The 114,492-nt window shown below is 60.1% G+C and carries 103 protein-coding genes and 3 pseudogenes (2 of these 106 only partly in view); 51 read left to right on the top strand and 55 right to left on the bottom strand.

Going from position 1 to position 114,492, the window contains the following annotated elements:
* The 7 genes from wbaP to galU form a co-directional block, all read right to left on the bottom strand.
* Positions 1–981, bottom strand: partial view of an undecaprenyl-phosphate galactose phosphotransferase WbaP gene (gene wbaP, locus D7I37_RS15470; RefSeq protein WP_129543958.1) — the 5' portion only. The gene continues 453 nt to the left of window position 1, outside the view; only the first 981 of its 1,434 coding nucleotides appear in the window; its start codon is at positions 979–981; the stop codon falls past the left edge of the window.
* A 25-nt stretch (positions 982–1,006) separates the two neighbouring features.
* A complete protein-coding gene (locus D7I37_RS15465) occupies positions 1,007–1,930 on the bottom strand; it encodes a glycosyltransferase family 2 protein (RefSeq protein WP_129543957.1) in 924 nt (307 codons plus the stop codon).
* 138 nt (positions 1,931–2,068) lie between these two features.
* Positions 2,069–4,243, bottom strand: a complete 2,175-nt coding sequence (wzc, locus tag D7I37_RS15460) for a tyrosine-protein kinase Wzc (RefSeq protein ID WP_129543956.1) — start codon at positions 4,241–4,243, stop codon at positions 2,069–2,071.
* Between the two features lie 17 nt (positions 4,244–4,260).
* Positions 4,261–4,695, bottom strand: a complete 435-nt coding sequence (locus tag D7I37_RS15455) for a protein tyrosine phosphatase (protein ID WP_095096610.1) — start codon at positions 4,693–4,695, stop codon at positions 4,261–4,263.
* 18 nt (positions 4,696–4,713) lie between these two features.
* On the bottom strand, positions 4,714–5,850 hold the full coding sequence (locus D7I37_RS15450) for a polysaccharide export protein (RefSeq protein WP_095096607.1): 1,137 nt from the start codon (positions 5,848–5,850) through the stop codon (positions 4,714–4,716).
* Between the two features lie 310 nt (positions 5,851–6,160).
* A complete protein-coding gene (locus D7I37_RS15445; RefSeq protein ID WP_061798468.1) occupies positions 6,161–7,054 on the bottom strand; it encodes a sugar phosphate nucleotidyltransferase in 894 nt (297 codons plus the stop codon).
* A gap of 49 nt (positions 7,055–7,103) precedes the next feature.
* The gene (gene galU, locus D7I37_RS15440) at positions 7,104–8,000 is read right to left on the bottom strand and encodes a UTP--glucose-1-phosphate uridylyltransferase GalU (protein WP_061798466.1); all 897 of its coding nucleotides are present in this window, start codon (positions 7,998–8,000) and stop codon (positions 7,104–7,106) included.
* Between the two features lie 639 nt (positions 8,001–8,639).
* On the opposite strand from galU, the gene D7I37_RS15435 reads away from it, so the two are divergent.
* Entirely contained in the window at positions 8,640–10,226 is a 1,587-nt protein-coding gene (locus D7I37_RS15435) for a TerC family protein (RefSeq protein WP_061798464.1), read from the top strand.
* A 27-nt stretch (positions 10,227–10,253) separates the two neighbouring features.
* Here D7I37_RS15435 and dcuC read toward each other — a convergent pair whose 3' ends face one another.
* From dcuC to udk, 4 genes are all read right to left on the bottom strand, one after another.
* A complete protein-coding gene (gene dcuC, locus D7I37_RS15430) occupies positions 10,254–11,612 on the bottom strand; it encodes an anaerobic C4-dicarboxylate transporter DcuC (RefSeq protein WP_129543955.1) in 1,359 nt (452 codons plus the stop codon).
* A gap of 162 nt (positions 11,613–11,774) precedes the next feature.
* Entirely contained in the window at positions 11,775–13,610 is a 1,836-nt protein-coding gene (gene asmA, locus D7I37_RS15425; protein ID WP_129543954.1) for an outer membrane assembly protein AsmA, read from the bottom strand.
* 44 nt (positions 13,611–13,654) lie between these two features.
* Positions 13,655–14,236: a dCTP deaminase gene (gene dcd / locus D7I37_RS15420; protein WP_061798459.1), complete on the bottom strand. Its 582-nt coding sequence runs from the start codon at positions 14,234–14,236 to the stop codon at positions 13,655–13,657.
* A gap of 129 nt (positions 14,237–14,365) precedes the next feature.
* Positions 14,366–15,007: a uridine kinase gene (gene udk / locus D7I37_RS15415; RefSeq protein ID WP_061798457.1), complete on the bottom strand. Its 642-nt coding sequence runs from the start codon at positions 15,005–15,007 to the stop codon at positions 14,366–14,368.
* 232 nt (positions 15,008–15,239) lie between these two features.
* Between udk and D7I37_RS15410 the strand changes: the two genes are divergently transcribed.
* Positions 15,240–15,869: a phosphatase PAP2 family protein gene (locus D7I37_RS15410; protein ID WP_095096600.1), complete on the top strand. Its 630-nt coding sequence runs from the start codon at positions 15,240–15,242 to the stop codon at positions 15,867–15,869.
* A gap of 40 nt (positions 15,870–15,909) precedes the next feature.
* Here D7I37_RS15410 and apbC read toward each other — a convergent pair whose 3' ends face one another.
* Complete coding sequence (apbC, locus tag D7I37_RS15405; RefSeq protein WP_129543953.1) at positions 15,910–17,022, bottom strand: iron-sulfur cluster carrier protein ApbC; 1,113 nt, start codon at positions 17,020–17,022, stop codon at positions 15,910–15,912.
* A 159-nt stretch (positions 17,023–17,181) separates the two neighbouring features.
* Between apbC and metG the strand changes: the two genes are divergently transcribed.
* From metG to sanA, 8 genes are all read left to right on the top strand, one after another.
* Entirely contained in the window at positions 17,182–19,209 is a 2,028-nt protein-coding gene (gene metG / locus D7I37_RS15400) for a methionine--tRNA ligase (protein ID WP_061798451.1), read from the top strand.
* 235 nt (positions 19,210–19,444) lie between these two features.
* On the top strand, positions 19,445–20,515 hold the full coding sequence (locus D7I37_RS15395; protein ID WP_129543952.1) for a sugar ABC transporter substrate-binding protein: 1,071 nt from the start codon (positions 19,445–19,447) through the stop codon (positions 20,513–20,515).
* Positions 20,516–20,646: 131 nt separating this feature from the next.
* The gene (locus D7I37_RS15390) at positions 20,647–21,861 is read left to right on the top strand and encodes an MFS transporter (RefSeq protein WP_129543951.1); all 1,215 of its coding nucleotides are present in this window, start codon (positions 20,647–20,649) and stop codon (positions 21,859–21,861) included.
* A 138-nt stretch (positions 21,862–21,999) separates the two neighbouring features.
* Entirely contained in the window at positions 22,000–22,398 is a 399-nt protein-coding gene (locus D7I37_RS15385; protein WP_061798445.1) for a CidA/LrgA family protein, read from the top strand.
* On the top strand, positions 22,395–23,090 hold the full coding sequence (locus tag D7I37_RS15380; protein ID WP_061798443.1) for a CidB/LrgB family autolysis modulator: 696 nt from the start codon (positions 22,395–22,397) through the stop codon (positions 23,088–23,090). Before D7I37_RS15385 ends, D7I37_RS15380 begins: the two co-directional genes overlap by 4 nt.
* A gap of 136 nt (positions 23,091–23,226) precedes the next feature.
* Positions 23,227–24,111 carry a cytidine deaminase gene (gene cdd, locus D7I37_RS15375; protein WP_061798440.1) on the top strand — a complete coding sequence of 295 codons (885 nt, stop codon included), beginning with the start codon at positions 23,227–23,229 and terminating at the stop codon, positions 24,109–24,111.
* A 229-nt stretch (positions 24,112–24,340) separates the two neighbouring features.
* Positions 24,341–26,038 carry an NAD-dependent malic enzyme gene (locus tag D7I37_RS15370; RefSeq protein WP_061798439.1) on the top strand — a complete coding sequence of 566 codons (1,698 nt, stop codon included), beginning with the start codon at positions 24,341–24,343 and terminating at the stop codon, positions 26,036–26,038.
* A 170-nt stretch (positions 26,039–26,208) separates the two neighbouring features.
* Positions 26,209–26,952 (top strand): outer membrane permeability protein SanA, encoded by a 744-nt coding sequence (sanA, locus tag D7I37_RS15365; RefSeq protein WP_061798437.1) that lies wholly within the window; start codon positions 26,209–26,211, stop codon positions 26,950–26,952.
* A gap of 65 nt (positions 26,953–27,017) precedes the next feature.
* Here sanA and mglC read toward each other — a convergent pair whose 3' ends face one another.
* From mglC to mglB, 3 genes are all read right to left on the bottom strand, one after another.
* Positions 27,018–28,028, bottom strand: coding sequence for a galactose/methyl galactoside ABC transporter permease MglC (gene mglC / locus D7I37_RS15360; protein ID WP_061798436.1), 1,011 nt, complete (start codon positions 28,026–28,028; stop codon positions 27,018–27,020).
* Positions 28,029–28,039: 11 nt separating this feature from the next.
* On the bottom strand, positions 28,040–29,548 hold the full coding sequence (gene mglA / locus D7I37_RS15355; protein WP_061798435.1) for a galactose/methyl galactoside ABC transporter ATP-binding protein MglA: 1,509 nt from the start codon (positions 29,546–29,548) through the stop codon (positions 28,040–28,042).
* Positions 29,549–29,650: 102 nt separating this feature from the next.
* Positions 29,651–30,643 carry a galactose/glucose ABC transporter substrate-binding protein MglB gene (mglB, locus tag D7I37_RS15350; RefSeq protein WP_061798433.1) on the bottom strand — a complete coding sequence of 331 codons (993 nt, stop codon included), beginning with the start codon at positions 30,641–30,643 and terminating at the stop codon, positions 29,651–29,653.
* 58 nt (positions 30,644–30,701) lie between these two features.
* Between mglB and D7I37_RS27575 the strand changes: the two genes are divergently transcribed.
* A complete protein-coding gene (locus D7I37_RS27575; RefSeq protein WP_255211568.1) occupies positions 30,702–30,836 on the top strand; it encodes a hypothetical protein in 135 nt (44 codons plus the stop codon).
* A gap of 73 nt (positions 30,837–30,909) precedes the next feature.
* On the opposite strand, the gene galS is transcribed toward D7I37_RS27575, so the two are convergent.
* From galS to D7I37_RS15330, 4 genes are all read right to left on the bottom strand, one after another.
* The gene (gene galS, locus D7I37_RS15345; RefSeq protein ID WP_061798431.1) at positions 30,910–31,947 is read right to left on the bottom strand and encodes an HTH-type transcriptional regulator GalS; all 1,038 of its coding nucleotides are present in this window, start codon (positions 31,945–31,947) and stop codon (positions 30,910–30,912) included.
* A gap of 129 nt (positions 31,948–32,076) precedes the next feature.
* Positions 32,077–33,249 (bottom strand): DUF418 domain-containing protein YeiB, encoded by a 1,173-nt coding sequence (yeiB, locus tag D7I37_RS15340; RefSeq protein ID WP_129543950.1) that lies wholly within the window; start codon positions 33,247–33,249, stop codon positions 32,077–32,079.
* A 67-nt stretch (positions 33,250–33,316) separates the two neighbouring features.
* Complete coding sequence (gene folE / locus D7I37_RS15335) at positions 33,317–33,979, bottom strand: GTP cyclohydrolase I FolE (RefSeq protein ID WP_061798426.1); 663 nt, start codon at positions 33,977–33,979, stop codon at positions 33,317–33,319.
* A gap of 242 nt (positions 33,980–34,221) precedes the next feature.
* Complete coding sequence (locus D7I37_RS15330; protein ID WP_061798424.1) at positions 34,222–35,382, bottom strand: YbfB/YjiJ family MFS transporter; 1,161 nt, start codon at positions 35,380–35,382, stop codon at positions 34,222–34,224.
* Between the two features lie 106 nt (positions 35,383–35,488).
* Between D7I37_RS15330 and D7I37_RS15325 the strand changes: the two genes are divergently transcribed.
* From D7I37_RS15325 to fghA, 3 genes are all read left to right on the top strand, one after another.
* On the top strand, positions 35,489–36,412 hold the full coding sequence (locus D7I37_RS15325; RefSeq protein WP_061798422.1) for a LysR family transcriptional regulator: 924 nt from the start codon (positions 35,489–35,491) through the stop codon (positions 36,410–36,412).
* Positions 36,413–36,561: 149 nt separating this feature from the next.
* Positions 36,562–37,686 carry an S-(hydroxymethyl)glutathione dehydrogenase/class III alcohol dehydrogenase gene (locus D7I37_RS15320; RefSeq protein ID WP_061798536.1) on the top strand — a complete coding sequence of 375 codons (1,125 nt, stop codon included), beginning with the start codon at positions 36,562–36,564 and terminating at the stop codon, positions 37,684–37,686.
* Between the two features lie 14 nt (positions 37,687–37,700).
* Positions 37,701–38,543, top strand: coding sequence for an S-formylglutathione hydrolase (gene fghA / locus D7I37_RS15315; RefSeq protein ID WP_061798420.1), 843 nt, complete (start codon positions 37,701–37,703; stop codon positions 38,541–38,543).
* A gap of 46 nt (positions 38,544–38,589) precedes the next feature.
* Here the strand turns inward: fghA and gsiD are convergent, their stop codons facing one another.
* The 6 genes from gsiD to D7I37_RS15285 form a co-directional block, all read right to left on the bottom strand.
* Complete coding sequence (gsiD, locus tag D7I37_RS15310; RefSeq protein WP_174524365.1) at positions 38,590–39,498, bottom strand: glutathione ABC transporter permease GsiD; 909 nt, start codon at positions 39,496–39,498, stop codon at positions 38,590–38,592.
* Between the two features lie 9 nt (positions 39,499–39,507).
* A complete protein-coding gene (gsiC, locus tag D7I37_RS15305; protein ID WP_129543949.1) occupies positions 39,508–40,428 on the bottom strand; it encodes a glutathione ABC transporter permease GsiC in 921 nt (306 codons plus the stop codon).
* Positions 40,429–40,487: 59 nt separating this feature from the next.
* Positions 40,488–42,023, bottom strand: a complete 1,536-nt coding sequence (gsiB, locus tag D7I37_RS15300) for a glutathione ABC transporter substrate-binding protein GsiB (RefSeq protein WP_061798417.1) — start codon at positions 42,021–42,023, stop codon at positions 40,488–40,490.
* A 23-nt stretch (positions 42,024–42,046) separates the two neighbouring features.
* On the bottom strand, positions 42,047–43,924 hold the full coding sequence (locus D7I37_RS15295) for a dipeptide ABC transporter ATP-binding protein (RefSeq protein ID WP_129543948.1): 1,878 nt from the start codon (positions 43,922–43,924) through the stop codon (positions 42,047–42,049).
* 19 nt (positions 43,925–43,943) lie between these two features.
* Positions 43,944–44,900 carry an isoaspartyl peptidase/L-asparaginase family protein gene (locus D7I37_RS15290; protein ID WP_129543947.1) on the bottom strand — a complete coding sequence of 319 codons (957 nt, stop codon included), beginning with the start codon at positions 44,898–44,900 and terminating at the stop codon, positions 43,944–43,946.
* Between the two features lie 358 nt (positions 44,901–45,258).
* Positions 45,259–45,795, bottom strand: coding sequence for a DUF924 family protein (locus D7I37_RS15285; RefSeq protein WP_061798409.1), 537 nt, complete (start codon positions 45,793–45,795; stop codon positions 45,259–45,261).
* Between the two features lie 92 nt (positions 45,796–45,887).
* Here D7I37_RS15285 and moeA point away from each other — a divergent pair, with 92 nt between their 5' ends.
* A complete protein-coding gene (moeA, locus tag D7I37_RS15280; RefSeq protein WP_129543946.1) occupies positions 45,888–47,126 on the top strand; it encodes a molybdopterin molybdotransferase MoeA in 1,239 nt (412 codons plus the stop codon).
* A 2-nt stretch (positions 47,127–47,128) separates the two neighbouring features.
* Positions 47,129–47,884 carry a molybdopterin-synthase adenylyltransferase MoeB gene (gene moeB, locus D7I37_RS15275; RefSeq protein WP_129543945.1) on the top strand — a complete coding sequence of 252 codons (756 nt, stop codon included), beginning with the start codon at positions 47,129–47,131 and terminating at the stop codon, positions 47,882–47,884.
* 52 nt (positions 47,885–47,936) lie between these two features.
* Here the strand turns inward: moeB and D7I37_RS15270 are convergent, their stop codons facing one another.
* Positions 47,937–49,529, bottom strand: coding sequence for an ABC-F family ATPase (locus tag D7I37_RS15270; RefSeq protein WP_073970322.1), 1,593 nt, complete (start codon positions 49,527–49,529; stop codon positions 47,937–47,939).
* Positions 49,530–49,710: 181 nt separating this feature from the next.
* Between D7I37_RS15270 and D7I37_RS15265 the strand changes: the two genes are divergently transcribed.
* Positions 49,711–50,355, top strand: coding sequence for a hypothetical protein (locus D7I37_RS15265; RefSeq protein WP_129543944.1), 645 nt, complete (start codon positions 49,711–49,713; stop codon positions 50,353–50,355).
* A 283-nt stretch (positions 50,356–50,638) separates the two neighbouring features.
* The gene (locus tag D7I37_RS15255; RefSeq protein WP_231922130.1) at positions 50,639–50,866 is read left to right on the top strand and encodes an acetyltransferase; all 228 of its coding nucleotides are present in this window, start codon (positions 50,639–50,641) and stop codon (positions 50,864–50,866) included.
* 18 nt (positions 50,867–50,884) lie between these two features.
* Here D7I37_RS15255 and D7I37_RS15250 read toward each other — a convergent pair whose 3' ends face one another.
* Entirely contained in the window at positions 50,885–51,235 is a 351-nt protein-coding gene (locus tag D7I37_RS15250) for an antibiotic biosynthesis monooxygenase (protein WP_129543942.1), read from the bottom strand.
* A 73-nt stretch (positions 51,236–51,308) separates the two neighbouring features.
* Here D7I37_RS15250 and D7I37_RS15245 point away from each other — a divergent pair, with 73 nt between their 5' ends.
* The 3 genes from D7I37_RS15245 to phoA all read left to right on the top strand — a co-directional run bounded on the left by D7I37_RS15245 (position 51,309) and on the right by phoA (position 54,323).
* Positions 51,309–51,992: a helix-turn-helix transcriptional regulator gene (locus D7I37_RS15245; protein ID WP_129543941.1), complete on the top strand. Its 684-nt coding sequence runs from the start codon at positions 51,309–51,311 to the stop codon at positions 51,990–51,992.
* Positions 51,993–52,066: 74 nt separating this feature from the next.
* Positions 52,067–52,774 carry a glutathione S-transferase N-terminal domain-containing protein gene (locus D7I37_RS15240; protein ID WP_061798392.1) on the top strand — a complete coding sequence of 236 codons (708 nt, stop codon included), beginning with the start codon at positions 52,067–52,069 and terminating at the stop codon, positions 52,772–52,774.
* Between the two features lie 121 nt (positions 52,775–52,895).
* On the top strand, positions 52,896–54,323 hold the full coding sequence (gene phoA / locus D7I37_RS15235) for an alkaline phosphatase (RefSeq protein WP_061798391.1): 1,428 nt from the start codon (positions 52,896–52,898) through the stop codon (positions 54,321–54,323).
* Between the two features lie 57 nt (positions 54,324–54,380).
* Here the strand turns inward: phoA and D7I37_RS15230 are convergent, their stop codons facing one another.
* Positions 54,381–55,004: a TetR/AcrR family transcriptional regulator gene (locus D7I37_RS15230; RefSeq protein WP_129543940.1), complete on the bottom strand. Its 624-nt coding sequence runs from the start codon at positions 55,002–55,004 to the stop codon at positions 54,381–54,383.
* 97 nt (positions 55,005–55,101) lie between these two features.
* Here D7I37_RS15230 and D7I37_RS15225 point away from each other — a divergent pair, with 97 nt between their 5' ends.
* From D7I37_RS15225 to D7I37_RS15215, 3 genes are all read left to right on the top strand, one after another.
* Positions 55,102–55,935, top strand: coding sequence for an NAD(P)H-binding protein (locus D7I37_RS15225; RefSeq protein WP_095096505.1), 834 nt, complete (start codon positions 55,102–55,104; stop codon positions 55,933–55,935).
* Positions 55,936–56,395: 460 nt separating this feature from the next.
* On the top strand, positions 56,396–57,973 hold the full coding sequence (locus D7I37_RS15220) for a malate:quinone oxidoreductase (protein WP_061798387.1): 1,578 nt from the start codon (positions 56,396–56,398) through the stop codon (positions 57,971–57,973).
* Positions 57,974–58,177: 204 nt separating this feature from the next.
* Entirely contained in the window at positions 58,178–58,636 is a 459-nt protein-coding gene (locus tag D7I37_RS15215; protein WP_061798385.1) for a helix-turn-helix domain-containing protein, read from the top strand.
* Between the two features lie 73 nt (positions 58,637–58,709).
* Here D7I37_RS15215 and D7I37_RS15210 read toward each other — a convergent pair whose 3' ends face one another.
* From D7I37_RS15210 to D7I37_RS15195, 4 genes are all read right to left on the bottom strand, one after another.
* Positions 58,710–59,750, bottom strand: coding sequence for a fimbrial protein (locus tag D7I37_RS15210; RefSeq protein ID WP_129543939.1), 1,041 nt, complete (start codon positions 59,748–59,750; stop codon positions 58,710–58,712).
* 11 nt (positions 59,751–59,761) lie between these two features.
* Positions 59,762–62,377 carry a fimbria/pilus outer membrane usher protein gene (locus D7I37_RS15205; protein ID WP_061797614.1) on the bottom strand — a complete coding sequence of 872 codons (2,616 nt, stop codon included), beginning with the start codon at positions 62,375–62,377 and terminating at the stop codon, positions 59,762–59,764.
* Positions 62,378–62,403: 26 nt separating this feature from the next.
* A complete protein-coding gene (locus D7I37_RS15200) occupies positions 62,404–63,087 on the bottom strand; it encodes a molecular chaperone (RefSeq protein ID WP_061797571.1) in 684 nt (227 codons plus the stop codon).
* A 66-nt stretch (positions 63,088–63,153) separates the two neighbouring features.
* Positions 63,154–63,681 carry a fimbrial protein gene (locus D7I37_RS15195; RefSeq protein ID WP_061797615.1) on the bottom strand — a complete coding sequence of 176 codons (528 nt, stop codon included), beginning with the start codon at positions 63,679–63,681 and terminating at the stop codon, positions 63,154–63,156.
* 513 nt (positions 63,682–64,194) lie between these two features.
* Here D7I37_RS15195 and D7I37_RS15190 point away from each other — a divergent pair.
* The 3 genes from D7I37_RS15190 (at position 64,195) to D7I37_RS15180 (ending at position 67,334) form a co-directional block, all read left to right on the top strand.
* A complete protein-coding gene (locus D7I37_RS15190) occupies positions 64,195–64,911 on the top strand; it encodes an EAL domain-containing protein (RefSeq protein ID WP_061797572.1) in 717 nt (238 codons plus the stop codon).
* 21 nt (positions 64,912–64,932) lie between these two features.
* Positions 64,933–65,523 carry a LuxR family transcriptional regulator gene (locus tag D7I37_RS15185; RefSeq protein ID WP_061797617.1) on the top strand — a complete coding sequence of 197 codons (591 nt, stop codon included), beginning with the start codon at positions 64,933–64,935 and terminating at the stop codon, positions 65,521–65,523.
* Between the two features lie 188 nt (positions 65,524–65,711).
* Positions 65,712–67,334, top strand: coding sequence for an FMN-binding glutamate synthase family protein (locus tag D7I37_RS15180; protein WP_061797574.1), 1,623 nt, complete (start codon positions 65,712–65,714; stop codon positions 67,332–67,334).
* A 159-nt stretch (positions 67,335–67,493) separates the two neighbouring features.
* On the opposite strand, the gene betA is transcribed toward D7I37_RS15180, so the two are convergent.
* The 3 genes and pseudogenes from betA to betI form a co-directional block, all read right to left on the bottom strand.
* On the bottom strand, positions 67,494–69,161 hold the full coding sequence (gene betA, locus D7I37_RS15175; RefSeq protein ID WP_061797575.1) for a choline dehydrogenase: 1,668 nt from the start codon (positions 69,159–69,161) through the stop codon (positions 67,494–67,496).
* Positions 69,162–69,386: 225 nt separating this feature from the next.
* Positions 69,387–70,858 (bottom strand): annotated as a pseudogene (betB, locus tag D7I37_RS15170) (betaine-aldehyde dehydrogenase).
* Between the two features lie 20 nt (positions 70,859–70,878).
* Positions 70,879–71,475, bottom strand: a complete 597-nt coding sequence (gene betI / locus D7I37_RS15165) for a transcriptional regulator BetI (RefSeq protein ID WP_061797577.1) — start codon at positions 71,473–71,475, stop codon at positions 70,879–70,881.
* A gap of 403 nt (positions 71,476–71,878) precedes the next feature.
* Between betI and D7I37_RS15160 the strand changes: the two genes are divergently transcribed.
* Complete coding sequence (locus D7I37_RS15160; RefSeq protein ID WP_061797578.1) at positions 71,879–73,918, top strand: choline transporter; 2,040 nt, start codon at positions 71,879–71,881, stop codon at positions 73,916–73,918.
* A 51-nt stretch (positions 73,919–73,969) separates the two neighbouring features.
* On the opposite strand, the gene D7I37_RS15155 is transcribed toward D7I37_RS15160, so the two are convergent.
* Genes D7I37_RS15155 through D7I37_RS15145 form a run of 3 tightly spaced genes read right to left on the bottom strand, consistent with a single transcriptional unit; the run spans position 73,970 to position 75,704 of the window.
* Positions 73,970–74,245 carry a pentapeptide MXKDX repeat protein gene (locus D7I37_RS15155; RefSeq protein ID WP_129543938.1) on the bottom strand — a complete coding sequence of 92 codons (276 nt, stop codon included), beginning with the start codon at positions 74,243–74,245 and terminating at the stop codon, positions 73,970–73,972.
* 60 nt (positions 74,246–74,305) lie between these two features.
* Positions 74,306–75,082 (bottom strand): molybdopterin-dependent oxidoreductase, encoded by a 777-nt coding sequence (locus D7I37_RS15150; RefSeq protein WP_061797581.1) that lies wholly within the window; start codon positions 75,080–75,082, stop codon positions 74,306–74,308.
* 10 nt (positions 75,083–75,092) lie between these two features.
* Positions 75,093–75,704, bottom strand: coding sequence for a cytochrome b/b6 domain-containing protein (locus D7I37_RS15145; RefSeq protein WP_095096498.1), 612 nt, complete (start codon positions 75,702–75,704; stop codon positions 75,093–75,095).
* Between the two features lie 151 nt (positions 75,705–75,855).
* On the opposite strand from D7I37_RS15145, the gene D7I37_RS15140 reads away from it, so the two are divergent.
* A complete protein-coding gene (locus D7I37_RS15140; RefSeq protein ID WP_061797583.1) occupies positions 75,856–76,569 on the top strand; it encodes a response regulator transcription factor in 714 nt (237 codons plus the stop codon).
* A gap of 3 nt (positions 76,570–76,572) precedes the next feature.
* Entirely contained in the window at positions 76,573–78,039 is a 1,467-nt protein-coding gene (locus D7I37_RS15135; protein ID WP_061797585.1) for a HAMP domain-containing sensor histidine kinase, read from the top strand.
* A gap of 24 nt (positions 78,040–78,063) precedes the next feature.
* Here D7I37_RS15135 and D7I37_RS15130 read toward each other — a convergent pair whose 3' ends face one another.
* Positions 78,064–79,485, bottom strand: coding sequence for a heavy metal sensor histidine kinase (locus D7I37_RS15130; protein WP_061797586.1), 1,422 nt, complete (start codon positions 79,483–79,485; stop codon positions 78,064–78,066).
* The gene (locus D7I37_RS15125; protein ID WP_061797587.1) at positions 79,482–80,153 is read right to left on the bottom strand and encodes a heavy metal response regulator transcription factor; all 672 of its coding nucleotides are present in this window, start codon (positions 80,151–80,153) and stop codon (positions 79,482–79,484) included. Before D7I37_RS15125 ends, D7I37_RS15130 begins: the two co-directional genes overlap by 4 nt.
* A 140-nt stretch (positions 80,154–80,293) precedes the next feature.
* Between D7I37_RS15125 and D7I37_RS15120 the strand changes: the two genes are divergently transcribed.
* From D7I37_RS15120 to D7I37_RS15110, 3 genes are read left to right on the top strand one after another with little or no spacing between them, the layout of a single operon-like run.
* Positions 80,294–80,920: a hypothetical protein gene (locus D7I37_RS15120; protein ID WP_095096494.1), complete on the top strand. Its 627-nt coding sequence runs from the start codon at positions 80,294–80,296 to the stop codon at positions 80,918–80,920.
* A gap of 14 nt (positions 80,921–80,934) precedes the next feature.
* Positions 80,935–81,540 carry a cytochrome b/b6 domain-containing protein gene (locus D7I37_RS15115; RefSeq protein ID WP_061797589.1) on the top strand — a complete coding sequence of 202 codons (606 nt, stop codon included), beginning with the start codon at positions 80,935–80,937 and terminating at the stop codon, positions 81,538–81,540.
* Positions 81,533–82,300: a molybdopterin-dependent oxidoreductase gene (locus D7I37_RS15110; protein ID WP_061797591.1), complete on the top strand. Its 768-nt coding sequence runs from the start codon at positions 81,533–81,535 to the stop codon at positions 82,298–82,300. The genes D7I37_RS15115 and D7I37_RS15110 overlap by 8 nt, the downstream gene beginning before the upstream one ends.
* Before the next feature lie 98 nt (positions 82,301–82,398).
* Here D7I37_RS15110 and ygbI read toward each other — a convergent pair whose 3' ends face one another.
* Positions 82,399–83,163, bottom strand: a complete 765-nt coding sequence (ygbI, locus tag D7I37_RS15105; RefSeq protein ID WP_061797592.1) for a DNA-binding transcriptional repressor YgbI — start codon at positions 83,161–83,163, stop codon at positions 82,399–82,401.
* 280 nt (positions 83,164–83,443) lie between these two features.
* Here ygbI and ltnD point away from each other — a divergent pair, with 280 nt between their 5' ends.
* From ltnD to D7I37_RS15075, 6 genes are all read left to right on the top strand, one after another.
* A complete protein-coding gene (ltnD, locus tag D7I37_RS15100) occupies positions 83,444–84,358 on the top strand; it encodes an L-threonate dehydrogenase (RefSeq protein WP_061797593.1) in 915 nt (304 codons plus the stop codon).
* On the top strand, positions 84,358–85,617 hold the full coding sequence (gene otnK, locus D7I37_RS15095) for a 3-oxo-tetronate kinase (RefSeq protein WP_061797594.1): 1,260 nt from the start codon (positions 84,358–84,360) through the stop codon (positions 85,615–85,617). The genes ltnD and otnK overlap by 1 nt, the downstream gene beginning before the upstream one ends.
* Entirely contained in the window at positions 85,614–86,246 is a 633-nt protein-coding gene (gene otnC / locus D7I37_RS15090; RefSeq protein WP_061797595.1) for a 3-oxo-tetronate 4-phosphate decarboxylase, read from the top strand. Before otnK ends, otnC begins: the two co-directional genes overlap by 4 nt.
* 3 nt (positions 86,247–86,249) lie before the next feature.
* Positions 86,250–87,026: a 2-oxo-tetronate isomerase gene (gene otnI / locus D7I37_RS15085; RefSeq protein WP_129543937.1), complete on the top strand. Its 777-nt coding sequence runs from the start codon at positions 86,250–86,252 to the stop codon at positions 87,024–87,026.
* A 104-nt stretch (positions 87,027–87,130) separates the two neighbouring features.
* Positions 87,131–88,501: a GntP family transporter gene (locus tag D7I37_RS15080; RefSeq protein WP_061797599.1), complete on the top strand. Its 1,371-nt coding sequence runs from the start codon at positions 87,131–87,133 to the stop codon at positions 88,499–88,501.
* 59 nt (positions 88,502–88,560) lie between these two features.
* Positions 88,561–89,091: a GNAT family N-acetyltransferase gene (locus D7I37_RS15075; RefSeq protein ID WP_061797600.1), complete on the top strand. Its 531-nt coding sequence runs from the start codon at positions 88,561–88,563 to the stop codon at positions 89,089–89,091.
* Between the two features lie 6 nt (positions 89,092–89,097).
* Here D7I37_RS15075 and D7I37_RS15070 read toward each other — a convergent pair whose 3' ends face one another.
* Entirely contained in the window at positions 89,098–89,970 is an 873-nt protein-coding gene (locus D7I37_RS15070; protein WP_061797601.1) for a LysR family transcriptional regulator, read from the bottom strand.
* 94 nt (positions 89,971–90,064) lie between these two features.
* Here D7I37_RS15070 and D7I37_RS15065 point away from each other — a divergent pair, with 94 nt between their 5' ends.
* Positions 90,065–91,048 carry a nitrilase family protein gene (locus tag D7I37_RS15065; protein WP_061797602.1) on the top strand — a complete coding sequence of 328 codons (984 nt, stop codon included), beginning with the start codon at positions 90,065–90,067 and terminating at the stop codon, positions 91,046–91,048.
* Between the two features lie 104 nt (positions 91,049–91,152).
* Here D7I37_RS15065 and ompX read toward each other — a convergent pair whose 3' ends face one another.
* Positions 91,153–91,671, bottom strand: coding sequence for an outer membrane protein OmpX (ompX, locus tag D7I37_RS15060; protein ID WP_061797603.1), 519 nt, complete (start codon positions 91,669–91,671; stop codon positions 91,153–91,155).
* 399 nt (positions 91,672–92,070) lie between these two features.
* Here ompX and rhtA point away from each other — a divergent pair, with 399 nt between their 5' ends.
* Positions 92,071–92,958, top strand: a complete 888-nt coding sequence (gene rhtA, locus D7I37_RS15055; protein WP_061797605.1) for a threonine/homoserine exporter RhtA — start codon at positions 92,071–92,073, stop codon at positions 92,956–92,958.
* A 25-nt stretch (positions 92,959–92,983) separates the two neighbouring features.
* Here rhtA and D7I37_RS15050 read toward each other — a convergent pair whose 3' ends face one another.
* On the bottom strand, positions 92,984–93,529 hold the full coding sequence (locus D7I37_RS15050) for a shikimate kinase (RefSeq protein WP_095096478.1): 546 nt from the start codon (positions 93,527–93,529) through the stop codon (positions 92,984–92,986).
* 384 nt (positions 93,530–93,913) lie between these two features.
* Between D7I37_RS15050 and dps the strand changes: the two genes are divergently transcribed.
* The 6 genes from dps (at position 93,914) to ybiO (ending at position 99,786) form a co-directional block, all read left to right on the top strand.
* A complete protein-coding gene (gene dps / locus D7I37_RS15045; protein ID WP_061797607.1) occupies positions 93,914–94,417 on the top strand; it encodes a DNA starvation/stationary phase protection protein Dps in 504 nt (167 codons plus the stop codon).
* A 152-nt stretch (positions 94,418–94,569) separates the two neighbouring features.
* The gene (locus D7I37_RS15040; protein WP_061797608.1) at positions 94,570–94,836 is read left to right on the top strand and encodes a DksA/TraR family C4-type zinc finger protein; all 267 of its coding nucleotides are present in this window, start codon (positions 94,570–94,572) and stop codon (positions 94,834–94,836) included.
* Between the two features lie 345 nt (positions 94,837–95,181).
* A complete protein-coding gene (glnH, locus tag D7I37_RS15030) occupies positions 95,182–95,925 on the top strand; it encodes a glutamine ABC transporter substrate-binding protein GlnH (protein ID WP_061797609.1) in 744 nt (247 codons plus the stop codon).
* 103 nt (positions 95,926–96,028) lie between these two features.
* A complete protein-coding gene (glnP, locus tag D7I37_RS15025) occupies positions 96,029–96,688 on the top strand; it encodes a glutamine ABC transporter permease GlnP (RefSeq protein ID WP_061797610.1) in 660 nt (219 codons plus the stop codon).
* The gene (glnQ, locus tag D7I37_RS15020; RefSeq protein WP_061797612.1) at positions 96,685–97,407 is read left to right on the top strand and encodes a glutamine ABC transporter ATP-binding protein GlnQ; all 723 of its coding nucleotides are present in this window, start codon (positions 96,685–96,687) and stop codon (positions 97,405–97,407) included. Before glnP ends, glnQ begins: the two co-directional genes overlap by 4 nt.
* A gap of 150 nt (positions 97,408–97,557) precedes the next feature.
* Positions 97,558–99,786: a mechanosensitive channel protein gene (gene ybiO / locus D7I37_RS15015; RefSeq protein ID WP_129543936.1), complete on the top strand. Its 2,229-nt coding sequence runs from the start codon at positions 97,558–97,560 to the stop codon at positions 99,784–99,786.
* On the opposite strand, the gene rlmF is transcribed toward ybiO, so the two are convergent.
* Positions 99,783–100,748, bottom strand: coding sequence for a 23S rRNA (adenine(1618)-N(6))-methyltransferase RlmF (rlmF, locus tag D7I37_RS15010; RefSeq protein WP_167387240.1), 966 nt, complete (start codon positions 100,746–100,748; stop codon positions 99,783–99,785). The two genes, ybiO and rlmF, sit on opposite strands and share 4 nt — an antisense overlap.
* Before the next feature lie 142 nt (positions 100,749–100,890).
* On the opposite strand from rlmF, the gene D7I37_RS15005 reads away from it, so the two are divergent.
* A complete protein-coding gene (locus tag D7I37_RS15005) occupies positions 100,891–101,520 on the top strand; it encodes a flavin reductase family protein (protein ID WP_095096464.1) in 630 nt (209 codons plus the stop codon).
* Positions 101,516–101,743 (top strand): annotated as a pseudogene (locus D7I37_RS15000) (YdgH/BhsA/McbA-like domain containing protein); the annotation flags it as partial. The gene D7I37_RS15005 and the pseudogene D7I37_RS15000, both read left to right, overlap by 5 nt.
* Before the next feature lie 59 nt (positions 101,744–101,802).
* Here D7I37_RS15000 and D7I37_RS14995 read toward each other — a convergent pair.
* The 6 genes and pseudogenes from D7I37_RS14995 to D7I37_RS27705 form a co-directional block, all read right to left on the bottom strand.
* On the bottom strand, positions 101,803–102,219 hold the full coding sequence (locus tag D7I37_RS14995) for a putative T6SS immunity periplasmic lipoprotein (RefSeq protein ID WP_129543935.1): 417 nt from the start codon (positions 102,217–102,219) through the stop codon (positions 101,803–101,805).
* On the bottom strand, positions 102,216–102,626 hold the full coding sequence (locus tag D7I37_RS14990; RefSeq protein ID WP_242502699.1) for a hypothetical protein: 411 nt from the start codon (positions 102,624–102,626) through the stop codon (positions 102,216–102,218). Before D7I37_RS14990 ends, D7I37_RS14995 begins: the two co-directional genes overlap by 4 nt.
* Positions 102,627–102,873: 247 nt before the next feature.
* On the bottom strand, positions 102,874–104,730 hold the full coding sequence (locus D7I37_RS14985) for a M3 family metallopeptidase (RefSeq protein WP_095096458.1): 1,857 nt from the start codon (positions 104,728–104,730) through the stop codon (positions 102,874–102,876).
* A 46-nt stretch (positions 104,731–104,776) separates the two neighbouring features.
* On the bottom strand, positions 104,777–105,736 hold the full coding sequence (gene ybiB / locus D7I37_RS14980) for a DNA-binding protein YbiB (RefSeq protein ID WP_061797624.1): 960 nt from the start codon (positions 105,734–105,736) through the stop codon (positions 104,777–104,779).
* Between the two features lie 36 nt (positions 105,737–105,772).
* On the bottom strand, positions 105,773–106,405 hold the full coding sequence (locus tag D7I37_RS14975) for an FMN-binding negative transcriptional regulator (protein WP_061797626.1): 633 nt from the start codon (positions 106,403–106,405) through the stop codon (positions 105,773–105,775).
* A 58-nt stretch (positions 106,406–106,463) separates the two neighbouring features.
* Positions 106,464–107,887: pseudogene (locus D7I37_RS27705) on the bottom strand (MFS transporter).
* Between the two features lie 100 nt (positions 107,888–107,987).
* Between D7I37_RS27705 and D7I37_RS14965 the strand changes: the two are divergent.
* A complete protein-coding gene (locus tag D7I37_RS14965; protein WP_129543934.1) occupies positions 107,988–108,824 on the top strand; it encodes a helix-turn-helix transcriptional regulator in 837 nt (278 codons plus the stop codon).
* A gap of 2 nt (positions 108,825–108,826) precedes the next feature.
* Here the strand turns inward: D7I37_RS14965 and D7I37_RS14960 are convergent, their stop codons facing one another.
* The 4 genes from D7I37_RS14960 to prpB all read right to left on the bottom strand — a co-directional run bounded on the left by D7I37_RS14960 (position 108,827) and on the right by prpB (position 113,111).
* A complete protein-coding gene (locus D7I37_RS14960; protein ID WP_129543933.1) occupies positions 108,827–109,456 on the bottom strand; it encodes a LysE family translocator in 630 nt (209 codons plus the stop codon).
* 77 nt (positions 109,457–109,533) lie between these two features.
* On the bottom strand, positions 109,534–110,985 hold the full coding sequence (locus tag D7I37_RS14955; protein ID WP_129543932.1) for a bifunctional 2-methylcitrate dehydratase/aconitate hydratase: 1,452 nt from the start codon (positions 110,983–110,985) through the stop codon (positions 109,534–109,536).
* A gap of 38 nt (positions 110,986–111,023) precedes the next feature.
* Positions 111,024–112,187: a 2-methylcitrate synthase gene (prpC, locus tag D7I37_RS14950; protein WP_061797633.1), complete on the bottom strand. Its 1,164-nt coding sequence runs from the start codon at positions 112,185–112,187 to the stop codon at positions 111,024–111,026.
* Positions 112,188–112,220: 33 nt separating this feature from the next.
* Complete coding sequence (prpB, locus tag D7I37_RS14945; RefSeq protein ID WP_129543931.1) at positions 112,221–113,111, bottom strand: methylisocitrate lyase; 891 nt, start codon at positions 113,109–113,111, stop codon at positions 112,221–112,223.
* A gap of 244 nt (positions 113,112–113,355) precedes the next feature.
* Here prpB and prpR point away from each other — a divergent pair, with 244 nt between their 5' ends.
* Positions 113,356–114,492, top strand: the 5' portion of a protein-coding gene (gene prpR / locus D7I37_RS14940) for a propionate catabolism operon regulatory protein PrpR (RefSeq protein ID WP_061797636.1). Its footprint extends 468 nt past the window's final position; only the first 1,137 of its 1,605 coding nucleotides appear in the window; it begins with the start codon at positions 113,356–113,358; the stop codon falls past the right edge of the window.

The raw sequence follows: 114,492 nt of genomic DNA, 5'->3' as shown, positions 1-114,492 counted from the left end.
CTTATTACCGTCACGGCCGACACGTTCATGACCATAGATCGCCTTACCACCATCTTTAGAAACCAGATAAGCCAGAATGGCCAAAATTGGGGACAGTAAAAGTATAATGGATACCGAGCCGATAATATCGAATGTTCTTTTCAAAAAACGCGAGGTTCTTTTGGCCAGGCTATTACTCACTCGCAGTATCATTACTTCATGACTAAAAATGAACGACATGTCCGTTCCATATAATGGAACACCGCGAAGTGTTGGGATAACGGAAACCGAACGGCAGTGATGCTTTGCAAGTTTTTTAAGCCACTCATCACGCAATGCATGCTCATCGAACTCCAATGCCACGATGAACTGAGTCGTTTCAGGATCGCTCTGCTGCCACAATTCTTTCTCATCACAGATAACGGGTTTTCCCAGCAATTCTTTTTCGCACTGTTTACCACTGGAGAAGAAACCGCAAATTGCGAATCCTAAAACTTCTTCGCTCTGCAAGGCCGCGTAAGCATCGCAAGCATTCTTGCCGGAACCGATGATAATCGTATGTTTCTGCCACATCCCGAGTTTGTTTAGCAGGCGTTTTGTTATTGCCCGCGCCAACGGTACCAATATCAGGGCCAGGGTCCAGGTCAATATCCAGACGTAACGCGAAAACTGCCATTTAGAGAACGCCACTAAAGCAAGATCGCATACCGCAAATATCAATAAGGTGCGAAATATTTCTTTTAATTCAAACCAAAAAGGCTTTCGATATGTGTAATGGCGTAACCTGACCCAAAACCATCCGACACATAACACGGCCAGCATGACATGGGTCAGAAAACGAGCTGACATCTCTGATTTAGGAATGAATTCATCGATGTTAGCACCAAACAATCCGATTAACTTTACGGCAATAACTAAAGACAGAGTAAAAAACACAAAGTCAGATAATGCCAATATAAGTTTTACAATATTCGTTTTTTTTGAGTAACTGAGCGCACTCATAGAGTTATCCTTATTAGTAGGACTGTTAATCCGAGACACTATCCCAATATCTTTTATGCATGCTTAGCTTTCGCCGCCACGTGCCTGGAATTTTCTTATAGTTCTCGCCAAGTTTATAACCCACTATCTTCGCAAAGTTATTGATACATGCGGCAGGTATCCAACGTGGGTGTTTTTTAATTAAAAAGGCCATCTCTGACAAAATAAACTTTTTCCCTTCCCCGCCGGCACCACCAAATGCGTTATAGATCCATTCCTCATCCCGATGGAAGACACCAATATCAAAGTAACGTTTAAACTCTTCCTGGGCAGTATAGTTATGCGAGTGCTTAACCTGGGCATCCGCCACATAGGCTAATTTGTAACCGGCAAGCACGGCCTTCCCTGCAAAATACATATCCTCACCCAAGATGGTACTTTCAGGGAAACCGCCCAACTCATTAAAAACTGAAACTCTATAAGCAGAGAATGAGTTAGACATGAAAACTGTTTTTAAGCCCAAGGTATCTTTCTTACTGAGGTCACTAATGTAACTTTGTTGCTTATAGTTAAAGTTTCTCGCGTGCTGAGCCAGGGGGTTGGCATCAACATGCGGCAATTGCCTGCCATATGCGCAAGCGATTTTGGGATCTGAAAATACTTTCAAGATATTCTTTATGCAATCAACTTCCGGAATAGCATCCTGCGTAAAAAAGATAACAATATCTGATTCGGATATATTTACGCCTTTATTCCTTGTCCCACCATGATTAAATTCAGATGCCGAAATCACCTCAACAGAAAAATTATTATTCTTGGCTATATTTACTGTATCATCCTCACTGGATGAATCGATAACGAATACATTGTACTCATCAGCAAGATTCTCCGCTATAAGACCCGCCGACGTCCGCCATATATCCCCACCATTATATGTTGGTACAACGATACTCACTTTTACATCATTCATTATGGTCCCTACGTAGTTGTTCGCAAGTTCACAGAGAGCTAATTAAAACTTGAAATATTTTACTTAGGAGGGGGTGGCAGGAGATTAAATTCCTAAGCGGCTTATCGATTTCGATAAGCCGCTTAGGTCAGCTATATGTTAATCTTTGGATTTATAGCTGTACTCATAATAATCGTAACCGTAACTGTAATAATTAGATGCCTTTCTCACCACAGCATTGAGTATCACGCCTTTAATATCAATACCATTCTGCTCAAACCTGCGAACGCTCACCTCGACTTCTTTCGGGCTGTTCAACTCGAACCTGGCCACCAACAACGAGGTGCCCGCAAGTTTGCCGATGATCGCCGCATCGGTCACCGCCAGAATTGGTGGGGTATCGACCAATACCAAATCGTAATGTTCAGATGCCCAGGCCAACGCCTCTTCAAAACGTCTATGCATTAACAGCTCTGACGGGTTTGGCGGGATTTGCCCACGAGAAATAAAGTCAAAAACGTTATTATCCGTTTTCTGCACCGCCTCGTTAATGGCCATCTTCCCGGATAATACGTCTGAGAGCCCTCTTTTCCCGTCTGCACCGAGTAACTCATGCGCATAACCTTTACGCATATCGCTGTCGATCAGCAGCACCCGTTGGCCCGTTTGTGCCACAACGGCTGCCAGGTTGGCACTAATGAATGTTTTACCGATTCCCGGGCTGGCGCCAGAGATCATTAACACATTATTCTTAGCTTCCATCATGGCGAAATGCAGGCTGGTGCGCAGGCTACGAATTGCTTCTACCGCCAGATCGGCAGGGTTGCCAAAGGCCAGCAATGAATTGGCGTCAGCGTTTCGCTTCTTGCCACCCATTTTAGACTGCAGTTCAATATCCTGTTTACGCTGCCATTCTGAAAGTGGCACGCTCGCATAAACGTTGATACCCAATGCTTCCAGCTGTTCAGGACTTTCAATACCACGATGCAGATAAGTCCGTGCCAACACGTAACCGCAGGACACCAAACCACCCAAGACCAGGCTCAGGAACAGAATGACCGCTTTACGCGGCTGCACAGGTTTATCAGCTGTCATTGAACGGTCGACGATGCGCACGTTACCAATGGTACTGGCTTTGGAAATATTCAGCTCCTGCTCACGATTAAGCAATTGCATATAGACTTCTTTGCCAGAATCCACGTCTCGACTCAAACGTACAACTTCCTGTTGAGTTTCAGGCATGGTGTTCACCCGCTTGTTTAAACGTTCCCTTTCTTCTTCAAGCGTTTTACGCTTTTCGAGCAAAGAACGATACGCAGGGTGTTCCTTGGTATACAACTTAGAAATGTCGGCTTCTTTGAAGGTCAACTCATTCAACTGACCTTCTACGGAAACAATACTGTCGAGTATCGATTTGGCTTCCATCGACAGGTCAACAGAGTCTTTCTGCTGACGATAGCGACTCAATTTATCTTCGGCTGTATCCAAAGCCTCACGAACTTTCGGCAACTGCATCCGCAGGAATACCAGACTTTTGGCATCCTCTTCTGACTTGCGTTCAATGTTTTGCTCAAGATAGTTACGCGTAATGCTGTCTAAAATCTTTTGGATCAGAACCGGGTCATCCCCTGTCAGGGTCAAACCTAAAACGCCGGTATCTTTACCTTGGTCAACAACGTCATACTGTTGAGTCAGCTGATTAACGACTGACAAGAAGGTTCTGGCCGTAATGGTGAAGTCGGTGCCAGGTTCAGCAACAATGTCACTGACCAGAATTGAGACGCCCTTGTTCTCGGCAAATACGCCAACCTTGCCTTTAAACAGCTCGTCACCATCTTTGCTGATAGTGTAATCAGTCGGGCTGTCTACCGTCAGGGTCAACGAAGGGGAATCCCAACTTTTCGGTACGCTAAACTTGGTTACCGCCAATTTTCCCGGGTCGTTATGCATCAAACGCGCTAAACCGCGGCCGAAGATGGGGAAGTAATTCTGTTGGATTTCCGTCGTCAGGTTCAAATCTTCTATTGTCTTCCCGAGAATCATTCGGGACTTCAATAATTCAATTTCCGGCGCTGACTGCGGCTGACCCGAAGGCAACATCTGGTTGATGTTGCTTAATAGCTTGTTGCCTACGTTTTGCTCAACCTGAACAATCGCATTCGCACTGTAGATCGGCGTTGCGAACAGGCAATATATAATGCCGAAGGTAAGAAAAATTGCCGTAACACCAATAATCAACCAGCGATTGTCAATCAGCTCTCCGACTAAACGACCGATATCCAGTTCATCCGAACTGTCACCCTGCGACACACTTACTCTATTCTTATCTGCCATTGGTAATCCTGATTGACTTAGCGGCTTAAAGCTTGAGCCCATTTTTGGGCTGATTTATCAAGAAGCTCATATACAAACTCGAAGGCTTCGCGGGATTTCCTGTAGGGGTCGGCAATTTCTCGCTGCGCGAGCCAATGCCCATACAGCATGGTTTTTCCCCTGACCTCAGGCGCCAAACGGCAGACGGAATCAATATGCTCTTTCTCCATCACCAGAATCAGATCGTACTCGCGACACATTTTTGCCGTCAGCTGTTGCGCCTGGTGCCCGTCGAGTGAGGTTCCTCGCTCTATCGCGACCTCGGCTGCGGTTGCATCTGCCGGCTTATCGACCAAAGCACCCAATCCCGCCGAAGAGATTTTTTTGTTTGGCAGCAAATTCTTCAATAAACGCTCCCCCGTAGGGGAGCGACAGATATTGCCAACACAAACAACCAATATCGAATTAAACATATAGTTACCTATCTACACCTACGGCCAATTGCGGATACGCAATGTACCTTCACTGAGATTATTGAAACCATTGATTGTCGGCACCAGTTGGCTGATGACACGGTTCCAACGAACGACAGGTGCAGTTGTTACATAAACGATATCGTATGGTTGCAGATGGAACTCCGTGCCCATAACCATGGCTGCCGCATCTGAGGCATTGAGCTGATAAATGTTCGCCAGTTTGCTGCCTTCGGTACCGTGTAACGGACGAATAACAAAGACGCCCGTCGCATCGGAGGCCAATTGATCGATACCCTCCGCATTGCCCAAGGCCTCGGTCAACGTCATGCCGCTGCGGTCCATTTTCAGGGTGGTCTGTTTCTTAACTTCCCCCATAACGAACACTTTCAGATCGTCGTTACGCGGGATATAAAGGATATCACCGGGGTACAGCAGCTGGTTCTGCGTCAGATCGCCTTTTTGCATCAGCGCCTGCAAAGAAATGCGTCGTTCCTTGCCGTTGTGCGTCAACACCACGTTGCGCCAATCTGCATTTTCAGACAGGCCACCGGCGGCGTTGATGGCATCCATCACGGTAAGGGGCACGTTGGTGATTGATTGCTGGCCCGATTTCGACACCTCACCGGTGACATAGGCTTTTTGCGAGCGGAATGCCGCCACGCTGACATCAACCTGCGGGCTTTCGATAAACTGCGCCAAGCGGTTGGAAATCTCACTGCGTACCTGCGACAAGGTCTTCCCGGCCACTCTCACCTTACCGATGTAAGGGTAGAATATCGTGCCGTCGGAGTTAACCCAGTTGCCGGTATCGCTGGCGCTGCGGTACTGGCCGGCTGGCGTCGTCAACTCGGGGTGATCCCAAACGGTCACCATCAGCACGTCGCCAATGCCGATCCGGTACTCGTAATTCTGTAACTCACGTTCCAACGCAGGGTTGGCCTGGGCCACAACGGCATCAGGTCGCATTTTGTCAACCAGGCTTGGCGTCAGCGGATAAATATTTACCAACTTATCGAGATCGTAATCACTATCCTGTTGCTTGACAACGTCTTTTCCACTGGTTGAAAGATGGGTGCCAGGGATGATCGTACAACCGCTGATCACACTAATCGATACCAAGAGTGGTATCAGTTTCCATTGTTTTTTTGCCATCGAGTTATCATCACTTTCAAAGTAAATATGTTTGCTGTGCCAAGTCCTCTGCCAACCATGGCGCTATCGCAGCACTCAGCAAAAATTGAGCGTCCGTAAAAGCTTCACAAATGCGTTGTCAACGTATTTCATTTAGCATCCATTGAAACCAGACTTGCTATCGTATAGTGCCGTTATGTATACGACTTCGCTTCGCACACAGCATCCCCCTATAATAGCCCGAGGTGATGGCGATATGCGAACTCGTTAAATCAATGCCAACCTGGCCATAACTATAAAGCTTATTCCCTATTATGTCAGAATAAACTTATTACAACGCCAGCCTTTCGGCCCACTCGCGGAATGCTTTACCTTGGGTTGGGTGGCGTAAACCATAAGTGACAAACGCTCGCAAATAACCCATTTTTTCGCCGCAGTTAAAGGACTCCCCCACCAATTCAGTCGCGTCGACCGGCTGCTGCTTGAGCAGTTCGGCGATCGCATCCGTCAGCTGGATGCGTCCCCATGCGCCTGGCTCTATTTTTTCCAGAATCGGCCAGATATCCGCAGAGAGGACATAGCGTCCCACGGCGGAAAAATTGGATTTGAGCTGAATCTCACGACCGGGTTTCTCAATAATTGAAGTCATACGCGAGCTCTCGCCCGGCTGCAGCGAAGGGTTTTCGCACTCCACTACGGAGTAATCGTGAAGTACATTTTCGTCTGCGGTCTGAACCAGCACCTGACTCTGCCCGGTTTGTTCGAAGCGAGCAATCATATGAGGAAGGTTATCCTTTCTCAAGTCGGCTTTCGCATCATCCAGTAAAACATCCGGTAACACCACCACAAATGGCGAATCGCCCACCAGCGGTTTAGCGCAGAGTACCGCATGTCCCAGGCCTTTGGGTTGCCCCTGGCGAATATGCATCAGCGTCACGCCTTTTGGCGTAATCGACTGCACTTCCTCCAGCAATTGGCGCTTCACTCGCGCCTCGAGCATCGCTTCGAGCTCAAAAGAGGTATCAAAGTGGTTTTCGATGGCATTCTTGGATGAATGCGTCACCAGAATGATCTCTTTGATCCCCGCAGCGACGCACTCATTGACAATGTACTGAATCAACGGCTTATCGACGATCGGCAACATTTCTTTTGGAATAGCCTTGGTTGCCGGCAACATACGCATGCCTAAACCGGCAACAGGGATGACCGCTTTCAACTTCGTCATGGTAGTCCTCATTCAATCTTGTGATCGTTTTAAGCCGTAATAGCCTAACTTACTTGCTCAGTGTCTGCTTCAGCCACTGGCTGAAACCTTCACCTTCAGAGCTGTGGCGCAATCCATATTGCACAAAGGCTTTCATATAGCCAAGCTTGTCGCCACAGTCATGGGATTTACCGCTCATATGGAATGCTTCAACCGTTTCTTCATCCATCAGCATGGCGATGGCGTCGGTGAGCTGGATTTCGTCGCCCGCACCCGGCGGGGTTTTCTCGAGCAGCGGCCAGATATCGGCGGAAAGCACATAGCGGCCGACCACGGCCAGATTGGAAGGCGCATCTTCACGCGCCGGTTTTTCAACCACGGCGGTCATGGAGGTGCTTTCACCTGCGGCAAGCGGCACGCCACCGCAGTCCACCACGCCGTATTTGGAAACGTCCTGCTCCGGCACCGGCTCAACCATAATCTGGCTGTAACCCGTTTCACCAAAGCGTTGGATCATCTTGGCCAGGTTCTCTTTACGCAAATCCGCCGTTGAATCATCCAGCAGCACGTCCGGCAGCAGCACCACAAAAGGTTCATCGCCGACCATCGGCTTGGCGCACAGCACCGCATGCCCCAACCCTTTCGCCTGGCCCTGCCGCACCTGCATCACCGTCACGTCCGGTGGGCAAATGCTTTGCACTTCCGCCAGCAGCTGGCGTTTAACGCGCGACTCAAGCACCGCTTCCAACTCAAAGGAGGTGTCAAAGTGGTTCTCGATCGCATTTTTCGACGAGTGGGTGACCAACACGATGTCTTTGATGCCGGCCGCGACGCATTCGCTGACGATGTACTGAATGAGCGGTTTATCGACCACCGGCAACATTTCTTTAGGGATTGCCTTGGTTGCCGGCAACATGCGGGTTCCCAACCCCGCTACAGGGATCACAGCCTTAAGTCTTTTCTGCATTTTTCCATCCACAAGCAAATTACTGATGATGCAGCTGCGCCAATTCAGGGCAGGTTCGCGATGTGCATGAGAATGCATCGGACACGCTACCGCCCTTGGCTTGCAGCTACCAAAGCACTGTTAGTGACTTTCCTGTGCGCAATCGTATGAATTTCAATCACGCCGTTATGTAAACTGCAGCTCGTACCACAACACATCTGATGTATCGGTCACAAAACAATAAAAAAAACTGTGTCTTTATAACCAAACGATGTTAGTTGTTACCGTTTATATGGCTAAGATTCTTATACTATTGGCCTATCGATACAAGCCTTAGATACCCGTGGCTGGCTGTTTTCAGAATAAGACTACTAACGCTTACGGCTTATACTCATGGTAGCATAGCAAATAATATGCAACTTATTGATTTTATTGGTTTTTGCCTTTCCGCTTCTTTTGTGAACGCCGTAATGTCCTTCGCCTGACTTGTCTTTTTTCCGGCATATCTAGCTAATTTACGCGTGTTATTATGCTGATTTGAAGTGTCTTTCCGCGCCCCTCGCTTCCCGCAGCCCGCCTATAAAAGTTGAATTTTCCCGCCGCAGCACCCATCATTCCTGAGCGGCATAAGCCGTCGAACTTACAGGTGAAATTGGGCGTATGGAATGGATCGCAGATCCAACAATTTGGGCCGGCCTGGCCACTCTGGTCGTGCTGGAAATCGTTCTGGGTATAGACAACCTTATCTTCATCGCCATCCTGGCGGAAAAATTACCTAAACAACAAAGAGATAAGGCCCGTGTCGTCGGCCTGTTGCTGGCATTGCTGATGCGGCTGGTGCTGCTGGCGTCCATTTCCTGGCTGGCCACGCTCACCAAACCCTGGTTCATCGTCGCCGAACACCCGTTCAGCGGCCGCGATCTCATTATGCTGGTCGGCGGGGTATTCCTGCTGTTCAAGGCCACCATGGAGTTGAACGAACGGCTGGAAGGCAAGGATGAAGAGCAGCAGGGGCCGCGCAAAGGCGCCCGGTTCTGGCCGGTGGTGGCGCAGATCGTGGTGCTGGATGCCGTCTTCTCGCTCGACTCGGTGATCACCGCGGTCGGCATGGTCGATCATTTGGCGGTGATGATGATCGCGGTCTGTATCGCCATCGGTCTGATGCTGCTGGCCAGCAAGCCCTTGACCCGCTTCGTTAACGGCCACCCCACCATCGTCATCCTGTGCCTGAGCTTCCTGCTGATGATCGGCTTCAGCCTGGTCGCCGAAGGCTTCGGCTACCACATACCCAAGGGCTACCTGTACGCGGCGATTGGCTTCTCGGTGATGATCGAAGCGCTGAACCAGCTGGCGCAGTTTAATCGCCGGCGCTTCCTGTCCAAGGTGCGGCCGCTGCGCGAACGCACCGCCGAGGCGGTGCTGCGCATGCTGAGCGGCAAGCATGAAGAGGCGGAAGTGGACAGCCACTCCGCCAATCTGCTGGCCGACAGCGCCAACGAAAGCGGCGAAATTTTCAATCAGCAGGAACGGCATATGATCGAGCGCGTGTTGGGCATGGCGCAGCGCACGGTCAGCAGCATCATGACCTCGCGTCACGATGTGGAATATCTCGAGCTGAACGATCCGCAGGAAAAGCTGACGCAGCTGCTGGAGAAAAACCAGCATACGCGCATCGTGGTGGTGGAAAACAGCGCCAGCGACGAGCCGCTGGGGGTTATCCATACCATTGACGTGCTCAAGCAACAGCTGGCGCAGGCGCCGCTGGATTTGCGCGCGCTGGTGCGTCAACCGCTGATCTTCCCCGAACAGTTGACGCTGCTGAGCGCGCTGGAACAGTTCCGCCAGGCGCAGACGCACTTCGCGTTCGTGGTGGACGAGTTCGGTTCCGTCGAGGGCATAGTGACCTTGACCGACGTCATGGAGACCATCGCCGGCAACCTGCCGGAAGCCGGCGAGGAGGTCGACGCGCGGCATGACATTCAGCAGAACGAAGACGGCAGCTGGACCGCCAACGGCTATATGCCGCTGGAAGATCTGGTGCTGTATCTGCCTCTGCCGTTGGAAGAGAAACGGGAATATCATACGCTGGCCGGCCTGTTGATGGAGCACAGCCAGCGCATCCCGCAGGAGGGGGAGCAGCTGCGGATCGGCGACTACCTGTTCGAACCCCTGGAGGTCAGCAGCCACCGCATCCAGAAGGTGAAAATCACCCCGCTGTCGCGGCCGGCCGCCGATTACGAAGTCTGACAGGCGCCGGGCATCGCCCGGCCGCCATTACGGATGCTGCGGAACCAGCAGCTCCGTCGCCACAATCACCACGATCAAACCGACTATCACCGGCACCGACGTGCGTTTCATCACCTCAAAGGGTGAAATTTTCGCCATGCCGGACACCGCCACCACCACGCCGGAAACCGGCGACAGCGTGCGCCCCAGGTTGGAAGCCTGCAGCATCGGGATCACCAGATAAGCCGGGTTGACGCCCATTTGCGCCGCCAGTTTGGGGATCAGCTCCACAAAGGCGTAGAAAGGGGCATTGCCGGAACCGGTCGTCATCGCCGCCAGCATGGTAATCACCACCAGCACCAGCATCATAATCAGGCCGCCGGTGCCAAACGACTGGGCCAGGCCGATCAGGCCGCTGATAAAGCCGACGGTGCTCAACCCCTGGGCGAATACGCCCGCCGCCACCAGCAGCATCACCACGCTGGCGAAGGCATCCGCCATGCCGCGGTAGGCCACTTCCAATCCGCTGAATACCTGTTTGGCGCTGAAGCTGCGCGCGAACTCGATCAGCGCCGCCAGCAGCATGCAGCCGACCAGCACCGTAATGATATGCAGCTCCGGCCCCCACTTGCCGTCGAATACCAGCACGCCGAGGATCGGGGTAAACGGCAAAATGGCGTAGAAGCCCGGCGCATGCGTGGTGATTTCGCTGACGTCCATGATGTGATGCTGTTCATCGTTCTTTCTGTCGAGGTGGCGCTGCCAGAAATAATGCGCGACCGCCATGCAGACGATGGCCGCAATCGAGATCGGCAAGGTGGTTTTAAAGGCGAAATCGACCAGCGGCATCTCCGCCGCCTTGGCGGCCAGCACCACGTCGCCCGAGGTGGGCGCCAGAATAATGGCGGCCGGTGAGGCGCAAATGGCGGCCGCGGCGCCGCGGCTGATGCCGACGTTAACCATCAGCGGGAACAGCGTCGCCATCAGCAGCACCCCCAGTCCGGTGGCGGAAGACACCGCCAACGACATCAGGCAGGCGACAAAGTAGGCCGCCACCATCAGCAGATAGGGGGAGTTGATCATCTGCAGCGGCCGCGAAGCCAGCTTCACCACCACGTCGTTGGCGCCGATATGCGTCATGTACGCGGCGAATCCGCACAGCATCATGATCATCATGCCAAGGTCGCCGCCGCGGCTCATCAGCAGGATTTTGACGTACTCGATGATATCGGTGGCGCTCCAGCCGGTCGAGGTCGCGCCGGCCGGCAGCAGCGTTTTCCCCATCAGGGCGCTGATGGCCAGCAACAGCAGGCCGCCCACCAGCAGAACCCCGGTCGCCGAATAGCCTTTGATGATATAGCGGCCAACGCCGGCCGCCACTGCGGCGCCAATCAGAAGTTCTATCATATTTCCTCAGCTTGTTCGTTCTTTCGCGCGTGAGCGCATCATGAGGCGCTACTCTGCACAATCTCGGCGCGGGCGGTCATAACCTTCATCAAGGTAACGTCAGGAAATTATTGGCGGGCGACACCCAGGCGATGCGGGCCGCAAAGGCCCGCATCCGGGCGGTTAAAGCTTATCGAGCAGTTTTTTCAGGTCCTGGCCTTCGCGCGATTCCTTGTTCTTTTCGGCCCATTTGTTCAACGCATCCTTGGCCCGGTTCTGCAGCGTCTTGCGCAGCACCTGATCGACCTGCAGCTGATAGTTAAGCTGGTTCCATGGGCCATATACCCGTAACGGGATCGGCGTTTTCTGCAGCTGCTCGATCAGTTCGCCGCGCCCCTGCCAACCGCCGGTCACCCGTACGTTAAGCGCCATGTCGCACTGCTTGCCCGGCATATCGACGGTGCCGCCGCCGTTCAGATTCAGCAGCGAAGACTCCGCGTTCATCTCGCTGATTTTGACCGTCCCCTGCGCCAGGCTGGCCTGCGCCGCCAGCTGTTTAACCTCGGTATAACGCGGATATTGGTCCTGCCCGCGCACGCTGGCGTCGTTGCGCGCCACCGCCTGCTGAATCAGCTGCTGAATATTCAGGCCGTGCAGCTGCGCGTCCTGCATCGCCAAGCGGGCGGTGCCGCGCCAACGATGTTCAAAAGACTGCGCCGTCAGGCGATCGCCGGTCAGCTCCCCTTGCAGGCTGAACTTGCCGGTCATCACCTGCGGCATGTCAAAGGCCTTGAGCACCGTGCCCAGTTCAACCTGCTTCACCACCGGCTGCACCGCGATAACCGGTTTGGCGCCGCGCGCATCCAGCGAGCCGGGCAGAGAGAAATCCCCGCCGGCCACCTGGCCCGAAAGTTTATGCAGCGTCAACAGCCCATGCTGGTTGTCGGCCTGAACGTCCAGTTGGGCGATGCTCAGGCCGCGATAGGTCAGTTGGGCGGCCTGCAGATTGAGCTGCGCATTGAAATCGTGCAGCGCGTCGAGATTTTGTTGCCGATCGTCCGCCTGGCTGGCGATCACCGGCGCGAAGGTCATCGTCTGGCGCTGTTCCGGCGAGCCGGCGCTGGACTGCCAGCCGGAGAGCGCATCGAGATCGAGATGGGACGACGTCAGATTCAGCACGTAGGTGGGGATGTCATCCAGGCTGGCGCTGACATCGCCGGCAAACTGACTGTCATTGGCGCTGACGTTCAGTTGGTTGAGCGCGATTTTCCGCGGCGTTTGCTGATAGGCCACCTCGGCGCTGCCCTCGCCTTTGATGCCGCCGTTCAGGATGTCGGCGCCCGCCAGCTGGTAATTGAACCGGGTCACCTTAGCGCCGATCTGGCGTGGGTATTGCTGCAGATCGATATCGGCCGCCAGGGTGAAGGTCAAATCGCGCTGATCGCGATTCACCCGGCTGGACAGCTCCATCTGCGCCTGACGCTTGTCATTTTGCTGCAGGCTGAGGTTGATGTCCCTGACGTTGATCTGCTCGTTATCGGCCCGCTGCCAAATCAGCAGGCTGTCCACCACCCGCAGATTATCGATGTCGAATTTCCACGGCGTGTCCACGGACTCGCCGCCTTTGCCGGCCGGCGCGATGGGCGCGTCGACGTTGGATTGCTCTTCGCTGTCCGGGGTGAGGCGAATGACGGCGTTCTTCAGCATCACCTGTTTGACAAACAGCTGGTGCGACAACAGCGGCAACAGCTTGACGTCGAGGCGCATGTTGTCAGCGCTCACCACCGGCGCCTGGGCGCCCGGCGCAGTCAGCGTCATGCGGCCGGCCAAAATGCTCAACTGCGGCCAGATGTGCCAGCGCAGGTCGCCTTCGAGCGTCAGCTGATAACCGCTTTTCTGCTCGACCTTCTTGACCATATAAGCGCGAAAATCATTCGGATTCACCAACAGCACCAGCGCGGACATTCCCGCAACCAACACAACCAGCAAAATCACCAATGTCGTCAGTAGTCTTCTCATGCCACCCTCTTGTCAGCGCCACAGCGGCCGTGCTTGCGGCGCCGTTAGTCCTTGTCGATTCGACTGGCCACCGCACCCTGCTGATCGCGGTATTTGGCATCCTGCCGGCTGTTGTATGGCCTGTCGGCCGGTCCGGACAAGGGTTCAAAACTCAACGCGCCGATCAACATGCCCGGGCGTAACGCCAGCGGCAACTTACCTGAATTATAGAACTCCAGCACGATACGGCCCTGCCAGCCGGGATCGATGCGGTGTGCGGTGACGTGCACCATCAGCCCCAGGCGCGCCAGCGAAGAGCGGCCGTCCAGCCAGCCGACCAAATCGTTCGGCAGCGTCACGGACTCGAGCGTAACCGCCAACGCCAATTCCCCCGGGTGCAGGAAGAAAGCCTCGCCTTCCGGCAGCACGATTTCATCGCTCATCACGCGGTCCAGCGCGGCGCTGACTTCGTCTTTTGGCCCGCTAAGATCGATAAAGGCGGCGGTATGGCCGCGAAACACGCGGAACTGGTTGCCCAAACGGACATCCACTGTGGCCCCGTTAATGCGCTCAATCGGCGGACGCGGTGAAATCACCAGTTTTTCGCTATCCAGCCAGGCTTCTATATCGCGGTCGCACAGTCTCATTTCTTTTCTCCATCAAAGCAAAGCGCATAACTACACAAAAATTGCCACACAACGGGCGAAAGGTCTACGCCGGGGCGCAAATAGTTGGCCGCAGGCCGGAAATACGGGTTTTCCGGCCATGAAGCGGCTTTATTCAAAGAATTGACTGATTTTGGCTTTCAGAATATCGATCGCAATGCGGTTCTTGCCGCCGCGCGGCACGATAATGTCGGCATACTGCTTGGAAGGTTCAATAAACTGCAGAAACATTGGACGCACGGTTTTCTGATATTGAGCCATCACCGAATCCATCGAACGGCCGCGTTCATTCACGTCGCGCTTCATGCGGCGCATCAGGCAAATATCCAGCGGGGTATCGACGAAGATCGAGAAGTTCATTTCCTGACGCAGACGGATATCCGTCAACAGCAGGATCCCTTCCAGAATAATCACCTTTTTTGGCTCCAGGTGAACGGTCTCTTTTTTGCGCGTATGTTCGGTATAGCTGTACAGCGGCAGTTCTATCGCCTTGCCTGATTTCAGCATTTGCAGGTGCTGGAACAGCAGGTTGTGGTCCATGGCGCTCGGGTGATCGTAGTTGGTTTTGACCCGTTCTTCCATGGTCAGATGCGTTTGGTCTTTGTAATAACTGTCTTCTGGTATCACGCCGATATGTTCATCGCCGACCTGGTCGCGGAGTTCGCGATATAACGTACTGGCAATGAGGCTTTTTCCGGAGGCAGATGCGCCAGCTATACCAATAATGACGCACTGATGCGGCTTGTCAGTCATAAAATTAAAGACCTGATTTCGTAGTGTGAAGGGGGGAACTAAAACGCGACAATTATAGGGAGTCAGCCGGCTTTGCGCCACTCTATATTATCGGCTGCACGCCTATTTAGCCCTGGCCGGCGCGACAAAGTTTAAGATTACTGCGCCTATGGCGATCTACGCGAGCAGGTTACACTGCTGCGCTGGCTCGGGCCCCAATTTTGGGCGTTACCCTCGTTCACCGGAGATTGATGTGCTGGATTGGTATTTTCTGACTTTTTTTGGCGACAGCATGCTGCTGCTGCCGTGCTCGCTGATTCTTTTTGCCGTGTTGGCCATTCCTCGCGCCACCCGAACCGCCGGCTGGCAATGGGCGCTGATCTTCGGCTGCGCCGGCGGGATAGTCTGCCTGTCAAAATTGGCCTTTATGGGCTGGGGCATCGGCAGCGAACGTTATGATTTCACCGGCTTCAGCGGGCATTCGGCGCTTGCCGCCAGCATCTGGCCCCCGTTGCTGTGGGCGCTGACCGGGCGCTTCACCCATCCGCTGCGCAGCCTGGCTCTGGTCGCCGGTTTGCTCTTGCCCCTCACTATCGGGATGTCGCGGCTGGCTATCCACGTGCACTCCCCTTCTGAAGTGATCAGCGGACTGATTTTAGGCTATCTGGCCAGCACGCTGTTTCTGTGGCTGCAGCGCGGCAAACCTCGCCCGCAGCTCTCCTGGCCGCAGATCGCCGTTACGCTGGCGGTGCCGCTGGCCTTGATGGGCCAACGGCAGCCGGCGCCGACGCAGGGCCTGCTGGAACATATCGCCACCGCGCTGGCGCATATCGAGCGCCCCTATACTCGGGCGGATCTGCATCGGCAGACGCCGCAGCTCTAATAAAAAACCGGCCAACTGGCCGGTTTTTGCTTTCGGTGCCTTACAGCGCGCGGAACGAAATCTCCGTCGGGATCGCATCCCCTTGCCAGTACATCTGCGCGGCGACGCGGCCGGCGAGCTGGCGATACATCTCGGCGAACTCGCTGTCCGGGCGGCTGATCACCGTCGGCGCGCCGCGATCCAAATCTTCACGCAGCGAGATATGCAGCGGCATTTGCCCCAGCAGGCGGCTGTTGTATTTCTTCACCAGCTTTTCCGCCCCGCCGGTGCCGAAGACCGGTTCGTGGTGACCGCAGTTGCTGCAAATATGCACGCTCATGTTCTCCACGATGCCCAATACCGGCACATGCACCTTTTCGAACATCACGATGCCCTTGGCGGCGTCCAGCAGCGCGATGTCCTGCGGGGTGGTCACCACCAGCGCGCCGGTCACCGGAATGTTTTGCGACAGCGTCAGCTGGATATCGCCGGTGCCCGGCGGCATGTCCAGCACCAGGTAATCCAGATCCGGCCACAGCGTGTCCTGCAGCAGCTGCATCAGCGCCTTGCTGGCCATCGGGCCGCGCCACACCATGGCGTTATCGTCGGTGACCAGGTAGCCGATGGAGTTTGTCGCCAGGCCGTGCGCCATGATCGGCGCCATGTGCTGGCCGTCCGGCGACGTCGGGCGCTCGTGTTCGGTGCCCAGCATGTTGGGGATCGACGGGCCATAGATGTCGGCGTCCAGGATGCCGACCTTGGCGCCTTCGGCGGCCAGCGCCAGCGCCAGGTTAACGGCGGTGCTGGATTTCCCCACCCCGCCCTTGCCGGAGCTGACGGCGATGATGTTGCGCACGCCCATGATGCCGGGCTGATCGTTGGCGCGCTTGAGGGTGACGATATCCTGCTTCAGCTTCCAGTCGATGGCGCCGGCGCCGGTCACGCGCAGCAGCTCGGCGCTGACGCGCTCTTGCAGCGCCTCAAAGCCGCTCTGCCAGGCGAACGGCATGGTCAGTTCGATATGCAGCACGTCGTCCAGCAGCGCGCAGTGATGGATGGCCTTCAGCGCGGTCAGGTTATTTTTCAACGTCGGGTGTTCAAAGGCGGCCAGTACTCCGGTCACCAGGGCACGCAGAACTTCGGGGTTGGTCTGCTCGGGGGATTTAGCGTTCATCCCGGCTCCTTGATTTTGAATGGGTAGCTTCCGGCTAAGCATATCAGAACTGCCGGGCGGCTGGCGCGTACAACCTGCAAGAAACCGCCCTAGCAGCGAGGGGCGCGATCGGTTAACATCGAAGGCCCTTTTATTTATTACAGAAAGCAAGTTCTCACTATGGCTCAAGTCGCGAAAAAATTATTGGTGACGTGCGCGCTACCGTACGCAAATGGTTCCATCCATCTCGGCCACATGCTCGAGCACATCCAGGCGGATATCTGGGTTCGTTACCAACGAATGCGCGGCCACGAAGTTCATTTCATCTGTGCGGACGACGCGCACGGCACGCCGATCATGCTGAAAGCGCAGCAGCTGGGCGTGAAGCCGGAAGAAATGATCGCGGAAATGAGCCGGGAGCACCAACAGGACTTCGCCGGGTTTGGCATCAGCTATGACAACTATCATTCGACCCACAGCGATGAAAACCGCGAGCTGTCTAACCTGATCTACGGTCGCCTGAAAGAAAACGGCTTTATCAAGAACCGCACCATCTCCCAGCTGTACGATCCGGAGAAAGGCATGTTCCTGCCCGACCGTTTCGTGAAGGGCACCTGTCCGAAGTGCAAGTCGCCGGATCAATACGGCGATAACTGCGAAGTGTGCGGCGCGACCTACAGCCCGACCGAGCTTATCGATCCGAAATCCGTGGTGTCCGGCGCCACGCCGGTGATGCGCGACTCCGAACACTTCTTCTTCGATCTGCCGTCGTTCAGCGAAATGCTGCAGGCCTGGACCCGTTCCGGCGCGCTGCAGGAGCAGGTGGCGAACAAGATGCAGGAGTGGTTCGAGTCCGGCCTGCAGCAGTGGGACATCTCCCGCGATGCGCCTTACTTCGGCTTTGAAATCCCGGACGCGCCGGGCAAATACTTCTACGTCTGGCTGGATGCGCCTATCGGCTACATGGGCTCGTTCAAGAACCTGTGCGACAAGCGCGGCGATCTGGACTTCGACGAATTCTGGCGCAAAGACTCCAGCACCGAGCTGTATCACTTTATCGGCAAGGATATCGTCTACTTCCACAGCCTGTTCTGGCCGGCGATGCTGGAAGGCAGCAATTTCCGCAAGCCGACCAACCTGTTCGTGCACGGTTACGTCACGGTGAACGGCGCCAAGATGTCCAAATCGCGCGGCACCTTTATCAAGGCCGGCACCTACCTGCAGCACCTGGATGCCGACTGCCTGCGCTATTACTACGCCGCCAAGCTGTCTTCGCGCATCGACGATATCGACCTTAACCTGGAAGACTTCGTGCAGCGCGTGAACGCCGACATCGTCAACAAGGTGGTTAACCTGGCTTCGCGCAACGCCGGCTTTATCAGCAAGCGTTTCGGCGGCCAGCTGGCCGACAAACTGGCCGATCCGGCGCTGTACCAGACCTTCGTCGACGCGGCGGAAAGCATCGCAGACGCCTACGCCAGCCGCGAGTCCAGCCGCGCGATCCGCGAAATCATGGCGCTGGCCGATCTGGCCAACCGCTACGTGGACGAACAGGCACCGTGGGTGGTGGCGAAGCAAGAAGGCCGCGACGCCGATCTGCAGGCCATCTGCTCGATGGGCATCAACCTGTTCCGCGTGCTGATGACCTACCTGAAGCCGGTGCTGCCGGCGCTGACCGAGCGCGCCGAGGCCTTCCTCAACAGCGAACTGAGCTGGGACGCCATCCCGCAGCCGCTGCTGGGTCACCAGGTCAACGCGTTCAAGGCCCTGTTCAACCGTATCGATCTGGACAAGGTCAACGAAATGGTCGGCGCGTCGAAAGAAGACATGATCGCCGCCACACCGGCGACCGGCCCGCTGGCCGACGATCCTATCCAGGACACCATCAGCTTCGACGATTTCGCCAAGGTGGACATGCGCATCGCGTTGATCAAGAGCGCCGATTTTGTCGAAGGCTCCGACAAGCTGCTGAAGCTGCAGCTGGATCTGGGCGGCGAGTCGCGCCAGATCTTCTCCGGCATTCGCTCGGCCTATCCGGACCCGAAAGCGCTGGAAGGCCGTTTGACCATCATGGTGGCCAACCTGGCGCCGCGTAAAATGCGCTTCGGCATCTCTGAAGGCATGGTGATGGCGGCCGGCCCGGGCGGGAAAGAAATCTTCCTGCTCAGCCCGGACAGCGGCGCACAGCCGGGCATGCAGGTGAAATAACCGCATTATGCCTCTCTTCAAGGGTCGAGCTTGCTCGGCCCTTTTTATTGCCTGCCAAACCAACGGCTATAAGCGCCGACAAAAAGTCATAACCGGCCGATTCCTTATTCGCGCGCAACTGGTTATGATGCTCCGACCCAACAAATAGACGTCCAGACAGCAAGACCGCTATACGTTCGCCTGCTTGGAGCCGCACCCCGGGATCGTTCTCACCTGCTTTTTGGAGCCAATAATAATGAAAAACCTCAAGACTTCACTGCTGGCCCTCAGCCTGTTGGCCGCCCTGCCGCTGGCCGCCGCGGAAAACGCCGCGCCGGTGCCGGCCGCCATCGCTCAACATCAGGGGCCGGTACGCATTGCGGTGATCCGCAACCTGGGTTCCGACGACAACACCACCCAGTTTCTGGCCGGCGCCATTCAGGAAGGCCGCAAGCTGGGCTTCAAGGTGGACACCTTCCTCAGCAACGGCGACGACGCGCGCTTCCAGGACTTCGTCAATCAGGCCATCAGCCAGAAATACGACGGCATTATCCTCTCGCAGGGCCGCGCCCCTTATTCCACCGATTTGGTAAAACGCATTGCGGCGGCCGGCATTGCCGTCTCGGCGTTCGATACCGACGTCAGCGCCAGCGTTCCCGGCGTGACAGTTTCGCAGCAGGACGACGCTTCGCTGGCCAACGAATCTTTCGGCCAGTTGGTCAAGGACTTCAACGGCAAGGCCAACATCATCAAGCTGTGGGTGGCCGGTTTCCCGCCGATGGAGCGCCGTCAGGCCGCCTATCGGCAGCTGCTGAAACAGAACCCGGGCATCCATGAGCTGGAGTCGATCGGCGCCGTATCGTCCGACGTGCAGGGCGACACCGCCAACAAGGTCGGCGCGGTGTTGGCGAAATACCCGAAAGGCAAGATTGACGCCATTTGGGGCACCTGGGACGCCTTTGCCCAGGGCGCCTACAAAGCGCTGAAGGAAAATGGCCGCACCGAGATCAAGCTATACAGCATCGACATCTCCAATCAGGATCTGCAGCTGATGCGCGAAGCCAACAGCCCGTGGCGGGTCAGCGTGGCGGTCGATCCGAAGCTTATCGGCGCGGTCAATCTGCGGCTGGTGGCCAACAAGATCGCCGGCGACGCGACGCCGGCCACCTACCAGTTCAAGGCCGCCGCCATTCCGCAGGCGCTGCTGGTCGCGCAGCCGGGGCCGGTCAACGTCGCCGGGCTGGCGAAGATCATCCCCGGCTGGGGCACCAGCAGCGACTTCATCCAGCCGTGGTTCGCCACGCTGCAGGCCAAACACAGCCAATAATCCCGTTTTTTGCGAGGCTGCCGACGCAGCCTCTTTTTTCAAATAATTATTCCTCTTCCCCCTTCCCTGCCGAGCAAAATGCGCTACTGTTATCAGCATCGCCAATAACTGTATGCATAAACAGGTCCGACATGAAGGGATTCCCACCGCTGATCAACGCGCTGCTGGCCAGCTCGCTGGTGCTGACCATCGGCCGCGGCGTTACGCTGCCGTTCATTACCATCTACCTTACCGAGCACTTCCGGCTGCTGCCGAACAGCGTGGGCGTCATATTGGGCATCAGCCTGACCATCGGCATTCTCGCCAGCCTGTACGGCGGCTATCTGGTGGACAAATTCAGCAAGAACCGGCTGATTTTGCTGTCCATCCTGCTGTTCGCCCTGAGCTTCTTCGCCATCCCCTGGATCCCGCGCCCCGGCGGCGCCATCCTGGTGCTGGCCATTCTGCATACCTGCTATTCGGTGTTGAGCATCACCATCAAGGCCTGCTTCGCCGAGTGGCTGCCGGTGGAGCAGCGCATCAAGGCTTTCTCAATCAATTACACGCTGGTCAACGTCGGCTGGGCGGTCGGCTCTTCGCTCGGGGTGATGGTGGCCGGATTCAGCCCGCTGCTGCCGTTCTACCTTTCCGGCGGCCTGGCGCTGTTGACGGTAGCGGCGCTGAGCCTGCGCCTGCGCCGGCAGCAACCCGCAGTCGCGGCCCCTGCGGCAGAGGCCGCCGCCCTGCCTGACTTCCGCCAGACGCTGGCCATTCTGCGCAACGATCGGCGGCTGATTTACTTCACCCTGGGCAGCACGCTGGGCGCGGTGGTATTCGGCCAGTTTACCGGCTACCTGTCGCAATACCTGATCACCGTATCCAGCGCGCAATTCGCCTATAAAATCATCGGGCTGGTGATGATCGTCAACGCCTGCATCGTTATCGCCCTGCAGTACCTGCTCAGCCGCGGCATGCGCCAGGAAAACATGCTGCGCTGGCTGGTGCTGGGCACCCTGTTCTTTATCGTCGGGCTGCTCGGCTTTATGCTGGCCGGGCAGTCGCTCTGGCTGTGGGTGGTCGCCATGGCGATATTTACCCTGGGGGAGATCGTCGTTATTCCGGTGGAATACATGTTTATCGACTTTATCGCCCCGCAGCACCTGAAGGGCAGCTACTACGGCGTGCAAAACCTCAGCGCGCTGGGCGGCGCCGTCAATCCGGTGATCTGCGGCCTGCTGCTCAGCTATGCCGTACCGCAGCTGATGTTCGTGATGTTGATTGGCGCCGCGCTGCTGAGCCTGCTGTTCTTTTTCCTCGGCCACCGCCTGGCGCAGCGGCCTGCGGCCGTCGCCGGGGGCGCGGAATGAGCGGGCAGGCTACACTTAAAACCGACTGTCAACCCGCCTGACAGGCATGACGGGCATAGCGAGAATTCATGGTGCGATCTGTGGCATGGCTCACAGTTTAATTGTATGATGAATACATCAATTAAGCGGGAAAGGGTGATGGCCAACGTGTTCACTGTCTGCTGGAAATACCTGAGGGCGCTCGTCCTCATCTACCTCTGTTTGTTCGTAGGCAATGCCCTGGCGGCGCTGCTGCCCATCGCCATTCCCGGCAGCATCATCGGCATGCTGCTGCTGTTCGCCCTGCTTGCGACGCAGATCCTGCCGGCCAAATGGGTCAAACCCGGCTGCCATCTGCTGATCCGCTATATGGTGCTGCTGTTCGTGCCGATCGGCGTGGGGGTGATGAAATACTATGGCCAGATCGTCGAACACCTAGGCCCGCTGGTGGTTTCCTGCCTTATCAGCACCCTGATGGTGCTGGTGGTGGTCGGCTATAGCTCGCACTATTTCCATCGCGAGCGCCGCATTATCGGCAAGCCGGAGGACGAACAATGATCCATGAAATCTGGTGGTCCCTGCCGTTGACGCTGGCGGTCTACTTCGCCGCCCGCCGGCTGGCGCAGTGGCTGAACATGCCGCTGCTGAATCCCCTGCTGGTTTCCATGGCGGTGATTATTCCGCTGCTGCTGCTGACCGGCATTCCCTACGCGCGTTATTTTCAGGGCAGCAAAATTCTCAACGACCTGCTGCAGCCGGCGGTGGTGGCGCTGGCCTTCCCGCTGTACGAACAGCTGCACCAGATCCGCGCCCGCTGGAAGTCGATTATTGCGGTGTGCCTTATCGGCAGCATCACCGCGATGATCAGCGGCGGCGCCATCGCGCTGTGGATGGGCGCCACGCCGGAGATCGCCGCGTCGATCATGCCTAAATCGGTCACCACGCCGATCGCCATGGCGGTGGCGCAATCGCTCGGCGGCATCCCGGCGATCAGCGCGGTGTGCGTGATCTTCGTCGGCATTCTCGGCGCGGTGTTCGGCCATGCGCTGTTCAACCTGTTGCGCATTACTACCCGCTCGGCGCGCGGGCTGGCGATGGGCACCGCCTCGCATGCGTTGGGTACCGCGCGCTGCGCGGAGCTGGATTACCAGGAAGGCGCCTTCGGCTCGCTGGCGCTGGTGATCTGCGGGATTATCACCTCATTGCTGGCGCCGTTCCTGTTCCCGGTGCTGCTGCACCTGTTCGCCTGAGCCGGTAAAGCTTGCGATACATCTCGCATTTATATGTTTCATTGCATTGATTTCATCAATAAAGAGAGATGAATCACACTTTAATTTGGCCGGGCTGCCTAGAATGTTACCCCGTTAACCTGTAGAGAGACTTTCTATGCACCCGCGTTTTCACACCGCCTTCAGCGAACTGTCCGCGACACTGCAATCCGCCCTGCTGCCTTATCTCGATGCGCCTGACTTTCCGGCGATGTTCACGGCGGAGCAGGCAGAGGCGATCCGGCAGCGCAGCGGGCTGGATGATGATGCCCTGGCATTTGCCCTGCTGCCTTTGGCGGCGGCCTGCTCGTTAACGCCGATATCGCATTTTCACGTCGGCGCCATCGCCCGCGGGCAGAGCGGCAACCTGTACTTTGGCGCCAATATGGAATTCAGCGGCGCGCCGATGCAGCAAACGGTGCACGCCGAGCAGTGCGCGGTGACGCACGCCTGGCTGCGCGGCGAAGCGGCGCTGGCCTCCATCACCGTCAACTACACGCCGTGCGGCCACTGCCGGCAGTTTATGAATGAGCTGAACAGCGGCGCCAGCCTGCAGATCCGCCTGCCGGGCCGCGCGCCGGCGACGCTGGCGGATTACCTGCCGGACGCCTTCGGCCCGAAAGATCTGGATATCGCCACGCTGCTGATGGACCAGGTCGACCACGGCTATCAATTGGCGCTGACCGAACCGTTGGCGCAGGCCGCATTGGCGGCGGCCAACCAGAGCCACGCGCCTTACAGCCACGCCCACAGCGGCGTGGCGCTGGAAGCCGAAGACGGCACGCTGTATGCCGGCCGCTATGCCGAGAACGCCGCCTTCAACCCGAGCCTGCCGCCGCTGCAGGCTGCGCTGATCCTGTTGAACGTCTCGGGCGGCGACTGCCTGAAGATCCGCCGCGCCGTGCTGGCCGAACCGCAGGGCGCCATTTTCAGCCAGTGGGACGCCACCCGCGCCACGCTGGCGGCGCTGGGCTGCCAGCAGGTCAGCCGCGTCGCTTTCTAATGTAGGGCGCAGCAAGATGGCGGAGCCGCCCGGCGCCGCCATTAACAGCCCGGCCCGCCAAATACAATGCCATTCATCTTCCAAAACACTTTCTTTAGTTAAAAAATCATTTGATTGTCGATAATTGCGCCAACCTGGTTCATCATTTGGCAACAAATGCTGTACATATTCTCCCTATCTTTTAGGATCGGCAGCAATAAAGTTATCTGATACGTAAAGAGTAAAACTGATGGAACTAGAATACGAAAGCAAACGCCCTCTCTACATCCCTTACGCCGGCCCGATTTTGCTGGAATTTCCGCTGCTGAACAAAGGCAGCGCCTTCACCGAGGAAGAACGCAGCCACTTCAACCTGCACGGCCTGCTGCCGGAAGCGGTGGAAACCATCGAAGAACAGGTTGAACGCGCCTATCGTCAGTACCAGGATTTCAAGAACGACAACGACAAGCACATCTACCTGCGCAACATTCAGGACACCAACGAAACCCTGTTCTACCGCCTGCTGGACTCGCACCTGAGCGAGATGATGCCGATCATCTATACCCCGACGGTCGGTGAAGCCTGCGAGCATTTCTCCGATATCTACCGCCGCGCGCGCGGGCTGTTCATCTCCTACCCGAACCGCGACCGCATCGACGACATGCTGCAAAACGCCACCAAGCAAAACGTCAAGGTGATCGTCGTCACCGACGGCGAGCGCATTCTGGGCCTCGGCGACCAGGGCATCGGCGGCATGGGCATTCCTATCGGCAAGCTGTCGCTGTACACCGCCTGCGGCGGCATCAGCCCGGCTTACACCCTGCCGGTGGTGCTGGACGTCGGCACCAACAACCCGCAGCGCCTCAACGATCCGCTGTATATGGGCTGGCGCCATCCGCGCATCTCCGGCGACGAATACCACGCCTTTGTCGAAGAGTTCATCCAGGCGGTCAAGCGCCGCTGGCCGAACGTGCTGCTGCAGTTCGAAGATTTCGCGCAGAACAACGCCACCCCGCTGCTGAACCGCTATCGCGATGAAATCTGCTGCTTCAACGATGACATTCAGGGCACCGCCGCCGTCACCCTCGGCAGCCTGATCGCCGCCAGCCGCGCCGCCGGCAGCCAGCTGCGCGACCAGACCGTCACCTTCCTGGGCGCCGGTTCGGCGGGCTGCGGCATCGCCGAACAGATCATCGCGCAGATGAAGTCCGAAGGGTTGAGCGAAGACGAAGCGCGCGCCCGCGTATTCATGGTCGACCGTTTCGGCCTGTTGACCGACAAGCTGCCCAACCTGCTCGATTTCCAGGGCAAGCTGGTGCAGAAGAGCGAAAACCTGGCCGCCTGGCGGACCGACAGCGACGCCATCTCGCTGCTGGACGTGGTGCGCAACGCCAAACCGACCATTTTGATCGGCGTATCCGGCCAGCCGGGCCTGTTCACCGAAGAGCTGATCCGCGAAATGCATCAGCACTGCCCGCGCCCGATCGTGATGCCGCTGTCCAACCCGACCTCCCGCGTGGAAGCCCGTCCGGAAGACATCATCAACTGGACCGAAGGCGCCGCGCTGGTCGCCACCGGCAGCCCGTTCGCGCCGGTGACCTATAAAGAGCAGCTGTTCCCGATCGCCCAGTGCAACAACTCCTATATCTTCCCGGGCATCGGTCTTGGGGTGCTGGCCTCCGGCGCCACTCGCGTGACCGACGCCATGCTGATGGCCGCCAGCCGCGCGCTGGCCGACTGCTCGCCGCTGGCCACCGACGGCCACGGCGCGCTGCTGCCGAACATCGATGACATTCAGGGCGTATCGAAATGCATCGCCATGGAAGTGGGCAAGGCGGCGCAGCTGCAGGGCGTGGCGATGGTCACCTCCGAAGAGGCGCTGTCTAAGGCGATTGAGCACAACTTCTGGCGGCCGCAGTACCGCAGCTACAAGCGCACCTCGTTCTGATTTGCGCGTTTAAAAAACCAGGTCCGGCGAGCCGGGCCTTTTTTTATGCCTAAAACCGCCGAAAAATGCGGCACCGCACGTGCTTCAGGCGGTGGACAGCTTGCGTCGGCCAGTCAGGTAAAGTAGCCTTGATCCATCTTTTTAGCCCCCCCAGCGCGTAAGGCAACAACATGTGGAAACGCCTGATAATCAGCCTGTTCATCATCATTGCGATGTTGATGCTCTCGGCGATCGCGCTCGACCGTTGGATCAGCTGGAAAACCGCGCCCTACGTCTATGACGAACTGCAGGGGCTGCCTCATCGCCAGGTCGGCGTGGTGCTCGGCACCGCCAAATATTACCGCACCGGGGTGATTAACCAGTATTACCGCTACCGCATTCAGGGGGCGATCAACGCCTACAACAGCGGCAAGGTAAAATACCTGCTGCTGAGCGGCGACAACGCCCAGCAAAGCTACAACGAGCCGATGACCATGCGTCGCGATCTGATCGCCGCCGGCGTGGCGCCGAGCGACATCGTGCTGGATTACGCCGGCTTCCGCACCCTGGATTCCATCGTGCGCACCCGCAAGGTGTTCGACGCCAACGACTTTATCATCATCACCCAGCGCTTCCACTGCGAGCGGGCGCTGTTTATCGCCCTGCATATGGGCATCCAGGCTCAGTGCTACGCGGTGCCTTCGCCGAAAGACATGATGACGGTGCGCGTTCGCGAGATCTTCGCCCGCCTCGGCGCCCTGACCGACCTGTACATCCTCAAGCGCGAACCGCGCTTCCTCGGCCCGCTGATCCCGATTTCCGCCATGCACACCGTGCCGGAAGACGCCCAGGGCTATCCGGCGGTTTCGCCGGAGCAGCTGGTCGAACTGGAACACAAGCTGGCGGAAGAGAAACAAAAAGCCAGGAAGCCCTGACCCGGCGAGCGGATAAAAAACGGCCAGCAATGAATGCTGGCCGTGGTGTTTTCTGGCGCCGAGGCTTATTTCTTCTTGGCGTATTTCAACGAGTCCAACGCCACCGCGAAGATAATGATGCTGCCCTTGATGATGTACTGCCAATAAGGGTTGATGCCGATATAGGTCAGGCCGTAGTTGATGACGGTGAAAATGATCACCCCGGTCACCACCCCCAGCACCGTCCCCACCCCGCCGGCGAAGGACACGCCCCCCACCACGCAGGCGGCGATCGCATCCAGCTCATACATAAAGCCGAGGTTGTTGGTGGCGCTGCCGATGCGCCCCGCTTCCAGCAGGCCGCCGAAGGCGTAGAACACGCCGGACAGCGCATAGATCATGATCAGGTTCAACGGCACGTTGACGCCGGAGACCTTGGCCGCTTCCGGATTGCCGCCGATGGCGAAGATATTCTTGCCGAAGCGGGTCTTGTTCCACAGGATCCACACGAACACGATGGCTATCACCGCATAGAAGGTAATGTACGACAGCTTGAAGTCGCCGAAGCGCAGGAAGCCCTGGGCGAAGGTCGAGAACTTCGGATCGAAGCCGGCGACCGGCGAAGCGCCGACCGAGTCGTAGTACAGCGAGTTGATGCCGTACACGATGATCATGGTGCCCAGCGTGGTAATGAACGGCGTCACGTTGAGATAGGCGATGATCAGGCCGTTCACCAGACCGATCACCGCGCCCACCGCGCACACCAGCAGGATCACCAGCGGAATCGACCAGGTTTCCATGTGCGGAAACACCTTGTTGACGTTGTCCATCGACTGCAGCAGCGTCGCCGCCACCACCGCCGCCAGGCCGACCTGGCGCCCGGCGGACAGGTCGGTGCCCTGGGTGACGATCAGCCCGGCCACGCCCAGCGCGATGATGATGCGCACCGAGGACTGGGTCAGGATGTTGCTCAGGTTCATCAGGCTGAGGAAGGTCGGGTCCTGGATAATAATGATCGCCAGCAGCACCAGCAATACCACGTAAATGCCACCTTCCTTGAAGTAGGTGAACAAGGTTTTTTTATTCAGCGCGTTCATAATTCTGATCCTTAAAGGTGCAGGGATGCGAGACGTAAGATTTCATTTTGCGAGGTCTGTTTGGTGTTGACGATGCCCGCAACCTGACCATTACTCATCACCAGTATTCTGTCGGTAATTCCCAAAAGCTCCGGCATTTCGGACGAGACAATAATGATCCCCTTGCCCTTTTTCGCCAGCTCGGTCATCAGCTGATAAATCTCGAACTTGGCCCCCACGTCGATGCCGCGCGTCGGCTCGTCCAGCATCAGAATTTCCGGTTGGGTCAGCAGCCAGCGGCCGATGATCACCTTCTGCTGGTTGCCGCCGGACAGCGAGCCGATATGGGTGTGATGCCCCGGGGTTTTGACCCGCATGGCGTCGATCACCCACTGGGTGTCGCTCTTCATCCGGGCGTTGTCCAGCAGGCCAATCTTGTTTTTGTAATTGCGGATATTGGAGATCAGCGAGTTGAAACCCACGTCCAGATAGGCGTAGATCCCGGTGGAGCGGCGCTCCTCGGTAACCAGCGCAAAGCCGTGGTTGATCGCTTCATTGGCCGAGTGGTTGTTGATCGGTTTGCCGTGCAGCTTGATGGTGCCCGCCACCTTTTCGCGGATGCCGAACAGGGTTTCCACGATGTCGGTGCGCTTGGCGCCCACCAGCCCGGCGATGCCGAGGATTTCCCCCTTGTGCAGATCGAAAGACACGTCGCGGATCGACGGCTGGCGCAACGAGGTCAAATTTTTCACCTCCAGGATCACCTCTTCCGGCGTGTTCTGGCGATCGGGGAAACGCTGGCTGAGCGATCGCCCGACCATCATGGCGATGATCTTGTCCATATCCAGCCCTTCCAGCGGCTGGGTGGCGATCCACTGGCCGTCGCGCAGGATGGTGATCTCGTCGCACAGCTGGAAGATCTCTTCCATCTTGTGCGAGATATACACTATGCCGCAGCCGCGCTCTTTCAGCTTGCGGATAATGGTGAACAGGTGGTTCACCTCTTTCTCCGTCAGCGAAGAGGTCGGTTCGTCCATGATCACAATCTTGGCGTCGTAGGAAAACGCCTTGGCGATTTCGATCATCTGCATCTGCGATACCGACAAGGTGCCCACCTTGTCGCGCGGGTTGATATCGATATCCAGCTCGTCGAAGATCGCCTGGGTATCTTTGAGCATCTTGTCCTGATCGACGAACATGCCCTTGGTCGGGTAACGCCCCAGCCACATGTTGTCCATCACGGTGCGCTGCAACACCAGGTTCAGCTCCTGATGCACCATGGAAACGCCGTGTTCCAAGGCCTCTTTCGAGCTTTTGAAGTCCACCTCCCGGCCCTGGAAAATGATGCTGCCGCTGTCTTTTTTATAAATGCCAAACAGGCATTTCAATAACGTCGATTTCCCCGCGCCGTTTTCCCCCATTAATGCATGAATGGAGTGCGGACGAACGCGCAGGTTCACATTATCCAATGCCTTGACGCCGGGAAACGACTTGTTGATATCCGCCATTTCCAGCAGAAACTCGCGTGGGCTGTCGGCCATAAATACACCTGGCTTATCGGTCTTTTAATCGTAAATTTCCCCGTCCGCGGCTTTCCTGGTGTTGGCGGCCGCGGGCGGGGTCATTGCGGGTTATCTCAGCGCTTATTTCACAAACTGAGACAGGTTGTCTTTATCTACGCCAACGTAAGGAATGCGCACGACTTTGTTTTCGATCTTGTATTGCGTGCCGTCGGCGGCCGGTTTGCCGGCGGCCAGGTTTTTCGCCAGTTCGAAGGTGGCTTTCGCCTGGTTGTCGGCGTCGTTCAGCACCGTGCCGGCCATCGCGCCGGATTTCACCAGCGCCAGCGCTTCAGGCAGCGCATCCACGCCAAACACCGGAATGCTGGATTTGTTGTGGGCCTTCAGCGCTTCCACCGCGCCCATCGCCATGGCGTCGTTGTTGGCGATCACCACTTCAATCTTGTTGGCGTTAGGGCCGGACAGCCAGGCGTCCATTTTGTCTTTCGCCTGCGCGGTGTCCCACATCGCGGTATCCATCTGCAGCTGCTGGGTTTTGAAGCCCTTCTCATTCAGCGTTTTCACCACGTAGGTGGTGCGCGCTTCGGCATCCGGATGGCCCGGTTCGCCCTTCAGCAACACGTATTGGATCTGGCCGTCTTTGTTCAGGTCCCAGGCCGGGTTGGCTTGCCAGTGCTTGGCGATCAGCTCGCCCTGGATCACGCCGGATTCCTTGGAATCGGTACCGACGTAATAGGCTTTGTCATAGCTGTCCAGCGCCTTGCGGGACGGTTCTTTGTTGTAAAACACGATAGGGATATCGTTTGCGCGCGCCTTGTCGATCACCACCGGCGCGGCGGCCGGGTCGACCAGGTTGATCGCCAGCGCCTTGACGCCCTTGGCCAACAGCACGTCAATCTGATCGTTCTGCTTGGACTGGTCGTTTTGCGAGTCATTCATCAGCAGGGTGATGTCCGGAGAAGCTTTGGCGTCCTTCTCAATCGCTTTGCGCACCACCGACATAAAGTTGTCGTCGTATTTATAAATCGTGACGCCAATACGGGTATCTGCATGGGCTGCGGCGCCGAACATCATCGCGGCGGCCGTTGCGGCCAGGGTGAAAACCTTCTTATTCATTGTCTGTCTCCGGTTCTGTGTAGGGTCTTACTCATTATTGCGCCAAGGGGCGCCGGCGGTGCGCGCGCCCCAGGCCTGGCGTTTTGCCAATAAAAACCTGTCGTCCGTGGATATTGTTATTCCCGAGAAAATGCTGTGTCAGCGCGAGGTAAAAACTGCAGCGGCAAGTGCCTTTGCGCCGGAAAACGCCTAGAGCATAGACGGCGCGATGTTAATAATCTGTGAATTTTCTCACAGATTGAAAACGGTTACACAAGATTAAATGTTCAGAGAGTGACCGTCGCCTCACTTTGCCAGGGGGCGACGGAATGGCGCCGCACCAGCGTCGGCATGAACAAATGCGTGGCCTGAGGCTCCGCCAGCCCTGCTGCGCCCTGCAGCGCCAACTCGGTAGCCAGGGTGGCCATCGAGACGATCGGGTAGCGCACCGTGGTGAGCTTGGGGCTGGTGTAACGCGCAATCGGGATATCATCGAAGCCCACCAGCGAGAAATGTTGCGGCACCGTGATACCGTTTTCTTTCAGCACCGCCATGGCGCCGGCGGCCATCGCATCGTTATAGGCGAATACCGCGCTCAAGTGCAGGTTGCGCCCCAGCAGCTCGACCATCGCCGCCTCTCCGCCCTGCAGATCCGGGGAGCCGTAGGCGCGCCAGCTGTCGGGCGTCGCCAGCCCCGCGGCGGCCATCGCCTGCGCATAGCCCTGCTGGCGCAGCGGCCCGTCTTCGATAGGATGATTGGAGCCGAGATAACCGATGCGCCGGTGCCCCTGCGACAGCAGCAACCGCAGCGCCATTTCCGCGCCGCAGACGTTAGCCAGCCCGACGCAGCGCTGTTCGTAGCCGGCGATGATGCGGTTGATCAGCACCATGCCCGGCACCTGGTCGAGAAAGCCGATAAGTTCGGCGTCGCTCAGGGCTTTTGCATGGACGATCAACGCGTTGCAGCGTTGCCGAATCAAGACTTCGATGGCGTGGCGTTCTTTGTCCGCCTGATGGTAGCTGTTGCCGATCAGCAGGTATTTGTGGTGTTTTTGCGCCACGGTGTCTACCGCTTTCACCAGCGCGCCAAAGAACGGGTCGGAGACGTCCATCACCACCACGCCGAGCGTGTCGCTGCTCTGGGTGGCCAGCGCCTGGGCATTGGCGTTGGGCCGATAACCCAGCTCCGCCACCGCCTGCAGCACCTGTTCACGCGTCTCCTTGCTGGTCAGGGCGCTGTGGTTCAGCACGCGAGAAACGGTCGCCACGGACACGCCGGCGCGTTTCGCCACGTCGCGGATGGTGATCGGGTGAGCTGGAGGCATGCGGGATCCTGAGGTCGGGGTAGTGGCCAGTGGCGCTATCCTACCCCGTTTGTCATCCTCCCCAGCGTGAATTGCGTCACAGGAAAGAAAACGTTTACATACATTTTTTTAACCTGCCGGCGTCGGATCTCAATTCTGCGTTTTTGCCGCCGGCCTGTCGGCCGCCATCAGCGTCAGCCTGCGCCACAGCCACTCCGCCGGGCCCTGGGAAAAGTATCGCAGCCACAGCGTCGAGAACAGCAGGTTCGCCAGCCACACCAGCGGCACAAACGCCAGCAGCTGCAGCCGGTCGAACTGCGGATACAGGCCGAACCGGTAAAACAGCGTGGTGCAAATCAGCGTCTGCAGCAGATAGTTGCTCAACGCCATGCGCCCGATCTGCGTCAACCCATGGGCGATGCGCAGGCGCGACAGCGTCGGCCAGAAGCCGTAACACAGCGCCAGATAGCCCATGGCCTGCAACGGCGCGCCCAGCTCGCGCGGCACCTGCAGTAAAAATCCGCTCCAGCGGTAGTCCCAGTGCAGATGCCACTGCAGCGCCACCGCCGGCAGCTGGATCAGCAATGAAAGCGGTATCAGCCAGGCCGCCTGCCGGCGGTAATAACCCGGCGCATAGGCGCCGCGCAGCCAGCCGCTGCGCATCAACCCGGCGCCGAACAGCATCAGCCCCGCCAGCTCCCAACCGTACTGCGCGCCGATGGCCAGCAGGCTGGAGGACAACAGGTCGGCGCGGCTGCGCCAGGCTTCGAAGCCGCCCTGCAGCTTCCAGAATTTCTCGTACTGCAGCTCGGCCACCCCGGGTTGCCAGAACCCGCCCGGTTCGCCATGCGAAATAAAGCCCAGCAGCAGCAGCACCGCCACGCCGATCAGGTACAGCACCACGCCGGTTTTCAACAGCTGGAAGGTGTCTTTGGCTTCGCGGATCATCCGCCAGCACACCAGGCCGATCAGGCCGTAAGCCAGCAGAATATCGCCGTCCCACAGGAAAATCGCGTGGCCGAGGCCGAACAACACCAACCACGACAAGCGGGCACGTATCCAGCTTTTGCCGCGCCGCAGCAGCATGTGCAATCCGGCGCCGAACAGCAGCGCGAACATCGCCAGGAATTTGGCCTGGGCGAAAATATCCAGCAGCGCCCAGGTCCAGGCGTCGCGCGCGGTCGGCATCCCCAGATAGGCCGGATTAAGGTAGGCCGCCTTCGGCAGGCCAAAGGCGCTGATGTTCAGCAATAAAATGCCGAGAATGGCGATACCGCGCACGCAGTCCAGCGTGGCGATACGCGGCAGTGGATGATTGTTCATTTTTTACCGCTGTATTCCGCTCAATAAAAAGGCGCCCGCAGGCGCCTGTTACCGGAGTGTTCGCCCATCACTGATGATGGCGCACCGCGCGCAGGAATTCCTGGCGGGTATTCTGGCTGGACTTGAACAGCCCCCCCAGCGAGGTGGTGGTGGTGGCGCTGGTCGCGTCACGGATCCCGCGAGCCTTAACACAATAATGGACCGCATCAATAGATACCGCCACGTTGTTGGTGCCCAACAGGGTCTGCAGCGCCACCAGGATCTGCTGGGTCAGACGTTCCTGCACCTGCGGACGCTGCGAGAAGAACTGTACGATGCGGTTGATCTTCGACAGGCCGATCACCGAGTCTTTCGGGATATAGGCCACGGTCGCCTTGCCGTCGATGGTCACGAAGTGGTGTTCGCAGGTGCTGGTCAGCGTAATGTCGCGCACCGTCACCATCTCGTCCACCTTCATCTTGTTTTCGATGACGGTGATTTTCGGGAAGTTAGCGTAATCCAGGCCGGAAAAAATCTCATCGACATACATTTTAGCGATGCGGTGCGGGGTTTCCGCCAGGCTGTCGTCGGACAGATCAAGATTAAGCAGCTGCATGATTTCGGTCATGTGCTCTTTAATCCGACGTTTACGCGTTTCACGATCCAGCACTTCCCCACGCAATGGGGTTTCCAGACCACGCTCTTCCAGCGCCGCATGAACCAGCGCAGCTTCTTTACTTAATGATGTCATTTATTGTTCTCCAACGGACCTGAACCCGCCGATACGCCCCTTGCGGCGCGCGGCAGACGGATTTCTTGCTCTCCTGACGGCAGAGTTTCCGTAGCTGATAACGGGATCCCGGTCAAGATTTTGCCCCCACTGTAGAGGAGAGCGCGGCGATTATCCAGTGATTGTGCTTCATCCGCAGGTGAAATATCCGCATTTAGCACAATCAGGCGGGCTGCGGGTATTCCACTTTTTTTGTACGGAATTTAATCACCGGCCGCCGTTTTCCGCACTCGCTGACGCGCCGGCGTATTCACCACCAGCAGGCCCGCCACCAGCAACGCCGCCACCGCCACATACAGCGCCGGCTCCAGACGGTGGGTCAAGGCGGTCGACAGCGCCGACAGCATCGGCCCGACCAGTTGGCCGATGGCGTAGCCGGTGGTCAACAGGCCGGCCATATAGCGCGCATGGTTCGGCGCCAGTTCTCGCCCATGCTGGATAGCAAGCTGCACCACGCTGAGGAAACCGCCGCCGGTCAGCATGGCCCCCAACGCCAGCCCGGCGACGCCCGGCACCACCTCGGCGCACAGCACCCCGAGCGCCTGCACCCACAGGGTGATCGCCAGGCGGCTCTGGGTGGTGAGGCGGTGGCGGGTCAGAATGCCGATGACAATCCCCAGCACCGCGGCGCCGCCGAATACCGGCCAGACAAACTGCCCGAACAGGCTGGCGGGAAAACGCGCCGCCGCCATCTGCGACAGGAAGGTGGCCGGCAGGATATAGCCGAAGCCGGCGAGGCTGTAGCTCAACACCAGGCGCTTCAGCGCCGGGGTCAGCCGCAAGGGCTCCGGCGCGACGTTCGGCCGATGCAGCTCCCCCGCCCGCGGCAGGTTAACGCCGATCGCCGCCACCAACGCCAGCGCCAGCACGCCATAGACCAGCCAGGCCTGCGCGGCGGTCAGCGCCAGGCTGTGAATGCCCACCGCCAGCATGCCGCTGATGAAAATGCCGGCGCCCGGCCCGGCGAACACCGCCGCGCTCAGCGCCGGGCGGCCATAGTGCGCCAGCCGCTCGTTGGTCCAGGCGGCCACCAGCACCATCGCCCAGCCGCTGGCCCAGCCGATGACAAAGCGCAGCGCGCCGTGCAGCCATTCGCCCTGCGCCAGCGCCGACAGCAGCGTCAGCGCCACTGCGCCCCATACCCCGAGCCAGAGCCGCCGCTCGACGTGGCGGCCGGCGCGCATCGCATCGTAGGCGCCGCACAGGTAGCCCAGGTAATTGATCGCCGCCACCAGCCCGGCGCCGGTCAGGCTGAACTGGTGCTCGGCGATCATCAGCGGCACCTGGGGCGTAAAGGCGAAGCGGCCGATGCCCATCGCGACGATCAGGGCAATAAAACCGCTCAGGGCAATGCGTAAGGCCATCTCGGTTATCCAACAGGTTAAAAGAAAGTTGCGAGTATCATGCAGCAGTATTAAACTCACAAAAACTGAATAATACTCACCAAGTTCATCACGAAAAGAGAACAAAATGGATCTGACCCAGCTTCGCATGTTCTGCAGCGTCGCCGAAACCGGCTCCGTCGCCCGCGCCGCCGAGCAGCTGCACCGCGTGCCGTCGAATCTGACCACCCGTTTGCGCCAGCTCGAACAGGAGCTGGGCACCGATCTTTTTATCCGTGAAAAACAGCGCCTGCGCCTGTCGCCGATGGGCCACAACTTCCTGTGTTATGCCAACCGCATACTGGCGCTGAGCGAAGAGGCGATGAGCATCACCCACGCCGGGGAGCCGGCCGGCAATTTCGCCATCGGCTCGATGGAAAGCACCGCCGCCACCCGCCTGCCCTCGCTGCTGGCGGCTTACCACCAGCGTTTCTCCCAGGTGTCGCTGTCATTGAGCACCGGCACCTCCGGCGAGATCGCCGAACGGGTGCGCGCCGGCACGCTGGCGGCCGCGCTGGTCGACGGGCCGGTGCAGTACGACGAACTGAACGGCTGCATCGCCTTCCCCGAACACATGGTGGTGATCTCCTGCCTGGATCATGCGCCCATCCATAGCGCCAAAGACGCCAAGGGGGAAACGCTGTTCGCCTTCCGCGCCAGCTGTTCCTACCGCCTGCGGCTGGAATCCTGGTTCAGGCGCGAAGGCGCGCTGCCGGGGCAGATTATGGAAATCCAGTCCTACCACGCCATGCTGGCCTGCGTCGCCAGCGGCGCCGGGCTGGCGATGATCCCGCATTCGGTGCTCAGCCTGCTGCCGGGCCACCAACGGGTCAAGGTGCACGCCCTGCCGCCGGAAGTGGCCGAAACCGCCACCTGGCTGCTGTGGCGGCGCGATGCGTTCGGGCCGAACGTGCGCGCGCTGAAAGAACTGATTATTGAACAGACGGAAACCGCCGTCGTTGAACACGACGAACAAGATTCACCAGACGTTATCGATATGTACCCTAAATAATTGGAGTGGCATCAAGGCAGCCAGGGCGAGAGTCCCCTGGAGCTGACCCGAGTCAGTGACTGGGGCGAGCGCACGCAGCTAACACAGATGCAGCTTCAAGTATGACGGGTATAGCCTGATTTAAAAAATAGACCACTGAGGAGACTATGATGGAAATGATCAAAACCCGCGCCGCCGTTGCCTGGGGCCCGAATCAGCCGCTGAAGATTGAAGAAGTCGAGCTGATGCCACCGCAGAAAGGCGAAGTGCTGGTGCGGATCGTCGCCACCGGCGTCTGCCACACCGACGCCTACACCCTGTCGGGCAAGGATCCGGAAGGCGTGTTCCCGGCGATCCTCGGCCATGAAGGCGGCGGCGTGGTGGAAGCGGTCGGCGAAGGCGTGACCAGCGTGGCGGTCGGCGATCACGTGATCCCGCTGTACACCCCCGAATGCGGCGAATGCAAATTCTGCAAATCCGGCAAAACCAACCTGTGCCAGGCGATCCGCGCCACCCAGGGCAAGGGCCTGATGCCGGACGGCACCACCCGCTTCTTCAAGGACGGCCAGCCGATCTTCCACTACATGGGCACCTCCACCTTCTCCGAGTACACCGTAGTGCCGGAGATCTCGCTGGCGAAAATCAACAAGGAAGCGCCGCTGGAAGAGGTTTGCCTGTTGGGCTGCGGCGTGACCACCGGCATGGGCGCGGTGATGAACACCGCCAAGGTGCAGCCGGGCGATACCGTGGCGATCTTCGGCCTGGGCGGCATCGGCCTGTCGGCGATCATCGGCGCGCAGATGGCCGGCGCCGGCCGCATCATCGGCGTCGACATCAACACCAGCAAGTTCGATCTGGCGCGCAAGCTGGGCGCCACCGATCTGATCAACCCGAAAGACTATGACAAACCGATTCAGGAAGTGATCGTCGAGCTGACCGACGGCGGGGTCGATTTCTCCTTCGAATGCATCGGCAACGTCAACGTGATGCGCTCCGCGCTGGAATGCTGCCACAAAGGCTGGGGCGAATCGGTGATCATCGGCGTGGCCGGCGCCGGCGAAGAAATCTCCACCCGACCGTTCCAGCTGGTGACCGGCCGCGTATGGCGCGGTTCCGCCTTCGGCGGCGTCAAAGGCCGCTCACAGCTGCCGGGCATCGTCGAACGTTATCTGGACGGCGAATTCGCGCTGAATGACTTTATCACCCACACCATGGGGCTGGAGCAGATCAACGAAGCGTTCGATTTGATGCATGAAGGCAAATCGATCCGTTCCGTTATTCACTTCGATAAATAAGCCAGGAGGCGGAGATGACCCTGTCATTAGAACTTCTCGAAGAGCATCGCATGTTCGGCGGCTGGCAACAGCGTTATCGCCATGCGGCGCAGAGCCTGAATTGCAATATGACTTTCAGCATCTATCTGCCGCCGCCGCGCGATGATAACCCGCCGCCGGTGCTGTACTGGCTGTCGGGGCTGACCTGCAACGATGAGAACTTCACGCTGAAGGCCGGCGCGCAACGCATCGCCGCCGATCTGGGGCTGGTGCTGGTGATGCCGGACACCAGCCCGCGCGGCGACGAGGTGCCGAACGACGAAGGCTACGATCTGGGCCAGGGGGCGGGGTTCTACCTGAACGCCACCCAGGCGCCCTGGGATCGTCACTTCCGCATGTATGACTACATCAGTGACGAACTGCCGGCGCTGATTGGCCAACACTTCAGCGTCAGCGATCGTCAGTCGATCTTCGGTCATTCGATGGGCGGCCACGGCGCGCTGATGATGGCGTTCCGCAATCCGCAGCGCTTTCGTTCGGTGTCGGCGTTCGCGCCGATCGTCAACCCCTGCCAGGTGCCCTGGGGCCGCAAGGCCTTCGCCGCCTATCTGGGGGATGACGAAAGCCAGTGGCTGCAGTACGACAGTTGCCACCTGCTGGCCAACGGCGCGGAGAAAATGCCGGTGTTGGTGGATCAGGGCGACGACGACCAGTTCCTGGCCGATCAGCTGCAGCCGGCCAAGCTGGCCGAACTGGCGCGCCAGCGCGACTGGCCGCTGCAGCTGCGCATTCAGCCGGGGTACGATCACAGCTACTTCACCATCGCCACCTTTATCGAAGACCACCTGCGCTTCCACGCCGAACACCTGTTCCGCTGATAAAAAAATCCGGGCGGCTTCACCCGCCCGGATCCTTTCCCTGCCCTTACCCCTTCAGCTTCGGATCCAGCGCGTCGCGCAGCCCATCGCCCAACAGGTTGAACGCCAGCACGGTAAAGAATATCGCCAGGCTGGGGAAAACGGCCACGTGCGGCGCAATCACCATATCGGCGCGCGCCTCGTTGAGCATCGCCCCCCACTCCGGCGTCGGCGGCTGCGCCCCCAGGCCAAGGAACGACAGGCTGGCGGCGGTGATGATCGAGGTGCCGATGCGCAGGGTGAAATACACCACGATGGACGAAATGGTGCCCGGCAGAATATGCCGCATGATGATGGTCCAGTCCGAAGCGCCGATGCTGCGCGCCGACTCGATATAGGTCTGATGCTTCAGCACCAGCGTATTGCCGCGCACCAGCCGGGCGAAGGCCGGAATGCTGAAGATAGCCACCGCGACGATCACGTTGGCCATGCCGCTGCCCATCACCGCCACCACGCCGATCGCCAGCAGAATGCCGGGAAAGGCGAACAGCACGTCGCAAACGCGCATGGTGAGGCGATCCCACCAGCCCTCGTAATACCCGGCCAGCAGCCCCAGCAGGGTGCCGATCAGCCCGCCGGCCAGCACCGAAAATACCCCGGCCGCCAGCGAAATGCGCGTGCCCATCAGAATGCGGCTGAAAATATCCCGCCCCAGGGAATCGACGCCCAACCAGTGCACCAGCGAAGGGCCTTCGTTCAGCCGATCATAATCGAAGTAATTTTCCGCATCGTACGGCGCCAGATAAGGCGCCAGCAGGGCCGCCGCAATCAGCAACAGCACGAACAGCCCCGCTATCGCCGCCACCCGCTGGCGGCGGAAACGCCGCCAGAACTCGTGCCACGGCGTGCGCACCGCATTGGGATCGATGACCGGCATCGCTTTCAGTGCGGCGTTGCGCCGCCAATGCTTAATCATGCCGCATCCTCATTTGTAGCGTATCGCCGGGTTAATCGCCGCATACAGCATATCCACCAGCAGGTTGATCAGAATGAACTCCAGCGAAAACAGCAGCACCTCGGCCTGGATCACCGGGTAGTCGCGCATCTCCACCGAATCGACCAGCAAGCGCCCCAACCCCGGCCAGTTGAACACCTTTTCCACCACGATCGAGCCGCCGAGCAGGAAGCCGAACTGCAGCCCCATCATGGTCGCCACCGGGATCATCGCGTTGCGCAGCCCGTGCTTCATCACCACCCGACTTTCCCGCACGCCCTTGGCGCGCGCGGTGCGCATGTAATCTTCCTGCAGCACCTCGACGAACGACGCGCGGGTAAAGCGCGCCATCACCGCCGCCACCGCCGCTCCCAGGGTGATGGAGGGCAGGATATAGTGCCGCCAGCCGTCGGCGCCGACCGTCGGCAGCCAGCCGAGGTTGACCGAAAACACCTGCATCAGCAGCATGCCGAGCGCGAAAGCCGGAAACGAAATCCCCGACACCGCCAGCGTCATGCCGAGTCGGTCCGGCCAGCGATTGCGCCAGACCGCCGAAACCACGCCGATCGCCAGGCCGAACGCCACCGCCCACAGCATGCTGGTGAGGGTCAGCCAGAAGGTCGGCATAAAACGCGAGGAGATCTCTTCGCTCACCGGGCGTTTGGACACCATCGAGGTGCCGAAATCCCCCTGCAGCGCATTGACGAAAAAGCGCGCGAACTGCTGCGGCAGCGGCCTGTCCAGCCCCAGATCCTTGCGCACCAGCTGCACCACCGACTCGTCGGCCTCCGGCCCCGCCGCCAGCCGCGCCGGATCGCCGGGCAGCATATGCACGAACAGGAACACCAGCACCGCCACAATCAGCAGCGTCGGGATCAGGCCCAGCAGCCGTTTCAGAAAATAGTTAAGCATCTCGGGACAGTCCCCTCGCTCCGCCCGCCCCTGAGCCGGGGCGAACGGAGATTGGCGCCTTATTTAAGGTCGGCATTATCGAAGTTGAACGAGGTGTCCGGCATCACGTAGAAACCGCTCAGCTGTTTGCTGTTGGCCGACAACAGGCGCTCGGTCGCCAGGAAGATCCAGGGCGCGTCGGCCCAGATGCGATCCTGCGCGTCTTTATACAGCGCCTGTTTCTCGGTGCGATCGGTGGTCGCCAGCGCATCGGTCAGATCCTTGTCGACCTGCGGATTGCTGTAGAACGCGGTGTTGAACTGCTTCGGCGGCGCGGCCTGGGTGGAGAACAGCGGCGACAGCGCCCAGTCGGCCTCGCCGGTCGATGCCGACCAGCCGGTATAGAACATGCGCACGCCGGTGTCTTTCACCCCGACGCTTTCCACCTGCGCGGCGCGCTGCCCGGCGTCCATCGCGGTCACCGTCACTTTCACCCCCACCTGCGCCAGCTGTTGCTGGGCGAACTGCAGCACTTTCTGCGCGGTGCTGTGATTATGCGAAGACCACAGGCTGGTGGTGAAACCGTTCGGGTAGCCCGCTTCTTTCAGCAGCGCGCGCGCCTTGGCCGGATCGTACGGCCAGGGCTGGTAGCGGGTGGCGAAGTCGATCGCCGGCGGCACCGGCCCTTCCGCCGGCACCGCGTAGCCGGAGAACGCCACCTTGATCAGCGCGTCCTTGTTGATGGCGTAGTTCAGCGCCTGGCGCACTTTCGGATTATCGAACGGCTTCTGGGTCACGTTCATGCTGATGTAGCGCTGCAGGATCGAGGGCGCCGCCACCACGTCGAGCTTGGCGTTGCCTTCCAGCACCTTGGCCTGCTCATAGGGGATCGGGAAGGCGAAGGTCGCCTCGCCGGTCTGCAGCATCGCCGCGCGGGTGTTGTTGTCGACCACCGGCCGCCAGGTGATGCTGTCGAGCTTCGGCAGCCCCTGCTTCCAGTAGCCGTCGAATTTTTTCACCTTGACGAAGTCGGTCTGATTCCAGGTAACGAACTGATACGGCCCGGTGCCGACCGGGTGGAAGCCGATCTCCTTGCCGTACTGCTTCAGCGCCGCCGGTGAAATGATCGCCGCCGCCGGGTGCGCCAGGTTGTTGATGAACGCCGAGAACGGCGCCTTCAGCACAATCTTCACCGTATTGGCGTCCACCACTTCGGTTTTGTCGATCATCTTGAACAGGTTGTAGCGCTTCAGGTGGCTGTCCGGATTGCTGGCGCGATCCAGATTGACCTTCACCGCTTCGGCGTCGAACGCGGTGCCGTCGTGGAATTTGACGCCCGGATGCAGCTTGAGGGTGTAGGTCAGGCCGTCCTTGCTGACCTCGTAGCTGTCCGCCAGCACGTTCACCAGCTTCATGTCCTTGTCGAAACCGAACAGCCCCTGGTAGAACGACTTGGCGACCGCCTGCGACAGGGTGTCGTTGGCGTCGTAGGGATCGAGCGTGGTGAAGTTGGAAGCCACGGCGATCACCGCGTCCTTCGCCGCCCAGGCCGGGCCGGCTCCCGCCGCCAGCAGCACGGCCGCCACTAACGCATTACGTTGGAATCTGTGCTTCATGTCGCTTGTCTCTCCTGAGGTGTTTAAAAGGCGCCGGCAATCGGATGGCGGGCGACAAAGTGCCCGGGGCCAACCTGCACGAGCGGTGCGGTAACGGGTTCATCGCCCAGCGCGCGGATCGGGCTGGGGATGTCATCCATCAGCAGCGGCTGACGTTGGTGCGCATGGGCGGGATCGGCGACCGGCACCGCCGCCATCAGCTTGCGGGTGTAGGCATGCTGCGGCTGGTCGAACACCGCCTGTCGCGGGCCGATCTCCACGATCTGCCCGAGGTACATCACCGCCACGCGATGGCAGACGCGCTCCACCACCGCCATGTCATGCGAGATAAACAGGAAGGCGATGCCGAACTCGCGCTGCAGGTCGAGCAGCAGGTTGACGATCTGCGCCTGGATCGACACGTCGAGCGCCGACACCGCCTCGTCGGCGATCACCACTTTCGGATTCAGCGCCAGCGCGCGCGCAATGCAGATGCGCTGGCGCTGGCCGCCGGAAAATTCGTGCGGATAACGCCGCGCATGCTCCGGCTGCAGCCCGACGCGCTCCAGCAGCCAGGCCACCCGGCGCTCGGCCGCTTTGCCGCGCGCCACGTTGTGCACCAGCAGCGGCTCCATGATGGAAAAGCCGACCGTCAGGCGCGGATCGAGCGAGGCATAAGGGTCCTGGAAGATAAACTGAATGTCGCGCCGCAGGTGCTGCAGCGCCGCGCCTTGCAGCCGGTTGATCTGGCGGCCGTCGAAGGTGATGGTGCCGCGCTGGCTGTCCACCAGCTTCAGCAGCGAACGGCCGGTGGTGGATTTGCCGCAGCCGGATTCGCCCACCAGCCCCAGGGTTTCGCCGGGGTAAAGATCGAAGCTGACGTTTTCCACCGCGTGCACCCGGCGGGTGACGCGGTTCAGAATGCCGCCGCGCAGGTCAAAACGGGTAACCAGGTTCTCCACCCGCAGGATCGGCGCGGCGTCGGCCGGCACGGTATCCTGCGGCGCGCCGCTATCGCCGCCGCCCGGCAACGGGAACCTGGCGGGCAAGGGGGTATCCGCCATCGATCCCAGCTTCGGCACCGCCGCCAACAGCGCCTGGGTGTAGGGCTGCCGCGGCGCGGCGAACAGCGCCCGCACGGTGTTTTGTTCCACCGGCTCACCGCGATGCATCACCAGCACCCGATCGGCAATCTCCGCCACCACGCCCATGTCGTGGGTGATGAAGATCACCCCCATCCGCATTTCCTGCTGCAGCACGCGGATCAGCTGCAGGATCTGCGCCTGAATGGTGACGTCCAATGCGGTGGTCGGTTCGTCGGCGATCAACAACGCCGGTTTGCAAGACAGCGCCATGGCGATCATCACCCGCTGGCGCATGCCGCCCGACAGCTGGTGCGGGTAGCGGCCCAGCACCTCTTTGGCCTCCGGGATGCGCACCAGATCGAGCATGCGCAGGGCTTCTTGCCTGGCGCTGCGATGATCCATGCCCTGGTGCAACCGCAGCGATTCGGCGATCTGTTCACCGACCGGGAAGACCGGATTGAGCGAGGTCATCGGCTCCTGGAAAATCATCGCCATATCGGCGCCGCGCACCCGCCGCAGCTGGCTTTGCGGCGTTTGCGCCAGATCGAGCAGCTGGCCGTTGCGCCGGCGGAACGGCATGGCGCCGCTGACGATGCGCCCGCCGCCCTGCTCCACCAGGCGCATCAGCGCCAGCGAGGTGACGGATTTGCCGGATCCGGATTCGCCGACGATCGCCAGCGTTTCGCCGCGATCGACCTCAAAGGACAGGTTGCGCACCGCCTCGACGGTATCGCCCTGCTGCTGAAAATTGACGCTCAGATTGCGTACCGCCAGCACGCGCTGCGGCGGCAGCTGCAGCCCGCCGTCGAACACGGGCCGGGTTGAAGTTTCGGTCATGCAGCCTCCTGGCTAACGGTTAGCGATATATCCCTACGGAAGGCGCATCGCCGACATAACCAAACCCGCGGTACATCCCTTCGCTGTTGAACGGCAGCGCGATATTGCCGTCGCGATCGACGGCGATCATCCCGCCGCTGCCGCCCATCGCCGGCAGCTTTTCCATCACCACCCGATCGGTGGCCTGCTGCAGGCTGAGGCCGGCGTATTCGATCAGCGCGGAAACGTCGTAGGCCGCCACGCCGCGCATAAACACCTCGCCGGTACCGGTGCTGGACACCGCCACCGTGGCGTTATTGGCGTAACAGCCGGCGCCGACAATCGGCGTATCGCCCACCCGGCCGGCCTGTTTGTTGGTCATGCCGCCGGTGGAGGTGGCGGCGGCCAGGTTGCCCAGCGCGTCCAGCGCCACCGCGCCGACGGTGCCGAACTTGCGATCGGGATCCAGCGGATCGTCGGCCTGCACCGCGCCGTCGTGATCGAGCAGCACCCGGCCGAGCTCCGCCTGTGCGCGATGCAGTTGATCGAACCGCGCCTGGGTAAAGAAGAAATCGGGGTCGACCATTTCCAGACCGTGAGAGGCGGCGAATTTCTCGGCGCCTTCGCCGGCGAACAGCACATGCTGGCTGTTTTCCAACACCGTCCGGGCGGCCAAAACCGGGTTGCGGATGCGGCTGACCCCGGCGACGGCGCCGGCGTCGCAGGTGCGGCCGTCCATGACGCAGGCGTCCAGCTCATGCGTGCCCTGATGGGTGAAGACCGAGCCTTTGCCGGCGTTGAACAGCGGGCACTCTTCCAACAGCCTGACCGCTTCGGTCACCGCGTCCAGCGCGCTGCCGCCTTCGGCCAGGATCGTCTGGCCGGCGGCGACGATGCCGGACAGCGCCTGAATATATTCACGTTCCTTTTCAGCACTCAGCGCCGCGCGGGTAATCGCGCCCGCGCCGCCGTGAATGGCAATCACTGGTTTGCTCATTTGCCTGACACCCTGTGTTAAGCCCAACGTTGCAGAACGAATTCGCTGCGCGCGGTATATTATTATTCAGTCTTTTTTTGACTATATTTAGCCTGCAAGAGGAAGTAAAGCATAACGTCAGCGCCCTGATTTTAGCGTAGCGCGCTTAGAACGTTTCGCACATTGAAATAGCTTAATGGAATAAAAACAGAGGGTTATGCGGGATCTTCCGCCGCGGAAATAATTGCCGGTTTCTTTGTTAACAATACAATGCGGATGTGCGGCGATCTGCCGCCGAAATAAGCGATAGCTCTGTCGAAATAAGCCACCTGCGCTCGGCCTGCTGTTTTTATGCCGGCAAAGCGCAGATGATAAATAATCAGAACCCCGAACCCGGCTGCTGCAAAAACGTTTCCTCTTCCGGCGTGCACGCCCGGCCCAATATGGCATTGCGGTGCGGATAGCGGCCGAAACGATCGATAATCGCCTTATGGCGCAATTCAAATTCCAGCTGATCGCCGTTATTCAATTCCGTATACAGCTGCAGCGCCTGCCGGTGAATCAACGCCGACTCCGAATGCATGAAGGGCAAATAGAGGAAACCGCGCTGTTCGCGGCTGAGCCGTTCGCACTCGCCGCTGCGAATCGCCTCCTGCGCCAGGACCAGCGCCATGCCGTCGCAGGAAAAGGAACGCGGGGTACCGCGAAACAGATTGCGGCTGAACTGATCGAGCACGATCACCTCCGCCAGCCGCCCTTCGATGGTTTCCCGCCAGCCCGCCAACTCTCCCGCCGCGGCCGCCTGCCAGACGTGGCCAAAGCGGGTGTGCAGCAGGCGATCAAAATCGTCATCCTTTTTGAACCACATCACCGGTTCTATTTCACCGAACCAAAAATCCAGTATCTGAGCGTGCATCTCTGTCTCCTGTTTTACTTCAGCATAGCATCCTTCATAATAACGCGACTTTGCCGCGTTGTTTCGCGCATCCCGATTACGGAGTTCCTTTTATGGATCATTGCCATACTTCCGATCTTATCTCCCTGGAGCAGGCGCTGGAGAAAATGCTCGACCAGCTGGTACCTCTGCAGCAGACCGAAACCCTCGCCCTGACCGCCGCCGCCGGCCGCATTACCGCCGCGCCGGTGATTTCGCCCATCGACGTGCCGCCGTTCGCCAACTCGGCGATGGACGGATACGCGGTGCGCATTGCCGAACTGCATGACAACGCGCCGCTGCCGGTCGCCGGCAAGGCCTTCGCCGGCGCACCGTTCAACGGCGATTGGCCGGCCAACAGCTGCGTACGCATCATGACCGGCGCGCCTATTCCGGCCGGCGCCGACGCGGTGATCATGCAGGAACAGGCCGAAGTCAGCGACCAGGGCGTGCGCTTTAACGCCGTGGTGCACGCCGGGCAAAACATCCGGCTGGCGGGCGAAGACATCCGCCAGGGCGCGGGCGTGCTGCCGGCCGGCGTGAAGCTGGGCGCCGCGCAGCTGCCGCTGCTGGCTTCGCTCGGCGTCGCCGAGGTGCAGGTGATGCGCAAACTGAAAGTCGCCGTTTTCTCCACCGGCGACGAACTGCAACCGGTGGGCCAGCCGCTGCAGGCCGGCCAGATCTACGACACCAACCGTTTCGCGGTGCGCCTGATGCTGGAACAGCTGGGCTGCGAGGTGATCGACCTGGGCATTATCCGCGACAATCAAGCAGCGCTGCGCGCCGCCTTCGTGCAGGCGGACAGCCAGGCCGACGTGGTTGTCAGCAGCGGCGGCGTCTCGGTGGGCGAAGCCGACTACACCAAGCAGATGCTGGATGAGTTGGGTCAGGTCAGCTTCTGGAAGCTGGCTATCAAACCCGGCAAACCTTTCGCCTTCGGCAAATTGAAGAACGCCTGGTTCTGCGGCCTGCCGGGCAACCCGGTTTCCGCGGCGCTGACCTTCTATCAGCTGGTGCAGCCGCTGCTGGCCAAGCTGGCGGGGCACAGCGACTGGCGCCTGCCGCCGCGCCTGCGCGCCCGCGCGCTGACCCCGCTGAAGAAGGCGCCGGGCCGCCTCGATTTCCAGCGCGGCGTATTCGGCAGCAACGCCGACGGCGAACTGGAGGTCAGCACCACCGGCCACCAGGGCTCGCACGTGTTCAGTTCCTACAGCCAGGGTAACTGCTTTATCGTGCTGGAACGCGAGCGCGGCTCGGTGGCCGCCGGTGAAACGGTCGAGATCGAGCCGTTCAACGCCCTGCTGAGGAGCTGAGCATGCTGCCGGAATTAACCGATGCCGAAGCGCTGCGCTACAACCGCCAGATAATCCTGCGCGGTTTCGATTTCGACGGCCAGGAAAAGCTGAAGGCGGCGCGGGTGTTGATCGTCGGTCTCGGCGGGCTCGGCTGCGCGGCGGCGCCCTATCTGGCTGCGGCGGGCGTGGGCCATCTGACGCTGGTTGATTTCGACACCGTCTCGCTCTCCAACCTGCAGCGCCAAATCCTGCACCGCGATGAGCGCATCGGCATGAGCAAGGTTGAATCGGCGCGGCGGGAGCTGAGCGCCATCAATCCGCATATCCGCATCGACGCCGTCGACGGCCAGCTGGACGACGAGCGGATGGCGGCGCAGATCGCCGCCTGCGATGCGGTGCTGGACTGCACCGACAACGTGGCGGCGCGCGACCTGCTTAACCGCCTGTGCCACGCGCAGCGCAAACCGCTGGTTTCCGGCGCGGCGATCCGCATGGAAGGCCAGCTCAGCGTGTTCACCTACCAAGCGGGCGAGCCTTGCTATCGCTGCCTGAGCCGGCTGTTCGGCGAAAACGCCCTCACCTGCGTCGAGGCCGGGGTGATGGCGCCGCTGGTCGGCACCATCGGCAGCCTGCAGGCGATGGAAGCCATCAAGCTATTGGCGAACTACGGCCAAACGCTCACCGGCAAGTTGCTGATGTTCGACGCCATGACCCTGCAATTCCGCGAGATGAAGCTGCCGAAAAACCCGCAGTGCGAAGTGTGCGGCGGGGATTGACGGATAAAAAAAGGGCGGGAAAATTCCCGCCCTGCTTATTTTATCGCGTTGCTTACACGATGCCCTGGCTGCGCAGGTAGTCTTCGTAATTGCCGGTAAAGTCGATCACTTTGTTCGGCGTCATTTCCAGCACGCGCGTCGCCAGCGAGCTGACGAACTCACGGTCGTGGGAAACGAAGATCAGCGTGCCTTCGTACATTTCCAACGCCATGTTCAGCGATTCGATCGATTCCATATCCAGGTGGTTGGTTGGTTCATCCATAACCAAAATATTAGGACGCTGCATCATCAGCTTGCCAAACAGCATGCGGCCCTTCTCCCCCCCGGACAGCACCTTCACGCGCTTCTTGATGTCGTCCTGGCTGAACAGCAAGCGGCCCAGCACGCTGCGCACCGCCTGCTCGTCGTCTTTTTCCTGTTTCCACTGGCTCATCCAGTCGAATACCGTCAGGGTTTCATCGAACTCGTATTCGTGATCCTGCGCGTAGTAACCGATTCTGGCGTTTTCCGACCATTTCACGCTGCCGCTGTCCGGCTGCGCGTCGCCCACCAGCGTTTTCAGCAGGGTGGATTTACCGATACCGTTCGGGCCCAGCACCGCCACTTTTTCGCCCACTTCCACCATCAGGTTGAACTTGCTGAACAGCGGACCGTTGTCGAAGCCCTTGGACAGCGCTTCCACTTCCAGCGCATTGCGGAACAGTTTCTTGTCCTGCTCGAAGCGGATGAACGGGTTCTGACGGCTCGACGCCTTCACTTCTTCCAGCTGGATCTTGTCGATCTGGCGGGCGCGCGAGGTGGCCTGCTTGGATTTGGAGGCGTTGGCGCTGAAGCGGCTGACGAACGACTGCAGTTCGTTGATTTGCGCTTTCTTCTTGGCGTTGTCGGCCATCAGACGCTCGCGCGCCTGGGTGGCGGCGGTCATGTATTCGTCGTAGTTGCCCGGGTACACGCGCAGTTCGCCGTAGTCCAGATCCGCCATGTGGGTACACACCATGTTCAGGAAGTGACGGTCGTGCGAAATGATGATCATGGTGCTGTTGCGCTCGTTCAGCACCTGCTCCAGCCAGCGAATGGTATCGATGTCCAGGTTGTTGGTCGGTTCGTCGAGCAGCAGGATTTCCGGATCGGAGAACAGCGCCTGCGCCAGCAACACCCGCAGCTTGAAGCCCGGTGCGATTTCGCTCATCGGGCCATAGTGTTGCTCAACCGGGATGCCGACGCCGAGCAGCAGTTCGCCAGCGCGCGCTTCGGCGGTGTAACCGTCCATCTCGCCGTAGGCCACTTCCAGATCGGCGACCTTATAGCCGTCTTCTTCGCTCATTTCCGCCATGGCGTAAATGCGGTCGCGCTCTTCTTTCACCGCCCACAGTTCGGTGTGGCCCATGATCACGGTGTCGAGCACGCTGTATTGTTCGAAGGCGAACTGATCCTGACGCAGTTTACCCAGGCGTTCGTTCGGGTCGAGGAACACGTTGCCGCCGCTCGGCGCCAGATCGCCGCCGAGGATTTTCATAAAGGTGGACTTGCCGCAGCCGTTGGCCCCGATCAGGCCATAACGGTTACCGCCGCCGAATTTGACGGAGATATTTTCAAACAGCGGCTTACTGCCAAACTGCATGGTGATGTTGTTAGTGCTTAACACAGCGCTCGCTCTTCATATCATAGGGAATGTGATTTGGCGCGCATTATGCCACAACGGGGATAAGAGATCGCGGGAAGTTTCGGCGATATTTTGAGCGGCGAGTTCACACCGTTTACCGGTGGGCATTGGCTTGCGTACAAAAAGTCTGCTAGATTCGCGCTTCATATTGAAAAGGATTTCTATGAAAAACGCAAAGCAGATAGCCAACGACATGGCGGATGCCGTAAACATTGACAGCAATTTAGTGCGCGGGTTTGCACAAGGTTTTATCAGTGTACCGGTCGATTTCTACTATCTGGGCTACGACTATATTGATACTGAAAACAGATGGTTAAACTCGCAAGATAAAGAGCGATTTATCAGACTTATCAAGTCAGGCCTGGCCAATAAAGCGAGCATCGAAAAAGTGGCTCATATCTTCATCGAAAATTTCGCCAGTAAGGTCAATTTTGAAGATGTTAAGGACATGACCATAAGAACATCAGGCAAACTCATCGGCAAATTCGCCTTTAATCAGCTGGCTACTGCCAACGTCGGTTATGTGTTCTCAAAACAAATCATCCCAAGGCTAATTTCGGGTGTCGCCGTGGGCTCGATTCTCACCGCGGGCGCGAGTATTTCCCGATCTGTCTATACATCACGCGATTTAAAGGTAAGAAACGCCCGGATGTATGATCAACTCAGACGCATGGGAAATCTTGATCTGCTATATTTCCTTTTAGAAAACAAGGTCAGGCCGTTTGAGGATGCCGTTGCGGTTTGGGAACGAGATCGAAAGAAATTCAACCAAATTTGCCAGTATTTTTTTACAAAGGTTAACGCATGAAGAACTTTATGCTGTCTGTTCTATCCCGACTAATTCAAGGGGTGGGATGCGGTATCGTGGCATTATCGCTGTTAGCCATAGCCTGGTTCATATTCTACTCAGACACTGAATTGAAATATCTATGGGCTCTTATTGCTTCCCTGGGACTTATTCTTGGATATTTCATCTTCAAAATTGCAGTCAAAAAAATATACGATGACGCCCCAGACTAAGAAGTGGGATTTTAAATAGCGCTGTAGATTTCTTAGCATAAACAAGTTTTCAGCGAACGCTGGTCCAGGATATGGAATGGAGCGATGTCCGGATATTTCTGGCGGAACTGCGGGAAATGGGCGCGGCAGGCTGCGTAGTATTGGGCAATCCGCACTACTACGGGCGCTTCGGCTTTGATGCGCAAACGTCGTTAACGCTGCCGGGCGTGCCGCAGGCATATTTCCGCGCAATCACCTTCCGCGGCGCTCTGCCTCAGGCGGAAGTCGCTTTTCACCGCGCGTTCGACGCCATCGAATAAGGAAGCGCTGCGCGGCTGTCAATCGCCGGCGTGATAATTCCGGCTGTCCTGCGGCGCCTCCTGCCGCCGATCCAGGCCATAATCCCGCCTCACCTCGGCCACCCGCAGCCGGTACTGCGCCAGCACTTCGCGGCGGCCTTGCGCCTGCGCGGCGCGGTGCCGCTCCAGGTTGCGCCATTGCTGCACCGCCGCTTCATCGCGCCAGAACGACAACGACAGCAGGCGCTGCGGATCGGCCAAGCTTTGGAAACGTTCAATCGATATAAACCCGTCGATCTCCGCCAACAGCGGTTTAAGCTCCGCCGCCAGCTGCAGGTAAGTGTCGCGCTGGCCGTCGGCGGCCTGCAGTTCAAAAATAACGGCAATCATGATGACCTCCGGTCAGGAAATATCGGCCATGCTAGCGCTGGACGCACCGCCATACTTCGCCTAACCTCGAAGTATGGATAACATGGATATTGAACATCGTTTGGCGGCGCTGAGCGCCGCTATCGCCGACCGCACCCGGGCGCGCATGCTGTGCCTGCTGATGGACGGCCGCGCCTATACCGCCACCGAGCTCAGCGCGGCGGCCGACGTCGCCGCCTCTACCGCCAGCGGCCATCTGGCGCGCCTGCTGGAACAGCGGCTGATCGCCTGCGTCAGGCAGGGGCGCTATCGCTATTTCCGCCTGGCCGGGCAACCGGTAGCCACCGCGCTCGAGGGGCTGATGGCGTTGGCCGGCGTCGAACGCCCGGTGGTAAAAAGCAGCACGCCGAGCTCGCTGCAGTTTGCCCGCACCTGTTATGACCATATGGCCGGCGAAGTGGCGGTGAAACTGCATGACCGTCTGCATGCCCGGGGCTGGCTGACGGGCGATGAAGACTATCGGCTCAGCGCCGCCGGCGCCGCCGCGCTGGCGCAGCTGGGCGTCGATTGTTCGCCGGCCCCTTCTCGCCGGCGTTTCGCCTGTGGCTGCCTGGACTGGAGCGAGCGCAAGGCCCACCTCGGCGGCGCATTGGGGGCGGCGTTGCTGGCGGCCTTTATCAAACGGGGCTGGCTCCTGCGCCGGTTGGACAGCCGCGAGCTCAGCCTCACCGCCGGCGGTAAAAAAGCGCTGGCAGCACATTTTGACCTCGCGCTGTAACGCCGCAATACGCTAGTTTTGCTGCAATACTCAAGGGGTACGCTTTGGCGAACCCGCAAACCCGAGGAGTTTCCATGCTCGATCAATCTCAATTCCCGATCACCAGGCTCTGGCCGGCCCAGCACCCGGAGCGGCTGCAGCTGTACTCACTGCCGACGCCGAACGGCGTCAAAGTGTCCATCATGCTGGAAGAGATCGGCCTGCCCTATGAACCGCACCTGATCGATATCGGCAAAAACGAAACCTGGACGCCGGAGTTCCTGTCGCTGAACCCGAACGGCAAGATCCCGGCGATCCTCGATCCCGATGGCCCGGGCGGCAAGCCGCTGGCGCTGTTCGAATCCGGCGCCATCCTGCTGTATCTGGCGGAGAAGAGCGGCAAATTCCTGCCGCAGGATCCCGCCCGGCGCTATGAAACCATTCAATGGGTGTTCTTCCAGATGGCGGCGGTCGGCCCGATGTTTGGCCAGCTCGGCTTCTTCCACAAATTCGCCGGGCGCGAATATGAGGACAAACGGCCGCTGGAGCGCTACAAGAATGAATCCAAACGCCTGCTGGGCGTGCTGGAAAGCCGCCTCGAAGGGCGCGACTGGATTATGGGTGAGGAATACGGCATCGCCGATATCTCGCTGCTGGGCTGGGTACGCAACCTGATCGGTTTCTACGAGGCGCGCGAACTGGTGGAATTCGACGGCTTCCCGCGCGTTGGCCGATGGCTGGAACGCGGCCTGGCGCGGCCGGCCGTGCAGCGCGGCCTGAACATTCCGGCGCGAGACGTCTGACGATAAGCGGGGCAGCCGCCGGGCCGCCCCCCTTTCGCCGTCATAAAACTGTCATCACCCTGCACTACTCTCCTGGCGTAACAATTTGATGTTATTTGTATTACGACAAGGAGTTTCCCTCATGCAACCTGCTGTTTCCCTGCTCGCCGGCGCCGTGTTATCCGCCCTGCTGTGCTCTTCCGCCATCGCCGATGACGCCCCTGCCCCTGGCGCCGGGCTTAGCGACCGCGCGGCGCGCGGCAATATCGCCGAACCGGGCGGCGCCCGTCGCCTGAGCGGCGACCAAACCGCCGCGCTGAGGGCCTCGCTGTCGGATAAAACGGTGAAGAACGTCATTTTACTGATCGGCGACGGCATGGGCGATTCCGAAATCACTTCGGCGCGCAACTACGCCGAAGGCGCCGGCGGCTATTTCAAAGGTATCGACGCGCTGCCGTTGACCGGCCAATACACCCACTATTCGCTGGACAAGAAAAGCCACAAGCCGAATTACGTTACCGACTCCGCCGCCTCCGCCACCGCCTGGTCCACCGGGGTAAAAACCTATAACGGCGCGCTCGGGGTGGATGTAAACGGCAAAGATCGGCCGACGTTGCTGGAGATCGCCAAAGCGGCCGGCAAGGCTACCGGCAACGTCTCCACCGCCGAACTGCAGGATGCTACGCCGGCGGCGCAGGTGTCGCACGTCACCTCGCGCAAATGCTATGGTCCGGAAGAAACCAGCGAGAAGTGCGCCGCCAATGCGCTGGAAAACGGCGGCCGCGGCTCGATTACCGAACAGCTGCTGAAAACCCGTGCCGACGTCAGCCTGGGCGGCGGCGCAAAATCCTTCAATCAGCAAGCGAAAAGCGGCGAATGGCAGGGAAAATCACTGAAGGAGCAGGCCGTCGCTCAGGGTTACCAGTGGGTCGGCGATGCCGACGGCCTGCGGGCGGTGACGCTGGCCAACCAGCAAAAACCGCTGCTGGGGCTGTTTGCCGATGGCAACATGCCGGTGCGCTGGCAGGGACCGAAAGCCTCTTACCACGGCAATATCGACAAGCCGGCGGTCGCCTGCGAGAACAACCCGGCGCGCACCGCCGCCGTGCCAACGCTGGCGGCGATGACCGAAAAAGCCATCGACCTGCTGAAAACCAACCCGAACGGTTTCTTCCTGCAGGTGGAAGGCGCCTCGATCGACAAGCAGGACCATGAGGCCAATCCGTGCGGCCAGTTCGGCGAAACCGTCGATCTGGACGAAGCGGTGCAAAAAGCGCTGGCCTTCGCCCGCGCCGACGGCAACACCCTGGTGATCGTTACCGCCGATCACGCCCACTCCAGCCAGATAATCGCCGTCGACGCCAAGGCGCCGGGCCTGACCCAAACGCTGACCACCAAAGACGGCGCGCCGATGACTATCAGCTACGGCAATGCGGAAGAAGGCTCGCAGGGCCACACCGGCACCCAGCTGCGGGTGGCGGCCTACGGCCCGCATGCCGCCAACGTGGTCGGCCTGACCGATCAGACCGATCTGTTCTTCACCATGCGCGACGCGATGGGCATCAAGTAAGCCGGAAGGCTCGCCGTTTCACCGCCGCCTCTCCTTCCCGCCCGGGAGGGAGAGGGTTCAGGCGTCGGTCAGCACCTTGGCCGCCATCCGCTTGTAGCCGTCCACCAACGCCCGCCCCTCTTGCGGCCCGGTGCTCACCGCCAGCCGCATCGTCGCTTCCCCCAGATGCATCAGCAAAAAGGCCGATTGCTCTATGGCCGTACGCTCCGCCTGCGGCCGCAGACGCGCTATCGCCGCCGCCAGCAGCGCGCCGTTTAGCCGGCTTTCCGCCACCTCCTCCTCACGCAGCGCCTGGCTGGTCTGGGTCGCCGCCCAGATATCGCGCATGACCGGCTCCGCCATAAACAGCGCGTAGTACTCGTCGATCAGGCCATTAAAGGCGTCGACCAGGCGCGGCAGCGAATCCGCCTGAGCCAGGCCCTGTTCAATGCACTCGCGCGCCTCCTGATTGTATCGCTGCGCCAGCACCCGCACGATGGCGGTTTTATCCGGAAAGTATTGGTACAGCGCGCCGATGGAAATGCCGGCCTTCTGCGCCACTTCGCTCATGCGCATCGCGTCGCTGCCCTGCCGGGCGATCAGCTCGGTCGCGCAATCCAGGATCAGCTTGACCTTTTCGCGGCTGCGCGTTTGGCTGGGTTTACGCCGCAGCGGCAGAATATTTTTTTGCTTGTCATTCATCGTCATCGCTCCATGCATAAAAACCCGCCTTGACAATAATACGAGGGTTTCTCATATTTACAAAACATGAGTGATACTCACATTATAGCGAGGCAACATGAACAGCAGCGAAAAAGACTCACCTATTCTGGTGCTGGGCGCCACCGGCAAAACCGGGCGTCGCGTAGCGGAGCGCCTTCAGCGACTGGGCATGGCGGTGCGCCCCGGGCATCGCGGCGCCGCCATCCCCTTCGACTGGCAAGACAGCGCCGGCTGGCAAGCGGCCTTGCGCGGGGTGAAAAAGGTTTATCTCAGCTACCAGCCCGACCTGGCGGCACCGGGCGCGGTGGCAACGGTCGCGCATTTTTGCCGTCTGGCGGTAGACGGCGGCGTACAGAAAATCGTGCTGCTCAGCGGGCGCGGCGAAGACGAAGCGCGGCAGGCGGAACAGGCGGTGGCCCGCAGCGGTGCAGACTGGACGGTATTGCGCGCCAGCTGGTTTATGCAGAACTTCAGCGAAAGCTTTATTCTCGACGAGCTGTTGAACGGCGCGCTCGCCCTGCCGCCCGGTGAAATTCCGGAGCCATTTATCGATGCCGATGATATCGCCGAGGCGGCGGTTGCCGCCCTCACCCGCCCCGGCCACGAAAATACGCTGTACGAACTGACCGGCCCGCGCCTGATGACCTTTGCCCAGGCGGTGGCTGAAGTCGCCGCCGCCAGCGGGCGTGAGATCCGCTACCGGCAGGTGCCGGTCGACGAGTATGTCGCTTATCTGCGCGCAGCGCAGCTGCCGGCAGAGTGGGTGGCGTTGCTGGCGTATTTGTTCGGCACCGTGCTGGATGGGCGCAACGCTTCATTGACCGACGGCGTTCAGCGCTGCCTGGGGCGCGCGCCGCGCGACTTCAGCGCCTATACCGCCGCCGCCGCCGGTGTCTGGCAAGCGCAATAACCTCCCCATGGCCGCCCGCCACGGCGGCCATTTGCTTTTTGTTACCGCCCGCCATTTGCAATTTATCCGCAATTATTATGTGATAGCCGAATATCCTTTAATTCCCGCTCGATTAACCCCTGTAAATATCGCGGTTATCCGGCGTCGCGAATAGCGCACGGCTTATTCCTTCCGCAATAATTTTAATATCCCCCACCTTATTTGATTTTTTTAGTTACAAAAGTAGTTTTTAACATTATTGCAAACAATAATACCCCGTCAGTAACCTGAGCCGATCAATTTGTACCCAGGCAGCCTGTAATAGTTCACTTTTCGTTAAAAACCCTATTAACAAAAAGGTATTATCACGCATCTCGGTCCCTGCCGGGCGGTTGGCTTTATTTATTATTTACCAGGGTAACTCCCGATAAATTCTTTCACCTGCAAATGAGTAGAATTTACACACAAGAGATTTGATTAAATGAGAAAATTACTCGTTATGATCTTCTGCCTTAACCTGTTTGGCGTATCGCAGCAGGCAGCGGCAGCAGAGAATAAAACCGTTGATGTGGTATTGATCGGCGGCGGCATCATGAGCGCGACATTGGGCACCTACCTGCATGAGCTGGAGCCAACCTGGACCATCGACATGTACGAGCGCATGAATGGCGTGGCGGAAGAGAGCTCCAACGGCTGGAACAACGCAGGTACCGGCCACTCCGCCTTCAGCGAAATGAACTACACCCCGGAAAAAGCCGATGGCAGCATCGACATCAGCAAGGCGGTAGTGGTTAACGAGTCTTTCGAAATCTCCCGTCAGTTCTGGTCTTATCAGGTGAAGAACGATGTCCTGAAAGATCCGAAATCCTTCATCAACAGCGTGCCGCACATGAGCTTCGTCTGGGGTGACGACAACGTCGACTTCCTGCGCAAACGCTATGCGGCGCTGCAGCACAGCACGCTGTTCCGCGGTATGGAATACTCGGAAGACGCCAACCAGATCAAACAGTGGGCGCCGCTGGTGATGAACGGCCGCGATCCGGCGCAGAAAATCGCCGCGACCCGCATGCCGCTGGGCACCGACGTCAACTTCGGCGTGATCACCCACCAGTTGGTCGATGCGCTGACCAAAAGCGACAAGTTCAAGCTGAACCTGAGCCACGAAGTGCGCGACATCAAGCGCAACGCGGACAACACCTGGAGCGTGACCGTTGCCGATCTGAACCGCGACGGTAAAGAAACCACCGTTAACGCCAAGTTCGTGTTCATCGGCGCGGGCGGCGCTTCCCTGACGCTGCTGCAGAAATCCGGCATTCCGGAAGCGGACGGCTACGGCGGCTTCCCGGTCGGCGGCCAGTTCCTGGTGACCACCAACCCTGAAGTGGCCAACCAGCACCTGGCCAAAGTCTATGGCCTGGCCAGCGTAGGTTCGCCGCCAATGTCGGTGCCGCATCTGGACACCCGCATGCTGGACGGCAAGCGCGTCCTGCTGTTCGGACCTTTCGCCACCTTCTCCAGCAAGTTCCTGAAAAACGGTTCGCTGTTCGATCTGCTGCACTCCCTGAGCACCTCGAACCTGATGCCGATGACCCACGTTGGTCTGGATAACTTCGATCTGGTGAAATACCTGGTTGGCCAGCTGATGATGAACGACGACGATCGCTTCGCCGCGCTGCAAGAGTATTTCCCGCAAGCCAAAAAGGCAGACTGGAAGCTGTGGACCGCCGGCCAGCGCGTGCAGATCATCAAGAAAGACGCCGACAAAGGCGGCGTGTTGCAGTTCGGCACCGAAGTCGTCAGCTCCGAAGACGGCAGCATCGCCGCCCTGCTGGGCGCATCGCCGGGCGCATCCACCGCGGCGCCAATCATGCTGCACCTGATGGAAAAAGTGTTCAAAGATAAAGTGGCGACGCCGGAATGGCAGAGCAAACTGAAAGAGATCATTCCGTCTTACGGCCAAAAGCTGAACGGCGATATTGAAATGACCAACAAGATCCGCGGCTACACCAGCAGCGTTCTGGGTCTGAACTACATCGAAGTGAAACCGGAAACCCACTGATTTCCCATTCGTTTCCTGCTGAAAAGGCCGCGCCGTGCGGCCTTTTTTTATACCCCTGCCGGGACAAGAGCATTTTTAGCCCCCTTTTTGCCCCCCGTTAACACTTGCGTAACCCGATTACGCGGCCTATTATCAAAGAACATTCTTGGATAATTACGCTGAGTCTCTGTGACCGAATGTCGTTTCTGCGGGAGAACTTAAATAATGGATCGCGTCAATATCATTCACGATTTACTGGATTGGATTGAAACTCATCTGGATCAACCGCTGTTGCTGGACAACGTGGCGGCCAAGTCGGGCTACTCCAAGTGGCACCTGCAGCGCATGTTCCGCAGCACCACCGGCCATGCGTTGGGCAGCTACATTCGCGAGCGGCGCCTGTCGCAGGCGGCGCAGGCCCTGCGCTCTACCCCGCGGCCAATCCTCGATATCGCCCTGCAATACCATTTCGATTCCCAGCCGTCGTTTTCACGCGCCTTCAAAAAACAGTTCGGCAAAACGCCGGCGGTCTATCGCCGCACCACCCGCTGGGACGTGGCGGAAGTGCGCCCGCAGCCGATCGCGCCGCTGAACGGGCACCGTCACGAATCGCCGGGCGTGCACCTGTGGTACGCGGGGAAATCCGTGGACGGCGTTTGCACCAGCTGGATGGGCCTGCGTTGAAATAAGCGGGCGGCATAAAAAAAGGGTTCAGCCTTGAATGGACTGAACCCTTTTTACATCGGCGATCGTCGGCCTATTTAAAGGTCACGTCGATATTCGCCGAGGCGCTGAACGGCCCCACTTTAGGGTTGGTGTTCAGCCACTTCAGGCTGGCCAAAAAGTTTTTCTCGACGATGGTGCCGTTGACCAGGCCCAGATCGACCGGGCTGTTCATCGGGATCGGCGTATTCGGCGTCGCCGCCTGCGAAATCAAAATGCCGAAGCCGCTGTCGCTGGTCGGCAGGATCAGATTGTTGTCCTGCACCGGATAGGTGGAGCTGAAGCTGGCCTGCAGCGTTTCCCCCTGGCAGTCCTGACCGGTGGTCGGATCCGACATGTTGGCGGTTACCGAGAACGGCATTTGCTTTTCAATCTTGCCCGCTACCGCATTCTGGCGCGGAATGGTGCCAAAATTCACGGTGGAGCCGTTGTTGGCCACCACGGTGATTTTCGGGTTGCAGGAAATGAACTGAATATTGCCCAGCCCGGAAATATAGGCGTTAAAGTTGCTGTTCGGCGTCCCGTTCAGACCGCCCACCCCATCGACCTGGAATACCGAATAGGCATTGCTGTCGTTGATCTTGCCGCCCGCCGGCGGCGCCTTGCCGGTCGCCTTGATGTAAATGGCGTAGGACACCGTCACCGTCAGCGATTTGGCCGGGGACAAACAGCGGCTGCCGGAGCGGCGGCACTCGGTGCCGGGGCCGACGTCCTGCTTCGCGCCCTTGACCGGTTTGATATCAATGCCGTTATAGGTGACGCCGACCTCGATCGAATTGTGGATCCTGCTCATTTTCGACTGAGGATCCCAATACAGGAAGGCGTTTTCGCCTCTCGGGTTGTTCCAGTCATCCGTACACTGGAACGAAGAGGTGAAGGTCTGCGAACGCCACAGCAAAGCGCCCGGCGCCGTATTGGCGGTAGACACCTTGATGGCTTTATCCAGCACGATGTCCTGACGGATATTGCCGTTCTGCTTGCACGACAGCGCGTAGCTGCTCTGGGAGAAAGCCCCCAGCGTGACCAGCAGCCCCGCCGCCAGCCCGAAGTTTTTATGCTTTAACAAAGAAGACATAACCATTCCTTTTAGGGTTTTCCACAGGTCAGCGTGAGTTCCTGGTAACCCATCAGCCGTTCGGTCGCCGATTTCAGTTCCGGTACGATCAGCGAGCAGCTTTCGCCCGCGTCGCTGCCCCATTTCACCAGCAGACGATCGCCTGCGGATGCACCTGAAATATAAATATCGCCATTGGTACCTACGGTGCCGTTGTTCTTGCCGTCGGCGCTGAACACGTTGGCGCCGATCGGCGGCACGCTGCCGTCCGCCATTTTGCTGTGCACCAGCAGGCTCTGGCCGGTGTGCGTTTCAAACTTGACGCGGGCGATCGCGCCATAGGTCGGCACCACGTCCCTGGCCGCCATCGGGATATCCAGGCCGTTGCCGATGTCTTCGGTGCGCAGCGCCACGCGGTTATGGCGATAAGGCGATGCGGAAGTCATCACCGCATAGCCGAAACGGTCGATGGCCACGCCCGGCTGGTTTTCCAGTCGAACGCCCCTGGCGTCCTTGGCCTCTACCAGCACGAAGGTATTCTGCAGCGGCTGGGTCAGCGTTACGCCGCCGGCGTGCGCCACAATGCCGCCCGCCACGCCGAGTGAAGACTGCTGGTAATCGTTGCTGTAGCTGTAACCGGCGTTGACCGTCCCCATGCTGCCCTGATAGCCGACGTTGGCCGAGGTCGTCTGGCCGGAGTAGCGATCGTGCCCGCTCTGCAGCGCATAGTTCAGACGGTTGTCATCCAGCGCGGTGCCGCTCAGGCCGGCGCTGTAGGTGTTGCCGCTCTGTTTGCTGTGGCCGGCGTTGAAGCTGGCGGTCATATCGGACGAATCGCGGCTGAAGAAGCTGAACGGAATCGACACGGTCAGGTTGACGCTGCGGTCCTTGTAGCCGTAGTTGCTGCGGCTGTCCTGGTAGAACACGCCGTAGCTGATGTTCTTGTAGCTGCTGTTAAAGCCGGTCTGCACCGTGCGATCCTGGCCGGAGCCGCCCCAGTAAGACTGGTTGCTGAGGTTGGCGTACAGCGTTGAGCTGCCGGCGATGCGCTGGTTGATAGACAGCTCTACGCGCTGGCGCTTGTTGTTGAAACGGCTGGTGTAATAGGTACGGCGACGCGATTCCGCCCAATCCGGCACGCCGAGATTGCGATCGTTTTCGTCGTAGTAATCATTGCGGTAGTAGCCATTCTCATAGCGATCGCGCTCCGCCACGGCGTCCGAAAAATCATAGTAGCCGGAGGTCGAGTAACGGTAGCCGGCGATCTGGAATTCAGTGCCCCAGTCGTTGAGCGACTTGGAGTACAGGAAGCGGAAACTCTCCCCCTGCTTGTCGTCGCCGTTGACCAGATTGGTATCGGAATACGACATATCAAAGGAAACCGCGCCCCAGACGCCGAGGTTTTTGCCGAGGCCCAACACCGCCGAGCGGTAGTTTTCCGCCACCAGCACGCCGCCATAAGGCGTGATGTCATAGGCCATGCCGTGCGACAGCGTGCCCTGCATAAATTTCGGCTGATAACGGCTGGTGCCGTCGTGATATTTACCGGCGGTCAGCTGATAGTCCCAAATCCCTTCACGCAGCATGTTCGGCACCGAAGAGAACGGCACGACAAACGTGGTGCGCGAACCGTTGGCCTCGATCACCGTCACGTTCAGGTTGCCGCTCAGGGTGCTGGGGAAAATATCCGTCAGCGCGAACGGGCCCGGCGGCACGTTGGTGCTGTAGATGGTGTAGCCGTTTTGGCGGATCTCGACGCGGGCGTTGGTCGACGCCACGCCGCGCACCACCGGCGCATACCCGCGCTGGCTTTCCGGCAGCATGTCGTTGGCGCTGGACATCTGCACGCCGCGGAACTGGATGCTGTCGAATACGTTGTTGTTGGTATTGGTCTGGCCGATCACCAGACGGCTGCGCAGGGAAACGAGATCGGTCTCCGCCCAGCTGGAAATATTGTTCCAATGAGAGCCCGCGCCCGACTGCCGATTCAGCGTCGAGTTATTGCGCAGGCGCCAGTCGCCCAGGTTAAGGCCGCTGTTCAGACTCAGGAAGTAGTAATCGGAGGTTTTGTCGTTCTGGTTGTTGCCGTAGCGGTTGTGGTTGCCGCTGAAATTGTAATTGACGAAGCCGGCGTTGATCCCGCGGTCATAGACCTTCGGCGAAATGGCGCCCTGCGGGCGCGGCACCAGGAAGACCTGCGGCACTTCCAGATCCATCCGCTGGATGGCGGCGTCATAGCTCAGCTTGGCGCCCGAGATTTGCTGCGGCAAAGCGTAGCATTGCGCGGCGCCGGCGGTCGCGAGATCGCCAGGCAGCTTGACGCCGTAATCCTGATAATCCTGCGCCGTCAGGCAAGGCGCCACCGGGGCGTCTTTGGCGTCTTTTTTAAATTCGATATCGCGGTGATCGATGCGCTGGCCGTTGAGGTAAATATCAAACGGATATTTGCCCGGCAGAATATCGTCGCCGCTGGCCAACGCGGCCACCTGAGCGACGTTGTCATCGCCGTGGATGAAGGAGGTATTGAACCGTTCCTCCGCCATCGCCAGATGTGAGAATGAAAATGGCACGGCAGAAAAATAAATTACACCATTAATCAGCCTGCCCAAACGTTTTGGCGTGAGGGTCGTTATTTTTTTATGTGCCATTTCTTTCATTCCTTGAAGTGCTTCAATCAGTTCAATGCGACGTTCTTAATCTCGGTGTGGCCGCCGTAGTCGTTGATATAGGTGAACGACATGCTATTGGCCGACTGCGCCCCCTGCGGCAGGGAAATGCGCAGGCTATCGTGCGGGCTCACCATATCGGCGTTCACTTTCCAGCTCTTGCCGCCGCTTTTCAGCGTCAACACGCCCAGCGTGACGTACAGCGGGCCGTTATTGGTCACCACCAGATTGCCGCCCTGACGCTGCCACTTCAGCGCTTCCGCCTGCTGTTGCAGGTTGGCCTTCAGCGCTTCAGGGCGGTAAAACAGCTTGATGCGGGTACGGATCGCCACCTGCAGCACGTTGTCCTGCTTAGGCGTTGGCGGAATTTCCTGTACGTTGACCCAGAGCAGAGATTCTCTGTCCTGCGGCAAACCGCTGCCGGAATAGATAAAACGCAGAATGGCGTCTTTCTTGGCAGCCAGTTTTAAAATGGGAGGCGTAACCACGATCGGTAAATTCTTTGGCATCTGGCTTGAATCGCCGGTATCCAGCCAGGTTTGCACCATATAGGTGTCGTCGCTGTCATTGCTGATTGAGAGCGATGCTGATTTACTTGCGCTGTTATAAATTACACGCGTTGCATCGACCTGAATGCCGGCAAAGGCATTTACGGAAAACGCGAATAAAATACAAGAAAGAATTTTTTTCATCGGAATATCTCAACTCTCAAAATTTAGCCGTCCATGGCCAATAACTCTATCTATCCTGCCAGCGAATTATTTGTATTCGATGGTGAAGGTAGCGTTAGAGTTTGCCTGACCAGCAGTGACCAGATCCTGGTAAGATTTGTAGCGAGCGCGCAGGTTGAACGTCGCAGCACCTGGGTTGTCGCCATCGGCAGCAACGGTCACGGTAGCTGGGGTAGCCACTTCCTGAGAGATTGGCAGCGTTGCGCCGTTGTTATCCAGGATTTCAACGCCAACGCCGTTAGCGCCGCCGGTTACCGCCAGCAGCTCTGGGTGACCGGCCGGGGTGTTACCGTCGAAACGCAGGGTGTAGTTGCCTGCTTCGCATTTTTCCAGGCTAATATCGAAAGCTTTAGCGCCGCTGGTAGAACCAGACGTTGGGAATGCGGTAGTAGGATATTTACCCAGGTAAACTTCTTTATTCTGGTCTTTATCAACAACTTTACAGGTAGACTGAACAATTTCACCGGTGAATTTAACGTTGCCGCTTGCAGCCATTGCGTTGGAAGCAGTTGCAGACAATACCAGTGCAGCCAAAGGCAATAATACTTTTTTCATTTCCAGCTCCATAGAACAATAAAATAATCGATTCAGTGCCGGGCTTATATATATGTTGCCGGCACTGAGCATACACTCAGCGATAGCACTCCTTGCTGAAAAGGAGTGTTGCTTCGATGAACCCATTGCGGGACGAAATATAGACTAAGCATATTCTTATTGTTAAATCGTTTAAAACATTCATAAGCCCCCTCTTGATAGGAATAAACTATCAACAAATACCTATCGATCGATGTTGACGATTCAAATGAATAGGAATAATCTGTGTTTGGGAAAGCTTAAGAGTTCATCATTTGGCATTAAGGCATGAAAATTAGGGTATTATCCTGATTATTTACAATATGTAACATATAGAACCGTTTGGACTTTGGCACAAATCACGCGTTAAATGGTCGTCATGAGCCATTCGGCCATTTCGGCGCGCTAAATAAGAAATTTACCAATAAACAGCGGAGTAACTTTCTTTTTACACACAAAAATCAACAAGTTAAATATCAATCCAAGGATTGGGAAATGAGCGGTTCTTTTAGAGAGAAAAATAACGGCATTAATTATGTTTTTCAGCCTATGTTCGCAAAATCCGGACAATTGCTGGCCGTTGAATGCTTATCTCGCTTTACGTTTAATAGCCAGTATGCGCATTTTTCTCCAGAACAATTCTTTCGCCACGCCGATAGCGACACCCGGATTGAGATTTTGTTGGATCAGGTCACTCTGATCGAAAAATATAAACACTGGTTTTATGAAAACCAGGTGATAGCCACATTGAATGTGGACGATCACTCGTTGAAATCCCTGGCCAATAACGGCTTTGCCGAAAGAATTAATGCCATGCGCTGTATTCACTTCGAAATCAGCGAGAACTCAACCCGGCTGGTGAAGGACCGCGTCCATGGCGATCCCTCATTGAATAGTTATTCATTTTGGCTCGATGATTTTGGTTCTGGCTATGCGGGTTTTTCCGCGTTGTACAACAGTCAGTTCCGCTTCGTTAAGCTCGACCGTTTTTTGTTGTGGGACTTTATGAAAAAGTCCGGCGGTGAGGGTTTAATGCGCGCTTTATTGCGTTTTTTTTACCTTAATCATTACAAGGTAATCATCGAAGGAGTTGAAACTCCCGAACATAAGAAATGGCTGGACGAAATGCCATATTACGCACTGCAGGGAAAGCTGTGGAAGGAATCCAGCATCATGGATTTGAACTCGCTTCTTACAGCCGAATACTTTTAACTCAGTATGGTGTTTGCCATTATGTCTAAAAACAATGTTCTGGTGATTAGTGAGTGTAAGTACAGCTATGTCGGCCTTTCAGTGCTGCTGAAAAAACATTACGGTCCTTACGACATTCGCCTGTTTTCCGATTTCATGCACGGCGGCGCCAAGGCGGAGAAGATCATCAAGCATGATATTGCGCTGATCTTTACCTCGCAAAATCTGGAGCAGAGCGTCAACGTGATTGAAAGCCTGGTGTCCCTGCACCAGCAATACAACACCAAAACGCGCATTCTGGTGTTTTATGACGATGAGCGGGTGGTGAAACTGCTGTCGATCCTGGGCATTTCCGTGGAGCTGGTGTCAACGCGCATCCCGCTTTATTCGCTGCAGGAAAAAATACAGCGGCTGCTGGAGAGCAAAGAGCCCGGCGGGATCAAGGTGCAGAAAACCCGCGAACTCAGCCCGGCGGAGAGCGACGTTATCTTTAACCTGCTGCGCGGCGATAGCCTGCTGCATATTGCGGAAAAGCGCGGCACGCACCCCAAGACCATCTTTTCACAGAAATACAGCGCGATGAAAAAGCTGCGGCTGCGCAACATGAGCGCGATCTTCGTCGCCGGCAAATAACCCCCTGGCCAGATTGTTGCGCGGTTCGCCGCGCGGCAACCTTTTCTCGGCCGCCAGGTTAAATTAATGTAACAATAAGCGATCTAGCAGCAACAGCCACATAACATCCACCTCCCGTTGATTAAGATTTGCCCACGGATCTTCCGTGAGTCATGTCGTCTGGATCAAAAAAAACATCAGGAGATGTTATGAAGTCATCATTATTCAGCCGTTATACCTGCTTCGTCGTGAGCATTTTGCTTACCCTGGTTTCATTAGCGCTGATGTTAAACCACCCGTGGTTTTTGCTGCCGGCCCTCGTTTTCGGCTGTTTGAGCGCGCTGGGCATTTACGATCTTACCCAGCAACGCCACGCGATTTGCCGTAACTACCCGATCATCGGCCGCCTGCGCTTCTTCTTCGAGTTTATCCGCCCCGAGCTGCGCCAGTATTTTCTGGAACAGGACAATGAGCAAATCCCGTTTTCGCGCACTCAGCGCACCCTGGTCTATCGCCGCGCCAAAAACGAGATGGGCGACAAGCCGTTCGGCACCCTGCTGGACGTTTATCAAACCGGCTACGAGTGCATCGGCCACTCCATGCGGCCGGTAGAGGTTTCCGATCCCACCAGCTTCCGCGTCGCCATCGGCGGCCCGGCCTGCACGCAGCCCTACTCGGCGTCCATTTTCAATATTTCGGCCATGAGCTTCGGCGCCTTGTCCGCCAACGCCATCCGCGCCCTCAATCTCGGCGCGGCCAAGGGCAATTTCTACCACGACACCGGCGAGGGCAGCATCAGCCGCTATCACCGTGAAAACGGCGGCGATCTGGTCTGGGAGCTGGGCAGCGGCTACTTTGGCTGCCGCACCGCCGACGGGCATTTCGATCCCCGGCGCTTTGCCGAACAGGCGCGCAGCCCGCAGGTGAAGATGATTGAGATAAAACTTAGCCAGGGCGCCAAACCGGGCCATGGCGGCATCCTGCCGGCGAAAAAGGTGGACGCGGAAATCGCCGCCACCCGCGGAGTGCCGCAGGGCGAAGACTGTATTTCCCCGGCCTCGCACAGCGCTTTCACCACCCCGGTGGAAATGATGCATTTCATTCAGCAACTGCGTGAACTGTCGGAGGGTAAGCCCGTCGGCTTCAAGCTGTGTATCGGCCATCCCTGGGAGTTTGTCGCCATCGTCAAGGCGATGCTGCATACCCGCATTCTGCCGGACTTCATCGTGGTGGACGGCAAGGAGGGCGGCACCGGCGCCGCGCCGCTCGAGCTGTCGAACTATATGGGCATGCCGCTGCGCGAAGGGCTGCTGTTCGTGCACAACACCCTGGTGGGCTGCGGGCTGCGCGACCAGATCAAGATCGGCGCCAGCGGCAAGATCATCAGCGCCTTCGACATCGCCAGCGTGCTGGTGCTGGGCGCCGACTGGGTGAACTCGGCGCGCGGCTTTATGTTCGCCGTCGGCTGCATCCAGTCGCAGAGCTGCCACACCAACCACTGCCCGACCGGCGTCGCCACGCAGGATCCGCTGCGGCAAAAGGCGCTGGTGGTGCCGAACAAGGCCGAGCGCGTTTACCATTTCCATCAAAACACGGTAAAAGCGCTGGCGGAAATGCTGGCGGCGGCCGGCGTCAGCCGCCCCGAGCAGCTGACGTCGCACCATATGCTGCGCCGCATCACCTCGACCGAAATCAAGGTCTACGCCGATATCTACTATTACCTGGAACCCGGCGCGCTGCTGCAAAAGGAGATTGAAAGCGACTTTTACGCCCGCATGTGGCGCATGGCGACGCCAAACAGTTTCGATCAGGCGATCTCGCTGCCGGCTTAAGCGGTACATTTATACCCCATAGCCTTAGCGTTGCGGCGTTGTTACCTGCAGTTTGAACGATGGCGGGTATGAATTGCCCCCTCGCCTCGGGGAAGAGCATATGGAGAGGGGTTGCTTGCTACAGCGGCCCTCCCCCTCATCGGCGAGAGGGCATGTCGGTTACTGCTTGCGCGCCGGCGCATCGCCGGCGACATGGTAGTCGGCGGTGCTGCGCGGCAGCGGGGCGCGCTGGCGGATGCGGTCGGCGATCTTCTCGGCGATCATGATGGTGGTGGCGTTCAGGTTGCCGGTGATGATCAACGGCATGATCGACGCATCCACCACCCGCAGCCCTTCCATGCCGTGCACCCGGCCCTGGCCGTCGACCACCGCCATCTCGTCTTCACCCATTTTGCATGAGCAGGACGGGTGGAAAGCGGTTTCGGCATGTTCGCGCACGAAGGCGTCCAGCTGCTCGTCGGTCTGCACCTCCGGCCCCGGGCTGATTTCGCGGCCGCGGTATTCGTCCAACGCCGGCTGCGCCATGATTTCGCGCGTGATGCGGATGGCGTCGCGGAACTCCTGCCAGTCCTGCTCGGTCGCCATATAGTTAAACAGGATGCTCGGATGCTGGCGCGGATCTTTCGATTTCACCTGCACTCGGCCGCGGCTCGGCGAACGCATCGAGCCGACGTGCGCCTGGAAGCCGTGCTCTTTCACCGCGTTGCTGCCGTTGTAGTTAATCGCCACCGGCAGGAAATGGTACTGAATGTTCGGCCAGGCGAACTCTTCGCGGCTGCGGATAAAACCGCCGGCCTCGAACTGGTTGCTGGCGCCCACGCCGGTGCCGTTGAACAGCCACTCCGCGCCGATCTTCGGCTGGTTGAACCATTGCAGCGCCGGATACAGCGACACCGGTTTTTTACAGGCGTACTGCAGATACATTTCCAGGTGGTCCTGCAGGTTCTCGCCAACGCCCGGCAAATCATGCACCAGATTGATGTCGAGGCTTTTCAGCAGGGCCGCCGGGCCGACGCCGGAGCGCTGCAGGATCTGCGGCGAAGCGATGGCCCCGGCGCACAGCAGCACTTCGCGACGCGCGGTGGCGCGGATCGGCTGGTTGCCGTCGCCCTGCAGATAGTTCACCCCCACCGCGCGCTTGCCGTCGAACACAATGTGATCGGTCAGCGCATGGGTGACGATCTTCAGGTTGGGACGCGCGCGCGCCTGATCCAGATAACCGCGGGCGGTGCTGGCGCGGCGGCCTTTCGGCGTCACGGTGCGATCCATCGGGCCAAAGCCTTCCTGCTGATAGCCGTTCAGGTCGTCGGTGCGCGGGTAGCCCGCCTGTACCCCGGCTTCCACCATGGCGTGGAACAGTTCGTTATTGCCGGCTTTCGGCGTGGTGACGCTGACCGGGCCTTCGCCGCCGTGATAATCGTTCGGGCCGATGTCGCGGGTTTCCGCCTTGCGGAAATACGGCAGGCAATCGAGGTAGCTCCAGTCTTCCAGACCCGGCGCCTTCGCCCAGTTGTCGAAATCCATCGCGTTGCCGCGGATGTAGCACATGCCGTTGATCAGCGAAGAGCCGCCCAGGCCCTTGCCGCGGCCGCACTCCATGCGGCGGTTGTTCATATGCGGCTCAGGATCGGTCTCATACGCCCAGTTGTAGCGGCGGCCCTGCAGCGGGAATGCCAGCGCGGCCGGCATTTGAGTACGGAAATCCATCCGGTAGTCCGGGCCGCCGGCTTCCAGCAGCAGTACGCTGACGTCAGCGTCTTCGGTCAAACGGGTGGCCAATACGTTGCCGGCGGAACCTGCGCCGATAATGATGTAATCGTATTCCATCGATTATCTCCTAAATATTCGTATGCCTGAATGATGCGAATGGCTTGAATTCCGCATGCTGAATATATCAAGGCAGTTTTAGATGCAAAAAAGGATATATCCCCTATGGATTTCGAGTTACAGCTAGGCGACAAGGGCGCAGAGCCCCAGGAGCTTACTCAAGTAAGTGACTGGGGTCTGCGCTCGCAGCCAACAACGCTGTAGTTTGAAAGACGACGGGGATAGTTAAAATACCGAGGCGTAATCGCCCAGCTCGACCTGCACCGATTTAATCTGGGTGTAGTGTTCCAGCGTCGCCAGGCCGTTCTCGCGGCCGACACCGGACTGCTTGTAGCCGCCCACCGGCATTTCCGCCGCCGATTCGCCCCAGGTGTTGATCCAGCAGATGCCGGCCTCCAGCTGGTGGATCACGCGGTGCGCGCGGGTCAGATCGTTGGTCACCAGACCGGCGGCCAGGCCGAAGGTGGTGTCGTTGGCGCGGCGCACCACCTCTTCTTCCGTCTGGTAGCTGAGAATGCTCATCACCGGGCCGAAGATCTCTTCGCGCACGATTTCCATGTCGTCGCTGCAGTCGCTGAACACCGTCGGCGCCACGTAGGCGCCCTTGGCGAAGTCGCCCTCGGTCACGCGTTCACCGCCGCACAGCAGGCGCGCGCCGCCGTTCTTGCCGCTCTCGATAAAGCGCAGCACCGACTCCATATGGGCAAAGCTGACCAGCGGCCCGAAGTTGGTTTGCGGATCGGTCGGGTCGCCCAGGCGGATGCGCCGTACGCGTTCGAGAATTTTCGCCTCAAACTGCGCCTGCAGCGCGGCCGGCACGAACACCCGGGTGCCGTTGGTGCACACCTGGCCTGAGCTGTAGAAGTTGGCCATCATGGCGATGTCGGCGGCGCGATCCAGATCGGCGTCGTCGAAGACGATCAGGGGGATTTGCCGCCCAATTCCATGGTGACTTCTTTCAGCGTCGAGCCGGAAGCGTTGGCCATCACCTTCTTGCCGGTTTTCACCCCGCCGGTGAAGGACACTTTCGCGATGCCCGGATGATCGGTCAGGTACTGGCCCACTTCCGCGCCGCTGCCGGTCACCACGTTGAACACGCCGTCCGGCAGACCGGCCTCGGTGTAGATTTCCGCCAGCTTCAGCGCCGTCAGCGAAGTGACTTCGCTCGGTTTGAAAATCATCGCGTTGCCCGCCGCCAGCGCCGGCGCGGATTTCCACAGCGCGATTTGAATCGGGTAGTTCCAGGCGCCGATACCGGCCACCACGCCCAACGGCTCGCGGCGGGTATAGACAAAGGAGGTGTCGCGCAGCGGGATCTGCTGGCCTTCGATGGCCGGGATCAGGCCGGCGTAGTATTCCAGCACGTCGGCGCCGGTGACGATGTCCACCGCGGTGGTTTCCGCCATCGCCTTGCCGGTATCCAGGGTTTCCAGCGCCGCCAGCTCGTCGTTGCGTTCGCGCAGAATGTCTACCGCGCGGCGCAGGATGCGCGAACGCTCCATCGCCGTCATCGCCGCCCACACCTTTTGTCCGCTGGCCGCGCTGGCAACCGCACGGTTGACGTCTTCAGCGCTGGCGGACTGGACCTCGGCAAGCACTTCGCCATTCGCCGGGTTCACCGCGTTGAAAGTTTTTCCATCGGTACTGTCTACATAAGCGCCATTGATATAGAGCTTCTGCAAGCCAAAACGGGACATAGGATCTCCTTGGGTTGTCCTCAGGGTGGCGTCTGCCCCCGGAGTTGAAACTGAATGTAGTCGGTGGTGAGCGCGATCGCCTGCGCCTGGTTAAACGCCGAACCGCGCAGCGCGCTGCGCAGCCACAGGCCGTCGATCAACGCCGCCAGCCCTTTCGCCGCCAGCCGCGCCTGCGGTTGCGGCAGCGCGCGCCGGAACTCGGCGCACAGGTTGGAATACAGTCGGCGGCCGTTGACCTGCTGCAGCCGATTGAGCTGCGGCTGATGCAGGCTGCTGGCCCAAAAGGCCAGCCAGGTTTTCATCGCCGCGCTGTTGATCTGGCTGTCGTCAAAGTTGCCGGCGACTATCGCCAGCAGCCGTGACGCCGGGCTGTGGTCGTGCAATGCCTGAAGCCGCAATTTCACCGCTTCGCCCAGATGGCTGATCAAATAGCGCATCGTGGCTTCCAGCAGGCCGTTCTTGTCCTTGAAATAATGACTGATGATACCGTTGGAAACGCCTGCCCGGCGCGCTATCTGCGCGATGGTGGCGTCGTGCATACCCACTTCGTTTACTGCGGCCAGCGTGGCATCAATCAACTGCTGCCTTCTGATTGGCTGCATTCCTACCTTTGGCATAATTCGACTCTCACAAAACCGACTTCGGCCTTATCTCATCGGGTGGATTTCGCTGCCGTTCCACCTGCTGAATCAGGTCTTCATGAGAACTATTAAACTTTTTTTTGATTGAACGTTCAATAAAAATTGCATATATTTTATTGCCGCCTGGTTACAATTTTGTACTTTTCGGTTGTGGAACTGGCTGATTTTTGTGAGGTAATTAACGAATCTGACCAAAATCAGTGGCCGTAAGCGGTTCCCGCCACGAAACAGTTTCTTGTTTCGTTAACAGGCAAAGCGGCAATATTTGGCAAGCAGAATGATGGTTGCCGCCGCCTTTATTCGCGCTTTTTCCGGGCGACGCCTGCGCGTCGTTCAGGTTAGGGTGCGAACACGATTTTACTCAGATCAGAGGATGACGATGACAACACGCGAAACCTCCTCAAAACCGCAGCAGGATCGCCTCAACCCTGTGGTTTTCTTCACGTCGGCGGGGCTGATCCTGGCCTTCTCGCTGATGACCATCTTTTTCACCGACTTCTCCGGGCGCTGGATCACCCGAACCCTGAATTGGGTGTCGACCACCTTCGGTTGGTACTACCTGCTGGCCGCCACCCTGTACATTGTGTTCGTGGTGTTTATCGCCGCCTCGCGCTTCGGCTCCATCAAGCTCGGGCCTGAGCAATCCAAACCGGAATTCAGCCTGATGAGCTGGGCGGCGATGCTGTTCGCCGCCGGCATCGGCATCGACCTGATGTTCTTCTCGGTCGCCGAACCGGTGACCCAGTACATGATGCCGCCGGAGGGCGACGCGCAAACGCTCGAGGCCGCGCGCCAGGCCATGGTGTGGACGCTGTTCCACTACGGCCTCACCGGCTGGTCGATGTACGCGCTGATGGGCATCGCCCTCGGCTACTTCAGCTACCGCTACAACCTGCCGCTGACCATCCGCTCGGCGCTGTACCCGATCTTCGGCAAGCGCATTAACGGCCCGATCGGCCACAGCGTGGATATCGCTGCGGTGCTGGGCACCATCTTCGGCATCGCCACCACCCTGGGCATCGGCGTGGTGCAGCTGAACTACGGCCTGAAGGTGCTGTTCCAGGTGCCGGAAAATCTGACGGTGCAAGGTTCGCTGATCCTGCTGTCGGTGATCATGGCCACCATCTCGGTGACTTCCGGCGTCAATAAGGGCATCCGCATCCTGTCCGAGCTGAACGTGCTGCTGGCGTTGGGGCTGATCCTGTTCGTGTTGTTCTTCGGCGACACCGAGTTCCTGCTGAACGCGCTGGTGCTCAACGTCGGCGATTACATCAACCGCTTTATGGGCATGACGCTCAACAGCTTCGCCTTCGATCGCCCGGTGGAATGGATGAACAACTGGACCCTGTTCTTCTGGGCCTGGTGGGTGGCCTGGTCGCCGTTTGTCGGCCTGTTCCTGGCGCGTATTTCACGCGGCCGCACCATTCGCCAGTTCGTGGTCGGCACGCTGATCATTCCGTTCGTGTTCACCCTGCTGTGGCTGTCGATCTTCGGCAACAGCGCGCTGTACCAGATCATTCACGGCAACGCCGAATTCGCCCAGGAAGTGATGCAGTACCCGGAGCGCGGCTTCTACAGCCTGCTGGCGCAGTACCCGGGCTTCACCTTCAGCGCCTCGGTGGCCACCATCACCGGCCTGCTGTTCTACGTCACCTCGGCGGACTCCGGCTCGCTGGTATTGGGCAACTTCACCTCGCGCCTGGCCGACATCAATAACGACGCGCCGAACTGGCTGCGGATTTTCTGGTCGGTGGCGATCGGCCTGCTGACCATCGGCATGCTGATGACCGACGGCGTGCCCGCGCTGCAGAAGACCACGGTGATCATGGGCCTGCCGTTCAGCTTCGTGATCTTCTTCGTGATGGCCGGACTGTACAAATCGCTGCGGGTCGAGGACTACCGCAGGGCCAGCGCGCTCAGCACCCTGGCGCCGGTGCCGGTTTCCAGCCACGACGTGCTGAACTGGAAACAGCGCCTGTCGCGGGTGATGAACTACCCGGGCACGCAGTACACGCAGAAGATGCTGGATAAAGTGTGCCGCCCGGCGATGCAGGACGTGGCGCGCGAGCTGGAGCTGCGCGGCGCGAAGGTGGAGTTCACCGAGGTGCCGCCGGCGGAAGATGAGCGTTTGAACCACCTGGAACTGCTGGTGCGGTTGGGCGAGGAGCAGAACTTCATCTACCAGATCTGGCCGATGCGTTACTCGGTGCCGGGCTTCACCTACCGCGCCCGCTCCGGCAAATCGCACTACTACCGGCTGGAAACCTTCCTGATGGAAGGCACCCAGGGCAACGACCTGATGGACTACAGCAAAGAACAGGTGATTGGCGACATTCTCGACCAGTACGAGAAACACCTGAACTTCCTGCATATTCACCGCGAAGCGCCGGGCAACACCCTGACCTTCCCGGATATGTAACAGGCGCAGGCACGGCCGAAAGGCGCAGTTGTTTAAACTGCGCCTTTTTTATTACTGCCCCATCGCATCCTTTTTCATTTCGTCCTTTTTCATGCCGTCCTTTTTCATCGCCTCCTTGCCCATGTGATCCTTCTTCATGCAGTCTTTACCCATGCAGTCTTTCTTCATGGCATCCTTTTTCATGCCGTCTTTCGCCATGCCGTCGTGCGACATCTGGCTCATGCCGTCCTTCTTCATCGCGTCCTTGCCCATGCCGTCTGCGGCATTGGCGCCGGCTACGCCCAACATCAACGCGCTGCATATCATCATTGCGAATAACTTTTTCATGGTATTTCCTTCTTGCGGGTAAAAGACACCTGAGGTGTCGGGGAAGGTTTGCGGCCGCCGTCAGCTGCCGCCAAACCAGTTGTAACCTTGGTCTTCCCAATAGCCGCCGGGGAAGCGATTGGTGACCTCGATGACCTGTATGTGTTTCGGGTTCTTGTAGCCCAGCTTGGTCGGCATGCGCAGCTTCATCGGATAACCGTATTTGCGCGGCAGGATCCGGCCGTCGTAGGTCAACGCCATAATGGTCTGCGGATGCAGCGCGGTGGCCATATCGATGCTGGTGTAGTAGTCGTCGGCGCATTTAAAGCCGACGTAGCGGGCCTGCAGGTCCGCGCCGATCGCCTTGAGAAACGCCGCGAACGGCACCCCGCCCCACTTGCCGATGGCGCTCCAGCCTTCGACGCAGATATGGCGCGTCACCTGCTCTATCTGCGCCATGCGATGCAGCTGCGCCAGCGTCCAGTCGCGTTTGTCCAGCACCAGCCCGGCCACCTGCAGCCGATAATCGTCGCCGTCGATCTCCGGTGCATCCTCTTCGCCGTAGAAGGCGTTGAACGGAAACGGCCGGGTGATCATCGATTCCGGGTACACCGGCGCCAGCCGGTCGGCGTTGAACAGCCACCCCTGCACCCGATCGTTGAAGCCGGAAATGCGGCTCAGCGCCTGTTCGACGCTGGCGTTGCCGCTGAGGTCACAGCCGGTGAGCATCGCCACCCCGCCCAGCGTCAGGCCGTTGCGCAAAAAGCGGCGGCGCGACGAAGCCCCCAGCAGCCGCTGCGCCTCTTTGACGATCGCCTGGCCTTCGCTCAGGGTGACAGAGGGCTTATCGGTTTTCATCGTCATCTCCTTAACGCCCACGCAGCATGGCCAGCAAGGTGCGGGGCACCAGCGCCACCATCACCAGATGGATCACCACAAACCCCACCAGCGCCGACATGGCGAAAAAGTGGATATAACGCGCCGCCTCGTAGCCGCCGAGCAGCTCGCGCAGCAGCGGGAACTGCACCGACTTCCACAGCACCAGGCCGGAAAGCGCCAGCAGCACGCTGTCGGCCATCGCGAACAGGTAGGCCGCGCGCTGCACCATGTTGTAATGGCGCGGGTCGGCGTGCCGCAGCCGGCCGCGCAGCGCCGCCGCCAGGTCGGCGAAAAAGCGTCCGGGGCTGAGCGGCCAGAAGCGGCGCTTGAAACGGCCGCTGCACAGGTTGATCAACAGGTAGCACAGCCCGTTAACGCCAAACAGCCACATGCCGGCAAAGTGCCACTGCAGCGCCCCGCCCAACCAGCCGCCGAGCGTCAGCTCGTTGATAAAGCTGAAGTTGAACAGCGGCGATGCGTTGTAGATGCGCCAGCCGCTGGTGACCATGATCAGCATCGCCAGCGCATTCAGCCAGTGCGTCAACCGCAGCCACCGCGGATGCACGATCGGCGGCGTGGTCTGAGTAACGGACATGCTCATGGTGTTCTCCCGGCGGCCAAGGTTGCGATGAGCGAAGTATTCCGCGGATTTGTTCCCCAAGACCTCACGCAAAGTTAAATAAAATGTGATAACCCCCCCGCGGCGCTTGTGTAGACTTCAGAGAGGATCAGGCAATCAGCGGCGGGGAAAGATGGAAAAAGCGAAGAGAATTTTGATCGTTGAAGATGACGGCGACATCGCCGAGCTGCTGCAGCTGCATCTGCGCGACGAAGGCTATGACATCAGCCACGCCGCCGACGGCAACCTGGGCATGAGGATGCTGGAACAGGGCGGCTGGGACGCGCTGATCCTCGATCTGATGCTGCCCGGCGTCGACGGGCTGGAGATCTGCCGCCGGGCGCGCAACATGACGCGCTATACGCCGATCATCATCACCAGCGCGCGCTCCAGCGAGGTGCACCGCGTGCTGGGGCTGGAGCTGGGCGCCGACGACTATCTGGCCAAGCCCTTCTCGATGCTGGAGCTGGTGGCGCGGGTCAAGGCGCTGTTTCGCCGTCAGGAAGCGATGAGCCGCAACCTGCGCATGGACGCCGGCACGCTGAGTTTCGACGGGCTGACCATCGACCCGATCGCCCGCGAGGTGCAGCTGAATCAGCAGTCCGTCGATCTGACGCCGCGCGAGTTCGACCTGCTGTATTTCTTCGCCCGCCATCCGGGCAAGGTGTTTTCGCGCCTCAGCCTGCTGAACCAGGTGTGGGGCTATCGGCACGAGGGATACGAGCATACGGTGAACACCCATATCAACCGGCTGCGCATCAAAATAGAGAGCAACCCGGCGGAACCCGAGCGCATCCTCACGGTGTGGGGCATGGGCTATAAATTCGCGGCCGCGCCGCAAGAGTGAACCATGAAAAATCTTACCTTAGCGCAACGCCTGACGCTGATCTTCACGCTGTTGATGGTGATCAGCTGCGCCTTTTCCGGCTGGATGCAGGTGCGCAGCAGCACCCAATACAGCCAGGCGGTGATCCAGCGGCTGTCCGGCAACCTGGCGCAGCACATCGCCGCCAGCAACCCGCTGCTGGGCCGGGACGGCCTGAACCCGCAGTCGGTGCATACCCTGTTCGATCAGCTGATGGCGGTGAATCCGAGCGTCGAGGTCTACCTGCTCGATAAACAGGGCCACATCATCGGCAACGCCGCGCCGCAAGGCCGCCTGAAACGGCAAAAGGTCGATCTGCTGCCGCTGCAGGCGCTGCTCGACGGCGCGCGCATGCCGGTGTACGGCGACGATCCGCGCAGCCCCGCCGGCAAAAAAGTGTTCAGCGCCGCGCCGCTGAAGGTCAACGGCCAGATTGAAGGCTATCTGTATGTGGTGCTGCTCGGCGAGGATTATACCGCGTTGGCCAGCAACGCCCAGTTCAGCTCGGCGGTTCACATGGCGCTGTGGTCATCGGGCGTGATGGTGCTGTTCGTCCTGCTGGCCGGCGCTTTCGCCTTCCGCTGGGTGACGCGGCCGATCCGCCGTTTGACCCGCCAGGTCAGCGCCCTGGACAGCGGCGGCATCGCCGCGGTGCAGGCCTATGCCGCTCAGCCGGCCGTCGCGGCGGGGCGCGACGAGGTAAGCCAGCTGCAACAGGCGTTTCGCAGCATGGCGCTGCGCATCGCCGAACAGTGGCAGACGCTGTCGCAGCAGGACCAGCAGCGGCGCGAATTTATCGCCAATATTTCTCACGATCTGCGCACCCCGCTCACCTCGCTGCACGGCTATCTGGAAACGCTGTCGGTAAAATCGGCCAGCCTGAGCGAGAACGATCGCCGACGCTACCTGGAGACCGCGCTGGCGCAAAGCCGCAAGGTGGGCAAACTGGCGCAGGCGCTGTTCGAACTGGCGCGGCTGGAGTACGGCGCGGTCAAGCCGCAGAAAGAGCCGTTTTCGCTCAGCGAGCTGGTGCAGGACGTGTTCCAGAAGTTCGAGCTGGCGGCCGAGGCGCGGCATCAGCGATTGCGCGCCGATATCGCCCCGGGCATTCCGCCGGTGTTCGCCGATCTGAGCATGATCGAACGGGTGCTGACCAACCTGCTGGACAACGCCATTCGCCATACGCCGCAGGGTGGCGAGATCGGCGTGCGTCTGTGGCAGCAGCGAGACCGGGTGCTGGTGCAGGTTAACGACAGCGGCCCCGGCATTCCGCAGGCGCTGCGCGCCGACCTGTTCGTGCGGCCGTCGATCCTGAGCGGCGCGCGCCGTCATGCCGGCGGGCTGGGGCTGATGATCGTACGGCGCATTTTGCAACTGCACGGCAGCGACATTCAGCTGGTCGAGCAGGCGCAAAAAGGCGCCTGCTTCCGCTTCGCCATTCCGTCGCGTTAATCGATGCCGCTGTTCAGCGAAGGATTAATCGGCCCGGGGGAATATCAGGCTAAAGGTGATGCGCGCCGAGGGTGCGCCGGCGATGCATTCGGCGCTGACCTCGCCGCCGTGCAGCGTCATGATGGCGCGCACGATCGACAGCCCCAGCCCGCTGGCGTGAACGCCGGCGCTGCGGGCGGGGTCGGCGCGGTAGAACCTGTCGAACAGCTTGTCGAGATGCGCGGCGGCTAACGGCGGCCCCTGATTGATCACCCGCACCGCCGTTGCGCCGGCTTCGCGGCCTACCCACAGCCGTATCCGGCTGTTTTCATCGGCATAGCGCACCGCATTGGCCACCAGATTGCTCAGCGCCCGCTGAAACAGCATGCCATCCGCCCACAGCGTCCCCTCGCCTTCGCAGCTCAGGGTCATGCCGCGCTCTTCCGCCAACCCTTCAAAATAGTCGGCGACCCGCCGCAGCTCCTGCCCCAGGTCGAGACGGCTGCAGTTCAATACCGACTGCGCTTCGCCGGCGCGCGCCAGAAACAGAATGTTCTCCACCATGCGTGAAATGCGCTCCAGCTCCTCCATGTTGTTCGACAACAGGGTTTCGTACTCCTCCACGCTGCGCGGCTGATACAGCGCCACCTGACAGTGCCCCATCAGCGCCCCGACCGGCGTGCGGATCTCATGCGCCAGATCGGCGGAGAACTGCGTCAGCCGCTGGTAGCCCGCATTCAGGCGATCGAGCATGGCGTTGAACGAACGGGTCAGCTGCCGCAGCTCCTGCGGGGCGCCCTGCTCGCTCAGGCGGGTAGACAGCGTGTTGGGCGTAATCACCGCCGCCTGCGCCGCCATCTTCCACAGCGGCCTCAGGCCCCGGCGCATCACGCCGTACCCCAACAGCGCGATCAACAGAAACGCCACCGCCACTGCGGCGACGATGCGCCACAGGTAGCGCGCCAGCATCTTTTGTTCGTTGACCATCACGTGCGCGGCGGAAATCTGCAGCAGGCTGCCGTCCTCCAGCCGCACCATCGCCGAGGCCGCGCGCAGCGGCACGCCCCGTTCGGTTTCACCGCCGCGCATCGCGTCCAGCGTCTGCGGCCGATCGGCCGGCGTCGGCGTTATAGGCGGCAGCGCCAGCCTGGCGGGATTGACGTTGATGAGCGGCTGTTGCCCCGGATGCTGAAAAATCAGCACGTCCTGTTCGTTGCCCAGCATGTTTTCAAACAGGCCGGTATTGGCGGTAAGCCGGGCCAGGGGAAAGCGCTGGCTCAGCAAATGGCGAAAATACTCCACTCGCCCGGTGACCTGCAGATCGCTGCGCAGGGTCATTTCCTGCCGCATGGCGCTGAACAGATACCAGCCGGTGCCGCTCACCACCAGCGCCGCCACCAGCGCGAACAGCACGGCGGTGCGCAGCGTCAGCGACAGGCTGCGCCAGCGTTGGGCCAGCCCCCTCATGAACGCGGCTCGCAGACATAGCCGATGCCGCGTACGCTATGAATCAGCTTGATGTCGAACGGCCGGTCGATTTTGGCCCGCAGCCGTTTGATCGCCACGTCCACCACGTTGGTGTCGCTGTCGAAGTTCATGTCCCACACCTGCGAGGCGATCAGCGTGCGCGACAGCACTTCGCCCTCGCGCCGCACCAGCAGGTGCAACAGCATGAACTCCTTGTTGGTCAGCGGGATCACCACCTCCTGGCGCACCGCCCTGCGGCGCAGCACGTCGAGCTGCAGATCGGCGATGGCGTAATGGTCAGCTTCGCGCACCGGGCCGCGGCGCAGCAAAGTGCGCAGACGCAGCACCAGCTCGGTAAAGGAAAACGGCTTGATCAGATAATCGTCGGCGCCCAGTTCCAGCCCGTGAATGCGGTCCTGCACGCCGTCGCGCGCGGTCAGAAACAGGATCGGCACGTCGCTTTTCTTGCGCAGCACCTCGATGATTTGCCAGCCGTCCAGCCCCGGCAGCATCACGTCGAGCACGATGGCGTCGTAGCCATGCTCCAGCGCCCGGAACAGCCCGTCGGTGCCGTTGCGCGCCAGATCGACGCTGTACCCCGCTTCACCCAGCCCTTTCTTCAGGTAATTCCCCGTGCTGGTATCGTCTTCAACCACCAGTATTCGCATGCTCGCCACCTCGTTACGCCTGCAAAAATACTAGCAGTTTCGGCGGACAAATTTGATGACATTAATGTCATCAAACGGCCATGGTGCTGTCCCTATTGTTCAACCATGCTTAAGCGGCAAACCCATTCAAGGAGAACTTTATGATTACCCGTCATCGTATCGCCGGTTTACTGTTGTCCAGCCTGCTGCTGTGCAGCGGCGCGGCCGCCGCCGCTCAGGCGCCTGGCAAGGTCATCGCGCCGCTGCGCGGCACCATCGATCAGGTGTCCGACAGCAGCCTGCAGCTCACCGACCGCAAGGGAGAAAAAATCAGCGTCAAGCTTAACCAGCAGACCAAGGTGCTGAGCGTATCGAAAGCCACGCTGGACGACATCAAACCCGACAGCTTTATCGGCACCGCGGCGGTGCCGCAGCCGGACGGCACCCTGAAGGCGCTGGAGGTGCACGTGTTCGCCGCCAGCCTGCGCGGCACCGGCGAAGGGCATTCCGCCTGGGAATCGGCCGACGGCAAGGTGGACACCATGACCAACGGCACCGTCGGCAAGCTGGTTAAATCCAACGGCCGCACGCTGACCGTCAATTATGGCAACCAGCAGAAAACCGTCGCCGTACCGGAAGACGTGCCGATCGTCACCCTCGATCCGGGCGATCTCAGCCTGCTGAAGCCGGGCGTGCACATCGTGCTGTTCTCCGCCGCCGACGCCCAGGGCCAACGCGTCGCCACCCGCATTTCCGCCGGCAAAGACGGCACCGTGCCGCCGATGTAATCAGGGAGACGATGATGACCCCCAACGCGCCGCGGCCGGCGCATCGCTGGCCGGTCCGTATTACCCACTGGGTTAACCTGTTCGCCATGATCTGCATGTTCATGAGCGGCTGGGAAATCTATAACGCCTCGCCGCTGTTCGGTTTCCGCTTCCCGCCGCAGATGACGCTCGGCGGCTGGCTGGGCGGCGCGATTGGCTGGCATCTGGCGGTGATGTGGCTGCTGGCGCTCAACGCGCTGTGCTATCTGCTGTGGAGCCTGTTCAGCGGCCATTTTCGCCGCGACCTGTTGCCGCTCGGCGCCGGCGCGCTGCGGCGCGATATCCTGCAGGCGCTGACGCTGCGCCTGCAGCACCGACAGGGCCGCTATAACGCCATTCAAAAATTGATGTATCTCGGGGTGCTGGCGCTGGGAGGGCTGCTGGTGCTTTCGGGGCTGGCCATCTGGAAACCGGTGCAGCTGCAGCATCTGGTGGCGCTGTTCGGCGGCTTTGATACCGCACGCTACGTGCACTTCTTCGCCATGGCCGGCATCGGCCTGTTTGTGGTGATCCACCTTTTGATGGTGATCCTGGTGCCGCGCACGCTGTGGGCGATGATCACGGGAGGCAAGCATGAGTGAGAAAAAAGCGCGTCCCGCCGCGCCAACCCTGGAACCGGCGCAAAAGAAACGGTTAGTGAACCTGCAGCGCCGCTTGATGTTGCGATCCGGACTGACGCTGGGCGGCATCGCCATGCTGACCGGCTGCAACCTGCAGGATGGCGATCAGGTGGATAAAGTGCTGTGGGCCATGTCGCGCTGGAACGATCGGGTGCAGGCGTGGTTGTTCAGCGGCCAGCGGCTGGCGCAAACCTACCGGCCCGACCAGATCACCGACCCCTTTCCGTTCAACGCCTTTTACCCCGAGTACAACGTGCCGGAGGTCGATCTCGCCGGTTACCGGCTCGAGGTCTCGGGCAAGGTAGCGAAACCAGCGCCCTGGACGCTGGAACAGCTGCAGCGGCTGCCGCAGCGAAGCCAGATCACCCGATTGATCTGCATCGAGGGCTGGAGCGCCATCGGCCAGTGGGCCGGCGTACCGCTGCGCACTTTTCTGCAGCACGTCGGCGCGGACCTGACCGCCGGCTACGTCGGCTTCAAGTGCGCCGATCGCTACTACTCCAGCATCGACATGGCGACGGCGCTGCACCCGCAGACCCTGTTGGCGCTGGACTTCGGCGGCAAGCCGCTGCCGGCGGATTACGGTTATCCGCTGCGCCTGCGGGTGCCGACCAAGCTGGGGTTCAAGAACGCCAAGCACATCGCCGCCATTTTCGTCAGCGACGTCAACCCGGGGGGCTACTGGGAAGATCAGGGCTATAACTGGTTCAGCGGCATTTAGTTTTGCGCCGCCGCCGTCGGCGGCGAACGGCAATGGGGCGGGCCGCTTATCCGCCGCTCCACCGTCAAATCGACCTTATCGCCGCCTGTTTTTTCCCTCTATTCCCCCGCCGTCATCAGCGTAATATCCGCCTGCGAAATCGCCTCGCGCGCGGCGGCGGGCAGGCCGTCGTCGGTAATGATGGCGTCGAACGCGGCGATCGGCAGCGCCAGGTAGGTGGCTATCTTGCCGTATTTCGAGGTATCGCTGAGCAGAATGCAGCGCCGGCTGGCTTCGACAATCGCCTTCTTGACCATCACCTTGTCTTCGTTCGGCGTCGACAGGCCGCGCATGCTCCAGGACGAGGCGGAAATAAACGCCAAATCGATAAACAGCCCGCGCAACGCCTGCGCCGCCGCTTCACCGACGCAGGAACGGTTTTCGCGGCAGACGGTGCCGCCGGTGTGAATGATCCGGCATTGGCTGTGCTCGATCAGGAACCCGGCAATCACGAAGTCATTGGTCACCACCGTCAGATCCTCGCGTTCGCTGATGTGCTTGGCCAGCGCCAGCGTGGTGGTGCCCGCATCCAGATAAACGCAGCTGTTGGGCGGGATCTGCCGCGCCGCCAGTTGGCCGATAGCGGCCTTTTGCCGGCTGAACAGCCCTTCCTTGGTCTGATGGGAAGGCTCGGTCGCCACCCGCTCCGCCGACTGCACGCCCCCCGACACCGCCAGCACCGCCCCCTGCTCCTCCAGCTTTTGCAGATCCCGGCGGATAGTCATGTGCGATACCCCCAGCCGTTCCGTTAATTCGGCTATGCTCACCACGCCGCGTTCGGACACCAGCGCTAGAATTTGTTGATGGCGTTCTACAGGTATCAAGGTTCCCTCTCCGTGCCGCAGTGATAATAATTGTGATTTTACGTCAATTTTCGTTCGGCGACAGCGATAATTATTCGGGCAGCGAAGCGGCGAAGCGTGATGGCTGCATTCTTAATACCATGTAAGTTAAAGAAATAAATAAAAACTCCTCTGCGAGCGAAACGGTGCGTGTTATTTTTGATTGTTAATTATTGTGATGACGATCGCGGATAAGCGCCACAAAAGCGCTTACATTTAACACAACAAAACAAATTATCACTAAAATTAACAGAGGTATGACATGACAGTGCCAGGGCAATATTCAGTTTGCGTGATCGGGCTGGGCGCGATGGGCATGGGCGCAGCGAAGTCGTGCATCCGCGCCGGGCTGACCACCTACGGCGTCGATCTTAACCCCCAGGCGCTGGCGGCGCTGCGGCAGGCCGGCGCCACGCAGGCGGCGACCAGCGCCGACGCCTTCGCCGCCGAACTGGATGCGGTGTTGCTATTGGTGGTTAACGCCGCCCAGGTGAAACAGATCCTGTTTGGCGAGCGCGGCCTGGCGCCCCGGCTCAAACCCGGCATCCCCCTGATGGTCTCGTCCACCCTTTCCGCCGACGATGCCAAACAGATAGAGCAACAGCTGAAGCCCCTGGGGCTGCATATGCTGGACGCGCCGGTATCCGGCGGCGCGCTCAAGGCGGAGGAGGGCCAGCTGACGGTGATGGCCTCCGGCGCCGAGGCCGCCTTCGACCGGCTGCAGCCGGTGCTGGACGCCATCGCCGGCAAGGTCTACCGCATCGGCGAAGACATTGGCCTGGGCGCGACGGTGAAAATCATTCACCAGCTGCTGGCGGGGGTGCACATCGCCGCCGGGGCGGAGGCCATGGCGCTGGCCGCGCGCGCCGGCATTCCTCTCGACGTGATGTATGACGTGGTGACCCACGCCGCCGGCAATTCCTGGATGTTTGAGAATCGCATGCGCCACGTGGTCGACGGCGACTATGCGCCGAAATCGGCGGTTGATATCTTCGTCAAGGATTTGGGCCTGGTGGCGGACACCGCCAAAGCGCTGCATTTCCCGCTGCCGCTGGCCTCCACCGCCTTCACCATGTTTACCGCCGCCAGCAACGCAGGCTACGGTAAAGAAGACGACAGCGCGGTGATCAAGATCTTTTCCGGCATCGACCTGCCACAGAAGAAGGAGGATCTCTGATGCAGCTCGGCATCATAGCGGACGACTTTACCGGCGCCACCGACATCGCCAGTTTTCTGGTGGAGAACGGCCTGCCGACGGTGCAGCTCAACGGCGTGCCGCAGGATGAGGCTCCGCCCGACGCGCAGGCGGTGGTCATCAGCCTGAAATCTCGCTCCTGCCCGGCGGCCCAGGCGGTAGAACAATCGCTGCAGGCGCTGGCCTGGCTGCAAAAGCAAGGTTGCCGGCGGTTCTACTTCAAATACTGCTCCACCTTCGACAGCAGCGCGCAGGGCAATATCGGCCCGGTGACCGATGCGCTGCTCGACGCGCTGGGCGAAAATCTGACGGTGATCTCGCCGGCGCTGCCGGTGAACGGCCGGACGGTGTATCAGGGCCATCTGTTCGTCGGCGAGCAGCTGCTGTCGGAATCCGGCATGCGCCATCATCCGGTCACGCCGATGACCGACAGCAATCTGCTGCGGCTGATGGAGGCGCAGGCCGCGGGGCGCTGCGGTTTGGTGAGCGCGGCCGAGATGGACCGCGGCGCGGAAGCGGTGAGTGAAAAACTGCGGCGGCTGGCGCAGCAGGGCGTGCGCTATGCGGTGCTGGATACGCTCAACGAGCAACATCTGCTGACCCAGGGCGAAGCGCTGAAAACCATGAAGCTGGTGACCGGCGGCTCTGGCCTGGCGATCGGCATCGCCCGCCACGCGGCGCGGCCAGCAGACAAATCGGCGCAGGCCGCCGGCGCGCCGCAGGGCGCGAAAGCGGTGGTGCTGTCCGGCTCCTGCTCCACCATGACCCAGCGGCAGGTGGCGCGTTATCGTCAGCAGGCGACGGCGCAGGCGCTGGAGGTAACGCGCTGTCTGAACGAAACCGATCGCGCCGCCTACGCCGAAGAGCTGGCGGAATGGGCGCAGCGCCACGCGGCCGACGCCCTCGCCCCGCTGCTGTACGCCACCGCCGCGCCGGAGGCCTTGCAACAGACGCAGCGGCAATACGGCGCCGCCGCCAGCCAGGCGGTGGAAGCCCTGTTCGCCGAGCTGGTGAAACGGCTGCGGCAGCGGGGGTTCAGCCGCTTTATCGTCGCCGGCGGCGAAACCTCCGGCGTGGTGACGCAGGCGCTCGGCATTGGCGGTTTTCATATCGGCCCCGGCATTTCTCCCGGCGTGCCCTGGGTGCGCGCCATCGGACAACCGGTTTCACTGGCCCTTAAATCGGGTAATTTCGGCGACGAAAACTTCTTCGCCCGGGCGCAAACGGAGTTTCCAGTATGACATCAACCCCCGAACAGCAGGCGCGCGAAGAGATGGTGCGCCTCGGCGCCTCGTTCTTTCAGCGCGGTTACGCCACCGGCTCCGCCGGCAATCTGTCGCTGCTGCTGGCGGACGGCACGCTGCTGGCGACGCCGACCGGCTCCTGCCTGGGCGAACTGCAGGCCGAGCGGCTGTCCAAGGTCAGCCTGAACGGCGACTGGCTGTCCGGCGACAAACCGTCGAAGGAGATCAGCTTTCACCGTGCGCTCTATCTGAACAACCCGGAATGCAAAGCGGTGGTGCATCTGCACTGTACCTACCTCACCGCCCTCTCTTGCCTGCGGGGGCTGGACAGCGAAAACGCCATCAAGCCGTTCACGCCCTACGTGGTGATGCGGGTCGGCAAAGTGCCGGTGGTGCCCTACTATCGGCCCGGCGATCTGCGGCTGGCGGAGGATCTGGCCAGGCTGGCGCCGAATCACCGCGCCTTTCTGCTGGCCAATCACGGGCCGGTGGTGACCGGCAAGGATCTGCGCGCGGCGGCGGACAACGCCGAAGAGATGGAAGATGCGGCGAAGCTGATTTTCACCCTCGGCGACCGCCCGATACGTTATTTGACCGATGACGAAATAGCCGAGTTACGGAGCTGAATCATGCCTAAATTTGCCGCCAATTTATCGACGATGTTTAACGAAGTGCCTTTCCTCGCGCGCTTCGAAGCCGCCGCCGCGCAGGGTTTCAAAGCGGTGGAGTTTTTATTTCCCTATGAATATCCGGCCGAACTGCTGGCGGAAAAGCTGCGCGACAACGGCCTGCGGCAGGTGCTGTTCAACACCGCGCCGGGGGATGCGGCCGCCGGCGAGTGGGGATTGGCGGCGCTGCCGGGCCGCGAACGGGACGCGCGCGCCGATATCGACCGCGCGTTGAGCTACGCCATTGCCCTGGGTTGCCCCTGCGTGCACGTGATGGCCGGCGTTGTTCCGCCGGGCGAAGACCGCCGGCGCTACCGCGACGTCTTTATCGGCAACCTCCGGTATGCCGCCGACGCCTTCGCCCAGCATGGGATCAAGGTGCTGATTGAGGCCCTCAGCCCGCAGGTCAAGCCCGGCTATCTGTTCTCCAGCCAGCATCAGGCGGCGGAGCTGGCGGCGGCGGTCGACCGCCCGAACCTGTTTATCCAGTTTGACGTATTCCACGCTCAGTTGGTGGATGGCGATATCAGCGGGCTGATGAACTCGCTGGCCGGGCGCTACGCGCATATCCAGATAGCCTCGGTGCCGGAGCGCCATGAGCCGGACGACGGCGAGCTGAATTATCCCTGGCTGTTCGCCCAGCTGGACGCCCTCGGTTATCAGGGCTGGGTCGGTTGCGAATACCGGCCGCGCGCCGATACCGCCGCCGGGCTCGATTGGGTCAGGCCTTACCTGTAGGTAGTCCGCCAACACCGGTGATTTAACCCTATAAAAATTATACGCACCCGTATCGCCGACCGGCGATCGCGGTGCCTGACGCTTACCCGATAAAGGGCTATCCCATGTCTACCTCTATGCTGTTGATGATTGCCGTATTAGGTGTGGTGCTGCTGTTGCTGATGGTGATTAAGGCGAAAATTCAGCCATTTGTCGCCCTGCTGGTGGTCAGCCTGCTGGTCGCTTTGGCCAGCGGCATTCCGACCGGTGAAGTGATGAAAGTGATGACCGCAGGCATGGGCGGCGTGCTCGGCTCGGTGACCATCATTATCGGCCTCGGCGCCATGCTCGGCAGAATGATCGAACATTCCGGCGGCGCAGAATCGCTGGCGCAGCGTTTCAGCCAGGCGCTGGGCCCGAAACGCACCATCGCCGCGCTGACTCTCGCCGCCTTCATCCTCGGCATCCCGGTGTTCTTCGACGTCGGCTTTATCATTCTGGCGCCGATCATCTACGGTTTCGCCAAGGTGGCCAAAGTATCGCCGCTGAAGTTCGGCCTGCCGATGGCCGGCGTCATGTTGACGGTGCACGTCGCGCTGCCGCCGCACCCGGGCCCGGTGGCCGCCGCCGGCCTGCTGAACGCCGATATCGGCTGGCTGACCATTATCGGCCTCGGCATCTGCATCCCGGTCGGGGTGATTGGCTACTTCGCGGCGAAATACCTCAATCGCAAAGCCTATCCGCTGTCGATAGAGGTGCTGGAACAGCTGCAGCTGGCGGCGCCGGAACCGGCCGCGGAGGGGCGGGCGCCGCTCAGCGATCGCATCAATCCGCCGGGCGCCGGGCTGGTGGCCGCGCTGATCGTCATCCCGATCGCCATCATCATGCTGGGCACGGTTTCCGCCACCCTGCTGCAACCGGGCTCGGCGCTGCGCGACGCGCTGACGTTGCTGGGGTCTCCGGCGGTGGCGCTCATGATAGCCCTGATGCTGGCGTTCTATTTTCTGGCGCTACGCCGCGGCTGGAGCCTGCAGCACGCCGGGGACGTGATGGGCGCCGCGCTGCCGACCGCCGCGGTGGTGATCCTGGTCACCGGCGCCGGCGGCGTATTCGGTAAAGTGCTGGTGGAATCCGGCGTCGGCAAGGCGCTGGCGGAGGTGCTGACCACCATCGGCCTGCCGCTGGTCCCCGCCGCCTTTATCATCTCGCTGGCGCTGCGCGCCTCGCAGGGTTCGGCCACGGTGGCGATCCTGACCACCGGCGGCCTGCTTTCGGAAGCGGTCAGCGGCCTGAATCACCTGCAGCTGGTGCTGGTCACCCTGGCCACCTGCTTCGGCGGGCTGGGGCTGTCGCACGTCAACGACTCCGGTTTTTGGATAGTCACCCGCTACCTTGGACTGTCGGTCGCCGACGGCCTGAAGACCTGGACGGTGCTGACCACCCTGCTCGGCCTGAGCGGCTTCCTGTTCACCTGGCTGCTGTGGCTGATGGTGTAACTTCTCTGGCATACTGGCGGCGTTGGTCACCGCCTTTCACTTTGTGCAGGAGCAGAATAATGATCCCTATCACCGCCGCGCCGACGCTGCTTACCGAGCGTTTACGGCTGGACGCGCATACGCTCGACGACTTTGATGCCCTGGCCGCCCTATGGGCCGATCCTGAGGTCGTGCGCTATATCGGCGGCACGCCGCGCGACCGCGAAGACTCCTGGGGCCGCCTGATGCGCTACGTCGGGCACTGGGCGCTGCTGGGCTACGGCTATTGGGCGGTGCGCGAACGCAGCAGCGGCGCATACCTCGGCAGCATCGGTTTTTCCAACTTTCAGCGCGATATCGACCCGGCGCTCGATGCGCCGGAAATGGGCTGGACGCTGATCGGCACAGCCCAGGGAAAAGGCTACGCCACCGAAGCCCTGCGCGCGGCCCTGACCTGGGGGAAAACCTATTTACCCGGCGACGACGCGGTGTGCATTATTTCTCCGGAAAACCGGGCTTCGCTGGCGTTGGCGCGCAAGGTCGGCTTCACCGAAAGCCACCGCAGCGAATATCATCACAACCCGATAACGGTGATGCGCTGCCCGCTATAATCGCGGTTAGCCTTGTCGGGCGGCCAGCGCCGCCTGAACAAAATTATCCCGCAGCGCGTCAGGCCGCTGCGGGTCCCAGGCGATGCCGACCTGCCACTCCGTCTCCTCGCCGCTCAACGGCAGCATGTCGATGCCCGCCGGGACGATATGCGTCACGCTGTGCGGCAACAGAGCCACGCCGATGCCGGCGGCGACCAGCGCCAGCAACGTTTGAATATCCCCGGCCTGCTGCACCACGTTCGGCGCCAGCCGATGGGCGGCGATAAACCGCAACGACTGGTCGCTCAATCCGCGCCCGCGCTTCGGGGTCAGCTGCAACAGCGGCAGTTGGTTAAACTGCGCCATCACCGCATTGGCCCGCAGCCCGAGCGCCGCCGGCGCGGCCAACACCAGCCTGTCGCTCAGCAAGGCGACGCCGCGCAACGGCCCGTTGACCGGCAGGCGCACGAACCCCACCTGCAATTCGCCCTGCAGCAGCATCTGATATTGCCGTTCCGAAGGCAGATCCTCCAGCCCGACCGCCACCTCCGGAAAACGCCGGCGAAAGGCGGCCACCAGCCTGGGCGCCAGATCGAAGCTGGACAGGCCAAACCCCAGCGCCAGCCGCCCCGCCTCTCCCTGCACCACCCGCCGCGCACGCTGCTGAAACTGCACATGCTGTTCCACCAGCGCGCGCGCCTCGGGGTACAGCCGCTGCCCGCTGGCGGTGAGCTGCGCGCCCTGCCGCCCGCGCTCAAACAACCGGGCGCCAAGCTGGGTTTCCAGCGCCTGGATTTGCTTGCTCAACGCCGGCTGGGTGATGCACAGCCGGTTCGCCGCCTGTCGATAGTTGCCCTGTTCGGCCAGCGCCACCAGGGCGCGCAGTTGTCGAATATCCATTCCATCAGGTTATCAAAAGAGGAATTTAATTGATTATACAGTAATCAATCGGCCTGCTGTAATCAACGCAGGACCCCAATCGAAGGTAACGCCAATGACCGCCACCCTGCGCGCCGCGACGGTGCAATTCCAGCACCGCGCCAACGACAAGAACTACAACCTGAAGGTGATGGAGGGCTTTATCGCCCAGGCCGCCGCCGAACGGATCCAACTGCTGGCCTTTCCGGAAATGTGCATCACCGGTTACTGGCACGTGCGCCATCTCGCCGAGGCCGAAGTGCGCGCGCTGGCGGAGCCCATCGCCGCCAGCCCTTCCCTGGCGCGCATTCGGCCGCTGGCTGAACGCTACAATATGGCGATCGGCGTGGGCCTGATCGAACTGGGCGATGACGGCAACTGTTACAACGCCTACGCCGTCTGCCTGCCCGACGGCCAGCTGCACCTGCACCGCAAGCTGCATGCCTTCGAACACCCGGCGATCGCCAGCGGCGAGGGCTTTACGGTATTCGATACGCCGTGGGGCGTGCGGGTCGGGGTGCTGATCTGCTGGGACAACAATCTGGTGGAAAACGTGCGCGCCACGGCGCTGCTGGGCGCTGAAGTGTTGCTGGCGCCGCACCAGACCGGCGGCACCCATTCGCGCAGCCCGCACGGCATGAAGCCCATCCCGCTGGCGCTGTGGCAGCAACGTGCGGAAAACCCGCAGGCGATAGAGACGGCGTTTCGCGGCGAGCACGGCCGCGGCTGGCTGATGCGCTGGCTGCCGGCGCGCGCGCACGACAACGGGTTGTTCGTGCTGTTCAGCAACGGCGTGGGGCGCGATGACGACGAAGTGCGCACCGGCAACGCCATGATCCTCGATCCCTACGGCCGCATTCTGGCGGAAACCTGGGCGGCGGCGGACCGCATGGTGATCGCCGATCTCGATCTGTCGTTGATCCCGCTCAGCACCGGCCGCCGCTGGATCCTTGGCCGCCGCCCGGAGTTGTACGCCATCCTCACCCAGCCCCAGGGCTACGAACGCGACGCTCGCAGCGCCCGGTTTTCGCCGCAGCCGGCGCAGAAGCTGGGCAAATAGTCGCCGGCCCGGGCGGCAGGCAAAAAAAAATCCGCCCGAAGGCGGATTTTTATCTGGCGCGGCCTAAAGTGCCGCACGCTCACGCCCTCAGGCGTGGGGAAATCTTAGAAACGGTAGCCTACGCCAACGCTCCAGATGCCAACGTCAACGCTGCGGATACGGCTCTGCTCGTAACCAACATCCAGAGCAACGTCCTGGATTGGGTTGAACTGCAGGCCAGCACCGTAGGTGAAGCCGTAGTCGCTGTTGCCGTTACGGTCGTTGCCGCTTTGAGCGTTGTCGATGTTTTTGCCGTAGCCAACACCAACTACACCGTAGATGCTCGCCCAGTCATTGAAACGGTAAGCTGGACCTGCGGTGATGGAGTTATACTGGGACTTCTGGTAGTAACCGTTCTGAGAACGATCCTTTTCCACGTGGGTGAAGGAACCGATCACGCCCAGTGGGCTGTTGTCGAACTCGTAACGGTACTTCAGGTTGAAACCGTCGGCTTTGTTAGCAACGCCTTGGAGATCACCCTGCGCATAGCCAGCGGATACGGTGCTCTGACCAGCGAATGCGGTACCTGCGCTAACTGCTAATACGCAAGCTGCTACTGCGGAAAGACATGCAATTTTTTTCATAACCACCTCAAACGCGTTTTATTATTAAGTACATCCATTTGTTCATGCTTTGAAAATATAACAAAAAATAGCGTGAAACTCTGCCTTGAATTGAGTGTCTAATGCTTTATATCGTGTAACAGAAGATTTCAAGAACAGCGTATCTGCTTATTTTCGCTCTATTTTCGGCCGTATTCTACGTCTTTCTGTGACAAAAATCACCAATTTAATATCCAGACAATTCTTAAAAAAATGCGCGCTTTTTGAACAAAGCCACTGGCAACAGGTCAAACCACGGCGTATTTCACCGCCCCGCACGCCTTTTCTCAGACAGATTTACCCCATTTCATTTACACTGCTCGCCTCCGTATCTCACGCGTCTTCCCAAGGCTGGGGGAGGCACATAAAAGGCCTATAAGGATGTCTTCATCTGCAACCGGCAAGGCGTCGTCCACGCTGCTGCCCATCTGCTTGTTAATCATCGCCATGGTGTCTATTCAGGGCGGCGCGTCGCTGGCCAAAAGCCTGTTCCCGCTGGTTGGCGCCGAAGGCATCACCACGCTGCGCCTGGGTATCGGCACGCTGATCCTGTTCGTTATCTTTCGGCCATGGCGGATGCGCTTCGCCGCAGGCAGCCGCCTGCCGCTGCTGATTTACGGCCTGGCGCTGGGGTCGATGAACTACCTGTTCTATCTGTCGTTGCGCACCGTGCCGCTCGGCATTGCCGTGGCGCTGGAGTTCACCGGCCCGCTGGCGGTCGCCATGTTTTCCTCGCGCCGGCCGATCGATTTTCTCTGGGTGGCGCTGGCGATCGTCGGCCTGTGGTTCCTGCTGCCGCTGGGGCATGGCGTCGCCAGCATCGATCCCTTCGGCGCCGCCTGCGCGCTCGGCGCCGGCGCCTGCTGGGCCGTCTACATTATCTTTGGTCAGAAGGCCGGCGGCGACCACGGGCCGGGTACCGTCGCCGTCGGCTCTCTGATCGCCGCCCTGGTATTTTGCCCGATCGGCGCCTGGCAAACCGGCAGCGCACTGCTGAACGTTGATATCCTGCCCGTGGCGCTGGCGGTGGCCATTCTGTCCACCGCGCTGCCCTATTCGCTGGAAATCATCGCGTTGCCGAAAATTCCGGCGCGCACCTTTGGCACGCTGATGAGCCTGGAACCGGCGATGGCGGCGTTTTCCGGCATGTTGTTCCTCAACGAACACCTGACCGGCGTACAATGGCTGGCGCTGGCGGCAATCATCGCCGCCTCCATGGGGTCGACCTTAACCATCAGGCCCAAGCCGCAAATCGAAAAACTCTCCTGAGCGGCCATCGAGAATATGCCGCGCTTTATCCTGGCCGTTTGACCTGCAGGCTCTGTAAAAAGGCCGCGGCGTGCCGGGGCGAGCGCAGGCGTATAAAGCGCACCTTACCCTCGGCGCGCCGCATCTCCGCCAGATATTTCACCCGATTCTCGCGGTAGGTCCTGAAGGTCCACAGAATAATCGAGTCGCGGCTAAAGAAAGAGCGGCGGAAGCTCTCCCGGTTGCCGGTACCCGGCCACAGTTCGGCGCGCGTGGCCGCACGGCGAATCGCCCGGCGCACCGCCTGATACAGCGTGCGGCAAAAGCCGTAGTCGACCCACACCACCCAGTCGACCTCACGCCATGTGATTGCCTGGGTGCGCGTATAGTTGCCGTCAAGCACCCAACCGCTTCCCGCTTCGGCCAGCGCCTGCTCAACCCGCGGGAAAAACTCGATATCGGGCGTGCCCTGCCAGTCAGGCCGCCAATACAGCCTGTCCATCTCGATATAAGGAACGGCAAGCTTTTCCGCCAGCTTGCGGGCCAGGGTGCTTTTGCCGCTGCCGCTGGTTCCGACCACGTTAATTTTCATAGAATTATGGGGGATCTGAGGGCCAAACGGATCATTTTAGCCGCCAGGTTGCGCGCTATCAATATGAATCTCCGCCCAATTAACAGACTGGCAACAGGCTGGCATCCTATTATTTACCCATATGAAAGATCGGGAAGAAAATACCGCATCACAAATGAAACCCTCTATTCCCCTTAAAACCACCCACAGGAAAATTAAAAAACATTTCGTTTAAATTCATTTAATTACCAATAAAAATAATAACACGCAGGTTTTATTGGCTATTATCTCGTTCGGCCAGGCCTATTTATCCGATAGCCATTTTCGTCCTGCAAAAATAACCGTGACTGCTATAATTATTGCGGCAACAAAATAGGACAACGACTAATCAAGAGGATATCTGATATGAGTACCGCTAAACTGGTGAAAACGAAATCTTCTGACCTGCTGTACACCCGCAACGATCTCGACGAAAAAACCAAACTGGCCGCCATCAAGGCCCTAAACCACCAGGTGGTGCAGTTCATCGACCTGTCGTTGATCACCAAACAGGCGCACTGGAACATGCGCGGCGCCAACTTCATTGCGGTTCATGAAATGCTGGACGGCTTCCGCACCGCCATCATCGACCATCAGGACACCTTCGCCGAACGCGTGGTGCAGCTGGGTGGCGTAGCCCTGGGCACGGTGCAGGTGGTTAATGACAAAACGCCGCTGAAAAGCTACCCGACCCATATTCACAGCGTACAGGAACACCTGAAAGCGCTGGCCGACCGCTATGGTGCGGTGGCGAACGACATCCGCAAGGCGATTACCGAAGTGGAAGATGAAGACACCGCCGACATGTTCACCGCGGCGTCGCGCGATCTGGACAAGTTCCTGTGGTTTATCGAGTCCAACATCGAATAACGCCATTTGGCGCATCATCAACGCAGCCCGGGTTCAAGGGCCGTTCGACAGGCTGCGGGCTTTGCCCCGGCCTGTTTTCTTTTGCATCGCGGTTGCATTGTATGAAAAACGCCCCATATTAAGCAGAGAGGCAACCTTGCAGGGAGGTCACTATGGCAAGCGGATGGGCGGCGGACGGCGCCGTACAGGATCAAATCGATTCCACCGTAGACGATGCGGTGCAACGCGCGCGCGAGGCGCTGGGCCGCGGCGAAAGCGAACGTTATTGTCAGGAATGCGGCGAAGAAATCCCGCCGGCGCGCCGGCAGGCGCTGAAAGGCGTGCGTTTTTGTCTGGCCTGCCAGACCGCACTGGATAAAAAACACTCCGCCGGCAGTTTGTACAATCGCCGCGGCAGCAAAGACAGCCAGCTGCGCTAAGATTTTTGGCGCGGCGCCCCCTCCCGTCGAACACTCTTGCACCAGATGCAACATCATTGCGTCAGGAAAGTTAGAGTTAGTTATCAATATTGAAGCAAAACCGTTAACTATCGGTTGTTTCACACCCATTATTTGGTTAATGATAGCCCAGTGCACCAAGATAAATCCTATGCACCATTTTGGCGCCTCGGACTGGTGCATAAAAATAATAATTCGCCTATCAGGCACAACATCCGGCTACAACTCTTTGTTTTTATAGTAGTTGAAAACATGGCACGATTTTTTCATGGCACCAACTGCAATATAAAAAATGGGTAATCCGCAACCTGTACAGGAATTCCTCTCATGAAGTCAATTTTTAAAGTCTCCCTGGCCGCACTTTCCCTGGCCTTTGCCGTAAGTTCCCACGCAGCAGACAAACTGGTGGTCGCCACCGACACCGCCTTCGTTCCTTTCGAATTCAAGCAGGGCGATAAATACGTCGGTTTCGATATCGACCTGTGGGCCGCCATCGCCAAGGAACTGAAGCTGGATTACACCCTGAAGCCCATGGATTTCAGCGGCATCATTCCTGCCCTGCAGACCAAGAACGTGGACCTGGCGCTGGCCGGCATCACCATCACCGACGAACGTAAAAAAGCCATCGAGTTCTCCGACGGCTATTACAAAAGCGGCCTGCTGGTGATGGTTAACGCCAACGACGACAGCGTGAAAAGCATCGACGATCTGAACGGCAAAGTGGTGGCGGTGAAGAGCGGCACCGGCTCGGTGGACTACGCCAAACAGCACATTAAAACCAAGGATCTGCGTCAGTTCCCGAACATCGACAACGCCTACATGGAGTTGGGCACCAAACGCGCTGACGCCGTGCTGCACGATACGCCAAACATCCTGTACTTCATCAAGACCGCCGGCGCCGGCAAGTTCAAAACCGTAGGCGACTCGCTGGAGGCTCAGCAATACGGCATCGCTTTCCCGAAAGGCAGCGACGCGCTGCGCGAGAAAGTGAACGGCGCGCTGAAAACCCTGCGCGACAACGGCACCTACAACGAAATCTACAAGAAATGGTTCGGTACCGAGCCTAAGTAATTCAGTCGTTGGCAAACTATTGACTTAAGCACAGGGGGGTAGCTTAACCCCCTGCGCTTTGTTGCATCCGATTCCCACGTTTGGGATCACCGGGAGAAATATCATGCAGTTCGACTGGAGCGCCATCTGGCCCGCCATCCCCATTCTGTTGGAAGGCGCCAAAATGACCCTGTGGATTTCGGTCCTCGGTCTGATTGGCGGCCTGATCATCGGCCTCGTCGCCGGCTTTGCCCGTACCTACGGCGGTTGGATCGCCAACCATATCGCCCTGGTGTTTATCGAAGTGATCCGCGGCACGCCGATCGTGGTGCAGGTGATGTTCATCTACTTCGCCCTGCCGATGGCTTTTACCGACTTGCGTATCGACCCGTTCAGCGCCGCGGTGGTCACCATCATGATCAACTCCGGCGCCTACATCGCCGAGATCACCCGCGGTGCGGTGCTGTCGATCCACAACGGCTTCCGCGAAGCCGGCCTGGCGCTCGGCCTGTCGCGGCGCGAAACCATTCGCTACGTCATTATGCCGCTGGCGCTGCGCCGCATGCTGCCGCCGTTGGGCAACCAGTGGATCATCAGCATTAAAGACACCTCGCTGTTCATCGTGATCGGCGTGGCGGAACTGACCCGCCAGGGGCAGGAAATTATTGCCGGTAACTTCCGCGCGCTGGAAATCTGGAGCGCCGTGGCGGTTATTTATCTGATTATTACGCTGGTGCTGAGCTTCGTGCTGCGTCGTCTGGAAAGAAGGATGAAAATCCTGTGATTGAATTTAAAAACGTCTCCAAGCACTTTGGCCAAACCCAGGTGCTGCACAATATCGATCTGAAAATCGACCAGGGTGAAGTGGTGGTGATTATCGGGCCTTCCGGCTCCGGCAAATCCACCCTGCTGCGCTGCATCAACAAACTGGAAGAGATCACCGGCGGCGATCTGATCGTCGACGGCCTGAAGGCCAACGATCCCAAGGTGGACGATCGCCTGATCCGTCAGGAAGCCGGCATGGTATTCCAGCAGTTCTACCTGTTCCCGCACCTGACGGCGCTGGAAAACGTCGCCTTCGGCCCGATTCGCGTTCGCGGCTTGAAAAAGTCGGAGGCGGAAAAGCTGGCGCGTGAGCTGCTGGCCAAGGTCGGCCTGGCCGAGCGTGCGCACCATTATCCGTCCGAGCTGTCCGGCGGCCAGCAACAGCGGGTGGCGATCGCCCGCGCCCTGGCGGTGAAGCCGAAAATGATGCTGTTCGATGAGCCGACCTCCGCGCTCGATCCGGAACTGCGTCATGAAGTGCTGAAGGTGATGCAGGATCTGGCGGAGGAAGGCATGACCATGGTGATCGTTACCCACGAAGTCGGCTTTGCCGAAAAAGTGGCGTCGCGCCTGATCTTCATCGACAAAGGACGGATCGCCGAAGACGGCAATCCGCACGATCTGATCAATCATCCGCCGAGCCCGCGCCTGCAGGAGTTCCTGCAGCACGTTTCCTGACCCCTCCCCGCCACGGCGGGCGCGCTGCGCGCCCGCCGTGGCTTTTAGCACGCGTTACCACGCCCCGCCGCGTTACATTTCCTACTATACTCATTGTTTTTTATCACATTTGTTTTAATTCGCCGATCACGGAACGCCAAGAGAGGAAAAATGCCGCCGAACGCATGCTCCCGATTCAGTTCTCATCTGCGAGAACGTCTGCTGCCCCTGCTGCTGTTGTTGCTGCTGTCAATGTGCGCCGCGCCGCCGGCGCAGAGCGCGCCAACCGCCCCCGCCGATCGGACAGAACAGCAAAAGGCCTCCTACGCCGCCCTGGCTGACATCCTGCAGGATGACCAGGCGCGCGCCGAACTTATCGCGCACCTGAAGCAATCCGCCGGCGAATCGCCCGCCGACAACGCCTCGCCGCCCGCTCGGCCCGAGGCCGAACAAGCGCCGGCGACGCTGAGCGATAGCCTGAACGGCCTGGCGCAGGAAGGCATCGGCAGCCTTAACCAAAAGCTTCACCTGCGGCAAAAGCTGATCGACTCCGGCCCCAAGCGCGTCTTTCAGCCCGATCGCTTCTTCCGCGCTCTGGGTTATTTCTTGCTGACGGTGGCGGTCACCTTCGCCCTGTTCCACCTGATCCGCCGCCTGATCGCCCCGCTGTACAAACGTATGGGCAGCTGGGGGCACAACGCCAGGCTGCAGAACGGCCCCTGGTATAAACGCCCCGCCGCCATCCTCGGCGCCTTCGCCGTCGATCTGCTGGTGTTGGTGCTGGCATTGGCGGCGGGGCACCTGTTCGCCCGCCACGTCAATGCCGACAACGCGACGATCCTGCGCCTGCAAACGCTGTTTCTCAGCGCCTTTGCGGTGATTGAGTTCTTCAAGGCGGTGCTGCGGCTGCTCTTCGCGCCCAATTTCGATTATCTGCGGCCTTTTCCCTTCAGCGACGCCGGTGCGCACTACTGGAATAAGCGCCTGGCCTGGCTCAGCGGGCTGATCGGCTACGGCCTGATGGTGCTGGTGCCGGTAGTGGCGGTGCAAATCAGCTACCCGGCGGCGGCGGCGGTGAATCTGGCGGTGATGCTGGCGCTGACGCTGTACGCCATCTGGCTGATCCTGCATAACCGCAAACCGATACAGCAGCAAATCAATCTGCTGGCCACGCGTTCGATGGCGTTCTTCAGCGTGATCCTGCGCGGCCTGGGGCACATCTGGCACCTGCTGGCCATCGCCTATTTCCTGGTGCTGTTTGCGCTTTCACAGCTCGATATCGGCAACAGCCTGCGCTTTATGATGACCGCGACGGTGAAAAGCCTGCTGGTGATCGGCGTGGGCGCCCTGCTTTCCGGCATGCTGACCCGCTGGATTTTCCGACGCATCTCGCTGCCGACCGACGTCAACCTGCGCTACCCGCTGCTGGAACGGCGCATCAACTCCTACATACCCAACGGGCTGAAAATCCTGCGGGTGATGGTGGTACTGGCGGTGACGCTGTTCCTGTTCGACGCCTGGCATCTGATCAACCTGCACCAATGGGCGAGCAGCGAGAGCGGGGAAAGGGCGATCGGCGGGCTGGTGCATATCCTGTTGATCCTGCTGATTGCGGTGTTCAGCTGGACCCTGCTGGCCAGCATTATCGAACACCGTCTGGCGCTGGAGCTCAGCAACGGCATTCGCCCAAGCGCGCGCGAGCGCACCCTGCTGACGCTGTTTCGCAACGTGCTGGCCATCGTCATCAGCACCATCACCATCATGATCGTGCTGTCGCAGGTGGGGATTAACATTGCGCCGCTGCTGGCGGGCGCCGGCGCGCTCGGCCTGGCGATCAGCTTCGGCGCGCAAACGCTGGTGAAGGACGTGATCACCGGGGTGTTCATTCAGTTCGAAAACGGCATGAACACCGGCGAGTACGTGACCGTCGGCGGCATCACCGGCACCGTCGAACGCATGACCATCCGTTCGATCGGCCTGCGCGACGACTACGGCGTCTATCACATCGTGCCCTTTTCCTCGATCACCACGCTGGCGAACTACGCGCGCGAATTTGGCGTTTACCGCGCCAACTACACCGTCAGCCGCGACGAAGATATCGACCGGGTCAACGAAGTGCTGCATCAGGCCGTCGAGGCGCTGAAACAGGATGAGCAAGTGAAGCATTTCCTGATCGGCGAACCGACGTTCAACGGCGTGGTGGCATTGGGCGATCGCTCATTCACCACCCGCGTTACGGTGCGAACCCAGGCGCTGAAACAGTGGGTGGTGCAATACGCCCTCGACAGGCTGGTGAAGATGCACTTCGACCAGGCCGGCATCAGCATGCCGCAGCAGGCGATGCAGCTGTCGTATGCGCCAGGGCAACCCCAGCCAGAATCCTCCCCCGCGGGGGATTAACGCCAGCGCTCGGCCGCCCAGGCGGCCTGCTGTTCGGCGTCGTGGAAGGTCCAGGCGATGAAGCGGCTGATCTTTTGCCCCTGCGCCATCTCGATGGTGCGCACTTCCGCCGCGCCCGCCAGCTTCAACGCATGATTGAGCGCCGGCAGGGTGGTGTTTTTGGAAATCAGCGAGGTGAACCACAGGCAGTTTTTCGCCTTGCCGACGCTCTCTTCCACCATCTTGCGCACGAAGGCCTCTTCGCCGCCTTCGCACCACAGTTCGTTATTCTTGCCGCCGAAGTTCTGCACCGGCTTATCGGCCACCTCCCCCTTGCCCAGCTTGTGCAGCTTGCGGCGGGTGCTGGCGCGCGCTTCCTGTTCGGAGCCGTGGAACGGCGGATTGCACAGCGTGGCGTCGAATTTCTCCGCCACGCCGATGATGCCGGTGAAGATCGACTCCGGCTGTTTCTGCAGGCGCAGACGCACGCTGTTGCGCAGCGTCGGGTTCATCTCGACGATCATTTTGGCCGAGTTGAGCGACACCGGGTCGATTTCGGAACCGGTAAAGCGCCAGCCGTATTCGCGCAGGCCGACGATCGGATAAATGCAGTTGGCGCCGACGCCGACGTCGAGGATCGCCACGCCCTTGCCGCGCGGGATTTCGCCGCCGTTGGCGGTCGCCAGCAGATCCGCCAGATGGTGCAGGTAGTCGGCGCGGCCCGGGATCGGCGGGCACAGGTAGTCCGCCGGAATGTCCCAATGCTCAATGCCATAGAAATGCTGCAGCAGCGCACGGTTGAGCATTTTCACCGCCGCAGGGTCGGCGAAGTCGACCGAGATATCGCCCCAGGCGTTCGGTTTCACGAACGGCTCAAGCGCCGGGCAGCTGGCGATCAGCGCCGGGAAATCGTAGCGTGAACGATGACGGTTGCGCGGATGCAGGCCGCTTTTCTGCTGCGGGAAGCTTTTCTTTTTTTCCACCGTGACGGGCTCTCTTGAAGGTATTTCTGGCGCGTAAGATAACACATCCCCCGCTTAATTGGCGCGGCGGCGGCGGCGCAAACTTGCAGCCGGCGCGAAACCCGTCAAAATAGAAGCTTCGTTGATTATCGCAAGGTCGTCTATGAGCAGTGAATCCCGTTACTACTATGAGCCCGCCGCAGGTCATGGCCTGCCGCACGATCCGCTGAACGCTATCGTCGGCCCGCGCCCCATCGGTTGGATTTCTTCCCGCGGCGCCGACGGCCGGCGCAACCTGGCCCCTTACAGCTTCTTTAACTGCTTCAATTACCGCCCGCCGATCATCGGCTTCGCCAGCACCGGCTGGAAAGACAGCGTGGCGAATATCGTCGAAACCGGCGAGTTCGTCTGGAACCTGGCGACCCGCCCGCTGGCCGAAGCAATGAACAACAGTTCGGCGGCGTTGGCGCGCGGCGAAGACGAGTTCGCCTTCGCCGGCCTCACGCCGCTGCCAGGCCGCCGGGTGCAGGCCGAACGCGTCGCGGAAAGCCCGGTGAATTTCGAATGCCGGCTGACCCAGTGCATTCAGTTGCAAACCGCCGCCGGCGAACAGGTAGAAACCTGGCTGGTGTTGGGGGAAGTGGTGGCGGTGCATATCGATCCCGCGCTGCTGGATGAGCACGGCGTCTACCAGACCGCCGCCGCCGAGCCCATTCTGCGCGCCGGCGGCCCTACGGCCTACTATGGCATCTCCGAGCAGCACCGCTTTGATTTGACCCGACCGACACGCTAAGACCGCCCTCTCTTTCTGTTCTTTCGCCGCAGAGTACCTCAGCGCGCAAGACGCCGGCCAGTTTGAAAAAGCCGGCGTAATCGTCGCCAGCAGCGCTACCGACCTGAGCAGCCTCAAGGCGCAGCTGTCCGCCAAGGCCGATGCGGCCGGCGCCAAAGCCTTCACCATCACCTCCACCAGCGGCAACAACCTGATGCACGCTACCGCGGTAATCTATAAATAATACGCGTTTGCCGATACGCCGGTATTCAGCCGGCGGGCTTCTAGATCGAACGAAGACCGTTAGCGCTGGACAGGTTCCATGACGATTTGTTGCTTATCATTCATGTCATTCACGAGCCTGAACTCCGTCCAATATTTACGTGGCGTGTCGTCATAGGCTTCACCGATAGTTGAAATCTCAACCGAATAGCTGCTCCCGGCGACAAACCCCTTAAATTCATCGGCCAAACAGCTTCCTGGCATGACAATCATCACCGGTTGTCCAGGTTCAACGGAAGCTGACCATTCTGCTTTCCCTCCTTTGCCTGGCCGGTAAATGCTTATGCCGACCAGTTTACGAATCCCTGAAACATCATCAGGCACGCTAATGCACACGTGATTATTTTTGACGCTGGCATCAGCCTGATAGTGCCATGGTCGTTCCTGAACACAACCGGTGAGAAGTGATAAGGTCAGTAGAAAAGTCAAAATTCTCATTTCATTGCCTTCGGGTTTTTTGGGTTTTGAATAAATATACGTAATGTCGTTTCATAACGTGTTTTGAGATCCGGCCCATCCAACCCTTTCATAAGCTTGTTACGGCGCCACTCTTCACGGCTAAAGCGAACCAGTAAGAAGTAATCGGCAAGAATGGAGGCTTGCTGCTCCATACCATAGTCAGCGAGCGTGTTGTCATTAGGAAGTGAATATTCATAAGTTGCCGCCCAGCTCATTGATCCCTTCAGCAAAACATTCATTTTCATTTGATATTGCCAAACATGCGCCATTTCATGAATGAACCAGTGTTGAAAACCAGCACTTTCCATTGCGTAATCTTCGCGAAAATTCTTTGGCTTGAAATAAATTTCACCATTTGGCGTGACAGCCGTATTGTCATTTTGCAAGCCAAAAGGAAAATATCCTGTCCTGCGTTATGCGCTCTGACGCGAGAATAGTCGATCGCATCTTTATAAATTATTTGGGCTATCCCTTTAGACGTGGTCATATCATCAGTTCCATTGAAAAGCGAAAAACTAACCTACTACATAATCCCCCATACGCTGGAACACCCTGATCGTTTGGGATAATTCTCCCAAGAAAAAAGCCCCTTCCGGGGCTTTGCAACTAAAAATCGCGGCTCACCCTAGCGCCTCAGGCCAGACGCGCGTTAATCGCCGCGGCGAAATCGCGACACATCCGCTCGTCGCCGTCGGCGTTGTCCGCCAGCAGCGTATCCCCGTCCACCACTCGGATATGCGCCGCCAGGGAGAAATCCGCCGGCGGCTGCGGCCGTGCGGCTGCGGCGGCGATGCATTGCTGCGCCTCATGCCAGGCCTGCGCCACCGTCCGGTTACAGGCCTGGGCCAGATAGTCCGGATTGAAGCCCTCGCCGGTCAGGCTGCGCAGCGTATCGTCATGGCTGACGCCGTTGCCCGGCAGCCAGTAGTGGCGCGCCAGATCCGGCCCTATCGCCGGGTTGTCGGTCAGATAGCCGTCGCGCTGCAGGAAGAATTGGCGGGTCTGCTCCACCGCCATCATCGCCAGCAGATAGCCCTGATAGGAACAGGCCGACTCCAGCGACAGCAAATGCGGGATCGCCAACGTCGGCCGCGGGCTGCCGCTGATGCCGAGGATCTTTTGCTCGACCTCGCGCGCCAGCGCGGTGATCGCCTGCGGCGTGCGCTGTTCATCGTCCCATTGATACAGCGCCCACTCGAAATACGGCACCAGCAGAATGTGCCGTTCGTTGAACGCGCGCATCGGCTGGCGTGCGGCGATGCCGGCCTCGATCAAGGCATCCGGCACCGGCTCATCGGCGGCGTTTTTCGCATAGCGCTTCAGCCAATCGGCGTCATCCAGCAGGCTGTCGCAGAACATCGACTGGGTTTCGGCATAGGCCATCGAGGTCGGCGGGAATTCCTGCGAAAAGCACGGGGCGTTTTGACAAATATTGGCGAAGTGCGCCGCGTGGCCGCCTTCGTGAAACAGGGTATTGAGGCCCTGAGCGCCGCTGCCCACCATGCCCGGCTGCGCCAGGCTGGTGAAGTTGATGCGCGCCGGCAGCCACTTGCCCTGCTGAATGAACGGCGGCACCGGGCCGTGCATAAAGCCGTTCTCATATTTGCCTTGACGCACCAGCAAGTCGAGATTCAGCTCCGCGCCGCGAAAACCGATGTGCAACCGCTTGAAACTGTTGACCCAGCGCTCCAGCGAGCGGGCGAACGGGAAATAGGGATCCAGCTGGCGGGTCACGTCGCCGGCGCTGGCGAAGCGCAGGTTCCACGGTTCCAGCGCCTGCTGGCCCTTCTCCGCCGCCAGCTGCTGCAGGCTGCGGGCGTTGGCCTCGCGGGTTTCGCGTTCGAAGCGATCGAGAATGGCGAACAGCTGTTCCGGCGTCATGCGCTCGGTTTTGTTCACCTTGTAATCGAAATAGTTGCGGTAGCCCATCCGGCGCGCAAAGCGATTGCGCAGGCCGATCAGTTCCGGCAGCCCGTTATGCAGCAGCCATTGCTCCAGATCGCGCAGCGCGCTCTGCGAGCTGCGGCGATAGTCTTCATGCGGGTTGGTGGCCTGATTGGTCAGCAGTTCGCCAAGCGACGCCGGCACCCGCCGCCCGTCGGCGTTCAAATGCGTGGCCTGATAACCCTTGCGGCGGGAATACAGATCGGCCTCGGCCTGGATTATCTGATCCAGCAGCGCCTGCGCCTCGCCATCTTCAATAACGTTGCAGTCGAAAAAGCGCAGCCAGCCGTTCAGCCCGTGCTGCAGCGCATCGCGCTGCGCATCCTGCGGCAGCCTCTCCAACCCGGCCAACAGCCGGCGGATTTCGCCCATCCGCCGCGGCTCGGCGATAAAGCGCTTATAGGCGCTTTCCGCGGCTGAAAAACGCGCCGAAACCTCTTCATCGCCGATCCCCATGTAGTTCTGCCAGAACAAATCTTCCTTGGCGCGGTGAACGTCGAGATAATCCTGATTCAATTGATTGAAGTAATCGAGAGCCTGTTGCATAACCATCCTTCAGCCGATATGCGTGATGTTCCAGTATAGGCGGGATTCAGGCCTGTCGCAGACGCGCCAGGCCCTGCTCCAGCGTCTCAACCTCGCCGGCGGCCACCAGGCAGCAGGCGATTTGCCGCTGGATCGACAGCGGGATCGCCACCTCCCCCGCCAGGCAACGTTCGATCCAACGGGCGGTGGTGTCGGCGTCCCGGGCGGCCGGCAGCGCCGGGGTTTCATCCTGCCCCGGCCGCTCCAGCAGCACCCGCTGTTCGCCGTCGGCGATATAATGGATCTGCGGGCAGCGCTGCGGGTTGGCGTAGGCTTCCCCCTCGGTGCCGTGCATCAGCAGCCCGCGGGCGCCGATCTGGCGGAAGAAAGACGCCACGCGGCCGACGTACTCCGGGTGCGAAACGCTGGCGAGGCGCAACGCATCCTGCTCGCCAAACGGCGTCGCCAGCTTGGCCAGCGTATGCGCGCTGTTGCGCACCCCCATCCGCCAGCGCAGGCCGAGCTGCCGAGCCAGCGGCGCCGACAGCGCGGACACCGGCATGAATACCGGTTCGCCGCTGTCCAGCCGCCGCTGGGCGTGAACGGCGTCTTCCGACCACGGCAGCCCCAGCGCGCGAAAGGTTTCGGCGCTGGTCACGCGGGTGCTGTCGTCCAACACGCCGTGCACCACCACCGGCAACCCGACTTTCGCCAACAGCAGCGCCAACAGCGGCGTCAGGTTCGCCTGCTTGCGCGCGCCGTTATAGCTCGGCAACACCACCGGCAACGGCCGCCCCTGCGGCGCCTGCAGCGGCAAAACCTGCTGCTGCATCGCCTGATAGAACCCCAGCATTTCCTCTTCGGCTTCGCCCTTGATGCGCAGCGCGATCAGAATGCCGCCCAGTTCCAGCTCAGGCACCTCGTCGGCCAGCATCGCCTGATACAGCGCGAACGCGGTTTGCCGATCCAGATCGCGCGCATGATTTTTGCCGCGACCTATTTCTTTGATAATTTTGCTGTAATCCATCGCCTGCTCCCCTGATGTCACTCTGGTTAGCATACCCTATCCGCGCCGCCGCTCAACCTCCTCCGCCAGCCGCCGCTGCGCCTCACCACCGGCGCGCAGCCCGTCAATCACGCCGTCGATATCCCCGGCGCTGCGGTTCTGGCTCATTTTCCATTTGCCTTCGCGCCGGGTAACGGCGATTTCGATGCCGACAATGCCCCTGATTTGCCCGGCGATATAGCCGGCCGGCGCATCGTCGAGCCGCCAGGGGGCGGGCTGACGCCCCTCCTGCAGCGCCGTCAGCCCCTCCAGCTGCCGCCGCAGCCAAAGCGGATCCTCGATCACCGTCGGCACGCCGTGGAACTGCACCAGGCTGTAATTCCAGGTCGGCACCGCTTTGCCGGTCAGGCGCTTGGATTCATACCAGCCCGGCGAGATATAGCCTTCCGTCCCCTGGAATATCACCAGGCACTCCGGCGTCTGCCGCAGAAGTTTCCAGTGGCCGTTGGCGCGCGACAGATGCGCCCGCAGCCACAGCTGCCCCTGCGGGTCGGCGTCGATCAAAAACGGCAGCGGATCGGCCGTCAGCCCCTGTTCCCCCTGGCTGACCAACATGCCCAACGGATTGGCGCGCGCCAGCGCAAGCTGCGCCTCGAGACGGTCTTCGCGAAATGCGGCGGGTTGATACATAACGTTGGCTCCTCAAGCTCTGCAAATGATGCAGACAGCAATAGCACCCGCCGGCGGTTTACTGAAGATCCACTTTATGCCGCTGTCGGATGATCCACTTAAGCAGCACAAAGGCGATGGCCATCGCCAGCAGGTTGTAGAGCATCGCGCCGGCAAACGCCTGGCCATAGCGCTCCGCCCCGCCGCCGCCGGCCAGCAGCGGCACGAAAAAGGCGCCGCTGGCGACGATGCCCAGCGCGCCGCCCACCTGTTGCACGGTGGAGACCAGCCCGGCCGCCATGCCCGCCTGACGCTCGTGCGCCAGCCCGAGCACCAGATTCAGCAGCGGCGTCATGCTCAGCGCCTGGCCGAAGCCCAACGCCACCAACCCCGGCAACAGCCGCAGCGGATGAACCAACGCCGCGCCCCACAGCACCTGAGCCACCAGCAGCGCCAGGCCCGCGGCGTAGACGGCCACGCCTGTCGCCAGCACCTGGTCGCCCCAGCGCTGCGCCAGCCTGGGCGCCAGCATCGACGCCAGCATGAAGGCCAGGCTGGCGGGAGCGAACAGGCTGCCGGCCTGAAACGGCGTCAGCCCCACGCCCGCCTGCAGCAGCAGCGCGAAACAGAGAAAGAAGGAGGAGGCGGTAGAGTAAATCGCCAGCACCACCGCCACGCCATGCGCGAAATGCCCCTGCCGGAACAGCGCCGGGTCGAGCACCGCATCGCCGGAACGCTGCGCCAGCCGTCGCTCCCAGCGGATAAACCCCCACAGCGTCGGCGCCGCCAGCGCCAGCGTCGGCCACACCCACTGCGGCCAGCCGCGTGACGGCCCTCCAGCAGCGGCACCAACAGCAGCAACAGCCCGCTGGCCGCCAACAGCAAGCCGACGCCATCCAGCCGCTGCGCCTGCGGCAGCCTCGACTCCGGCAGGCGCCGGGCGGCCAGCAGCGCCAGCCCGCCAATCGGCAGGTTGATCAGGAAAATCATCCGCCAGCCGCTGCCGAAAACATTCGCCTCAATGATAAACCCGCCGAGGATCTGGCCGAAAATAGCCGCCAGCCCCAGCGTCATGCCCAGCCAGGCAAAGGCGCGCCGCCGTTGATGCGGGTTGTACAACACCCGCAGCAGCGCATAGATTTGCGGGAACAGCAGCGCCGCCGCCGCGCCTTGCAGAAAGCGCGCCACAATCAGCATGCCGAGAGAGCTCGCCGCCCCGCACAACGCCGAGGTCAACGCGAACCCCAGCATGCCGAGACTGAACATCCGCCGCCGCCCGAAGCGATCCCCCAAACGCCCGCCGGCGATCAATAGCACGCCAAACGCCAGCTCATAGCCGGCGACGATCAGCCCAACGCCGGAAAAATCGGCGGCGAACTGCCGTTGGATCACCGGGGCCGCCACGTTGACCACAAACAGGTCGAACACCGTGACAAACCCGCCCAGCAACAACACCGGCAGGCCGGGCAAACCCCGCGTGCCGCAAGATAATGACTGTTCCATAACTGCCTCCAGAAATTGGGATGGCGGCAGTATGGAACATGTCTTAAACTGTTACTATATAGCCACTTATACTATTACTGACAGCAACAGGACGGCCCACATGCCCCCACGCGCGCTCAACCGCACCCGTCAGGAACTGGCGGATTTTTTACGCCAAAAACGCGAACGTCTGACGCCGCAGGCGGTAGGCCTGCCGAGCGGCAGCCGACGCCGCACACCGGGGCTGCGGCGTGAGGAGGTCGCGGCCCTGGCCGGCGTCGGCCTGACCTGGTACACCTGGCTGGAGCAAGGGCGGGAAATCAATGCGTCGGTGGAGTTTTTGGAGAACCTGGCGCGGGTGCTGAAGCTGGACGCCACCGGCCGCTATCACCTGTTTCTGCTCGCTCATCAACGGCCGCCGGTGTCGGTCGGCCATCAGTGGTGCCAGGTCTCGCCGCTGGTGCGCCGCCTGCTGGACGATTTGACGCGGCGGCCGGCCTACGTGATGAATTTAAGCTGGGACATCATCGCCTGGAACCCGGCGGCGGAGCGGCTGTTCGCTATCGGTGAACGCCCGGCGGAACAGCGCAACATGCTGTGGATGCTGTTCGCCGATCCGCAGCTCAATCAACGGCTGGTGGAATGGCAGGCGCAGGCGCCGCAGGTGCTGGCCAGTTTCCGCCGCGACTACGCCCGCGCGCCGGAAGACGAGGTCATGCGGCAACGGGTACAGGCGCTGGAGCAGGTATCGCCGCAGTTCCGCCGGCTGTGGCAACAGCACGACATTCACGGCCGCTGCCAGGGGCAACGCACCTTCGAGGTGGCGGAGGTCGGCCAGGTCACCTTCGAGCACGCGTCTTTTATCGTCGACGAAGAAAATCATCTGCGGCTGGTGATGTACAGCGCGCTGGCGGATAGCCCGGCCAGCGCGGCGTTTGAAGCGCTATTGCAGGAATAGGCTTATTTGCGGCCGTCGAAAATCAGCTTGCAGGCCAGGCCGGCGAACACCCCGCTCAGCAGGTAATTCGGCCAGCGGGCGCTGAAGCGACGGCCGGCAAAGCGGCTTTTCATGCGGCTGACCGCCAGGATCACCCCGCCGTTGATCAACAACCCGACCAGGTTCAACACCGTGGCCAGCATCAGCATCTGCACCACCACCGAGCCGGCGTGCGGATCGATAAACTGCGGGAACAGCGCCAGCACGAACAGCGCCATTTTGGGATTGAGGATATTGGTGAACAGCCCCTGGCGGAAAATGCGCGCCGTCGGCACCGCCTGCAACCCGGCGGAAGCCTGCAGGCTGCTGCCCGATCGCAGCGTTTTCCACGCCAGATACAGCAAATAGGCCGCGCCGAGCATTCTCACCGCGTCGTAAGCCAGCGGCACGGCGACAAACAGCTGCGACAAACCCAGCGCCGCCGCCAGCGCGTGGCAATAGGTGCCAAGCTGAATGCCCGCCAGCGAGGCGAAACCGGCGCGCCGCCCCTGGCTGATGCTGCGCGAAGCTATCAGCAGCATGTCCGGGCCGGGGGTGAGCGTCAGCGCCAGACAGGCACCGGAAAACAGCAACAGCGTAGCGGCATCAATCATATATCACCTGGGATCGTCGTCGGGAAGCGGAGCTTCCATCATAGCGACGGCGGCGCTTTTTGCCAGCGCCGTTCGCCTCAAATCACCCACAGGTCGAGGTACTCGTTGACCGGCATGCGCTCCAGCCGCTGCCGATCCAGCGAGACCGCCAGAATGCGCTGCCGCTGCAAAGCCGGGAACTGGCGCGCCAGGTTGGTTTTGAATTTCTCGATCAGCAGCGGAATGCCTTCTTCGCGCCGCCGCGCGTGGCCGATAGGATACGCCACCGTCACCTCGTCCAGGGAGCTGCCGTCGGAAAACGTCACCGTCAGCGCATTGGCGATCGCGCGTTTTTCCGGATGGTGGTAATCGCGGGTAAAGGCGGCGTCCTCCTGGCAATGGATCTTGCTGCGCAACGCGTCGATACGCGGGTCAGCGGCCACGTTATCCTCGTAGTCGGCGGCCGTCAGCCGGCCGAACAGCAGCGGGATCGCCACCATATACTGGATGCAGTGATCGCGATCGGCCGGGTTATCCAGCGGCCCCTGCTTATCGATAATGCGCAGGCAGGCTTCATGGGTGCGAATGCTCACCCGGTCGATATCGGCGGCGCTTTTCCCGGCGGCCTGCATCTGCCGGTGCAGCGTCATCGCCGCTTCCACGGCGGTCTGGGCATGAAACTCGGCCGGGAACGAAATCTTGAACAGCACGTTTTCCATCACGTAAGCGCCGTACGGCCGCTGGAAGCGGAAAGGTTTGCCGCCGAACGACACCGCGTAAAACCCCCAGGTCGGCGCCGTCAGCGCCGAAGGGTAACCCATCTCGCCGGTGGCGGCGATCATCGCCAGCCGCACCGCCCGGGAGGTCGCATCCCCCGCCGCCCAAGACTTGCGGGCGCCGGCGTTCGGCGCATGCCGATAGGTGCGCAGCGGCTGCCCGTCCACCCACGCCAGCGAAACCGCGTTGAGGATCTCCGCCCGGCTCAGGCCGAGCATCTGCGCCACCACCGCCGTGGACGCCACCTTCACCAGCAGCACGTGATCCAGCCCGACCCGGTTGAAGGCGTTTTCCAGCGCGATGCAGCCCTGAATTTCATGCGCCTTGATCATGGCGATCAGCACCTGTTTCATGGTCAGCGGCGCCTTGCCCGCCGCCACCGCCTGGCGAGACAGCCAGTCAGCCACCGCCAGGATGCCCCCCAGGTTATCCGAAGGATGCCCCCACTCCGCCGCCAGCCAGGTATCGTTGAAGTCGAGCCAGCGGATCATCGCGCCGATGTTGAACGCCGCCTGGATCGGATCCAGTTGAAAGCGGGTGCCCGGCACCCGGCTGCCGTTGGGCACTTCGGCGCCCGGTACCGTCGGTCCCAGCAATTTTTTGCAGGCCGGGTAGCTCAACGCCTCCAGGCCGCATCCGAGGGTATCCAGCAAACAGTAGTGCGCGGTGCGATAGGCCGCCGGCGTCTCGACGGCCTCTTTCATCACGTAGTCGACGATGTCGACCATTTCGCGGTCGAACGGCGGGCGTGGGGGAATGGCAGATTCAAGCATGATGATGTCCAATGGTTCCAGGGTAAAACACCGGGCGCTCAGCGCTGATCCAGCGGCACGAAGGGCCGTTCTTCCGGCCCGATATAGTGGGCGGACGGGCGAATGATCTTGTTATCCAACCGCTGTTCGATAATGTGCGCCGACCAGCCGCTGACCCGGGCCATGACGAACAGCGGCGTGAACATTTCGCTGGGCACGCCCAGCAGGTGGTAAGAGACCGCCGAGAACCAATCGAGGTTAGGGAACATCTTTTTGCTGTCTCGCATCACGCTCTCCAGCCGGTCGGCGATGTCGTACAGTTTCATCGCCCCCGCCTCCCGCGAGAGGCGCAGCGCAATCTCCTTGATCACCTGATGGCGCGGGTCCGACAGGGTGTACACCGGGTGCCCGAAGCCGATAACCACCTCTTTGTTGTCGATGCGGCGGCGGATGTCGCTCTCCGCCTCGTCGGGCGTTTCGTAGCGCTGCTGGATCTCCAGCGACACTTCGTTGGCGCCGCCGTGCTTCGGCCCGCGCAGCGCGCCGATCGCGCCGACGATCGCCGAATAGATGTCGGAGCCGGTGCCGGCGATCACCCGGCCGGTAAAGGTCGAGGCGTTGAACTCATGCTCGGCGTACAGGATCAATGAAGCGTGCATCGCCTGCTCCCAGCTGGCGGAAGGCGGCTCGCCGTGCAACAGGTGCAGAAAGTGAGCGCCGATGGAGTCGTCGTCGGTTTCCGGCTGGATGCGTTCGCCGTTGTGGCTGTAGTGATACCAGTAGAGCAGCATCGATCCCAGCGACGCCAGCAGCCGGTCGGCGATGTCGCGGGCGCCGGCGGCGCCGTGCTGCTCTTTTTCCGGCAGGGTGCAGCCCAATGCCGAGACGCCGGTGCGCATCACGTCCATCGGATGAGAGGCCGCCGGCAGGGCTTCCAGCACCGTGCGCACGCTGGCCGGCAGGCCGCGCAGCGCCTTCAGCCGGTGTTTATAGGCCAGCAGCTCGTCGCGGTTCGGCAGCTTGCCGTGGATCAGCAGGTGGGCAACCTCTTCAAACTCGCAGTGGCGCGCAAGATCGAGAATGTCGTAACCGCGATAGTGCAGATCGTTGCCGCTGCGCCCCACGGTGCACAGCGCGGTATTGCCGGCGGGCACGCCGGACAGCGACACGGATTTTTTCGGCTTATCGCCGGTCGGGCTTGACGGGGGGATCGCTGGATTCATGCTGTCCTCGTTTGGCTTTTCCGGGGACGCCGCTCATTCGCCGCGTTGGCGGGCGAACAAGGCGTCGAGTTTCTCTTCGAACAAATAGTAGTTGATGCTTTCGTACAGCTCATTGCGGGTCTGCATGGCGTCAATCACGTTTTTCTGCGTGCCTTCCGCGCGTAACGCCTGGTACACCCGTTCCGCCGCGCGATTCATCGCCCGGAAGGCCGACAGCGGGTACAGCGCCATATCTACCCGGGCGCTGCGCAATTCTTCGGTGGTGAACAGCGGCGTCGCGCCGAATTCGGTAATGTTGGCGAGGATCGGCACCTGCGTGGCCTCGGCGAACCGGCGATACATGCCCAGCTCGGTGATCGCCTCCGGGAACAGCATGTCGGCGCCGGCCGCCACGTACGCCCGGGCGCGTTCGATCGCCGCCTCCAGCCCTTCCACCGCCAGCGCGTCGGTGCGCGCCATGATCACGAAATCCGGATCGCTGCGCGCGTCTATCGCCGCCCGGATGCGATCCACCATCTCATCGGTGGAAACGATGGCCTTGTTGGGGCGATGGCCGCAGCGTTTGGCGCCGACCTGATCCTCGATATGCAGCGCCGCCGCTCCGGCCTTGATCACCGAGCGCACCGTGCGGGCGACGTTGAACGCCGAGGCGCCGAAACCGCTGTCCACGTCCACCAACAGCGGCAACGGGCAAACGTCGGTAATGCGGCGAATATCGGTCAGCACATCGTCCAGGGTGGATATCCCCAGGTCCGGCAGCCCCAGCGAACCGGCCGCCACGCCGCCGCCGGAAAGGTAGATGGCCTGAAATCCGGCGCGCTGCGCCAGCAGGGCGTGGTTGGCGTTGATCGCGCCGGCGATTTGCAACGGGTGTTCTTTACTCAGCGCCTGGCGAAAGGCCAGGCCTGGTGAGCGCAGCGTCATGGCGTTCTCTCCGATGGGCAGTATGAAACACAGAGAGCAAGGGGCGGGCCAGGTTGGCGGCCGGCGCGAATAAAAATAAAAATCATTTGAAAACAATAAAATGAATTTCAATCTGCCTGCTCAAGCGCGCCCGGCGGAGCGCCAGGGTTTCAACCGGCGTTGCAATCCGCGTTTCACTATTTTTTTGAAACATCGTTGAAACGCGGCTACACCTAAAGCATCTCCTCGGTTTGGTGACCCTTAAATGCGCGACGACAACCCCCAACCCGGCGTTCAGGACAAACCGGTTATATGGACCCTTTCCGTTACCCGCCTGTTCGACCTGTTCCGGGACATCAGCCTGGAGTTCGACCACCTGGCGACCATTACCCCGATTCGCCTGGGCTTCGAGGAGGCGGTGCGGCACATCCGCGAAAAGCTGGCCAGCGAGCACTGCGACGCCATCATCGCCGCCGGCTCCAACGGCGCCTACCTGAAAAGCCGCCTGTCGATACCGGTGATCCTGATCAAGCCCGGCGGTTTCGACCTGCTGCAGGCGCTGAGCAAAGCGCGCAAAACCAGCGAACGGATCGGCGTCATCACCTATAAAGCCCCGCTGCCTGCGCTGCTGGAGTTCCAGCAAACGTTCGACCTGCCGCTGGAACAGCGCAGCTACGTCACCGAAGAGGACGCCCGCGACCAAGTCGCCGAACTGAAAGCCGCCGGCATTCGGACCCTGGTCGGCGCAGGGTTGATCAGCAGTCTGGCGGAAGAAGCCGGGCTCACCGCCATTTTTCTCTATTCGGCCGCCACCATTCGCGCCGCCTTCAGCGACGCGCTGGACGTCACCCGTCTGGTGCAGGCCAACGCCAAACGCAGCGGCGATGACGCCGCGCGCAACCTGCTGCAACCGCGCTACGGGCTCGGCGACTTGCGGGGCGCCTCGCCGCAGATAGAGCAGGTGCGGCGCACCATCTTGCTGTACGCCCGTTCCCCGGCGGCGGTGTTGATCGAGGGCGAAACCGGCACCGGCAAGGAGCTGGCGGCGCAGGCGATCCACCGGGAGTATTTTTCCCGCCGCGGCACCTTGCCCAGAGGGCAAACGCCGCCTTTCGTCGCCATCAACTGCGGCGCCATAGCCGAATCGCTGCTGGAGGCCGAACTGTTCGGCTATGAGGAAGGCGCCTTTACCGGCTCGCGGCGCGGCGGCCGGCGCGGGCTGCTGGAGACCGCCAACGGCGGCACCCTGTTTCTGGATGAGATCGGCGAAATGCCGCGCCATCTGCAAACCCGGCTGCTGCGCGCGCTGGAGGAAAAAGCCGTCACCCGGGTGGGCGGCCAGCGGCCGGTAGCGGTCGACTTTAGGGTCATCAGCGCCACCCACAGCCATCTGGAGCAGGCG

Origin of the sequence: Serratia sp. 1D1416, from assembly GCF_003641105.1 — a bacterium.
GTDB lineage: Bacteria > Pseudomonadota > Gammaproteobacteria > Enterobacterales > Enterobacteriaceae > Serratia > Serratia ficaria.
The sequence above is the reverse complement of the archived record's forward strand: the minus strand, read 5'-3'. Positions and strand labels throughout refer to the sequence as shown.

Excerpts from the sequence above, each read along its gene's own strand:
- D7I37_RS15255 (WP_231922130.1), top strand. The coding sequence starts at position 50,639 with ATGGAATGGAGCGATGTCCGGATATTTCTGGCGGAACTGCGGGAAATG.
- galS (WP_061798431.1), bottom strand. The coding sequence starts at position 31,947 with ATGCCTCCAGCTCACCCGATCACCATCCGCGACGTGGCGAAACGCGCC.
- D7I37_RS15080 (WP_061797599.1), top strand. The coding sequence starts at position 87,131 with ATGTCTACCTCTATGCTGTTGATGATTGCCGTATTAGGTGTGGTGCTG.
- D7I37_RS15330 (WP_061798424.1), bottom strand. The coding sequence starts at position 35,382 with ATGGCCTTACGCATTGCCCTGAGCGGTTTTATTGCCCTGATCGTCGCG.
- D7I37_RS14975 (WP_061797626.1), bottom strand. The coding sequence starts at position 106,405 with ATGTATCAACCCGCCGCATTTCGCGAAGACCGTCTCGAGGCGCAGCTT.
- D7I37_RS15215 (WP_061798385.1), top strand. The coding sequence starts at position 58,178 with ATGGATCGCGTCAATATCATTCACGATTTACTGGATTGGATTGAAACT.
- yeiB (WP_129543950.1), bottom strand. The coding sequence starts at position 33,249 with ATGAACAATCATCCACTGCCGCGTATCGCCACGCTGGACTGCGTGCGC.
- D7I37_RS15065 (WP_061797602.1), top strand. The coding sequence starts at position 90,065 with ATGACCGCCACCCTGCGCGCCGCGACGGTGCAATTCCAGCACCGCGCC.
- udk (WP_061798457.1), bottom strand. The coding sequence starts at position 15,007 with ATGACTGACAAGCCGCATCAGTGCGTCATTATTGGTATAGCTGGCGCA.
- ybiB (WP_061797624.1), bottom strand. The coding sequence starts at position 105,736 with ATGGATTACAGCAAAATTATCAAAGAAATAGGTCGCGGCAAAAATCAT.
- D7I37_RS15135 (WP_061797585.1), top strand. The coding sequence starts at position 76,573 with ATGAAAAATCTTACCTTAGCGCAACGCCTGACGCTGATCTTCACGCTG.
- D7I37_RS15130 (WP_061797586.1), bottom strand. The coding sequence starts at position 79,485 with ATGAGGGGGCTGGCCCAACGCTGGCGCAGCCTGTCGCTGACGCTGCGC.
- D7I37_RS15120 (WP_095096494.1), top strand. The coding sequence starts at position 80,294 with ATGATTACCCGTCATCGTATCGCCGGTTTACTGTTGTCCAGCCTGCTG.
- sanA (WP_061798437.1), top strand. The coding sequence starts at position 26,209 with ATGTGGAAACGCCTGATAATCAGCCTGTTCATCATCATTGCGATGTTG.
- mglB (WP_061798433.1), bottom strand. The coding sequence starts at position 30,643 with ATGAATAAGAAGGTTTTCACCCTGGCCGCAACGGCCGCCGCGATGATG.
- D7I37_RS15075 (WP_061797600.1), top strand. The coding sequence starts at position 88,561 with ATGATCCCTATCACCGCCGCGCCGACGCTGCTTACCGAGCGTTTACGG.
- folE (WP_061798426.1), bottom strand. The coding sequence starts at position 33,979 with ATGACATCATTAAGTAAAGAAGCTGCGCTGGTTCATGCGGCGCTGGAA.
- metG (WP_061798451.1), top strand. The coding sequence starts at position 17,182 with ATGGCTCAAGTCGCGAAAAAATTATTGGTGACGTGCGCGCTACCGTAC.
- ompX (WP_061797603.1), bottom strand. The coding sequence starts at position 91,671 with ATGAAAAAAATTGCATGTCTTTCCGCAGTAGCAGCTTGCGTATTAGCA.
- ltnD (WP_061797593.1), top strand. The coding sequence starts at position 83,444 with ATGACAGTGCCAGGGCAATATTCAGTTTGCGTGATCGGGCTGGGCGCG.
- prpC (WP_061797633.1), bottom strand. The coding sequence starts at position 112,187 with ATGAATCCAGCGATCCCCCCGTCAAGCCCGACCGGCGATAAGCCGAAA.
- asmA (WP_129543954.1), bottom strand. The coding sequence starts at position 13,610 with ATGAGAAGACTACTGACGACATTGGTGATTTTGCTGGTTGTGTTGGTT.
- D7I37_RS15040 (WP_061797608.1), top strand. The coding sequence starts at position 94,570 with ATGGCAAGCGGATGGGCGGCGGACGGCGCCGTACAGGATCAAATCGAT.
- betI (WP_061797577.1), bottom strand. The coding sequence starts at position 71,475 with ATGCCAAAGGTAGGAATGCAGCCAATCAGAAGGCAGCAGTTGATTGAT.
- D7I37_RS15240 (WP_061798392.1), top strand. The coding sequence starts at position 52,067 with ATGCTCGATCAATCTCAATTCCCGATCACCAGGCTCTGGCCGGCCCAG.
- D7I37_RS15250 (WP_129543942.1), bottom strand. The coding sequence starts at position 51,235 with ATGATTGCCGTTATTTTTGAACTGCAGGCCGCCGACGGCCAGCGCGAC.
- prpB (WP_129543931.1), bottom strand. The coding sequence starts at position 113,111 with ATGACGCTGCGCTCACCAGGCCTGGCCTTTCGCCAGGCGCTGAGTAAA.
- otnK (WP_061797594.1), top strand. The coding sequence starts at position 84,358 with ATGCAGCTCGGCATCATAGCGGACGACTTTACCGGCGCCACCGACATC.
- D7I37_RS15370 (WP_061798439.1), top strand. The coding sequence starts at position 24,341 with ATGGAACTAGAATACGAAAGCAAACGCCCTCTCTACATCCCTTACGCC.
- D7I37_RS15205 (WP_061797614.1), bottom strand. The coding sequence starts at position 62,377 with ATGGCACATAAAAAAATAACGACCCTCACGCCAAAACGTTTGGGCAGG.
- D7I37_RS15200 (WP_061797571.1), bottom strand. The coding sequence starts at position 63,087 with ATGAAAAAAATTCTTTCTTGTATTTTATTCGCGTTTTCCGTAAATGCC.
- galU (WP_061798466.1), bottom strand. The coding sequence starts at position 8,000 with ATGCAGAAAAGACTTAAGGCTGTGATCCCTGTAGCGGGGTTGGGAACC.
- D7I37_RS15140 (WP_061797583.1), top strand. The coding sequence starts at position 75,856 with ATGGAAAAAGCGAAGAGAATTTTGATCGTTGAAGATGACGGCGACATC.
- D7I37_RS15220 (WP_061798387.1), top strand. The coding sequence starts at position 56,396 with ATGAGAAAATTACTCGTTATGATCTTCTGCCTTAACCTGTTTGGCGTA.
- cdd (WP_061798440.1), top strand. The coding sequence starts at position 23,227 with ATGCACCCGCGTTTTCACACCGCCTTCAGCGAACTGTCCGCGACACTG.
- D7I37_RS15380 (WP_061798443.1), top strand. The coding sequence starts at position 22,395 with ATGATCCATGAAATCTGGTGGTCCCTGCCGTTGACGCTGGCGGTCTAC.
- dps (WP_061797607.1), top strand. The coding sequence starts at position 93,914 with ATGAGTACCGCTAAACTGGTGAAAACGAAATCTTCTGACCTGCTGTAC.
- glnH (WP_061797609.1), top strand. The coding sequence starts at position 95,182 with ATGAAGTCAATTTTTAAAGTCTCCCTGGCCGCACTTTCCCTGGCCTTT.
- D7I37_RS15145 (WP_095096498.1), bottom strand. The coding sequence starts at position 75,704 with ATGAGCATGTCCGTTACTCAGACCACGCCGCCGATCGTGCATCCGCGG.
- D7I37_RS15050 (WP_095096478.1), bottom strand. The coding sequence starts at position 93,529 with ATGAAAATTAACGTGGTCGGAACCAGCGGCAGCGGCAAAAGCACCCTG.
- gsiD (WP_174524365.1), bottom strand. The coding sequence starts at position 39,498 with ATGATTAAGCATTGGCGGCGCAACGCCGCACTGAAAGCGATGCCGGTC.
- rhtA (WP_061797605.1), top strand. The coding sequence starts at position 92,071 with ATGTCTTCATCTGCAACCGGCAAGGCGTCGTCCACGCTGCTGCCCATC.
- D7I37_RS15125 (WP_061797587.1), bottom strand. The coding sequence starts at position 80,153 with ATGCGAATACTGGTGGTTGAAGACGATACCAGCACGGGGAATTACCTG.
- mglC (WP_061798436.1), bottom strand. The coding sequence starts at position 28,028 with ATGAACGCGCTGAATAAAAAAACCTTGTTCACCTACTTCAAGGAAGGT.
- D7I37_RS15245 (WP_129543941.1), top strand. The coding sequence starts at position 51,309 with ATGGATAACATGGATATTGAACATCGTTTGGCGGCGCTGAGCGCCGCT.
- D7I37_RS15115 (WP_061797589.1), top strand. The coding sequence starts at position 80,935 with ATGACCCCCAACGCGCCGCGGCCGGCGCATCGCTGGCCGGTCCGTATT.
- D7I37_RS15290 (WP_129543947.1), bottom strand. The coding sequence starts at position 44,900 with ATGAGCAAACCAGTGATTGCCATTCACGGCGGCGCGGGCGCGATTACC.
- D7I37_RS14960 (WP_129543933.1), bottom strand. The coding sequence starts at position 109,456 with ATGATTGATGCCGCTACGCTGTTGCTGTTTTCCGGTGCCTGTCTGGCG.
- D7I37_RS15180 (WP_061797574.1), top strand. The coding sequence starts at position 65,712 with ATGAAGTCATCATTATTCAGCCGTTATACCTGCTTCGTCGTGAGCATT.
- moeA (WP_129543946.1), top strand. The coding sequence starts at position 45,888 with ATGGATCATTGCCATACTTCCGATCTTATCTCCCTGGAGCAGGCGCTG.
- D7I37_RS15285 (WP_061798409.1), bottom strand. The coding sequence starts at position 45,795 with ATGCACGCTCAGATACTGGATTTTTGGTTCGGTGAAATAGAACCGGTG.
- ybiO (WP_129543936.1), top strand. The coding sequence starts at position 97,558 with ATGCCGCCGAACGCATGCTCCCGATTCAGTTCTCATCTGCGAGAACGT.
- betA (WP_061797575.1), bottom strand. The coding sequence starts at position 69,161 with ATGGAATACGATTACATCATTATCGGCGCAGGTTCCGCCGGCAACGTA.
- D7I37_RS15395 (WP_129543952.1), top strand. The coding sequence starts at position 19,445 with ATGAAAAACCTCAAGACTTCACTGCTGGCCCTCAGCCTGTTGGCCGCC.
- D7I37_RS15385 (WP_061798445.1), top strand. The coding sequence starts at position 22,000 with ATGGCCAACGTGTTCACTGTCTGCTGGAAATACCTGAGGGCGCTCGTC.
- D7I37_RS15150 (WP_061797581.1), bottom strand. The coding sequence starts at position 75,082 with ATGAAAACCGATAAGCCCTCTGTCACCCTGAGCGAAGGCCAGGCGATC.
- wzc (WP_129543956.1), bottom strand. The coding sequence starts at position 4,243 with ATGGCAGATAAGAATAGAGTAAGTGTGTCGCAGGGTGACAGTTCGGAT.
- glnP (WP_061797610.1), top strand. The coding sequence starts at position 96,029 with ATGCAGTTCGACTGGAGCGCCATCTGGCCCGCCATCCCCATTCTGTTG.
- D7I37_RS15295 (WP_129543948.1), bottom strand. The coding sequence starts at position 43,924 with ATGACCGAAACTTCAACCCGGCCCGTGTTCGACGGCGGGCTGCAGCTG.
- fghA (WP_061798420.1), top strand. The coding sequence starts at position 37,701 with ATGACCCTGTCATTAGAACTTCTCGAAGAGCATCGCATGTTCGGCGGC.
- D7I37_RS15185 (WP_061797617.1), top strand. The coding sequence starts at position 64,933 with ATGTCTAAAAACAATGTTCTGGTGATTAGTGAGTGTAAGTACAGCTAT.
- otnC (WP_061797595.1), top strand. The coding sequence starts at position 85,614 with ATGACATCAACCCCCGAACAGCAGGCGCGCGAAGAGATGGTGCGCCTC.
- D7I37_RS15110 (WP_061797591.1), top strand. The coding sequence starts at position 81,533 with ATGAGTGAGAAAAAAGCGCGTCCCGCCGCGCCAACCCTGGAACCGGCG.
- mglA (WP_061798435.1), bottom strand. The coding sequence starts at position 29,548 with ATGGCCGACAGCCCACGCGAGTTTCTGCTGGAAATGGCGGATATCAAC.
- D7I37_RS14965 (WP_129543934.1), top strand. The coding sequence starts at position 107,988 with ATGCCCCCACGCGCGCTCAACCGCACCCGTCAGGAACTGGCGGATTTT.
- D7I37_RS15325 (WP_061798422.1), top strand. The coding sequence starts at position 35,489 with ATGGATCTGACCCAGCTTCGCATGTTCTGCAGCGTCGCCGAAACCGGC.
- D7I37_RS15005 (WP_095096464.1), top strand. The coding sequence starts at position 100,891 with ATGAGCAGTGAATCCCGTTACTACTATGAGCCCGCCGCAGGTCATGGC.
- D7I37_RS15155 (WP_129543938.1), bottom strand. The coding sequence starts at position 74,245 with ATGAAAAAGTTATTCGCAATGATGATATGCAGCGCGTTGATGTTGGGC.
- apbC (WP_129543953.1), bottom strand. The coding sequence starts at position 17,022 with ATGAACGCTAAATCCCCCGAGCAGACCAACCCCGAAGTTCTGCGTGCC.
- D7I37_RS14985 (WP_095096458.1), bottom strand. The coding sequence starts at position 104,730 with ATGCAACAGGCTCTCGATTACTTCAATCAATTGAATCAGGATTATCTC.
- dcuC (WP_129543955.1), bottom strand. The coding sequence starts at position 11,612 with ATGATAGAACTTCTGATTGGCGCCGCAGTGGCGGCCGGCGTTGGCCGC.
- otnI (WP_129543937.1), top strand. The coding sequence starts at position 86,250 with ATGCCTAAATTTGCCGCCAATTTATCGACGATGTTTAACGAAGTGCCT.
- D7I37_RS15435 (WP_061798464.1), top strand. The coding sequence starts at position 8,640 with ATGGAATGGATCGCAGATCCAACAATTTGGGCCGGCCTGGCCACTCTG.
- D7I37_RS15450 (WP_095096607.1), bottom strand. The coding sequence starts at position 5,850 with ATGGCAAAAAAACAATGGAAACTGATACCACTCTTGGTATCGATTAGT.
- D7I37_RS14995 (WP_129543935.1), bottom strand. The coding sequence starts at position 102,219 with ATGAGAATTTTGACTTTTCTACTGACCTTATCACTTCTCACCGGTTGT.
- D7I37_RS15230 (WP_129543940.1), bottom strand. The coding sequence starts at position 55,004 with ATGAATGACAAGCAAAAAAATATTCTGCCGCTGCGGCGTAAACCCAGC.
- D7I37_RS15455 (WP_095096610.1), bottom strand. The coding sequence starts at position 4,695 with ATGTTTAATTCGATATTGGTTGTTTGTGTTGGCAATATCTGTCGCTCC.
- D7I37_RS15445 (WP_061798468.1), bottom strand. The coding sequence starts at position 7,054 with ATGACGAAGTTGAAAGCGGTCATCCCTGTTGCCGGTTTAGGCATGCGT.
- D7I37_RS15265 (WP_129543944.1), top strand. The coding sequence starts at position 49,711 with ATGAAAAACGCAAAGCAGATAGCCAACGACATGGCGGATGCCGTAAAC.
- D7I37_RS15465 (WP_129543957.1), bottom strand. The coding sequence starts at position 1,930 with ATGAATGATGTAAAAGTGAGTATCGTTGTACCAACATATAATGGTGGG.
- D7I37_RS15390 (WP_129543951.1), top strand. The coding sequence starts at position 20,647 with ATGAAGGGATTCCCACCGCTGATCAACGCGCTGCTGGCCAGCTCGCTG.
- D7I37_RS15210 (WP_129543939.1), bottom strand. The coding sequence starts at position 59,750 with ATGTCTTCTTTGTTAAAGCATAAAAACTTCGGGCTGGCGGCGGGGCTG.
- D7I37_RS15195 (WP_061797615.1), bottom strand. The coding sequence starts at position 63,681 with ATGAAAAAAGTATTATTGCCTTTGGCTGCACTGGTATTGTCTGCAACT.
- moeB (WP_129543945.1), top strand. The coding sequence starts at position 47,129 with ATGCTGCCGGAATTAACCGATGCCGAAGCGCTGCGCTACAACCGCCAG.
- gsiB (WP_061798417.1), bottom strand. The coding sequence starts at position 42,023 with ATGAAGCACAGATTCCAACGTAATGCGTTAGTGGCGGCCGTGCTGCTG.
- gsiC (WP_129543949.1), bottom strand. The coding sequence starts at position 40,428 with ATGCTTAACTATTTTCTGAAACGGCTGCTGGGCCTGATCCCGACGCTG.
- D7I37_RS15190 (WP_061797572.1), top strand. The coding sequence starts at position 64,195 with ATGAGCGGTTCTTTTAGAGAGAAAAATAACGGCATTAATTATGTTTTT.
- D7I37_RS15160 (WP_061797578.1), top strand. The coding sequence starts at position 71,879 with ATGACAACACGCGAAACCTCCTCAAAACCGCAGCAGGATCGCCTCAAC.
- D7I37_RS15320 (WP_061798536.1), top strand. The coding sequence starts at position 36,562 with ATGGAAATGATCAAAACCCGCGCCGCCGTTGCCTGGGGCCCGAATCAG.
- dcd (WP_061798459.1), bottom strand. The coding sequence starts at position 14,236 with ATGAGACTGTGCGACCGCGATATAGAAGCCTGGCTGGATAGCGAAAAA.
- D7I37_RS15225 (WP_095096505.1), top strand. The coding sequence starts at position 55,102 with ATGAACAGCAGCGAAAAAGACTCACCTATTCTGGTGCTGGGCGCCACC.
- D7I37_RS15070 (WP_061797601.1), bottom strand. The coding sequence starts at position 89,970 with ATGGATATTCGACAACTGCGCGCCCTGGTGGCGCTGGCCGAACAGGGC.
- D7I37_RS14955 (WP_129543932.1), bottom strand. The coding sequence starts at position 110,985 with ATGCTTGAATCTGCCATTCCCCCACGCCCGCCGTTCGACCGCGAAATG.
- phoA (WP_061798391.1), top strand. The coding sequence starts at position 52,896 with ATGCAACCTGCTGTTTCCCTGCTCGCCGGCGCCGTGTTATCCGCCCTG.